The sequence below is a fragment of the Streptomyces sp. 11x1 genome (assembly GCF_032598905.1).
Lineage (GTDB): Bacteria > Actinomycetota > Actinomycetes > Streptomycetales > Streptomycetaceae > Streptomyces.
In genome coordinates this window covers 9869866-9982533 of the sequence record NZ_CP122458.1, presented here as the reverse complement: position 1 = coordinate 9982533, position 112668 = coordinate 9869866, and the positions used below count along the sequence as shown (strand labels likewise).

The following is a 112668-nucleotide window of genomic DNA, read 5'->3' as shown; positions in this document are numbered from 1 at the left end:
ACACCGACGTGCTCCGCCTCGGAGATCACCGGCCAGCTGGAGGCGCCGGTGCCGATGCCGAACGAGAGCAGCGGGGGCTCGGCGGAGACCGAGCTGAGCGAGGTGGCGGTGAAGCCGACGGGACCGGCGGCGCCCTGGGCGGTGATCACCGCCACACCGGCGGCATGGCGCCGGAAGACGGAGCGCAGGAGGTCGGGGGAGGCGAGCCGGGGCGAACCGAGGCCGGAGGTGGCCGTCATGGAGATGTCCTTCTGATGGAGTCGACGGGCTGTTCCGTGAAGGGCTCAGGTTCCCGGACAGCGCGAACTCGCCGTGCGGACGAGGTCCACATGGACACGCTCGAAGAGAAGGATTTCCCGTGGCATACGGTCAGGCTGACGAGGGGTGACGCGTACAGTCAAGTACGTTCCGGTATGCGGTGTCACACGGCCTCGCCCAGCGCGGCGATCACATCCGCCTTGCGCGGCTGCCCAGTCGCCCTGCGCACGATCCGGCCATCGGCGTCGACCACGAGCACGGTCGGCGTCTTGAGGATGTCGAACCGGCGCACGAGGTCCAGGTGTTCCTCGGCGTCGATCTCCACATGGGCGACGCCCGGCACCATCGCGGCCACGTCGGAGAGGACCCTGCGGGTCGCCCGGCAGGGGGCGCAGAAGGCGCTGGAGAACTGCACCAGCGTGGCCCGTTCCCCGAGCCCCTCCCCCAAATCCGCCGCGCCGAGCCGCTTGTCGCCGTCCCGCCCGCGCACCCTGACTCTCCCGCTCCGCCGCCGATGCAGCACTCCGTAGGCGCTCGCCACCGCGAGCACCAGTCCACACACCACAAGTCCGGTCACAGCGTGCTTCAGCGTTCACGAGACTGCAAAGATTCCCGCCTCCCCATGGAGATTGGCCTGCGGAATGCTTGACGCATGGACATCGATGTGAGGGGACCCCGCTTCGGGGCCGCCGTGACGACCGTGGTGCTGGCGGTCGTGCTGATCACCGGCAGCGCATGGCTGCTGGCCTGGCAGACGTTCGCGTTCGCGCTGGGCGCGGCGGGCGGGGTGGGGTGTTCGCCGTACGGCTGGGTCTTCCGCAGGCTCGTCCGGCCGCGTGTCGGGCCGCCGACGGAGTTCGAGGCGCCGGAGCCGCCGCGGTTCGCCCAGGGAGTCGGGCTGGTCTTCGCGCTGGTGGGCCTGGTCGGGTTCACGGTCGGGCCCGGGTGGCTGGGACTGGCGGCGACCGGCGCGGCGCTCGCCGCGGCCTTCCTGAACGCGGTGTTCGGGTACTGCCTGGGGTGCGAGATGTACCTGCTGGTCCGCCGGGTGACCGTACGCGCGCGGTGACGTCCTGGTGAACGAACGGCGGTCGATCGTGTGTCCGACGTGACGAGAATCTCGCCGCCGCCCGGCACCAGGACTGGCTACTCGTGCGTTCTTGGGGCACGATCTGCGAGATGCCGTAAACCTACGGCTGCGTAACTTCCCGCCGGGAGCCCCTCTTCCCAGGCAGAGAGAAGGGTCCACTCCGTCCATGGCAGAGCTTGTCTACCGTCCCGCGGTCGGTCTCGCCCACACCCTGTTCAAGGTCTGGGACCTGAAGATCGACTGCAAGGGTTCGGAGAACATCCCGCGCCAGGGCGGCGCCGTGCTGGTGAGCAATCACATCAGCTACCTGGACTTCATCTTCGACGGCCTGGCGGCGCTCCCGCAGAAGCGTCTGGTGCGCTTCATGGCCAAGGAGTCGGTGTTCCGGCACAAGATCTCCGGTCCGCTGATGCGCAACATGCGGCACATTCCGGTCGACCGCAAGCAGGGTGAGGCGGCCTACGCGCACGCACTGGACTCGCTGCGCTCCGGCGAGATCATCGGCGTCTTCCCCGAGGCCACCATCTCCCAGTCGTTCACGCTGAAGAGCTTCAAGTCGGGCGCCGCCCGGCTGGCCCAGGAGGCAGGTGTCCCGCTGATCCCCATGGCCGTGTGGGGCACCCAGCGGCTGTGGACCAAGGGCCACCCGCGCAACTTCAAGCGCAGCCACATCCCGATCACCATCCGGGTCGGCGAGGCGATAGAGGCCTCCAAGGACAAGTACGCGGGCGCCATCACCCGCCAACTCCGCGAGCGGGTGCAGGAGTTGCTGGAGGCGGCGCAGCGCGCCTACCCGGTCCGCCCCAAGGGCCCGGACGACACCTGGTGGATGCCCGCCCACCTCGGCGGCACGGCCCCGACCCCGGAGCAGGTCCGCGAGGCCGAGGCCCGCTGACCCCGCCCTACAGGGCCACGGGGAGCATCCTCCACAGGTGCGCCCGGTCCCGGGCCGCCCGGAGGGCGCCGAGCACGGCCGGGTGCGGCGCGGCGTGGAGGATCGGGTCGTCCGACTCGCCCGCCGCCGTATCAGGTACGAAGGCCAGGCGCTCCCCGTCCAGCGAGAACCGTGCGTCCACGCCGGGTTTGTTGCCCCGGGGGTCCTGGCGGTGCCAGGCGCCGTGGAAGCGGACGGCGACCAGGCCGTGGACGACGTGCCCCTCGCCGTCGTCGTGCGCCAGCCGCTGGTAGCAGAGCGCGGTCGGGATGTCCTCGGCGCGCAGCAGCGCGGCCAAGGCATGGGCCTTGGCGTAACAGATCCCGGTGCGCTGATCGAGGACGTCGGACGCCCGCCAGGTCACGCGCGGATCGTCGGCGTCCTGGGAGTGCGGGATGCCGTCGCGGACGTACTCGAAGGCGACACGCGCATAGTCATACGAGTCGGTCACCTCCTTGGCCAGCTGCGCGGCCGTCTGCCGCACGCGTGGATGGTGATGGTCTATGACCTCGTCGGCAGCCAGATAGGCGGAAAGGTCGGGGTTCTGCTGGATCAGCTCCATGCCCGCAGAGCATAGGAAAACGATCACCCGCGAGTCAATGACTTTTCGGGTGACCGTATATCTATGCATTCCCTCATGTGGCCGTCAGCGCGCCACCTCCTCCTTCAGCGCTGCCACGAACCCGTCCACGTCCTCCTCGGTCGTGTCGTAGGAGCACATCCAGCGGACGTCACCGGCCGCCTCGTCCCAGAAGTAGAAGCGGTGGCGCTTCTGCAGTCGTTCGCTCACGTCGTGCGGAAGGCGGGCGAAGACGGCGTTGGCCTGCACGGGGTACAGGATCTCGACGCCGTGGACCGCGCGGACACCCTCGGCGAGCCGCTGGGCCATCTCGTTGGAGTGGCGGGCGTTGCGCAGCCACAGGTCCTTCGCCAGCAGGGCCTCCAACTGCACCGACACGAAACGCATCTTGGACGCGAGCTGCATGGACAGCTTGCGCAGGTGCTTCATCCTGCGGACGGCGTCCTGGTTGATCACGACGACCGCCTCGCCGAACATCGCGCCGTTCTTGGTGCCGCCCAGGGAGAGCAGGTCCACGCCGACCGCGTTGGTGAACGTCCGCATCGGCACGTCCAGGGAGGCGGCGGCGTTCGCTATCCGCGAGCCGTCCAGATGCACCTTCATGCCGTGCGCGTGGGCGTGGTCGCAGATCGCGCGGATCTCCTCGGGCGTGTAGAGGGTGCCGAGTTCGGTGCTCTGGGTGATCGAGACGACCTGCGGCATGGCGCGGTGCTCGTCGTCCCAGCCGTATGCCTGCCGGTCGATCAGCTCGGGGGTGAGCTTGCCGTCGGGCGTGGGCACGGTGAGCAGTTTCAGGCCGCCGACCCGCTCGGGCGCCCCGCACTCGTCGACGTGGATGTGCGCGCTCTCGGCGCAGATCACCGCGCCCCAGCGGTCGGTGACGGCCTGAAGCGCGACGACGTTGGCGCCGGTACCGTTGAAGACGGGGAACGCCTCCGCGGTGGCGCCGAAGTGACTGCGGACGATCCGCTGCAGGTTCTCGGTGTAGTCGTCCTCTCCGTAGGAGACCTGGTGCCCGCCGTTGGCCAGGGCCAGGGCGGCGAGCACCTCGGGGTGGACGCCCGCGTAGTTGTCGCTGGCAAAGCCGCGGACCTCCGGGTCGTGATGGCGTCGGGCGTCGGTTTTCGGAGGGTTCACGGCTTGTCGGTCAGCCACAGACGGTTTCCGTTCACTTCGGCGGCGGGCTTGTCCCAGACCCCGGCGATGGCCTCGGCCAGCTCCTTGACGTCGGTGAAGCCCGCGAACTTCGCGTTGGGGCGGTCGGCGCGCATCGCGTCGTGCACCAACGCCTTCACGACCAGGATGGCAGCCGCGGAGGTCGGCCCGTCCGGCCCGCCCGCCTTGCGGAAGTAGTCGGCCGTGGCGAGCGTCCACGCCTCGGCGGCCGCCTTGGCTGCGGCGTACGCGGCGTTGCCGGCGGTGGGCTTGCTGGCGCCTGCCGCGCTGATCAGGACGTACCGGCCGCGCTCGCTGCGCTGCAGGGCCTCGTGGAAGGCGAGGGAGGTGTGCTGCACGGTGCGGATCAGCAGCATCTCCAGGAAGTCCCAGTCGTCGAGGCTGGTCCTGGTGAAGGTCTCGCTGCCTCGCCAGCCGCCGACGAGGTGGACGAGGCCGTCGACCCGGCCGAAGTCCTTCTCGATGCGGGTGGCCCAGTCACGGGTCGACTGCAGGTCGAGGAGATCGACCGTGTCGCCGACGACGGTGGCGCCGCCGTGCGCGTAGCGGGCCGCGTCCACGGCCTCAGAGAGCCGCTCGGGGTCGTTGTCCGAGCCGACGACGATCGCTCCCGCGTCGGCCAGCCGCAGCAGGGCCGCCCGGCCGGCGGGTCCGCCCGCGCCGGCCACCGCGATCACCGCGCCGCTCAGTGCACCGTTGCCGTTCTGCATGGTCTTCGCCTCCTGGGCAGCGACTGTGACGCCTGCGAGCCGGGCGGTCACGCGGCGACCCGCTCGGTGTCCGCCGCGGTGATGCCCTTGGTCGAGGCGATCACGGTCTTCAGCTTCTTGGCGAGCGCCTCATAGAACATGCTGAGCGGAAACTCGTCCGGAAGCACGTCGTCGACGAGTTTCCGCGGCGGCTGCGTCAGATCCAGGGCGTCCGGGCCCTTGGCCCAACGGGAGCCGGGGTGCGGGGCGAGGTAGGTGGAGACCAGCTCGTACCCGGCGAACCAGTGGACGAGCTTCGGGCGGTCGATGCCGTCGCGGTAGAGCTGCTCGATGTCCGCGCAGAGCTGGTTGGTGACCTGCGGGGCGCGCTGCCAGTCGATGTGCAGCTTGTTGTCGGTCCAGCGGACGACGTCGTGCTTGTGCAGGTAGGCGAAGAGGAGCTGGCCGCCGAGGCCGTCGTAGTTGCGGACGCGCTCACCGGTGACCGGGAAGCGGAACATCCGGTCGAAGAGGACCGCGAACTGCACGTCACGGGCCTGCGCGACGCCTTCGGCCTCCAGCTTCACGGCTTCCTTGAAGGCGGTCAGGTCGCAGCGCAGCTCCTCCAGGCCGTACATCCAGAACGGCTGGCGCTGCTTGATCATGAACGGGTCGAAGGGCAGGTCGCCGTGGCTGTGGGTGCGGTCGTGGACCATGTCCCACAGGACGAACGCCTCCTCGCAGCGGGTCTGGTCGTGGACCATCGCGGCGATGTCCTCGGGCAGCTCCAGGCCGAGAATGTCGACGGCGGCGTCGGTCACCCGACGGAACCGCGCGGCCTCGCGGTCACAGAAGATGCCACCCCAGGAGAATCGTTCCGGCGCCTCGCGCACGGCGATGGTCTCCGGGAAGAGCACGGCGGAGTTGGTGTCGTAGCCCGCCGTGAAGTCCTCGAACTTGATGCCGCAGAACAGCGGGTTGTCGTACCGGGTGCGCTCCAGCTCGGCCAGCCACTCGGGCCAGACCATGCGCAGCACGACCGCTTCGAGGTTGCGGTCGGGGTTGCCGTTCTGCGTGTACATCGGGAAGACGACCAGGTGCTGGAGGCCGTCCGCACGGTTCGCGGCGGGCTGGAAGGCGAGCAGCGAGTCGAGGAAGTCGGGCACCTCGAAGCCCTGGTCGGCCCAGCGCCGCAGGTCCCCGACGAGGGCCCGGTGGTAGGCGGCGTCGTGCGGCAGCAGCGGGGACAGTGCCTCGACGGCCCCGACGACGTCCCGCACGGCCTGCTCGGCGGCGCCCCGGTCGGGGGCATGCTCGGCGTCGAAGTCGATCGAACCGTCCTTGGACTGCCATGGCCGGATCCGCTCCACGGCATCCTTGAGCACGGGCCAGGCCGGGTGCCCCACCACCCTACCGACCGAAGGAACAACGCCCTCCGCACCCATCTGCACAAGAATTTCCGTCATGACCCATCCTTCACGGGAGAACCTTTCGTAGTGACACCGTACGTAGCGAGGGTTCCTCACCGCAAGACCGATCTTGAGCGGCCCAGCCGGAAATCTTCCCGCCACTCCCGGCACCTAACCGCTGAATCTCCTGTCACACGCGTCGTAGATCACACTTCGTGCGTCCCGACCTCCGGGTCCGTGGCACTCGGGGTCAACGCCCACCGAACTCGCCCACTCAGGGATGACCCGATCGGTGCGGGCAAGGTGCGGAAACGGTCCTCTCCCCCCGGCCGACACGGGGTGACACGACCCGAAAGGGCCCGTGCACATGCGGATGCATCGCACGGCGGGAGGACTACGCTGCGCCCCAGCCGCGTGCCGCCCCTCCCCGGTCACGCGGGCCGAGCCGCCGTCGACGGAAGCGAGTCCACCTTGAACTTCCTCACCATCGGTCACCGCGGAGTCATGGGTGTCGAACCCGAGAACACCCTCCGTTCCTTCGTGGCCGCCGATCGCGCGGGCCTCGACGTCATCGAACTCGATCTGCATCTGAGCAAGGACGGCGCCCTCGTCGTCATGCACGACGCGGATGTGGACCGGACGACGGACGGCACGGGCCCGATCGCCGACAAGACCCTCGCCGAGCTGCGCGCCCTGGACGCGGGCCGCGGCGAGCGCGTGCCCACCTTCGAGGAGGTACTGAACGCGGTGAGGGCGCCGCTCCAGGCCGAGATCAAGGACACCGCGGCGGCCCGCGCCCTCGCCGAGGTCATGCACCGGCGCGACCTGGTGGGACGGGTCGAAGTGCTGTCCTTCCACGACGAGGCGGTCGCCGAGATCGCCCGTCTCGTGCCGGGCGTACGCACCGCGCTGGTCGCCAGCCGCTACGGCACCGACGTCGTGGACCGGGCGGTGGCGGTGGGCGCCGCCACCCTGGTGCTCAACATCCGGCGGCTGACGCTGGAGGTCGTGGAGAAGGCCCGCAAGGCCAACCTGCGGATCATCGGCTGGGTGGTGAACACCCAGGACCACCTGCGCCTGGTCCGCGCCCTCCAGCTGGACGGCGCCACGACCGACTACCCGGACATCAAACGCACGGGCCGATTCACGGCCTGACCGCTACACCAGCTCCTTGACCAGGAGCTCGAACCGCAGGTCGTCGCGGCGCGGAATGCCGAAGCGCTCGTCGCCGTACGGGAACGGGGTCGTCCGTCCCGTGCGGCGGTATCCCCGCCGCTCGTACCAGGCGATGAGATCCTCCCGTACGGAGATCACGGTCATGTGCATCTCGCGCACCCCCCAGGTCTCGCGCGCGATCCGCTCGGCCTCGGCGATGATCACCTTGCCGAGGCCGGCGCCCTGGAGGGCCGGGCTCACCGCGAACATCCCGAAGTAGGCGTGCGCGCCGCGGTGTTCGAGCTGGCAGCAGGCGACGACCGTGCCGTCCCGCTCGACGGTGAGCAACCGGCTGTCCGGTGCCTCGACGACCGCCAGCACACCCTCGGGATCGGTCCGCTGCCCGTCGAGGATGTCCGCCTCCGTGGTCCACCCGGCCCGGCTGGAGTCCCCTCGGTACGCCGACTCGATCAGCGCGACGAGGACGTCCACGTCGGCGTCGGTGGCGTCACGGAAGGTCAGGTCGGTGGCGGCGGTGTCCATGGGGTGCTCCTGGTGGACGTCTGCGGGGCTCGAACACGCAAGAGGGTATCGACAGCCGCGCCCCGACAGGGGCGCGGGCAACGGCGCGAAAAGCCCCACCCGCCCGCACCCGAGGACAGGGCCGCAGCGCCTACGCTCGACTCATGATCCACGTACTCAGCAGCCGCACCCTCCTGCGCCCCACCGACCCCGAACGCTCCCGCGTCTTCTACGGCGAGCAGCTCGGGCTCCCCGTGTACCGGGAGTTCGGTACGGGCGAGCACCGGGGTGTCGTGTACTTCCTCGGCGGCGGTTTCCTGGAGGTCGCGGGCCGCTCGCCGACGCCGCCGTCACCCGCGCTGAAGCTGTGGCTGCAGGTCGCGGACGTGACGGCGGCGTACACGGAGCTTCTGGCGGCCGGGGTGGAGGTGCGGCGAGAGCCGGTGAAGGAGCCCTGGGGGCTGATCGAGATGTGGATCGCCGACCCGGACGGGACCGAGATCGTGCTGGTGGAGATCCCCGCGGACCATCCGCTGCGCTACCGCCCCGGCATCTGAGGGGGCACACCCCGGTGGCCGGGGCCGGGACACGGGCATAGCGTGCAGGAGGGGGCCGCGCGTACCGCGCCCGATTCCCTTCCGGAGGACACCATGGAGCTCGAGCGGCCGGTGACCGGCGGGCCCTGCTGGACCGAGCTGGGGACCAGCGACCTGGAGTCGGCCGAGCGGTTCTACACCGAGCTGTTCGGCTGGCGCCCCGAGACCGATCCGCGCCAGGAGGCCGGCGGCTACACGGTGGCCCACCTCGGGGACGCGGCGGTGGCCGCCCTCGCGCCGCTGTACCAGGAGTCGCAGCCGGTGGCCTGGAACGTGTCGTTCGCGGTGCGCGACGCCGACGCGGCGATGGCGGCCGTGCGGGCGGCCGGCGGGACCGTCGTGCTGGAGCCCATGGACGTCTTCGACCTCGGGCGGTTCGCCGTGGTGTTCGATCCGGCTGGCGCGGCCTTCCAGCTCTGGCAGGCGCGGAGCTTCCCCGGCGCAGGACTGTTCAACGCGCCCGGCGCACTCGGCTGGGTCGAGCTGCTGACCCGTGCGCCGGAGCGCGCGAAGTCCTTCTACGCGGCGGTGTTCGGCTGGAGCGTGAGCAGCGGCGGGGACTACCCCCGGTGGGACATCGACGGCGCCCGCTTCGGCGGCATGATCACGATGGACGACAAGTTCCCGCCCGAGGTGCCCTCGCACTGGCTGCCGTACTTCGCCGTGGAGGGCGTCGAGGACACCGCCCGGATCGTCACCGAGGCGGGCGGCACCCTCCTCATGGAGCCCACCACGGTGCCGGAGGGGCCGCGGATCGCGGTGCTGCGGGATCCGCAGGGGGCCGTGTTCGGTGTCCGCGGGGCGGAAACCCAGGGGTGACCCGGCGCCGGCTCAGGCGCGCGGCAGCCCCAGTCGGCCCTCCAGCTGGATCAGCAACTCGCCCAGCAGTACGGCCAGTTCGCGGCGGTCGCCCGTGTCCACCCCCGAGAGCACGGTCTCCTCGTACGCCAGTTGCTCCGGAATGACGCTGTCCACGAGGTCCCGGCCGGTGTCGGTGAGACGGACGTGGGCGACGCGCCGGTCACGGGAGTCGCCCCGCCGCTCGACGAGACCGCGCTCGGTGAGCAGCTTCAGGCGCTTGGTGACGGCGGCGCCGGAGGCGAAGGTCTCGCGGGCGATCTCACTGGGCGTCAGTTCGTGGCCCGTGCGGCGCAGCGTGCCGAGGACGTCGAACTCGGGGCGGGTGAGCCCGGCGTGACGCAGTGGCGCGTCCTCGGCCTGCTGGAGGAGGGCGGCACACCGGTTGACGCGGCCGATGATCTCCATCGGGGCGGTGTCGAGACCGGGGTGCACCGTCTGCCACTGGCGCACCACCTTGGCGACCGTGTCCCCGAGAGCCGCGCCGCTCCCCGCCCGCCCGTTGCCTGCCGTCATGCCCGTGCGCCCTCCGCTTCCCGGAACCCGTGCTGTCGCACCGTCGCCGCGAGCGTACGGTGTCCGGCCCGCTCGACGTGTGTCACCCGCTCCGCCGGCAGGGCGCGTTGCCACCATTCGCCGCTCGCGGTGTCGGAGACGGCGCGCAGTTCGACCAGGGCCGCGGCCAGGGCGCGCCGTGCGGCGGGCAGAGCGCCGGGGGCGGCGTCCGCGTCGACCGCCGTGCGGAGGGTGTGCGTGCGGGCGCGCTCCACGGCGGCGAGGGCGTGGGCGACCCGGTCGCCGGAGCGCCGGTCGGTGACGACGACCGCCGCGAGGAAGCCGACCGTCACGCCGACGAGGGTGTCCAGGAGCCGGTCGGTGATCAGCTCGCCGGGGTCCGCGAAGCGGACGAACTCGGTGACGAGGAGGGCCATCGGGGTGACGCAGACCGTGCCGAGCCAGTAGTTGCGGCTGATCAGGGCCTCGGCGCCGAAGCCGAGCGCGAGGCAGCACAGGACGAGCGCCGCCGGGCCGAGGTGGGCGAGCGGGACGAGTGCGGCGAAGGCCAGTACCCCGGCGATGTTGCCGACGACGCGCTGGACGCCCCGGCTCCAGGTGAGGGTGAGGTTCGCCTGGTAGAGCGAGGCGGCGGTGACGAGGGCCCAGTAGGGGCGGCCGACCCCGAGCGCGAGGGAGGCGTACCCGGCGAGGGCGCAACCGAGCGCCGTGCGGACCGCGAGGGAGGCGAGCGGGCCGAGCGCGCTCCACGGCGCCGGACGGCGGCCCCGCTGTCCGGGCCGCGTGTCGAGCGGTTCGTCGGCCGCCTCCGCCGGGGCGGCGGCCCGCCCTAGGTGCGCGGCAGTGCGCGGTCTCGGCGCGAGCGCGCGCAGCCGGTCGGGGTCTGCCTCGGCGGGCGCGGCGAGTGCGATGTCGGCGCGGACCAGGAGGGTCGCGAGGGCGCGCCGCGGCTCGGTGCGGGCGCCGGCGGCGAGCAGGGTCTGCCAGGCGGTGTGCACGGCGGCCGCGGCGGCCGTGCGGGACCCGGGTCGCTCGGGTGCCTCGACGTGGGCGGCCACCGCGTTCAGCGCCTGGGCGGTGGCGCGGCACTCCGGGCCGTAGGGGCGCACCAGGCCGGGGGCCATGCACACGAGCCAGGCCCAGGCGCCCGCGACGGCGGCCACGGCGAGGTGGCCGGGGACCTGGGCGAGGCTCTGGGGCGCGAAGAGGGCCGCCGAGGTGACAAAGGTGAAGATGACGTTGGCGGGCGGCCCGATCCGGCTCGCGTCGCACAGGGCCTTCTGCGCGGCGGCGAGAAGCGCGCCCACGGTCACCAGCGCCACCGCGTTCGTGGTGAGCGAGGCGGTGACGAGGGCGACCGCGAGTCCGGCGATCATGCCGAGCACGACCCGGGCGAGGGTCGGGGCGCGGTCCGCGTAGGGGCGGTGGTGGGCGTAGAGCGCACACAGGGAGCCGGCCATCGCGTACATGGCCAGGTCGAGGCGGCCGAGCGTCAGCAGCGTCAGGTTCGGCGGTGCCATCGCGACGACCACGCTGAGCGCGGGCTTGAACCAGATCTCGGAGGGGCGGTTCAACCGGAGGGCACCGGAGAGCGGGAGCCGGCGGGCACGGGGTGGTCGGACGCTGCGCATGCGCCAACCTTAACTGGTGCTTTACTCGTGAAATATATGCCGGGCTGTGGTGCACGTCTCGCGGTTCTCGGTGGCGCCCGCCTGCCGTGGCGCACTCCCGCGCGCTCCCCCACGTACACCCTTGCGCTCGTATGCGCGCCATCGGGCCCGGGCATGCCAATGACCGACTGTCCGACCTCACTCTCGGCCCGACCTACGTCGTCGAACGGGGAGGTACGTGGTGCACGGACCGGTTTCGGCCGGCTGGCTGCTGGTCGCGCTGTGCGCGGTGACCGGGGGGTACTGCCTGCTGCGGATGCGCAGCGCCGTGGAGGAGCAGCGGCGTGCCGCCGGCGGCGAAGCTCTCATGGGGTTCGGCATGGCGGCGATGGCCGTGCCTGCCGCGGCCCTGACCCCGCCGCGCTGGGCGTGGCTCTGCTACGCACTCGTGTTCGGCGCGGCCGCGGTGCGCGCGCTGTGGGCGGCCCGCGGGAACGCGCACCATCTGCACCATCTGGTGGGCGCGCTGGCGATGGTCTACATGGCGGCGGTCATGGCCGCCGCGCCGGGCGGCGGTCACGGTGGCACGGGCCTGCCCCTGGTGACGGGGGCACTGCTGGTGTACTTCGCCGGGTACGTGGTGCGGGCGGGGCTCCGACTCGTGCCCGTACCGGCCGCCCCGGGGGCGCCGATTCGGGCCGGGGCGACCGGCTGGGGCGACCGGCCGGAGCTGGCGCGGGCCTGCCGGCTCTCCATGGGCATCGGGATGTTCGCCATGCTGCTGACGGTCTGAACCGCCGCGAGGCCATGGCCGTCGTGGTCTGCGTCACTTCGACGGCCCGGCCCGTGTCGCCGCGCACCAGCCCGCTCATAGGCTGCGCCCCATGATGGTCCCCGCGGCGTTGTTGCTGCTCGGCGCCCTGACCGCCGTCGTCGCCCCGCGACTGCTGGCCCGCGCCGACTGGTCGGACCGTGAACCGGTGGTCGCCCTGTGGGTGTGGCAGTGCGTGGTGGTGGCCGTACTGCTGTGCTGTGTGCTGTCGATGGCGCTGAGCGCGGCGGCGGCCTGGACGGTGGTGCGCGGGCGGGTGTTCGCGCCCGCGCCGCAGGGGGTCGTGGAGGCGTACGCGCTGGACAGCGGGGGTTCCTGGGCCGTGGCCACCGCCGTGGTGCTGGCCTGCGGCGGGCTGTGGACGGGCACGATGCTGGTCCGCGAGATCCTGCGGGACCGGCGGCAGCGTCGGCGCCGCCAAGCCGAACTCCGCCTGCGTGCCCCGCTGTTGCCCGGCGAGGAGCCGGACGGCGACCGGCTGGTCGTGGTCGAGGGCGAGCGGCCGGACGCCTGGTGGCTGCCCGGCCCCACGCCCCGACTGGTCATCACCACGGCCGCGTTGCGCCGCCTGGAGGGACCGCAGGTGGACGCGGTGGTCGCCCATGAACAGGGGCACGCGCGGGCCCGCCACCACTGGCTGCTGCGCTGTTCGGCGGCGCTCGCGGGCGGGTTCCCCCGGGTTCCGGTGTTCGCCGCGTTCCGCGACGAGATGCACCGGCTGGTCGAACTCGCCGCCGACGACACGGCCTCCCGTCGCCACGGCCGCCTCACCGTCGCCCTCGCCCTCGTGGGCCTGAACGAGGACCGCGGGGTGTTCGGGCCCTGCCCGACCCCCGAGGACCATGTGCCGCAGCGGGTCGACCGGTTGCTCGCGCCCCCGGAGCGGCTCACCCCGGTGCACCGGCTGCGGCTGACCGCGTCCGCCGCCCTCATCCCGGTCGTTCCCGTGCTGGTGGCTTTCGTCCCCGCATTGCGGGCACTCGTCAGGTCGTGATTTGGCAAAGAGGGGATCAAGACCGGCCCAAGGACAACGCGCGGCACGACGACTTTGCTCCGGTCGCACGGCGTGACAGTGATCTCACGACTCGGCATTGGTCCGGGCTCCCGGGAGTCGGCCAGGATCGCTGTATGCACACCCCCACCGTCGACTCGCCGCCCCACCGGCCGTCGACCCACCGCACCGTCCGCGCCACCGTCGGGTTCGCGATGTCCTCCGTCGTAGTGCTCGTCCTGGTCTCGATCTCGTGGGCGCCGCTCATGTCGCTGGACCAGAGCGTCGCGAACACCACGCACGGATGGGCCGTCGACGAACCCGGCGTCACCCACGCGTTCCGCATCCTGACGGACTGGGTCTGGGACCCGGTGACGATGCGTCTGCTGGCGGCGGCCGCCGCGATCTGGCTGGTGTGGCGCCACCGGGAGTGGTGGCTCGCCCTCTGGTTGGCGGCCACCTGCGCGGCGGGCACGGCGCTCCAGCAGGGGCTGAAGGCGGCCGTCGGCCGGGAACGGCCCGCGTGGCCCGACCCCGTCGACTCCGCCCACTACGCCGCGTATCCCTCGGGCCACGCCATGACGGCCATGGTCGTTCTCGGACTGCTGGTGTGGCTGCTGCACCTGTACGGCGCCGGTCGCGCCGTCGTGCGTACGGCCGTGGTGGTGAGCGTCGTCTCCGTCGTGGGCGTCGGGCTGACCCGGATCTGGCTGGGCGTGCACTGGGCGTCGGACGTGCTGGCCGGCTGGCTGCTGGGCGGCCTGACGATCGCGCTGGCGGTGCTCGCGTACGAGAAATGGGGCGCGCCGAGGCGTACTTGACCGGGTGCGCACGGTCACTAAGGATCGACGGCATGACGGTCAAGGGAGTGTTGTTCGACTTCTCCGGGACGCTCTTCCGCGTGGAGTCCACCGAGTCCTGGCTCCGCGCGGCCCTCACCGACTCCTCGCTCACCCTGCCCGAGGCCGAGTTGGTCCGGACGGCCAAGGCGCTGGAGCATGCGGGCGCCCTGCCGGGCGGTGCGGCCCCGGAGGAAGCGCCGACCGGCGACCTGGCCGGCCTGTGGGCGCTGCGGGACCGGAGCGCCGAGGAGCACCGGGCCGCGTACACCGGCCTCTCCCGTCGGGTGGCGCTCCCGGCCCCCGCGCTCCACGACGCGCTGTACGACCGCCATATGACACCGTCGGCGTGGAGCCCCTACCCGGACGCCGCCGAGGTGCTCGCGGCCCTGCGGCGGCGCGGGGTCGCCGTCGGTGTGGTGAGCAACATCGGCTGGGACCTGCGACCGGTGTTCCGCGCGCACGGCCTCGACGCGTATGTCGACGTCTACGCGCTGTCGTACGAGCACGGTGTGCAGAAGCCGGACCCGAGGCTGTTCGCGCTCGCCTGCGCGGAGCTCGGTGTCGACGCGCGCGACACCCTCATGGTCGGTGACGACCGGCGGGCCGACGGCGGGGCGGCGGCACTGGGGTGCGGGGTGCACTTCGTGGACCATCTGCCGATCGCCGGGCGGCCGGACGGACTGCGGCCCGTGCTGGAGCTGCTGGACTGAGGTGCCGTCGGCCGTCTCACCGTGAGGGGGCCGTCCGCCCGCGTCCGGTGCGCCGCACGGCTGTTCGTCACCGCCGGACGTCCGTCCCGGACCGTCCCCCGTGCGGCCCGGGACGAACAACGGCCGGGCGGGCGCACACAGGGGCGCCGCCCGGAGGCGCTGAGTATAGTTCGCCGATCGTCCGCCGGCTCGGGAGTTACAGGATGTCCTCGCAGGGTGCCCCGGTCGATGCGGACGCCGGGGAGCGCGGTGTCCCGCCGGTCCCCGAAGGGCCCGGCGGAACGGGTTACTTGACCGCGGTGGCGGCCTCGGTGCCGCTGCCTCCTACCAGTTGAAGCCGAAGTAGTCCGGCTGCGTCTGGACGTTGAGCTCACGCAGGTGGACCCACTTGGCCGGGTCCGTCCGCCTGTCGTTGATCTTCAGGACGTCGAAGCCCTTCACGAGGTCGTTCGAGTAGATGTAGCCGTTGTAGTAGTACGCCGACCAGGAGCCGCCGCCCACCAGGGTGGTGGTGGAGATCGGACCGCGTTCGAAGTACGCGATCTCCTTGGGCTTGGAGGAGTCGGTGAAGTCCCAGACGGAGACACCGCCCTGGTACCACGCCTGGACCATGATGTCCTTGCCCGGGACCGGGATCAGCGAGCCGTTGTGGGCGACGCAGTTCTCGGTGTCGGCCTGGTGGCGGGGGATCTTGTAGTAGCTCTTGAAGACGAGCTTGCGCTTGTCGCCCTTGCCGACGATGTCGTAGATGCCGTCGGCACCGCGGTTCGGGCCGATCGCCTCGTTGCAGGTGGCCGCGCCGCCGCCGCCCAACTCGTCGGTGAAGACGACCTTGTTCGCCTTCTGGTTGAAGCTGGCCGAGTGCCAGAACGCGAAGTTCACGTTGTCCTGGACCTGGTCGATGACCTTCGGGTTCTCCGGGTCCTTGATGGAGAACAGAATGCCGTCGCCCATGCACGCGCCGGCGGCGAGGTCCTTCGACGGCAGCACCGTGATGTCGTGGCAGCCGGTGGTCTTGGAGACACCGGGGTTCGTGGGTGAACCCGGGTTGCCGCCGCCGTCCGGGCCCTCACCGGGGAACAGCACCGGGAAGCCCACCACGGCCGCCTTCTCCGGGGACTTGCGCGGCACCTTGATGACGGAGATGCCGTCGTGCGGGGGCTGGCAGTCGGGGAACGCGGCGTTCGGCGAGTACGAGGAGACGTAGACGTAGATGTTCCTGTGCTCGGGCACCAGGGTGTGGGTGTGCGAGCCGCAGGGCGTCTCCACGGCGGCGACGTACTTCGGGTTCGCCTTGTCGCTGATGTCGAAGATCTTCATGCCCTCCCACGACGACTTCTCGGTCGCGGGCTGCGTGGTGCTGCTGCAGGAGTTGTCGCTGCGCGAGGAGTCCGTGGACAGGAACAGCAGGTTCCCGGAGACGGAGATGTCGTTCTGCGCACCCGGGCAGAGGACCTGGGCGACCGTCTTCGGCGCCTTCGGGTTGCTGATGTCGAAGACGCGGAAGCCGTCGTAGTTGCCGGCGTAGGCGTACTTGCCCTGGAAGGCGAGGTCCGAGTTGGTGCCCGGCAGCGCATCCTTGGGGATGTTGGTCAGGTGCTGGATGTTGCTGGAGTGGACGATCTCGTCCTGGCCGGGGATCTCGCCGGAGGCTATCGCCTCCCGCGCCTCGGCGGCATCGCTCTTGGAGACCTTCTCCCGCACGGCGGGCGAGTCCCCGGGGTCGGGGATCGCGGCCGCCGGACCGGCGGTGAGCAACGCGGCCAGGAGGCCGGCCGCAGTCGCGGCGACTCCCAGACGTCTGCGCCGCGTCCGAAGGTTGTTCAACAGGGTCACTGTGTCCTCCCTTGTGGCCGTTCGCAGTTGAACGGTTCGAGCACCTCCGCAGTATCGTCTTCATCATGCACAGATCAACAGACGGCAATGTACTTGTAACGAACAAATTTGATCACCCGCACGCGAAAGCGTGTTAGGAACATTCGTCAACACTCACGAGGTGTACGCCCGTTGCTGTGCCCCAGGAGGTCACTGTGCTCGTTCGCCGCACATCCCGCGCGCCGCTGGTCACGGCCTCGCTGACGGTCGCTCTGCTGGCGCTCGCGGGCTGCGACTCGGGGACCGAGGCGGCCCCCGACGGCGGCTCGGGCGGGTCGAGCGGACCGGCGGTGATCGCGCCCGGAAAACCCGGTGAGGCCGCTCGAACCCTGTCACCGGAAGACGTCGAGAAGCAGCGGGCGGAGGACGACTCCCCGAATTCCGCGGACTTCGACTACGCCCGCATGATGATCCAGCACCACGCCCAGGCCCTGGAGATGACCGAACTCGCGCCCGACCACGCGAAGTCGACCCAGGTGAAGCGCATCGCCGAGCGCATCTCGGCCGCCCAGAAGCCCGAGATCGAGGCCATGGAGGGGTGGCTGAAGGCCAACGGCGACGACGGGCAGGACACTTCGCACGACCACGACACGATGCCCGGCATGGCGACCGAGGCCCAGCTGAAGGAACTCGGCACGCTCGACGGGAAGAAGTTCGACCAGTTGTTCCTGAAACTGATGATCACCCATCACGAGGGAGCGATCACCATGGCCACGGATGTGAAGGCGCAGGGCAACAACATCCTGATCGAGGAGATGGCCGACGACGTCATCGCCCAGCAGACCACGGAGATCAGCCGGATGCGCGACCTGACGCAGTGACCGGCCGCCCTCCCCGGGCTCCCGGCCCCACACTCAGCGGCGGGCGTGACGGGGGCCGAGCAGGCCCTCGTCACGCGCCCCGGCGATCAGCCGCAGCGCCTTGCGGCGGCTGTGCCCGGTCGCGCACATCACCGCGAGGACCGGGTCGTAGCCGCACCGCTGCGCGGCGAGATACTCCTCGGCCACCAGCCGCCGCCCCTCCACACCGCACGGCCACGCGGGCCGGGCCCGCCGCCCGGGCCCGTACGGGGTCCGCGGCGGCTCCTCCTCGACGAGGTCCGGCACCGTGCCGCACACCTCGAACAGCGGACCCTCGATCCAGTCGGCGAGCTCCGCGAGGTCGTCCAGGGACAGCGGTGGCTGGGCGCGTACGTCCTCCAGCGACAGCCGGCCCCCGCAGACCACGGCGAGAACCTCGACCCCGGCACCGTCCGGGAACGAGAGCCGGGCGTTGAACCAGGCCGTGGCGCCGTCGTGCTCCTGCACTTCCCACGCGGGCCGCACGGACACCGCGCCGTCCTGCCAGTGGCGGTCGGAGAGATTCAGAAAGGATGCTTCCAGCACCCACGCAACGTAAACGCATGATCACATTCTCTGCGGCCAGCCACGCGTGCCGGGAACGCACGGCACCCCGACGGCGCAGCACCCCGCCCTCGCTTCCCGCCCCTCCCCCGGCGGGCCCGGCGGTGGGATCCTTGAGGCATCAGCGCATCTCCTCGCGCAAGGAGTTCCGCCGTGCTGCGCGTCGCCGTCGTCGGTTCGGGGCCGAGCGGGTGCTACACCGCCCAGAGCCTCGTCCAGCAGGACCCGGGGGTGCAGGTCCATGTGCTGGACCGGCTGCCGTGCCCGTACGGCCTGGTGCGCTACGGGGTGGCCCCGGACCACGAGAAGATCAAGTCGCTGCAGAACAATCTGCGGACCGTGCTGGAGCACGAACGGGTGCGGTTCCTCGGCGGCGTCCGGGTGGGCGCGGACGGGGTACCCGTCGCCCGGCTGCGGGAGCTGTACCACGCGGTCGTGTACTGCGTGGGCGCCGCGACGGACAGACGGCTCGGCATCCCGGGCGAGGACCTGCGCGGCAGCTGGTCGGCGACGGAGTTCGTCTCCTGGTACAGCGCGCACCCGGACGCGGTGACCGACGGCTTCCTCGCCGGGGCACGCACCGCCGTCGTCGTCGGGGTGGGCAACGTGGCGGTGGACGTCACGCGGATGCTCGCGCGCGGGGCGACCGAGCTGACGCCCACCGACATGCCGCAGGCCGCCCTGGACTCCCTCGCCGCCGGCACGGTCACCCGCGTGCACATGGTGGGCCGCCGGGGCCCCTCCCAGGCCCGGTTCACCACCAAGGAGCTGCGCGAGCTGAGCACCCTCCCGGACTCCCGGGTGACCGTCGACCCGGCCGAACTGGAGCTGGACCCCGGCTATGTCGACCCCTCGTCCCTGCCCGCCCCGCAGCGCCGCAACGTCGAGGTGCTGCGCGGCTGGGCCACCGCGCCCGCCCCGGCCGGCCGCCACGGCATCCGATTGCGCTTCTTCCTGCGGCCCGTCGAGATTCTCGCCGACGGGGACCGCGTCCGCGGCGTACGTCTGGAGCGCACGGAGCCCGACGGCCACGGCGGGGTGAGCGGCACCGGACGGTACGAGGTGATCGAGGCCCAGCTGGTCCTCCGCTCGGTCGGCTACCGGGGTGTCCCGGTCGACGGCCTCCCCTTCGACCCGGTCCACGGCACGGTCCCGCACGCCGCCGGACGCGTGCTCCGCGACGGGGCGCCCTCCCCGGGCGAGTACGTGGCCGGCTGGATCAAGCGCGGCCCCACCGGAGTGATCGGCACCAACCGACCCTGCGCGAAGGAGACGGCGACCTCACTGCTGGAGGACGCGCCGGAGCTGGCGGCCAGGAGCCTGCCGGACGACCCGGTGGCGCTGCTCCGGGCAGCGGGCTCCGACCCGGTCGAGTGGTCCGGCTGGCAGTCGATAGAGAGGGCCGAGGCGGCCTTGGGGGCCTCCCTGGGCAGAGGCGTGGTGAAGATCCCCGACTGGGAGTCCCTGATGACGGCCGCGCGCGGTGGCGCCGCGCCCTGAGGGGCGGGGGCGGGTTCGGTCGGCGTTCGTCGTGGGTTCAGTCGGCCGCGAGGCGGGCGGCCTCCCGGGCGGCGGCGTCGACGAGGGTGTCGAGGAGCCCCGGAAAGAGGCCGTCGAGGTCGTCCCGGCGCAGACCGTTCATCTTGGCCGTGCCCCGGTAGACCTGCCGGATCACCCCGCTCTCGCGCAGCACCCGGAAGTGGTGGGTGGTCGTGGACTTGGTGACGGGCAGGTCGAAGTACGAGCACGAGAGCTCGTCGCTGTCGGCGGCGAGTTCGCGCACGATGCGCAGCCGCATGGGGTCGGAGAGCGCGTGCAGCACGGACTCCAGCCGGATCTCCGCACGAGCCGGGTGCGGGAGGTCGCGGCTGCTGACGGCGGGCGAGGTCACGGCGGCTCCACTGCGTCGGGCCTTCAGGTCGAACCTATTGTACGAGACCTATCGTAGTTTGACATCCACCGTACTACGATGACTATCGTACGAGCCGTACACCGTCCGTTCCGTGACGGCATCCCGTGACGATTGGAGTCGCCGTGAGCGCGCTCTTCGAGCCCTACCGCCTGCGTGAGCTGACCATCCCGAACCGGGTGTGGATGCCCCCGATGTGCCAGTACTCGGCCGCGCCCGAGGGCCCCCTGGCGGGCGCCCCGAACGACTGGCACTTCGCGCACTACGCGGCGCGCGCCACCGGCGGCGCGGGCCTGATCATCGTCGAGGCGACCGCCGTCTCCCCCAAGGGCCGCATCTCGCCGTACGACCTCGGCCTCTGGAACGACACCCAGGTCGAGGCGTTCCGCCGGATCACCGGGTTCCTGAAGGGGCAGGGGACAGTGCCGGCCGTGCAGCTCGCGCACGCGGGGCGCAAGGCCTCGACCGATCAGCCGTGGCGGGGCGGGGCGCCGGTCGGCACGGACGCGCACGGCTGGCAGCCGGTCGCGCCCAGCGCGCTGGCCTTCGACGAACGGCACCCGGTACCGGACGAGTTGACGGTCGATCAGATCCGTGACGTCGTCGGGCAGTTCGCGGAGGCGGCCCGCAGGGCTTTGGCCGCCGGGTTCGAGGTCGTCGAGATCCACGGCGCCCACGGCTATCTGATCAACGAGTTCCTCTCCCCGCACTCCAACCGGCGCACCGACTCCTACGGCGGCTCGTGGGAGAACCGGACCCGTCTCGCGCTCGAAGTCGTCGACGCGGTACGGGACGTGTGGCCGACGGAGAAGCCGCTGTTCTTCCGGGTCTCCGCCACCGAGTGGCTGGAGGAGGGCGGCTGGACCGCCGACGACACGGTCCGGCTGGCCGCCGAGCTGAAGGCGCACGGCGTGGACCTGTTGGACGTCTCCTCGGGCGGCAACGCCCCCGGGGTCCGCATCCCCGTCGGCCCCGGCTACCAGGTGCCCTTCGCCGCCCGGGTCAGGAACGAGAGCGCGCTGCCCGTCGCCGCGGTCGGTCTGATCACGGAGGCCGAGCAGGCCGAGAAGATCCTCGCCAACGGCGAGGCCGACGCGGTCCTGCTCGGCCGGGAACTGCTCCGCAGCCCCTCCTGGGCCCGGCAGGCGGCCCGTGAACTCGGGGGCGAGGTGCGTGTCCCCGAGCAGTACCACCGCTCGGTCTAGGCCGGCCCGGGGCACCGTACGGGTGCACGCCGGGGCCACCGGTACGGATGTCCCGCGTGCCGGTCAGCCCCGCCGGAGCAGCCGGGCCGGGACCGCCTCGGCCAGGAGCCGGTAGCCCTCCGGGTTGAGGTGCAGCCAGTCGCCGTCGTGCAGGCCGGACAGGAGGCGGCTCGGGTCGGCGGGGTCGCGGACCGCGCGGTCGAAGTCGAGGACGGCGTCGAAGCGGCCGCTGCCGCGGATCCAGGCGTTGACGGTCTGCCGCGCGGCCTCGCGGTGCCCGGCGGCGTCGTCGTAGGGGGTGTTGCCGCCGAAGGGCAGCAGGGTGGCGCCGTACACGCGGATGCCCTGCGCGTGGGCGCGGACGATGATCTGCTCGTAGCCGGCGATGAGGTCGGCGGCGACGCGCTGCTGGGCTGCGGGGGTGGCCTCGGCGGTGCCCAGGTCGTTGACGCCCTCGAAGACGATGAGCTGTCCGACCGCGCTGTGGGCCAGGACGTCGCGGTCCAGGCGGGCGAGGGCGCCCGGCCCGAGCCCGTCGTTGAGGACGCGGTTGCCGCCCGCCGCCTGGTTCACCACGGCGATGTGCCGGGTGCCGGGCTGCCGCTGCAGCCGGTCGAAGAGCTGGTCCGGCCAGCGGTTGTTGCCGTTGGTGGTGGAGCCCCGGCCGTCGGTGAGCGAGTCGCCGAGGACGGCGACGGCGGTCGTGGCGGGCCGGGACAGCACCTCGACGTCGCTGAGCAGGTACCAGTGGTTGGTCGGGGTCGCGCCGGACAGGTCCGCGTCCTCGGTGTGGTCGCCGTGCAAGAGGTAGGAGGTGGTGCGGGAGCCGGGGTGCGAGGTGAGGGCGAGGGATGCCTGTCCCTCGGCGAGGTACGCCGTCACGGTGAGGTTGGTGCCGGGCCTCAGCGCGAAGTCCAGCGGGTCCGAGACCACTTGGGCGCCGACCGGCACGGTCGTGGACCTCCGCCCGCTGAACGTCACCGGCCGGGAGGTGCCGGGTTCGATGGCGCCGACCCCCGCCCGCCCGTCCAGCGGAAGGGCCACCCGTACGGCGGTCAGAGGCAGCGCGCTGCCGCCGAAGGCATTGGAGAAGCGCAGCCGGAGGCGGTCGCCGCCGGTGGTGACGCGCACGGTCTGCCGCAGGGTGGTGTCGACCAGCACGGCCCGGTCCCCGGTGAACGGCGCGGGCGGCATGTTGTGCGGCTCGGTGAGCTGCGGCATCGCGGACCAGGTGTTCACCCAGTGCCGGGCGCTTGTCGCCGTGTCACCGGCGCCGGTCCCGTCGGCTCGGTGCGGGCTCCTGACCAGGGCGACCACGGCGGACGAGGCCACGATGAGGGCCAGGGCGAGGACACAGACGCCGAGCACGGCGGCGAACGGCGCCCTGCCGGTCGGCCGAACGGGCTGAGGGCTGTCGATCGGGTGCAAGGACGGTGCCTCTCTGAGAAAGGGGGCGGAAGCGGGCAGGGGCCGGGCGACCAGGTTGAATCGGGCGGACCGGGGCCGGGAGGTCGGACACGTGGTCCGGGCGCACGCGTGGCCGGTGTGCGCCCGGGGCGGTGAGGGGTCCGCCCGGAGCGGGGAGAACCCCGGCCGACGGCGCTTCGGGCGGGTCCACCCGGTGCGCCGCCGCCCCGAGCCGAGCCCTTCCCGCGCGCGTCAACCCGCCCCGCCCGCACGCGTCAACCCGTCGTGCACGCCGTCCCGTTGAGCGTGTACGCCGAGGGGGCCGCGCTGTTGCCGGTGTGGGTGGCCTGGTAGCCGATGCTGACGCTCGCTCCGGGTGCGATCGCGGCGTTGTACGTGGCGTTCGTCGCCGTCACCGCGCCGCTCGCCGGGCTGTACGTCGCGCCCCAGCCGTTGGTGACGGTCTGTCCGGAGGGCAGGGTGAATCCCAGCTTCCAGCCGTTGACCGCCGTCGTACCGGTGTTGGTGACGGTCACCGAGGCGGTCAGCCCGTTGCTCCACGCGTTGGTGGTGACGGTCACCTTGCAGGGGCCGGCCGGAGGCTGGGGCGCGGGGCCGGAGCCGCCCAGGCCGAAGAAGGTGAGCACGCGCTCGCCCATGCCCCAGGCGTAGACGTTGTGGCCGGTGCCCTGGAGGCTGACGGCCTCGACGGGGGCGCGGTCACCGGTGCCGCCGTAGCGGGTGCGGGTCCAGTTGGACTGGGGCGAGTCGGTGGTGGCCGGTGTCTGGCCGACACCGTGCACATTGGTCCACTGCTTGATCTGCTCGCCGAAGTTGGGGTAGCGCAGCACGTCGTCCGTGGTGCCGTGCCAGACCTGCATACGCGGCCGGGGCCCGGTGTAGCCGGGGTAGGCACCGCGGACGAGGTCGCCCCACGCCTGCGGGGTGCGGACGACGGTGCCGTTCGCGCAGTCGCTGTTCCACTCGGAGCCGTTGGTGGTGGCGAAGCAGGCGAAGGGCACGCCCGCGAAGGCGGCGCCGGCGGCGAACACGTCGGGGTAGTCGCCGAGGAGGACGTTGGTCATCATCGCGCCGGAGGAGATACCGGTGGCGAAGATCCGGTCGGTGTCGGCGCCGTAGGTGCGGACGGTCCAGTCGACCATGGACTTGATGCCCACGGGGTCGCTGCCGCCGCCCCGGGTCAGCGCCTGCGGGGAGGCCACGTCGAAGCACTTGCTGCTCCGGGTGACGGACGGGTACACGACGATGAACCCGTGGCGGTCGGCCAGCGAGGCGTACTCGGTGCCGTTGTACATCGCCGGTCCCGAGCCGGTGCAGTAGTGCACGGCCACCACGATCGCCGGCTTCGCGGTCACGTTCTGCGGCACGTACAGGTACATCTGCAGGTTGCTGGGGTTGGTGCCGAAGCCGGTGATCTCGGTGAGTGCGGCCCGGGGGGCGGCCTCGGTTCCCATGTCCGCGGCGGCGGCCGCGGGGGCGGTCAGGAGCGTGGCGGCGAGCAGCGCCGTCAGCGCTCCCAGCAGCGCGACGAACATCGGACGCCGTGGTCCGCGGGTGCGGTGGCGGGGGGTGGGGGTCACGTCGTTGTGCCTTCCCGTGAGGTCGGCGGGAAGGGCATCGTGACATGGACATGGAGGCCATGGAAGCGCTCCCACCCGTCGAAAGAATTCGCTCCCGCCGACCCCGGATCCGTCGGCCGCACCCGTCCGGCCCGGGTGACCGCCTCCCACCTGGGCCGACCCAACGTCTTTTGCGCAAAGCGTTGACCAGAAAGCGCTTGCCCTCTACTTTCCGTTCAGTGATGTGAACCAATCGCGGCACAGCTCCCTAGCATTGGTACGTCCTGATCAGAACAGTGAACGTGATTCATGTATATGGCCATCAGCTCTCCCCTGAAGGGACGCACCCGCATGCGTACCGTCCCCCCACGTACACACGCGCAAAGATCGGCGCTGGTGGCCGCGGCCGCCGCGCTGGCGACGACCGCCGTGCTCGCCCTGCCGCAGGCGGCGGGCGCGGCGGAGACCTCGCCCATCGGCTTCGGTGCCGGGACCACCGGCGGCGGCGGCGCCTCCGCGGTCACGGTCTCCACGCTCGCCGCGTTCCAGAGCGCCGTCACCGGCAACGCGGCGAAGGTCGTCCGGGTGAACGGCCTGATCTCGCTCAGCGGCCAGGTCGACATCGGCTCCAACACGACGGTGCTGGGCGTGGGTTCGTCCTCCGGGTTCACCGGCGGCGGCCTGCGCATCAAGGAGGAGACCAATGTCGTCGTCCGCAACCTGAACATCAGCAAGCCGGTGGCGCCCGCCGACGGGGTCACCGTCCAGGAGTCCACGAGGGTGTGGATCGACCACAACTCCTTCTCGGCGGACCGCAATCACGACAAGGACCACTACGACGGTCTGCTGGACATCAACCACGGTTCCGACAACGTGACGGTGTCGTGGAACACCTTCAGGGAGCACTTCAAGGGCTCGCTCGTCGGGCACAGCGACAACAACGCCTCCGAGGACACCGGCCGCCTGAGGGTGACGTACCACCACAACCACTTCAGCAACGTGCACTCGCGCATCCCGAGCCTGCGCTTCGGCACCGGGCACTTCTACAACAACTACGTGAACGGCGCCGAGACCGCCTGCCACTCGCGCATGGGCGCCCAGATGCTCGCGGAGAACAACGTCTTCCGCAACACGGGAGTCGCGGTCACCACGAACCGCAGCAGCGACGTGGACGGCTACGCGAATCTGCGCGGCAACGACCTCGGTGGGGCCGCCACCGAGATCTCCCGGGTGGGGAGCTTCACCACCCCGCCCTACGGCTACAGCGCCGAGCCCGCCTCCTCCGTCGTCGCCTCGGTGACCTCGGGTGCGGGCGCCGGGCAACTCTGAGAACCCGCCACCCCCCATCCGCTCGGACAGAAGGAATCGGGACATGACTTCTGCAGCACGTCCGCGTGCCCGCACGCGCGCACTGACCGGCACGTTCGCCGCGTTCAGCCTCTCATTTGGCATGATCATGACTAGTGGTGCCACCCCGGCGAACGCCGCCACCTGGCCGTCCGCCAACGGCAGTCAGCCGGTCTCCTCCACCATCTCGGTGTCGGGCACCCGCGACGGCGGCATGGTCCGCTACTACGGCAGCGGCGCACTGGCCGGCGACGGGCAGGAGGAGGGCCAGGACCCGATCTTCAAGCTCGCGGCCGGCGCGACGCTCAAGAACGTCATCATCGGCGCGCCCGGCGCCGACGGCATCCACTGCGAGGGCAACTGCACCCTGCAGAACGTCTGGTGGGAGGACGTCGGCGAGGACGCGGCGACCTTTCGCGGCGGCTCCACCTACACGGTGACCGGCGGCGGCGCCAGGAAGGCGGCCGACAAGGTCTTCCAGCACAACGGGCCCGGCACCCTGAACATCTCCAACTTCGCGGTCAGCGAGTTCAAGACGCTGTACCGGTCCTGCGGCGACTGTTCGACGCAGTACACCCGCAAGGTGAACCTCAGCAACATCGAGGTGACCGGGACGGGCTCCACAGCGCGGCTGGTCGGCATCAACGTCAACCGGGGCGACGTGGCGACCCTGCGGGGCATCACGATCCTCAACGACAGCGGCCGCAAGGTCATCCCCTGCCAGAAGTACAACAACAACACCGCTGTCGGCACCGGCCCCGACAGCACCAACTGCAAGTACTCCACCTCGGACATCACCTACCGGTGACGGCGCTCGTCACCCACCGGTGAGTCCCCCGGCGGCCGGACGGAGCCCCCCCCCACGGGCCTCGTCCGGCCGTCGGCCTCGCGCGGGACGATCGCCGTCACGTCCACGCCCCGCCCGCGCTCACGCTCACCAGATCTTGCGCTCCCAGAGCGGACCGATCCGCTCCCACTCCACGTCCCACTGGTCCATCCGCCGCCGTTCCATCCGGCCGCGCACCAGCCGGCCGCCCACGAAGGGCACGGACGCCACGAACAGACCCGCGAAACCGCCCACCAGCGCGGCGCGGAACCGGGCCTGGGACTCACTGGCGGGCTTGGTGACCAGCAGCCCCTCGGCGTCCGTCCAGACGGTGACCGGCTCTCCCATCAGGCCGGCGGGGTCGACCCGGGCCTGGCCCTCGTGCTCGGAACCGTCCGGCGCGGTCCAGCGGACCTTCGCCCACACCTTCTCCGGGGCCGTACCGCTCTGCCCGGACGGCTCGGGCGCGTCCTCCGTGAGGACCGCGCCGACCGGGCGCCACTCGGCGCGCTGCCGGGCGAGGCCGGACTCCACGGAGTCGGCGGCCAGGAGGCCCGCGGCCACCCCGCCGAACAGTGTCAGCGCCCAGGCGATCAGCACGACCCAGGACTCCAGCCGATCGCTGCGCCGTCTGAGCGGGTTGCGCCGCCATCGCCACAGCCACACCTTCGGACCACGGAATGCCACCATCGGGGGCACCCTCCCTCGCACACGCAGGACTGCCGGACCGCTCTCCCATACGGCGGCGGCTCCCGGCCCGCTCATGCGACGTGGGTCACCCCCGCCGGCCTCGATCGGCACCGGCCGCCCGGCCGGCCCCTCCCGCGCCCGCTGACCTGCGGCGGAGCCGTTTCGAGGGGTGACTGTCAGTGGCGGGGTGCAGACTGGCCGGTGACTGGGGACGACGATGTCCGGGAGGTGGCCGGGATGGCCGAGGTACTGCTCACCGTGGGCACACGCAAGGGGTTGTTCATCGGACGGCGGCGGGGTGCCGCCTGGGAGTTCGACGAGACGCCGTACTTCAACGCGCAGGCGATCTACGCGGTCGCCATCGACACCCGCTCCAAGACCCCGCGGCTGCTGGTCGGCGGCGACAGCGCCCACTGGGGACCCTCCGTCTTCCACTCCGACGACCTCGGCCGCACCTGGACCGAACCCACCCGGCCCGCGGTCAAGTTCCCCAAGGACACCGGCGCCTCGCTGGAGCGGGTCTGGCAGCTGCACCCCTCGGCGGCCGAACCGGACGTGGTGTACGCGGGCACGGAACCGGCCGCGTTGTACCGCTCGGAGGACAGAGGCGAGACCTTCGAGCTGGTACGGCCGCTGTGGGAGCACCCGACGCGCGACAGGTGGGCCCCGGGCGGCGGGGGCGAGGGACTGCACACGATCCTCACCGACCGGCGCGATCCGCGCGCGCTGACCGTGGCCGTCTCCGCCGCCGGGGTGTTCCGCACCGAGGACGGCGGGGCCAGTTGGTCCCCCTCCAACTCCGGTGTCTCGGCGGTGTTCCTGCCGGACCCGGACCCGGAGTTCGGCCAGTGCGTGCACAAGGTGACCCGGGACGCGGTGACCCCCGACCGGCTGTACCTCCAGAACCACTGGGGCGTGTACCGCAGTGACGACGCGGGAGCGCACTGGGAGGACATCGGCGCGGGTCTGCCCTCCACGTTCGGTTTCGCCGCGGTGGCCCATCCGCACCGCGGGGACACCGCCTACGTCTTCCCGATCAACGCCGACGCGGACCGTGTCCCGGCCGACCACCGCTGCCGGGTCTTCCGCACGGCGGACGCGGGCAAGAGCTGGGAGCCGCTGGCGGCGGGCCTGCCGACGGCGGACCACTACGGCACAGTGCTGCGCGACGCGATGTGCACGGACGACGCCGACCCGGCGGGCGTGTACTTCGGCAACCGCAACGGTGAGGTGTACGCGTCGGCCGACGACGGCGACAGCTGGCGGCAGTTGGCGTCACATCTGCCGGACGTTCTGTGCGTGCGCGCGGCGGTCGTCGGCTGAGCGGCAGGGGAGGGGTGTCGGCGGCGTCCACGAGTAGCCCCTGCCGTCCGTCAAGTCGCCCTGCGGACGGTCTCGTTCGGCACCGTAACGGTCATCTTCGATCGCCCGGCGACCGCCGGTTGATCGTCATGGCCGTTACGGCAGTAGGGTGACGCCGTGGCACCACGACCGTTGAACGAAATCGTCGAAGAGGGCTGGGCGAAGGCCCTGGAACCGGTGGCCGGAAGGATCGCCGGGATGGGCGACTTCCTGCGCGCGGAGATCGCCGCCGGCCGGACCTACCTCCCGGCCGGACCGAACGTCCTGCGGGCCTTCCAACAGCCCTTCGACGACGTCCGCGTCCTCATCGTCGGGCAGGACCCCTATCCGACCCCGGGACACGCGGTGGGGCTCTCCTTCTCCGTCGCGCCGGACGTGCGACCGCTGCCGGGCAGCCTCCTCAACATCTACCGGGAACTCACCACCGACCTGGGGCACGCGCAGCCGTCCAACGGTGATCTGACGCCCTGGACCCGGCAGGGCGTGCTGCTGCTCAACAGAGCGCTGACCACCGCTCCGCGCAAGCCGGCGGCGCATCGGGGCAAGGGCTGGGAGGAGGTCACCGAGCAGGCGATACGCGCGCTGGCCGCGCGCGGGCGACCTCTGGTGTCGATCCTCTGGGGCCGTGACGCCCGTAACCTCCGCCCGCTCCTCGGCGACCTCCCGTCCATCGAGTCCGCCCACCCCTCCCCCATGTCCGCCGACCGTGGCTTCTTCGGCTCCCGCCCTTTCAGCCGTGCCAACGACCATCTGGTCCGCCAGGGCGGCGCTCCCGTGGACTGGCGTCTGCCGTGACCGGCGGCCCCGCGCCCTTCCGGCCCCCGGAGGACCAGGCACCGGTCGTGCTCGCGGTGGACTCCGGAGGCTCCGGACTGCGGGCGGTGCTGGCCCGGGGCACCGAGATGCTCGGGGAGCCGGCGGTGTGCGGGGAGGCGGTGCGGACCGGCGCGGGCGGTGTCGACGCAGGCCATCTGCTGGAGCTGCTGCTGCCGATGGCGGGGCGGTTGCTCGCCGACGCCGGGTGCGCGCGGCCGGTGGCGGTGGCCGTCGGAGCCACCGGGTTCGCCTCGCTCGGCGAGCGGCTGCGCGCCGAGCTGCCGTCCGCGCTCACGCGCGAGTGGGGGGTTCGCCGGGTCGCGCTGGTGGCCGACGCGGTCACCGCCTACACCGGCGCCCTCGGGGCACGGCCGGGCGCGGTGATCGCCGCCGGTACGGGACTGATCGCGATCGGTACGGATCTGACCGCGTGGCGTCGGGCGGACGGCTGGGGCCATCTCCTCGGGGACTGCGGCGGCGGCGCGTGGATCGGGCGGGCCGGGCTGGAGGCGGCGATGCGGGCGCACGACGGACGGGACGGCGGTTCGGCCCGGCTGCTGGCGCGCGCGGAGGAGGTGTTCGGCCCGCCGGCCGGGATTCCCGGCCGGATCTACCCGAGGGCCGACCGTCCGGCGGTCCTCGCGTCGTTCGCGCCCGAGGTGGCCGCCTGCGCCGGGGACGACCCGGTCGCGGCCGCGGTCCTGCGCGAGGCGGCCCGGCACATGGCCGACGCCGCGGCCGCCGTCTGCCCGACCTCCGGCGGGCCCCGAGTGGCCCTGACCGGCGGTCTGTTCAAGCTGGGCGCCCCGCTCCTGGTCCCGTTGGAGGCGGAGTTGGCCGCGCGGCTGCCGCACGCGCCGCTGGTGCCGGCGGAGGGGGATCCGCTCCTCGGTGCCGTGCGTATCGCGTCGGCGTTGGCGGTCGACGGGCCCGGGTTGCCGTACGACGAGCGGATGTTGTACGTGATGGCCGAAAAATAGTACCTGAAACAGGGAGTAATCCAGCCTGTCGGACAAGCGTGGTCGGGTCACCCAAGTGCACCGCTCAGCAGATAAATGCGGTATCGATCGGTCCTGATCGGCACGTAACTCATCAGACAAATCAGGACGGATACCGCTCACCTGCACCCTCCCCGAACAGGGGAGCCCAAGAAGCCAGTAACATGCGGCGCCATGAGCTCCCCCACTGGGCCCGCGTCCGGCCTGCCTGTACGAATGCCGCGACCCCGCCAGCCCGGGCGGCACCGCCGTCCCGAGCCGCTGGCGGCTCCCGAGGGCGCGCCCGCGCTCGTCCTCGCGGTGCCGGGCACGCCCAGCGCCGCCACGCGCAGCCTCGCCGAGGAGGTCGTGAGCATCGCGCGCTCCGAGCTGCCCGGCCTCGACGCCCGCATCGGTTACGTCGACGGTGGCGCCGACGAGTTCCCCACGCTGCAGTCGGTGCTCACGCACGCCGCCGAGGAGCGCACCGCCCGCTACGAGCAGGCGCGCGCCGCCGGCCTGGACGTCAAGGAGCCGGACGGCCCCGTCGCCGTCGTCGTGCCCCTGCTGGCCGGTCCGGACAGCGCCACGCTCCGCCAGGTCCGCCAGGCGGTCATGGAGAGCCGTATCGCGGCCGAGCTGACCGACGTCCTCGGCCCGCACCCGCTGCTCGCCGAGGCGCTGCACGTGCGCCTGTCCGAGGCGGGACTGGCACGTGCCGACCGGGCCCGGCTGTTCACCGTCGCCACCGCCGCGGACGGCATCGTCCTCGCCACCGTGGGCGGCGAGGAGGCCGTGCAGGCCGCCGGGATCACGGGCATGCTGCTGGCCGCGCGGCTCGCCGTGCCGGTGATGGCCGCCGCGCTCGACCAGGAGGGCTCCATCACCTCCGTGGCCGAGCAGCTGCGTTCCTCGGGCTCGCAGCAGCTGGCGCTCGCCCCGTACCTGATAGGGCCGGAGATCGACGCCGGTCTGATCGAGGCGGCCGCGAAGGAGGCGGGGTGCTCCGCCGCCGAGGCGCTCGGTCCCTACCCGGCGATCGGCAAGCTGGCGCTCGGCAAGTACACGACGGCGCTCGGCATCGCGCCGCAGCAGCCGCAGGGCATGCCGGTCCGCTGAGTCAGGCGCGCCCGGACCGTGACCCGTACGGCCGAGGGCCCGCTCCTCTCGCAGGAGCGGGCCCTCGGCCGTACGCGTACCGCGCGCGACTTCTCGGAAGGACGGCCTCGGTGGGCCGCGGGATCCCGCCGGGCTAGAGGGTTCCCAGGACGACGCAGGAGGCCGCGGGCACCTCGATCGAGCCGGCCCGCACCGGCAGGCCGGTGTGCGGGTCGACCGTGAACCAGGTGACGTCGCCGGAGCGCTCGTTGGCGACGTACAGCGTGCCTGCCGCGTAGGTGAGGGCACGGGGCCAGTGGCCGCCGCAGTCCACGGTCGTGACCAGGCGCAGTCCGTCGCCCTCGACCGCGAGCACGGAGAGCACGTCCGTGCCGCGGGTGGCCGTCCACACGAAGCGGCCGTCGGGGGACACAGCGAGTCCCGAGGGGTACGCGTCGGCCTCCGGAGCGTGCGAGAGCACCGGGGTCTCCCCCAGCGGCTCCAGCGGGCCGTCAGGGGCGTTCCAGCGGCACACGGTGACCGTGGGCGACAGTTCGTTCAGCACATAGACGTACGATCCGTCCGGTCCGCCCGGGTGGAGGGCGAGGTGACGCGGCCCCGAGTCCGGCCGCAGCGCCGTCTCGTGGTGCGCGACGGGGACGCCGTCCCGCAGCGCGCACACCCGCACCGAGTCCGTGCCGAGGTCCACGGCGAGGAACCGGCGGCCTGACGGCTCGGGCACCACCTGGTGGGCGCGCGGCTTCCGTCGGCCGCGGAGGCCGGTGCCGGCCCCGGCGTGCCGGAGGGTCCCGGAGGCGGGGGCCGCGAGGGTGCCGTCGGGGCGCAGCCGGACGGCGGTGACACTGCCGGAGCCGTAGTCGGCGGTCAGGACGTGACCGGCGAACAGGGAGAGATGGGTGGGGCCGTCCCCGACCGCCACCGGGGGCCCGGTCAACTCGGGCTTGTCGCCCGTCACCCGATAGGCGGCCACCGCTCCCTCGGAGCGCTCGCTGACCGCGTAAAGAGTGCGCCCGTCCGGTGCGAGGGCTAGGTAGCTCGGGTCGCGGACGTCATCCGCGCCGCCCACGACGGTGAGCGCGCCGCTGCCGTCGTCGACCTCGGCGACGAGGACGCCGGGGCCTCCCGCCGATGTGAACGACCCGATGTACGCCCGCCGTCGCGGCCCGGTCGCCTGGCCCGCGTCCATCGAGCCGCCGTCCGCGCCCACTTCCGTCGTCACTGCCGTCCCCTCCCGCTCGTCCGGTGTGCGGGGTGACCCTAGCAGTAGGTCTAGACCAAAGTCCTCGGGGTGGCGTGCGCGCTGCCGCGTGCGCCCCGGGATCGCCCTCGGCCCCACCGTGCGCGACCGCCCACGACGCGCGGGGGGGGCGCCCCTGCCCGTACCCGCCTCGGGGCTGCGCCCCCTCGGCGTCGATCGCTTTCGGCGTCGATCACTTTCGGTTCGTCCGCGGGACGGTGGGACTTCTCGCGCAGTTCCGCGCGCCCCTTTGCAGGGGCACGGGGGTTCTTGGTGAAGGGCCGTCGGTCAGGGGGTGGCCGGGCGTGAGGCCGCGGCCGCTCCGAGCGGCATCGCCAGGTCCGACAGCGCCCTCTCCAGGTTGTGCAGGTGCACCAGGGCGGTCCCGGCCTCCGCGGGGGAGAGCTCCGCCTTCGGCCGGTGCGCGGACGCGTGTCCACCGGGGGTGGTCAGGGCCTCCACCGCGGCCTTCACCCTCCAGCAGGCGGCGATCAGACAGGCCTCGCGCGAACCGACCGGGTCGGCGGTGGCGGAGACCAGGGCACGCACCTCGCCCACACAGTCGTCGAGGAGCCGGAGGGCCGCGCGGGCGCGCGCCTTGCGGGCGCGGAAGGGGTTCAGGGGATGGACCAGCGGAGCGAGCGCCATCCGCGCCCGACCGAACAGCAGTTCCAGCTCGGCGGCGTGGGGAGCCGGGTCGGCCCCGGGGACGCCCTCCAGCCGTGCGGCGGTGGCGACCGCGGCGGCGTGCACACAGTGCAGGGCCCGCTGGATCCAGGCGTCGTTGGTCGCGTGCGTCGTGACCGGCAGGACGAGGACCACGGCCAGCATGGCACACACCGCGCCCACCCCCGTCTCGACGAGACGCAGCGCGAGCAGACCCGCGTCCAGCACACCGAGCAGGCCGTAGAGAAGGCTGACCATGACGGTGACGGCCAGCATCATCCAGGAGTACGAGACAGCCGCCGTGTAGAAGATCCCGAAGACGCAGAGCGCGACGAACGCGGCCGACGGCACGGGCGCCCCGTCCAGCGGGACGGCGACGAGCAGACCGACGGCGACGCCGATCACGGTTCCGAGGACGCGGCGGAAGCCTCGGACCAGGGTCTCGCCGCGGGAGGCGGTGTTGACGAAGATCCACCAGGCGGTGCCGACGGCCCAGTACCAGCGGTCCTCGGAGAGGAACTGTCCGACGAGCAGGGCGAAGCCGCAGGCGACCGCGGCCTGGCACGCCTGTCGGGTGGTCGGGCGCGCCAGCCCCGTTCCGGGCGGCCCGGCGGGGACCGCGACGGGCGGGAGGGCACGCTCGACCGGCCACAGCACGAAGCGCACCACGCCCGCGACGAGCAGCGCGAGGGTCATGGCGGCGTACAGCCCGGGCAGGTCCCCGGGGACGGTGTGCAGGAACTGCGCCACGAAGTAGCTCATGAACGCGAAGATCCCGAGCGCCTGGCCGCGCGGCCCCCAGCGGCGGGCGTAGACACCGCAGAGGACGGTGGCCACGAACGCCGCGTCCCGGGCGGCCGTGACGTCGTGCAGGACGGCGGCCAGGGCGAGGACGGGATACCCGGCCGCCGGCAGGAGCGCGGTGGTGATCCGCTGGGCGGGGACGCTCGCGTCGGTGACGGTGAACAGGGCGAGCAGGGCCGCGAGGCCCCCGGTGATCGACGCGGGGAGCGGGAGACCGCACAGTTCGGACGCGGCGACGGCGGCGCCCACGCCGATGACGGCACGCAGTGCGTTCCGCAGCCGCAGGAGCCCCGGATCGGGAGCCGTGAACATCCTCTTCATGACCGTGTGCCGCCCCCTTGCCGTGGTGCCCGCCCCGCCCGCGACAGAGCCGGGGTCTCCGGCGGACGGCGGGCACGGCGAAGGCGCCGCGCTCCGGATCCGGCCTCGTCGCCGCTCCGGCACCGCACGGCGCCCTGAGTTACGTGGATACGGCAGAGGTAGCACCCCTGGCCCCCATGGCTCAACTGAGCCTCTCGGGGCTGAGCCATTGGTACAGCCCGGGAGGTTCTCGGTCGGCAGTCGGTGGGCCAACGGATCACTCGCGTCGAGCCGTGGACCTGCGGGTGCGGTGGTCGGGGCGAGGCGCGGTTCACTGGGCCATCGGTACAGTTCTCAGGATCACCGCACGACGCAGGGAGGCCGGTGGGCCATGGCCGTGGACGAACTCGACACCCGCATCCTGCGGCTGCTGCTGGAGCAGCCGCGCACCAGCGTGCGGGAGTACGCCCGCGTCCTCGGCATCGCCCGGGGCACGCTCCAGGCCCGTCTCGACCGGCTGGAACGGGACGGTGTGATCACCGGCACGGGTCCCTCGCTCTCCCCCGCCGCGCTCGGCCACCCGGTGCTGGCCTTCGTGCACATCGAGGTCACCCAGGGGCATCTGGACGACGTGGGTGACGCGCTGGCGGCCGTACCGGAGATCATCGAGGCGTTCTCGATCACGGGCGGCGGCGATCTCCTGACCAGGGTCGTGGCGCGGGACAACGCGCATCTGGAGGACGTCATCCAGGCGTTGATCAGTCTGCCGGGCGTGGTGCGCACCCGTACGGAGGTGGCACTGCGGGAGCGGGTGCCGTACCGGCTGTCGCCGTTGGTGGAGTCGATCGGCTCGGCGGTGGCCCGGTCGGCCCGCAACTGATCGATGACATCATGGCGTTCACGAGCACTACTCGTGGCACTTCGGTCTCGCCGTGGGCCCGGCGACCATCGCGGCGAGCATGCGGGACGCTCTCGCGCTCGGCGTGGAGTCGTTCGTGGTCCCCGGCCTCGGTATCGAACCCGGAGCCGACGGCCCGGCCGCCGTACGGGAGTCGCACCGGAACGCCGAGGACTTCGCAGCCGCGGTCCTCGGCCCCGACTGCATGGGCTCCGCCGGCCCGGATGCGCCTCGGCCTGGCTCGGGACCATCCCGGACCCGGTAACCGCGCACCCCCAGCGGATGGTCCTCGTCAGAGTTGGGTGAGGGCCAGGTCGAGCATGTCGGCGAAGTAGTCGGCCGCGGTGGTGTCGATGCACAGCGGTGGCTTGATCTTGAGGATGTTGAGGTGGTCCCCGGTGGGCTGGACGATCACGCCGAGGTCGAGCATGCGGTCGCAGAGTTCGGCGGTCTCCTCCGTGGCGGGTTCCAGGCCGACGCGGTCCCGGACGAGTTCGAGGCCGAGGTAGAGGCCCGAGCCGTGGACGGCGCCGATGATGCCGTGACGGTCGGCCAGTGCCTCGAGCCGGCTCTTCAGATGGCCGCCGACACGCGCCGCGTTGCCCTGGAGGTCCTCGTCGCGCAGGGTGTCCAGAACGGTGAGGCCCACGATGCTGGAGACGGGACTGCCGCCCGTGGAGGAGAAGAAGTAGCCCTGGTCGCGATAGCGGTCCGCGACCGCCCTGGACGTGATGACGGCGCCGAGGGGGTGTCCGTTGCCCATGGCCTTGGCGACACAGACGATGTCGGGGACGGCCTGCTGCTGCTCGAAGCCCCAGAACCAGTGTCCCAGGCGGCCGTATCCGACCTGCACCTCGTCGGCGACGGCCAAGCCGCCGTGACGGCGTACCGCCGCGTACACCTGGGCGAGATAACCCTCGGGAAGGGCGACTCCTCCGGCGTTGCCGTAGAAGGTCTCGCCGATGAACGCTCCCGCCGGGCGGCCGGCGGCGGCCAGTTCGTCGATCACCGCGACGGCCTCGGGCGCGTAGCGCGCGGCATCCGGTCCGCGGTGGCGGCCGCGGTAGGAGTTGGGCGAGTCCACGGTGTGCACCCAGCTCGGGCGGGTGGCCAGGGCGTTCGGGTTGTCCTGGAGCGAGGTGGAGACCGCGTCGGAGGCGTACGTCCAGCCGTGGTACGCCTCGTGCAGTGCGACGACGTCGGGCCTTCCGGAGGCCCCGATGGCCAGGCGAAGGCCCAGATCCACCGCCTCCGAACCGGAGTTGACGAGGAACACCGTGTCCAGAGGATCGGGGAGGAGGGCGGCGAGGCGCTCGCTGAACTCCACCACGGAGGCGTAGTGGAAGCGCGAGTTGGTGTTGAGCCGCCGCAACTGCCGGGAGACCGCCCGCTCGACGCGGGGGTGGGCGTGGCCGAGCGGGGTGACGTTGTTGACGATGTCGAGGTAGGACCGGCCGTCGGCGGACAGCAGATGGTGGCGCCAACCACGTTCGATACGCGGGGGGTCGGCGTAGTAGTGCTCCTGCACGGAAGCGAACGCGGCGTCACGCCGGTCGAGCAGGTCCCTCTCGCGCGTACGGTCGGATTCGGCGGCGAGGCCGAGGAGTGGAGCGGGGTCGGCGGTGAGCGCGAGCCAGCCGGCTGCGTACTCGGGACGGACCAGGCACGGTGCGGCGGGGCCGTCGGTGTCGCGCAGCGCGATGTGGAGGGAGGCACCGGAGCAGAGGTGGGTGATGTCCTCGCCCGCCCGCACCGTCGCACCGGTGGTGACCACGGGCTGGATCTCGCGGGAGAAGGACAGCGACAGCGCCTGCGCACCGTAGGTGAGTTCCACGTGACCCGGCGCCGCGGCGAGGACCTTCCCCGCGGCGGGCGCCTGGAGCACGGCGTCCCGGCCGAGCCAGAGGTCGATCCCGGTGGGCACCGTGGCGGGGGACTCCGCCGACAGCGCCGGTGTCCCGGTGAGTCGCGCATGGGCGTACCGGGTGGCGACGGCGGCCGCTCCGTCCGCGAGCGCGGACGTCACCAGCCGGGCCTCGGTGGCGGGGTCGGTCCAGGCTCCGTGGTCCATGGCATCGGCATCGGCGGACAGGTCGAGGAGGGTGATGTCGTCGGCGGCGAGGTCCCGCAGGAGAGGGTGCGCCGGGACGTCGGCCTGCGCGGTCCGGGCAGGCACGTCGGCCATGCCGGTCGCCTCCCGGATGAGGTGGCTCATCACCGGCAGGGGCATCCGGGTGGCCTGCTCGAATATGCGCCACTCGTGGTCGAGCGCGTCCGTGGCGTAGGAGTTGTCCTCGTCGACGGCGGCCTGGTGCCACCCGCTGGCCACCAGGACGGCGGCGCGCAGGACCACGAGCGGCCACACCGCCTCGGCCTCCTCGGGGGAAAGCGGCCGAACGGCGTGGAAGGCGCGGACGGCCGGCAGCACGTGGTGAGGCTCGATGCCGTCGTGGTGGAGCATCGAGGACAGTGACACGGCGAGTTCGCCGACCGCCCAGCTCGTGGTCACGTCGCCGAAGTCGATGACCCCGTCCGGCACGGTCGGACGGCTGTCGGGGCAGCGGATCAGATTGTCGTCGGTGAGGTCCAGGTGCACGGCCTGCGACGGCAGCGTGGCGGCGAGCTTGTGGACGTGGGCCCAGGCCTCGGCGGTCGCGGTCTGCACGGCGGCGCGCCGGTCGGGTTCGCCGATGTGCCGGGCGAGCTTGGCGACGACGCGATCGGCGTGCTGCGGATCCCACTGGAGCACGCGGTCCAGGCCCGGGTGCCGGAAGTCGCGCAGGGCCGTGCTGACCTTTCCGACGATCGTGCCCATGCCCGCCACGGTGCCGGGTGAGAGGTGCCGCGGTCCCGAGAGCGTGCCGCCGGGCAGGTGACGCAGCAGGCGCGCGACGGCCGGACCGTTCTCGGTGTCCACCGTCGTGCGCAGCGGGGAGCCGTCGGGGCGGCGCAGGACGGTGGCGACGCGCAGTTCCGGGCGGGCCGAGGCGATCAGGTCGGCTGCCGCGTCCTGGGCGTCGATCTCCACCGTGGAGAAGGCGGGGTTGGCGATCTTCAGGATCGTCGCGGGCGTCCCGTCGTCGGCGTGCAGCAGGAAGTTGGCGTCCTGCTGGCTGCCCAGCGCCTGCGCGCGAGCGGTGATGCCGAGGTGTTCGGCGGCGATGAGCTCGGCCTCGGCCGGCGTCATGCGGGGTGCGGGAAGGGCGCCCTCGGCGAAGAAGTCGATCGTGCGGTACTCGTCGGGCAGCATGCGGGTTCCTCGGCTGGTGTGAGCGAACAGGGCGCGGACGCTCGGACAGGTGGTGTTCCACCAGGCGGTGCATCCGATCAAGGCGCCGGAATCCGGAGGTCGGGGACAGAGGTTCCGTCAGGGCGAGTGTTCGACTCGCCCGAGCGGGAGGTCTCCTGGGGTGCCGTCCCTGCGGAGACCGTCGGCGGCCTCGTACCGAAACCCGTGACGCTCGATCGCGCGCCACGACCGGGACACGGCCCTCGGACGCCTCGGTCGACACTCTCAGTCGACGTGCCACAGGAAGCGGTGGGTGTGAATCGCGAAGTAGGGGAAGTTCGCCACGGATGCGACACCCTCGACGGGCTGCACGACGTCGTTGATGAAGTCCAGAAGATCCCGGGGCTGAGGGCACACCACCTCCGCGAACAGGTCGAAGCCGCCGGCTGTCAGGACCGTGTACACGACTTCGTCGTGCTGGGACAGTTCATCGGCGACCGCCCGGGGATCGCCGTCGATGCGCAGGCCCAGGAGTGCCATCGCCTGCCGGCCCATGGTCATCGGGTCGGTCACTCCGACGACCTGGACCGCCTTGGTGTCGATCAGCCGCTGCAGCCGGAGCCTGGCGGCCGAGGGTGACAACCCCACCTTGGGCCCCAGGTCGGCGTAGGGGATCCGGCCGTCGACCTGCAACTCCCGCAGGATGGCCCGGTCGATGTCGTCCATGCGACGCCTCTCTCCTACGTAAACGGCAGGCATTGCGCTTGCTTCAAGCACAATGCCGGACTGAGACGCTCGATTCAAGTGCTGCGACGATAGAATCGAGCGAATCGTGGAGACGGGTTCCCGTGAGCGCTACAGGGTGGATCCGCGGTGTCGCGTACAACCTGCGCGTACGACCTGGCCGTTGGCTCAGGAGGACGCGAGGAGGCTGTCGTCCAGGAACTCCCTTACGTGGCGGATGACTTGCGCCCGGTCCGTGCCCCGCAGCCCGATCGCCACCTGGATGGAGAACCCGTCGAGCAGCGCCCGCAGCCGGGCGCCGAAACGGTCCGGGTCGACCCGTCGGAACTCGCCCCTCGACACGCCCTCCGCCAGCAGTGCCACCAGGTCGCGGTGCCAGACGCCCTCGATCGCGGCCTGCCGGTCGCGGGCCGCGTCGTCGGCGTTCTGCGAGCGGTTCCAGACCTCCAGCCACAGCGTCCAGTACGGGTCCCGGTGGCCGTCGGGCACGTACAGGTCGACGTACTCGTCAAGCCGCTCACGTGCGGAGGTGGTGCGGGTCAGCAGCCGGACGCGTTCGGCACCGAGCCGGCCCTCGCTCCATTCCAGGGTCTGGAGCAGCAGTTCGTCCTTGGAGTGGAAGTAGTAGAGGAGATGGCCGCTGCTCATCCCGACCTCACGGCCGAGCGCCGCCATGGTGAGCTTCTCCAGACCGCGCTCGGCGATCATGTCCATGGCGGCGGCGAGCACGTCCTCGCGGGGCGGGGCGGGGGTGCGGCGGCGGGTGTTCACTCGGCGTCCTCCGCCCGCACGGCGCCGGGGACGAGCCGGGTCTCGTAGCCGCTCGTGCAGTCGGCGGCGACGATCGCGACCTCGGCCCCGCACGCGCAGACGTGGTTGCACCCGGCCTGGCCGTCCGGCCCGCAGCAGCCGATGAGGCGGTGCGGGTCGGGATGCGGGGCGAGGTCCACGACGTCGTCCGGGTGCATGACGTAGGTTCCGCGCGGCCCGGCGGAAACCAGGAAACCCCGCTCGTCGGACTTCCACATGCCGCCGGGCACGATCCCGTCGTACTCCTCGTCGGGACCGACCGGCTCGAACGGCGCCCCGAACGGGAGCGGGTCGACGACGTACGTCCCGCGCGGAACGCTCGGCGGGCCGTGCCGTCGGCCGTCCGGGCCCGGAAGGCCGTCCCACCCGGGGTACTCGGGCATCTCGTCGAGCTGCCGGACCGGCTCGCTCAGCCGTGTTCCGCAGGTGGCGCAGAGCAGTACGTTCACCGGTACGTTCTACCTGACCACGGCCCTCGGCTGCTGCTGGGTTATGCAGTGGATGCCGCCGCCGCCCGCGAAGACCGGCCGCGCGTCCACCAGTGTCACCGTCCGCTGCGGGAACAGTCGGCGGAAGATATCGGCAGCGATCTCGTCCCGGGGGTCGTCGAAGCCGCACAGGACGACGCCGTCGTTGCAGAGATAGTGGTTGATGTAGGAGTAGTCGGCCCAGTGGCCGTCTGCCTCCAGGACGGTCGGGGCGGGCACCTCGACGACCTCCAGGCGGCGGCCCCGCGCGTCGGTCTGCGCCCTCAACAGGCCGACGACCTCATGCGTCACCTCGTGGTCGGGGTGGGCCGGGTCCGGCTGCACATGGGCCACGACCACACCGGGGCGGGCGAACGCGGCGACGATGTCCACATGGCCGAGGGTGCCGTAGCCGTACGGGGGGTAGTCCGCGGTGAGGCCGCGCGGCAGCCAGATCGCCTTGCGGGTACCGAGGTGGGCGTGGATCTCGGCCTCCACCTGCTCGCGGGTCCAGTGCGGGTTGCGTTCCGGCCCGAGCTGGACCGTCTCCGTCAGCAGGACCGTGCCCTCGCCGTCGACGTGGATGGCACCGCCTTCGTTGACGAGCTCCGAGGTGTACGTCTTCGCCGAGCCCGCGAGGTCGGAGACGTACACGGCGATCTTCGCGTCGTGCTCCCAGCGCGCCCAGTCCTGGGCGCCCCAGCCGTTGAACGTCCAGTCGACGGCGGCGAGTTCACCGGCGTCGTTGGTGAGGAACGTGGGCCCGATGTCGCGCATCCAGGCGTCGTCGAGGTCCCGCTCGACCGTGTCGACGCCGGGCCCGAGCAGAGCGCGCGCCCCTGCCGACTGTCCGGGGCCGCACACCACCGTCACCGGCTCGAAGCGGCGCACCGCGCGGGCGACCGAGGCCCAGGCGGTGCGCGCGGCGGCGAGGTCCTCGGGGTCGTCGAAGGTCGGGTTCGGGCCCGGCCACGCCATCCAGGTGCGCTCGTGCGGGGCCCACTCGGCGGGCATGCGGAAGCCGTCGGCGGCAGCAGACATGAGTGATCCTCACAGGCTGTGACATTCAAAGGAAATACAGGCGGTTGAGGGAGACGGACTCGGCCGGTTCGGAGCGCAGCGGCTCTCCGTCGAGCGTGACCAGCCCCGTGCGCTGGTCCACGTCGACCGCTCCGGTACGGGAGTTGAGGCGCAGGTCGGCCGGCCCGATGCCGCGCGTGCCCCGTACGGCGACCCTGCGGCGCCGGGTCGGCATCGCGTCGCCTCCCTGGTCGAGTGCCGCCTGGGCGACGAAGGCGACCGAGAGGTCGGCGGGCGTGGCGCCGTGGGCCCCGAACTGCGGGCCGAGGACGAGGGGTTCGCAGGCGTCGGTGGCCGCGCCCGGGTCACCGACCACGCCGTACGCCGGGAAACCGGCCTTGAGCACGAGCTGGGGCTTGGCGCCGAAGTACGCCGGCCGCCACAGCACGATGTCGGCGAGCTTGCCGACCTCGATCGACCCCACCTCGTGGGCGAGGCCGTGCGCGATGGCCGGGTTGATCGTCAGCTTGGCCAGGTAGCGCAGGACGCGCTCGTTGTCGTGGTCGTCGGGTGCGCCGAACTCGGCCTTCATCTTCCCGGCCATCGCGAACGTACGGCGGACGGTCTCGCCGGCCCGCCCCATCCCCTGCGCGTCCGACGACGTGATGCCGATCGCGCCCAGGTCGTGCAGCACGTCCTCGGCGCCCATGGTCCCGGCGCGGATGCGGTCGCGGGCCATGGCGGCGTCGCCGGGCAGGTCCGGCTTGAGGCCGTGGGCGGAGACGATCATGTCGTAGTGCTCGGCTACGGCGTCCCGGCCGAAGGGGAGGGTGGGGTTGGTGGAGGAGCCGATGACGTTCGGGACGCCGGCCATCTTCAGCACGTTCGGGACGTGTCCGCCGCCGCAGCCCTCGATGTGGAAGGCGTGGACGGTCCGGCCCTCCAGTACGCGCAGGGTGTCCTCGACCGAGAGGCATTCGTTCAATCCGTCGCTGTGCAGGGCCACTTGCACGTCGTGTTCCTCGGCGACACGCAAGGCGGTGTCCAGGGCGCGCGTGTGGGCGCCCATGTCCTCGTGCACCTTGAAGCCGGACGCGCCGCCCTCGGCGAGCGCCTCCACCAAGGGCGCCGAGGAGGACGACGAACCGCGCCCGAGGAAGCCGATGTTGACCGGCCAGGCGTCGAAGGCGTTGAACGCGTGCCGCAGCGCCCACGGCGAGTTGACCCCGACGCCCCACACGGGCCCGAACTCCTGCCCGATGATCGTGGTGACGCCGGATGCGAGCGAGGCTTCCATGATCCGCGGCGACAGCAGGTGGACGTGGGTGTCGACGGCTCCGGCGGTCGCGATGAGCCCCTCGCCGGACACGATCGAGGTCCCGGTGCCCACGACGACGTCGACCCCGTCGAGGGTGTCGGGGTTCCCGGCCCGCCCGACCGAGCAGATGCGGCCTTCCCTGATGCCGATGGAGACCTTGCGGATGCCCAGCACCGCGTCGATCACGACGACGTTGCTGATGACCACGTCACAGGTGTCCCGGACGGCCGCCGCCTTGAGGTGCAGTCCGTCCCGGGCGGTCTTGCCGAACCCGGCGAGGAACTCGTCACCGTAGCGCTGCGAGTCGGACCCGACGCGGATCGTCAGGCCGGAGTCGCCCAGCCGGATCCGGTCGCCCGCGCGCGGGCCGTGGGTGGCGGCGTACTCGTACGGGCTGAGGCGGCGGGCCTCGGCGGGGTGGCCTCCCGGGCGGCTCATCGCCGGACCTCCTGATCAGGTGTCTCCGGTACGCCGAGGTATCCGCAGGCGGCGGCGCGGCGCAGGGCCTCCTCGCGGGCGCCGGGCGCGTCCAGTGCCCCGTCGACCAGACCGGCGAACCCGATGGCGATCCGGTCGCCGCCGATGGGCACCAGCCCGACCTGGAGGCTCTCCCCCGGCCCGAACCGCACGGACGACCCGGCGGGTACGGCGAGCCGCATCCCGTAGGCCCTCTCCCGTGCGAAGTCGAGCCGGGGGTTGGCCTCGAAGAAGTGGAAGTGGGAGGTGACGGAGACCGGCACGGCGGCAGTGTTGGTGACCGTCAGCCCGACGGTCGCCTCGGGCTCCGTGTGCTCGGGACCCGGCAGCAGCGCGCCCGGAGCCCGCCCGCCGAGACCCCCGTCGATCGGGTCGCTCACGACAGCGAGCCGCGAACCGTCGTCGAAGACCGCCTCGACCTGCACCTCGGTCACGAGGTCCGCGACACCCGGCAACACGTCGTCCGGGCCGAGCAGGGATCTGGCGCGCTCGACGGCCTCCGCGAGCCGGGCACCGTCGCGGGCGGCCTCACAGACGGTGTCCGCTATCAGCGCGGTGGCCTCCGGCACGTTGAGCCGCAAGCCCCGGGCGCGGCGGGCGCGGGCCAGCTCAGCGGCTCCGAAGAGCAGCAGCCGGTCACGCTCCGTGGGAGTCAGTCTCATGCCGCGGGCACCTCCTCGTTCCGCCCCGATTAGAGCAACACTCTAAGCATGGAATGCCTGAGGGTGAAGTGTCGGTGCAGCCAAAGCGATCCCCGCATTGCACGTCGCTCTAATCTTCGGAACGCCTCAGGTGAGTGAGGCCGAGGATCCGGCTGACCGGCGAGGTCCACGCCCACGGCGCCACACGGCCCGCCGACCGGCATGGGCCGGTCGGCGGGCCGGAAGCCGCATCGCGTCCGGACGATTCACGCCATGGCCGGCTCGTCGTCGAGGCGGAACCTCGGGTCGCCCGGGACGGACGCGAGGAGTTGAGCGGTGTACGGATGCTTCGGCTCGGCGAAGGTGGCCCCGGTCGGGCCGAGCTCGACGAGGTCCCCGTGCAGCAGGACCGCGACCGTGTCGCTCACATGCCGGACGACGGCCAGGTCGTGCGAGATGAACAGCATCGTCAGCGAGAGCCGGCGGCGCAGATCGGCGAGCAGGTTGAGGATCTCGGCCTGGGTCGTCAGGTCGAGGGCCGAGGTGATCTCGTCGGCGATGACGAACCGGGGACGCGGTGCGAGGGCCCGTGCGATCGCCAGCCGCTGCCGTTGGCCGCCGGAGAACTCGTGCGGGTATCGGTCCATGGCGTCCGGGTCGAGGCTCACCTGGCCGAGCAGCTCGGCGATCCGGGTACGGACCGGTTTGACCCTGGCCCGGATCGGATCGAGTGCCTCGGCGAGCGACTGCGCGACGGTGCGTCGCGGGTCGAACGAGGAGTACGGGTCCTGCGGGATCATCTGGACCGTCGCGGCTCCCGCCCGTCCGCGCGAGGTGCGCAGCGGGGCGCCGTCCACGAGGATCCGGCCGCTCGACGGCCTGTGGACGCCGACGAGTGTCCGCGCGAGCGTCGTCTTGCCCGACCCGGACTCGCCGACGAGCGCGAGAGTGCTGCCCCGGGGGATGTCGAACGAGACTCCCTTGAGCACCCTGCGGGCCGCGACGCCGTGGCCGAGCTCGACGGTGACATCCTCGACGCGCAGCAGCGGATCGGCCGTTCGCGGGTCCGGTGCGGTGGCGGTGGCGGACATCAGCGGCTCCCTTCCGCGGCCGGGGGGCGGTCCGCGGCTTTGTCGAAAAGATCGTCCGACGGTGCCCCGCTCGGCTGCGCCGCGTGCGCGTCGGCCGTCCACCGGACCGCGCTGAGAGTTTCGCCGGCCTCGACCGCGGCGGGCGTCGCCGCGAGCAACGCGCGAGTGTACGGGTGGGTGGCCCTCCCCCGGCGCAGGTCGCTGCCGGTCGTCCGGTCGACGACCCGGCCGCCGTGGAGCACCAGGACGGTGTCACAGAGCACGCCGACCACGCCGATGTCGTGCGAGATGAACAGCATCGCCGTACCGTGCTCGCGGTTGATGCGCCGGAACTGCCGCATCACCTCCGCCTGGACGGTGACGTCGAGGGCCGTCGTCGGTTCGTCGGCGATGAGCAGCCGCGGGTTCGTCGTCATCGCGGAGGCGATCGAGGCGCGCTGGAGCATGCCGCCGCTCAGCTCGTGCGGGTGCTGGCGCAGCCGTCGGTCCGGCTCGGTGACGTGGATGTCGGCCAGGGCGCGGACCATGTCCCGCGCGGCCTGACGCCGGGGCGTCCGCAGATGCACCCTGGCCACCTCGGTGAGCTGGGTACCGAGCCTCAGCGCGGGGTTGAACGTGCCGATCGGGTCCTGGTAGACGATGCCGATCTCGGTCGCGAGGCGTCGCTGCGGCGGTGTGCCGAGCAGGTCGAGGTCGCCGAGGGCAAGGCGCGACGCGTTCGCCCGCACGCCCTCGGGGAGCAGACCCGCGACCGCCATGGCGATGGTGGACTTGCCCGAGCCCGACTCCCCGACGAGGCCGACGATCTGGCCGGCCCCGATGGTGAACGACACGTCGTCGACGAGTGTCCGGTCGCCGGCCCGCACGGTCAGCCCTGCGACGGTCAGCAGGCCGTCCGGCTCCGCGCCGGCCGCTGCCACCGCACCGCCCGACGCCTGGATCGCCTGCGTCGCGCCGTCCTGTGCCGGGGCGGTCCGTCCCGCCACGTCCGCCGTCTTCGCCGGTGCAGGCGCCGTGCCGCGGGTTCGCGGGTCGACGAGTGAGGCCACGCCGTCTCCGAGGAGCATGGCGCCCACACCGGTGACGATGAGCATGATCGACGGAGCGAGGACGAGCGACGGCTGGGCGAAGATCGACGGCAGCGCCTCATTGAGCAGCCGTCCCCAGTCGTACTGCGGGCTCTGAACACCGAGGCCGACGAACGACAGACTGCTGATGTCGAGCAGGGACAGGGTGAAGCTCGAACTGAGGAGCACCAGCAGCGGCCCGCTGATGTTCGGCAGGACATGCCGACCCAGGATGCGCAGGCCGGGGACGCCGAGCAGGCGCGCGGTGAGCACGTAGTCCTTGTCCGCGACGGTCGCGGCGAGATTCGCCGTGAGCCGTGCGAACCCGGGGACGCCGGCGACGGCGATCGCGACGATCGCGGACACCGTGCCCGGACCGAGCACCGCCGCTATGACGAGGGCGAGCACGAGCGAGGGGAAGGCCACCGCCGAGTCGATGAGCCGCAGACAGGTCTCGCGCAGCCATCCGGGGGCCAGGTGGACCAGCGCGCCGATCGCGACGCCGACCACGAACGAGGCGGCGGTGGCGACGGCGGCCATGAGCAGGGTGAGCCGGGTCGCGACGAGCGCCCGGGCGAGGACGTCACGGCCGAAGGCGTCGGTGCCGAGGAGATGCTCGGCACCGGGCCCGAGCCGGGTGTCGTCCGTGAGGGTCTCGGCGGAACCGCTCAGCAGCGGCGGGGCCAGGAGAGCCACGACGAGAAGCAGTCCGAGGATCACGGCGCCGGACAGAAGCGACGGGTTGCGGCGCCAGCGGCGTACGGTCGCGTCAGTGGCCACGACGACCTCCCTCGAGAGTGCGGGGGTCGACGATCCCGAGGACGACGTCCACGAGGAGGTTGACGAGGAGGGCGAGCATGCCGACGACGAGGATGATGCCCTGGATCACCGGGTAGTCCTTGTTGATGATCGCCTGGACGACCTCGGTGCCGAGCCCCGGGTAGGTGAAGACGTTCTCGAGGATGATCGTCCCGCCGAGCAGGGACGTGAGGACGAGACCGCTCAGGGTGAGGACACTCGTCACGAGGTTGGGCAGCGCGTGGCGGAGGTGGAGACGCACGGATCCCAGGCGGTGGCCGCGGGCGGTCCTCATGTAGTCCTGGGCGAGCACCGAGGCCGTCTCCTGCCGGACGACCCGGGCGATGGCGAAGGCCGGGCCGATGCAGAGCGCGGCAATGGGCAGGACGAGCGCGCTCGGTGTCGTGGCGCCGCCGGACGGCAGCAGCCCGAGGCTGATCGAGAACAGGACGATGAGGAGGGTCGCGACGACGTAGACCGGCGCCGACGCGAGGAGCCCGGCGACCGTGCCGAAGCCGACGCCGAGCCGGCGGCGGCGTCCGTCCCGGGTGAGGACACCGACGGTCATGCCCAGCGGGACGGCGATGACCAGGGAGAGCAGCACGGCGGGGATGACGAGCTGGACGGTGTACGGCAACCGGGTCGCGACGATGTCCGCGACCGGGGTGTCGAACCGGAACGAGGTGCCGAGCCGTCCGGACGCGATGTCGCCGAGGTAGTGGACGAACCTCGTCGCCATCGGCTCGTCGAGGCCCAGTCGTTCGCGTATCGACGCGAGCGTGGCCGGGGAGGAGTTGGTGCCGGCGATCGCGCGGGCCGGGTCCCCGGGCAGCAGGGGCACGATGAGGAACGTCACGAGGACGAGCAGCAGCATGGACATCAGCAGGCCGCCCGCCCGGCGGACGGCGAACCCGGCCCAGCCACCGCCCAGCCGCAGCCGGGGAACGCGCCGGACGGGTGCGGCCGGCAGCGGCCCGGTCGGGACCGCGGTTTCGGCACTCACAGCGCCCCCGCGAGTGCCGCGTCGTCCGGGTGCCGCTCGTACCAGCGGAACCGCGGTTCTAGCTGGGCGGACAGGCGCAGCAGCGTCGCCTCGTCGTAGGGCGCGCCGATGAGTTGCGCGCCGACCGGCAGTCCGTCCGGGGTCGTGTGGACGGGCAGCGAGATGGCGGGCAGCCCGGCGATATTGACGAACGCGGTGAACGAGACCATCCGGGTCTCGGTGGCCCGCGGGCCGTCCGGGTCGGAGTTCGCCTCGTCGTACACGGGGCCGACCGGCGGCGCCACGACCGCCGTGGTCGGGGTGAGGAGAACGTCGAAGTCCCTGCCCCACTGGGCGAGCACCTCGCGTGACTCGGCCTGCAGGCGTGCCGCCGTACGGGCGTAGTCGCCGGCGGTGACCTCCAGGGCGGTTTCCCGGCGGCGCCGGATGTAGGGGTCCACGGCGTCGGGGTCGTCGACATCGATGGCGTAGGTGGAGGCGCTGATGATCGTCCAGGTGAAGCCCATGATCGCCTCGTACGAGAACATCTTGGGGCGGGCCTCGACGACGTCGTGCCCGAGGTCGCGCAGTGCCTGCGCGGCCGTCAGCGCCGCCTTGCGGCACTCCGCGTCGACCGGCAGCCCGGTCGGCGCGTCGAGGAGCAGGCCGATCCGCAGCCGTCCGGGATCGGCGCCGACCTCCTCGATGTACGGGCGCGCCGGTTCGGGCGCGCTGTACCAGGAGAGCCGGTCGGCGCGGCCCATGACGTCGAGCATGATGGCCGTGTCGCGCACCGTGCGGGTGATCGCGCCTTCGGTCGTCGAGTGTTCCCAGGCCCGGACGAACGCGGGCACGCGTCCCCGGCTCGGCTTGAGGCCCACGAGGCCGGTGACGGACGCCGGGACCCGGATCGATCCGCCGCCGTCGCCGGCATGCGCCACCGGGGCGAGCCCGGCCGCGACGGCCGCCGACGCGCCGCCGCTCGACCCGCCGGAGGTGTGGGCCAGGTTCCAGGGGTTGCGCGTCTTGCCGTGCCGGGCGTTCTCGGAGACGGTCAGAGCGCCGAACTCCGGCGAGTTCGTCCGGCCGAGGGGGATCGCCCCGGCGTCGAGGAGGAGCTGGACATCGGGGTCCGTGAGCGTCTGCGGAGTGTCGCGGATCGCCAGCGAGGACATCGTGTTGGGTTGTCCCGCGACGGAGCTGAGGTCCTTGATGGGGACGGGGACGCCGTGCAGCGGGCCGAGCGGCTCGCCGCGCAGCACCGCCCGCTCGGCCCGGACGGCCGCCGCGCGCACGGCGTCGGCGTCGAGCCAGACGACGGCGTTGACGGCGGGATTGATCCGCTCGATGCGGTCGAGGTAGGTCTCGGCCACCTCCACCGGGCTGACCTCTTTCGTGCGCACGAGGTCGGCGATCTGCTGGGCGGTGCTGAATGGGTCGATCACCAGGGGACTCCTGTCGGAAAGATGCGAGGGTCTCGGTGCGGGGCGCCGGAACAGCGCGGGGATTCTCCGTGCCGGACGGTCGGGTCCGACGCGTGGGTCTCCGCCGCGTGCGGGCGGCCTGTCCGTCAGCCGGTGACGCGCAGGATGGGGTCGTCGAGGGAGCCGCCGAGCATCTGTGCGCTGAATCCCTTGCGCAGCGCGTAGATGAACGGGTCGTTGACCAGCGGCACCGCGTCCACCTGTGAGATCAGGGCCTTGGCGGCCTTCTGGTAGGCGGCGCAGCGGGCCTCTTCGGTCGTCGCCTCGGTGCCCTGGGCGAAGGCCTTGTTCACCACGGGGTTCTTCACCGCGCCGAGGTTGCCGCCGCCTTCGGGGACGGTCGGGCCCACGAACTTGGCGAGCGGGCTGGCGAGGCTGCCGAGGAAGTTGAGGTCGGCGAAGACCGTGAGGTCCCAGGCATCGGGCTTGCCGAACACGGTCCCGACCCAGGTCCCGACGTCGACGTTGGCGAGGGTGACGTCCGCGCCCGCGGCCCGCAGCGCCTCCTGGATGTACTGGTTTCCGGCGCCGGCGGGACCGACGACCTGGGGACCGACGAGGCGGATCTTCTTGCCCTTGAGCGCGTCGGCCGCCGCGGCCTTGTCCTGCGGTACGAGGAAGGAGGAGCCGGGGTCGTTGCAGGGGATCCCCTTCTGCACGAACATCGTCGACGGCTCACCCGTGTCCTTCGAGACGACCTTGGTGAAGGCGGCGCGGTCGACGGCCCGGGCGACCGCCCGGCGGGTGGCGACGTCCGCGAAGACCGTGCCGGGTCGTTCGTTGAAGAGCAGGTAGAAGTCGGAGAACCGGCTGATGCTCACGCTGTGGCCGGCCACGCCGTCGAAGCGCGGGATTCCGGAGGCGTCGATCTTGCCGATGTCGAGCTGTCCGCTGGTCACGAGGTTGCCGGTCGCCGTCGGGTCGGGCGAGACCAGGTACTCCATCGTCGCGGCGACCTTGCCGGGGATCTTCGTGCGCCAGGCCGGCCATGCCTTGTACTCCGGGCGAAGCTTGTAGGAGTACGAGACGCCGGACTTGGACTTCTCGAGAAGGTACGGGCCGGACTGGGAGCCCTTGGCCTTACCGGCGGCAAGGGCCTTGAGGTCCTTGAGTCCCGCCGGGCAGACGATGCCCGTGCTCGCGACCGACAGGCCGGTGACCATGTCACCCCACGGCCTGGCAAGCGTGATCTTCACCGTCCGCGCCGCGTCGTCGGCGGCCACTTTCACCGTGTTGCCGGGGCCGAAGACCGTGGGGAGATCGGGCGCCGCCGTCTTCGGGTCGATGTAGCGGTCGAGGGAGCCCTTGACGACCGTCGGCGTGATCGGCGTCCCGTCGGCGCAGGTCGCGTCGGCGCGCAGGGTGAACGTGGCCGAGGTCGGCGTGTTCTTCCACTTGGTGGCGAGCCCGCCGACGAGCCCGCCGTCGTCCTTGCGCACGAGGGTGTCGTAACTGTTGCGGGCGAGCTGGTAGTCCGGCAGGGAGAGAGCCTTGGCCGGGTCGAAGGAGGCCGGCACGTCGATCGTCGTCCGGATCCTCGTCGCCGTGGCGGCATCGCCGCCGCTCGAGTCTCCCGACGTCGATCCCGTGGTGGTACAGCCGGCGAGTACGGCCGTCATGGCGACGGCTGCGGTCACAGGGATCGCGCGGGTACGGGTCTGGCGCATGGGTGCTCCTGGAGAGGGATGTCGCGCTCTGCGCAGGTCGCACGGAATCGGGCGGGACGAGCGCGAGCAGTTCGGGGTGGAGGCGGTGCGCGCGGAGCTCGGCGGACGCCGCTCGGGAGCGAGCCGTGGAGCACTCGGTGTGGAGAGGATGCCGCCAAGTGAACGACGTAGTCAATAGCGTTAACTATCTTTCCGCGCGCCGGCTTCGCCGCCGATCTCGGCCATAGAAGCGCTGCTGGGCGGTGGCCGCGAAGAATGACGCGTGTCAGTCGCGCGGGAGCGTCGCCGCCTCCGCCAAAAGGGCCGCGAGGAGGAGGTCCGTCTGCCGGTGGAAGACTTCGGTCATGTCGATGCTGCGCAGGTGCTCCTTCGCCGCCTCCGCGTAGGGGTACGCGTCAGGATCCGCCGGCTGGTACTCCTGCACCCAGTTCACCTCGGCGCCGAACCGCTGGTTGACGAGCCGCCAGGCGTTGTTGCTCGCCATGGAGAGGATGAAGTTCGAGAACGCCTGATAGTGCAGGACGGCCTCCCGGCCGCGCCAGCCGCCACGGTGGAACGCTTCCAGGACGGCGTCCACGGCGCGCAACTCGTGAACGCCCCGGGTGACTCTCCCCATGCAGAGCGCGGCGGCCGCCGGGTGTTCCAGCGCGGTGTTCCAGGCACGGATCGCCAGGTCACGCAGCGACTCGGCCCATGACTCGTGCGGCTCGTACTCCTCGAGGGAGATCCTGTCGAGCTCCTCCGCGACGGCGATCATGATGTGGTCGCGACTCGCGAAGTGCCGGTACACCGCGGTTGCGGAGGCGGACAGCTCCTTGCCGAGTCGCTGGAAGGTCAGCGCGTCCGGCCCGTCTTCGTCGAGGATCCGCAGCGCGGTCCCGGCGATCAGCCCCTGGGAAAGAGTCCCCCGTTGGAGCCGCTTCCTCGACCGGCCCCCCGCGACTGCCACTCGAACACCTCCGTCGGACGGACGGCGAGCGCACGCCGCCGCAGCCTGCGCCTCCTTATCGGCGACAAGGAAACCAGCCTAAGCGACCGAGCGGATCATCTTGAGCCCGGTCACCGGAGTGGCCATCTTCCACGCGGACCACGGTGGCGAATCCACATCCGAGGCGTTCCAGCAGATGTGCTGCCGATGTGGCGTGGTGCAGTCGATGGGCTTCCGCGCCCACCACGCGTTCCTGACCCGGCTGCACGTGGACCACTACGACCAGCTCATTCGGCGCGATCAGGCAGCTGGACGAAAGGAACTCATCGAGTACGAGGGCATCGGGCGAGCCCCGGACGCGCCGCAGCCACGGTTTCAGGTGATGAACGGGCGCCTTTCTCCAGGAGTGTGGCCGAAACGGGTCCGGAAGACCCTGGTGAAGTGGGCCTGGCTGGCGAAGCCCCAGCAGTGGGCCACCTCGGCTATCGTCAGATGGCGGGAGCCGGGATCGGCGAGCACGTGCCGGGCCTTGCCGAGCCGCTGTTCGAGAATGCAGCGGGAGGGGCTCACCCCGGTCGGCTGGAAGATGCGGCTGAGGTGCCGCGCCGACACTCCGATCGCCTCGGCGACTCGCCCTGAGCTCAGCCCGGGCTCGGCAAGGTGCCGGGCTATGTAGTCCTTGGCCACCGCCAGCTGGGAGAGCGTGGCGGGCAGCGCTGAACCACCCAGCCTCGGCGCGGCCAGCGTACGGACGAGGTCCAGCACGGTGGCCTGGGTGCTGATCGAGTCGTCGCCGCCACGCCCCTTGACCCAGTCGGCCAGTACCGCCTCCAATGCGGAAGCCTGCGCACCCTCGGCCGCTGACCCTCGGCCGAGCAGTATCGGCGCGGACACCTCGCCGGGGGCACACTGCGCGGCGAACACCTCGCGGGGGATGTCCACCAGCAACTGGCGCATCGGGGAGGGGAATCCGAACAGATAGGGCCGGCGCGTGTCGTAGAGGATCAGGTCACCCGTCCGCAGGGTGACACAGCCGCCCTCGTGGAAGAAGACCCCGCAGCCCGCTGTCAGCAACGTGACGAAGATCGAGTCCTTCGGCAAGCTCTGACAGATCCGTGGGGTCCGTTCGATGACGTGCTCGTTGCCGGAGATGTCGGCCAGCCGAAGGTCGCCCTCCCTGACCGACTTCGAGATCCAGCCCGCAATGAGCAGACCGGGCACGATCGTCACGAGCAAGGCCGGCCGACGAGCCCTGGAGCAGCCCCATGTTCAGACCGCGACGGCTCTCCCGGGACGCCTCCACCATCAGCGACTGCGCCAGGGGCAGTACGGCCCCTCCGCCACGCCCATCAGGGCCCGGGCGACGAGCAGACCGAGGAAGCCGGTCATCAGCCCGCCCGCCGCGGAGAAACAGGAGAAGAGGACCACCGCGGCGATCAGAATGGGTTTGCGTCTGCCGAGGTTGTCCGAGAGACGGCCGGCAACCATCCCGGACAGCGCCCAGGTGAGTGCCAGCACTCCGGACAGCGTGCCCAGCTCGGTGTTGGACAGATGGATTTCCTTGCTGATGAAGGGGGCAAGGAAAGACAGTGCCTGGCGGTCGAAGAAGACGAATCCGAAGGCCAGGAAGAGGATCAGCAGCAGCCGGTTCTCATAGCGGTGTGCTGTGCCGTCGACGGCCGCGGGCGATTTCGCGTCGCGCCGGACACGGGTACGGATACGTGAAGCAAGGGGCGCAGCCCCTGCTTTTCAGGGGCCCGGGGAACTGCGCGACCAGCCCCCACGCACCCGCACCCGACAACCGGCCCCCTCCGTTCCCCCACTCACGTGTCGAAGTCCACCGTCAATCTGTCCGTGACCGCGTAGGACTGGCAGGTCAGCACATACCCCGCCTCCACCTCCGCCGGTTCCAGGGCGAAATTGCGCCGCATCTCGGCCCGGCCGTCCGTGACCAGCGCGCGGCAGGTGCCGCAGACCCCGCCCTTGCAGGCGAACGGCAGGTCGGGGCGGGTGCGTTGCGCGCCGTCGAGCACGCTGCGTTCGCGGGGTAGCGCGGCCGTCGTCGTGCGGCCGTCGAGGACGACCGTGACCTCGCTGACGGGCCCCTCGGCGGCAGCCTCCTCGTGCCGCGTCTCGCGGACCGGTTCGTCGTCGGCGTAGAACAGCTCCTGGTGAACGCGGTCGGCAGGGACGCCGAGTCCGTCCAGGACCCGCTGGGCGTCGCGGACCATGCCGTGCGGCCCGCACAGCCACCAATGGTCCGCCGTGTCGACGTCGACCAGGGAGTCGATCAGCGCCGAGAGCCGGTCGGCGTCCAGGCGGCCGGAGAGCACCTCGGCCTCGCGGGGCTCGCGGGAGAGGACGTGGGCGAGCTGGAAGCGCGCCGGGTACAGGTCCTTGAGGTCGGCCAGTTCGTCGGCGAACATCACCGTGCCCGTACGGCGGTTGCCGTAGAAGAGGGTCACGGTGGAGCGGGGGTCGGCGGCGAGCACGGACTCGGCGATGGAGACCATGGGGGTGATGCCGGAGCCGGCCGCGATGAGCACATGGTGGCCGGGGGTGGTGAGGTCCGGGGTGAAGAAGCCGGTGGGGGCCATGACCTCGACGGTGTCGCCGGGCCGTACGTCGTTGACCAGCCATGACGAGAACAGTCCGCCCGGCACGACCCGTACACCGATGCGCGGTGTCGTCCCGGCCGGGGAGCAGATCGAGTACGACCGCCGCTCGTCGCGCCCATCGATCTCGCGCCGCAGCGTCAGCGACTGTCCCGGCGCGAACGCGAACTCCTCCGCCAGCTCCGCCGGAACCTCGAACCCGACGGTGACGGCGTCCTCGCAGAGCGGCTGTACGGCGGCGACCCGCAGACTGTGGAAGGCCGGCCGTCGGCGGACCCTGGGGCGTCCCGCACCGTTCTGCAAGGTCGGCGCGTCCAGGAGGCCTCTCGTCGGCTCCTTCTCGAGGCCTTTCATCAGATCTCCTTGACGTGCTCGAACGGCTCGCGGCAGCTGTGGCAGCGCCACAGGGACTTGCAGGACGTGGCGGCGAAGCGGGAGGTCTCCTGCGTGTCGGCCGAGCCGCAGCGGGGGCAGGCCACGGACCGCCGGGTGGGGGACAGCTGGAGGGGGACCGGGCCCCGGGGTGCCGCGCCGGGCGGGGCGATGCCGTGTTCCGTCAGCTTGCGGCGGCCGGTGTCGGTGATCCAGTCGGTGGTCCACGGGGGGTTCAACACCGTGCGGATCTCGACGCGTTCGTAGCCGGCGGCGCGCAGCCGCGCCGCCACGTCGGCGCGCATCTCGGCCATGGCCGGACAGCCGGAGTACGTCGGGGTCAGGCTCGCGACGACCGTGCCGTCGGCCGTCAGCCGCACCTCGCGCAGGACACCCAGGTCAGCCAGGGTCAGCATCGGCAGCTCGGGGTCCGGCACCTGCTCGGCGATGTGCCGGGCGCGGCGCGCGGCGTCGGTCAGGGTGGTCACCATGTCGCGTCCGGGTGGGCGCGGGCCACGCTCTGCAACTCGGCCAGCAGCGGCGCCAGATGCTCCGTGTGGTCACCGGCGCGGCCCGCGCCCGACAGTGGCCGGTACACCGGCATCGGCACTCCGGCCGCCTCGGTGACCTGCTTCAGCACCGCTCCGACCTCGTCCTGGACGTCGCATGCGGTGAACAACTCACCGAGGTACGGGGCCACTTGTTCCATGGCCTTGCGGATCCGCCGGTGCGACTCCGCCGTGCCGTCGCCGAGGCGTACGGCCCATTCGGCGGCGTACTGCCGGTGGTAGCTCAGCTCCTTGACGCCCTTCGCCGCGATCGCTGCGAGGACCGGGTCCGGGTGCGTGACCAGCCGCTCGAAGTGCGCAAGGCGCCAGCTCGACAGAACGAGCAACCGGACGATGGAGAACGCGAAGTCCCCGCAGGGCAGTTCAGCCAGGCGTACGTTGCGGAAGTCGCCGGCGTCACGGAAGTAGGCGTAGGCGTCCTCACCACGCCCGGTGCCGTCGACCTGCCCGGCACGGGAGTACAGCAGACGGGCCTGGCCGAGCAGGTCGAGCCCGATGTTCGCCAGCGCCACCTCCTCCTCCAGCTCGGGCGCACGGGTGGTCCACTCGGCAAGCCGCTGAGCACTGACGAGGGCGTCGTCCGCCAACGCCACACAGACGGCCGCCAGTTCACCGGGGTCGATGCCGCCGGGCACCGTGGTGTCCACACCGTGCAGGGGGTCCTCGAAGCCGGTGCCGTACGCCCAGCGGGTGTCGTCCTCGTGTCCCTCGGCCAGGGTCAGGTAGACGTGCTCCTCACTCATACCCTGCTCCTCAGATGTGCGGGACGTCGTCGGGGATGTCGTAGAACGTGGGATGGCGGTACACCTTGTCGGCGCTCGGCTCGAAGAAGGGGTCCTTCTCGTCACGGGTGGAAGCGGCGATGTACTCGCTGCGCACGACCCAGACCGACACGCCCTCGTTGCGGCGGGTGTACAGGTCACGGGCGTGCGTGAGCGCCATACGGTCGTCGGCGGCATGCAACGAGCCCACATGGACGTGGTTCAGACCGCGCTTGCCACGCACGAACACCTCGTACAGCGGCCAGTCGCCCTTGTTCGTGCCGGTCATGCCGCCGTCCCCTTCCGGGCTCGCTCGCTCTGCTTCGCCGCGTGGGCGGTGGCCGCCTCACGCACCCAGGCGCCTTCCTCGTGGGCGGTCCGCCGCCGCTCCATCCGCCGGTCGTTGCAGGGGCCGTCGCCCTTGATGACCCGCATCAGCTCGTCCCAGTCGGGGGTGCCGAAGTCGTGGTGGCCACGCTCGGCGTTCCACTTCAGGTCCGGGTCGGGAAGGGTGACACCGAGCTTCTCCGCCTGCGGGACCGTCATGTCCACGAACCGCTGCCTCAACTCGTCGTTGGAGTGCCGCTTGATCTTCCACGCCATCGACTGCGCCGAGTTCGGCGAGGCGTCATCGGGTGGACCGAACATCATCAGCGACGGCCACCACCAACGGTCCACCGCGTCCTGCACCATCGCCCGCTGCCCGCCGGTACCACGCATCATCGTCAGCAACAGCTCATAGCCCTGCCGCTGGTGGAACGACTCCTCCTTGCAGATCCGCACCATCGCCCGCGCGTACGGCCCGTACGAACTCCGGCACAGCGGCACCTGGTTGCAGATCGCCGCACCGTCCACGAACCACCCGATCACCCCCACGTCGGCGAAGCTCACCGTCGGGTAATTGAAGATCGACGAGTACTTCTGACGCCCCTCGATCAGCCGCTGCGTGAGATCCGCACGATCCGCACCCAGCGTCTCCGCCGCCGAGTACAGATACAACCCGTGCCCCGCCTCGTCCTGCACCTTGGCGAAGAGGATCGCCTTGCGGCGCAGCGACGGCGCACGCGTGATCCACTCCCCCTCCGGCTGCATGCCGATGATCTCCGAATGCGCATGCTGCGCGATCTGCCGCACCAACGTCCGGCGATACCCCTCCGGCATCCAGTCACGCGGCTCGATCCGCTGGTCCCGCGCGATCGTCGCCTCGAAATGCTGCTGGAGGGCGTCCTCTGCGTCCCGGGACGGCGCCCCCGCGGAGTCTGTCGTCGTCATCGATACCAGCTTCCCAACCGACCATTCGTTCGGTATCAGTGTGACGCGATTCGAGCGGTCGGGCAAGACCCGCACGCCCCGCCCCGCCGGCTTCCGCAGCCCCCCCTCCCCTCCGGCTCCCTCAGAGCCCCCGATGCACCACATGCCCTCCGGTCACCGTGAGGAGCACGGGCGCGTCGGCGACCTCGTCCGCGGGTGCCTCCACAGGGTCGACTCCGAAGGCCGTCAGATCGGCCCGCAGCCCCGGACCGACCCGACCGGCGACATCGCCTTCGCCCGCGGCCACAGCCGCGTGACGCGTGCACCCCTCCAGCGCCTGCAGCCCCGTGAGCCCCGCCCCTGAGGACGCCGCTCCCTTCGGCGCCCTCGCCGTCGCCAGTACGGCCCGCGCGTCGTAGTGGGCGATGGGCCAGTCCGACCCGAGCGCGACGATCGCGCCCGCGTTCCGCAGGTCACGCAGGCGCCAGGCCCGCGCGGCACGCTCCTCCCCCAGCCGCAGCGACCACTCGTCGGACAGATCGGCCCGCGTGTAGTCCGTGTGCGGCGGCTGCATCGAGGCGATGACCCCCACCTCGGCGAACCGCCCGACGAGCTCGTCCGGCACGGACTCGATGTGCTCGATCCGGTGCGCGAGCCGTCCGCCGGGGCCCAACGAGACGACGGTGTCGAGGACATGACGTACGGCGGCGTCCCCGATCGCGTGTGTCGCCGTACGCACCCCGGCGCGGTGCAGCTCTCGTACGGCGGCGCTGTACGCCGCCGGGTCGGGCCAGAACGCGTCGGTGCCCTGGCCGTGGCAGTCGGGGTGGTCGAGCCACGCGGTACCGCCCTCGACGGTGCCGTCCATGAAGAACTTCACCCCGCCGACCCTCCAGTGCCGTCCGCCCCGGCTCTGGAGCGCGACGAGTTCGGCGAGGTCGTCCGCGTCGGCGCCGGGCATGCACCAGGGGGCGAAGCGCAGCCGCAGCGGCAGCGGCGACTCCTCGGCGAGCGCGCCCACCAGGTCCAGGTCGCCGAGGTCCATGACATGGGCGCCGGTGAGACCGGTGGCCGCCATCGCGCGGAGCAACTCGCGCAGCCGGTCGCGGCGTTCGACGTAGGACGGCTTCGGCATGAAGGGCTCGACGAGCGCCATCGCGGCATGCTCGACGAGGTGTCCGGTGAGTCGTCCGTCGGCGTCGACGGCGAGGTGGGACCTCTGTGCGAAGGCGCGCGGACCGGTGATGCCGGCGACTTTGAGCGTGGCCTCGCTGACGAGCGCAGAGTGGCCGTCGTAGAGGCGCAGGAAGGCGGGAGCACCATCGAGGACGTCCTCGACGAGGGCGCGGTCGACGGGCCGGCCGGCGAAGACGTTGTGGTCGAGGCCGTAGCCGATGACCCAGCCGTCGACGCGTTCGCCGGAGGCGAGCGCGGCCCGCAGGCCATCGAGGTCCGTCACGGCCGTGAGGTCGATGCCGGTGGCCATGTCCAGGCCCCACACGGGGTGGCTGTGGCTGTCCACCAGGCCGGGCACCAGTCGGCCGCCGCCCAGGTCCACCACTTCCGTGCCGGGTCCGCGCCAGTCCCGTACGTCCGCCTCCTCACCGACGGCGACGATCAGACCGTCGCGTACGGCGACCGCCGTGGCCCGGGGTCGGGCGGGGTCGAGGGTGCGGACACGGGCGCCGGTGACGACGAGGTCGGCGGTGGGCATGGAGAGGTCTCCTCCGGTGGTGGGGTGGGTGCGGCGGTCGGTCGGTGCGGGCCGGTGGTCAGTCGCCGGCGTCGGCAGGCGGTTCGGCGGCGAAGTGCGCGTAGACCCCCGGCCTGGCGCGGCGCAGCCACCCGGCCAGGACCAGACCGACGATCAGGACGGCCGGGACGAGGACAGCGAGGACGGTGTTGACGGTGGTGGAGGCGCCGGTGAACTGGTCGAGGTGGGTGACGACCAGGGCGATGGCGCCGGTCAACAGGGCCGCCGCCGCGATGGGGGCGACGACCGTGCGCAGGGCACCCTCGGAGTGGGTGACGCGCCGGAAGTAGAAGGGCACGGCGAGGGCGGCGAGCAGTTGCAGCAGCATCAGGGCGAGCATTCCGGGGGTGTTCACCCACAGCAGGAGCTGCATGTACGGGTCGGCGCCGGCCGTGGCGAAGGCGAGGACGACGATCGCGCCGAGGACGGTCTGGGCGATGCCCGCGACGTACGGGGAACGATGGCGCGGGTGGACGCGGGCCAGGGCCTTGGGCAGGATCCCCTCCTCGGCGAGGGCGAGGCCGTAGCGGTTGATGGCGTTGTGGAAGGCGAGGAGGGAGGCGAGGACGCTGGTGACGATGAGGATCCGCATCAGGTCGGCCGCCCAGGAGCCGACGTAGGTGGTGATGGCGGTGAAGAACAGGTCGACGGGGTTGGCGCCGGCCGTCGCGATGACCCGGGCGTCACCGAAGGCCTGGATGACGGTCCACACGATGAACGCGTAGAACAGGCCGAGGAACCCGATGGCGAGGTAGGTGGCGCGTGGCACCGTGCGTGCCGGGTCGCGGGCCTCGCGGCGGTAGATGACGGTCGACTCGAAGCCGGTGAACGCGGCGAACGCGAAGGCCAGGACGGCGACCATGCCGGGGACCATGACGTTGCCGGGGGCGAAGGAGGCGAGGGAGAGGCCGTCTGCGCCGCCCTCGACCAGGACTCCCCCGGCGAGCAGGACGAGGATGCCGGTCTCGGCGACCAACAGGACACCCAGGAGCTTGGCGCCGAAGTCGATGGAGCGGTAGCCCGCCCAGCCGATGAGCAGCAGGCCCACGAGGGAGACGGGCAGCCAGGGGATGTCGGTGCCGAACAGGGCGCGGGCGGTGTCCCGGGTGGCGGTGCCGAGCAGGCCGTAGACGCCGATCTCCATGGCGTTGTAGCCGATCAGCGCGAGCAGGGCGGCGCCGACACCGAAGGGGCGGCCGAGACCCCGGGTGATGTACGCGTAGAAGGCGCCGGCGCTGCGGACGTGGCGGCTCATGGTGGTGAAGCCGACGGCGAAGACGGCGAGTGTGAGTCCGGCGAGGAGATAGCCGACGGGGGCGCCGATGCCGCCCATCAGGATGGCGAGCGGGGCGACGCCGGCCATCACGGTGAGCGGGGCGGCGGCGGAGACGACGAAGAAGGCGATGTCGGTGGTGCCGAGCGAGCCGGAGCGCAGGGACGGGGCCGGGGTGGCCGCTTTCCCCGCCGGGTCGGCGGCGGTGGCGTCGGGGGTGACGGTCATGAGGGGAAAGCCCTTCTGACTTCGGGCGAAGGCCCTTCAGCCATGAGGGCGAGGGGCCCTTTCGGCTGCGGGCGCAGGCCCTTCTGGCTGTGGGCGGGACGGTTGGAGCGGGGCCGTGCGGGATGACCTGGCCCGTAAACCTAAAGGCTTTCGGTTATCGCAATGTAGCCTTCACCTCGGACTGCTGGGAAGACCCCGGAGGGGACGGACACCATGGGACGGCCGCGCACCCCCCTGCTCGACAGGGAGCGCATCACCACCACCGCGCTGGAACTGCTCGACGCGCAGGGCGAGTTCAGCGTTCCGCAGATCGCACGGCGGCTCGGGGTGCAGACCGGCTCGGTGTACCACCACGTGGACGGCCGGGACGGCATCGTCGAGCTGCTGCGGGAGCGAGTGGCGGAGGGCATCGACATCTCGGCCCTCGATCTGCAGCCGTGGGACGCTGCCCTCGCCGCGTGGGCCCGCTCCTACCGCGCCGCCTTCGCGGCCCACCCGCGGGCGATCCCGCTGCTGATGACCTCCCCGGTGCGGGCCCCACGCGTCCTCGAACAGTACGAGCGGGCCGTCGGCCTGCTGCTCGACGCGAGCTTCCCGCTGCCGGACGTGATGCCGGTGCTGGTCGCCCTGGAGAACGTCGTCCTCGGCTCGGCGATGGACCTCGCCGCCCCCGTGGCCATGTGGGAGATCACCGACGAGTCGGCGACCCCGCGCCTGGCCCGGGCGCTGGACGCGGCGGGTGAGGGGCGCGCGGACGCCGCCTTCGAGCTGGCCCTCGACGGCTTCCTCGCGCACGCGCGGCGCAGGCTGGGGACGCACGCCCAGGTCTAGGCCCTGCGGGGATGAAAAGCACGGGGCGCAGCCCCTGCTCTTCAGGGGCGCGGGGAACTGCGCGAGGAGCCCCACCGGAGCCGCACCCGACAACGCACCCCACCCGGGCCCGGCCGTGTACGGAAAACTCCCGTGCACCGATTCGTACACCTCTGCGATCATCCCGGAATGGCGCAGAGTCTCGAATCGCTGGTCGTCCGGCACACCCACCGCCTGCCCACCCCCAAGGGGTCCCCCGGTGACGGGACCGCCGCGGCGCGGCAGTTCGACGCGGCGTTGATGGACGTGGGCTTCAAGCTCTCGGCGGAGCTGCTGGAGAGGCTGTCGGGGCTGTCCGAGGCGGCGGTCCTGTACACCGCCCGGCAGACCCTGCGCACGGTGCGCGAGATGGTGGGCGACCACGTCCGGCACAACTCCTACTTCATCGACTTCCCCAGGAACGTCCCGAGCACCGAGGAGTTCTGGACGCGGTGCGTGGCGCACGCCCTCGGCGACAAGAAGGCACGCGAGGGCGTGCTGGCCCAGCTGGCGGGCGGGGTGCTGGACCTGCTCAGCCTCCCCACGTACGGCCGCTACCAGCACACCTACGAGGAGATGCTCGCGGCGCAGGACGAGCTGATCGCCTCGGCCGGTGACCGGATCACCGTGCTGCACCCCGGCCGGGACCTGGACTCCGAACTCACCGACCTGTACCTGGCTCTGGCGGGCAGCACGACCCCGCTGGGCGAGGACGACCTGCGCGACCTCGAGCTCCTCGCCGAGCGGTGCGCCCTCGGCCCCCAGCCGGAGCGGATCCCGGTGCGGGAGAACCGGGCGGTGGTCAACGAGGCACGGCTCGCCGTGGGCGCGGACCTCCTGCTCGACACCGTCACCGATGTGCTGCGGCTGGCCTGCGCGCTGTCGGACGGCGACGTGACGCTCCAGGAGCCGACCCGGTTCCGGCCCTTCTCCCGGCCGGTGCGGCGGGCGCTGCTCGCGGGCCTCGACGCCGTGATCGCGGCGAACCCGGCCAGGCTGGCCGATGTGCACACGCACCGGGAGCCGTTCAAGCGGCTCGGCGAACGCCTCCACCCGCACGAGTACCCCCGCTGGCCCCACGCCGCCGACGTGTTCGCCGTCGCCCGGGGTGAGAAGGAGGCGCGCTCCTTCGACAGCCGGGTCGAGAAGCTGCTCGACGAGTTCGACGTCGCCGGGGCGGCGGCGCTGCTGAAGTCCGCTCCGGGCAAGCTGTTCCGCGCCCTGGACCTCCTGCTGCGCGTCGCCGCCGACCAGGAGGAGCGCGACGCGGTCCTGGCCGCGGCGGTCGAGGTCGCGCCCGAGATCTCCGGCCGGGTCGTCCTGTCGGTCCGCGAGCACCTCCACAACCGGGAGCGGGAGAGCGACGCGCCCCGGGTCTTCGTCAACCGCCGGGGCCGCGCCTGGGTCTGCCCCGACGACCGGCCGCCCGTTCCGGCCGCCGACCGGGACCGGCTGATCGCCGCGCTCGACACCGAACTGCGGCGCCGGCTCCCGGCGCCCGGGCGGCTGCTGGTCGACCCCGACGTCCTGGCCGTGGCGCTGCCGCTCAGCGGCCGGGCGACGGCGGCCGGGCTCGGCGTGCTGCCGCGCGGTTCGGTCTCGGAGGTCTCCGGCGGGCGGCTGCGGTTCTTCGTGTACTGGAAGCAGGCCGAGCACCGCACCGACTACGACCTGTCGGCGCTGCTCCTGCACGACGACTACAGCACCGACTCCTGGCTGTCGTACACGTCCCTCACGTCCGTCGGAGGCCGGCACTCGGGCGATGTCACCGAGGCGCCCGAGGGGGCCTCGGAGTTCATCGAGCTGGCCCTGGACCGGGTGCGCAGCACGTTCGTCGTCCCGCAGGTCAACATCTACGCGGGCGAGGGCTTCGAGGAGGTCGAGGAGTCGTTCTTCGGGTTCATGGTGCGCGACCGCGAGCAGAAGGGCCGGCCGTTCGAGCCGCGCACGGTCCGGATGAAGTCGGAACTGCGCGGGGTCGGCCGGGTGGCGCTGCCGCTGGTGTTCCGGCGCGGGGAGGACGGCCGGTGGCGCGCGAAGTGGCTGCACCTGTATCTCAAGGGCATTTCGTCGGCCAACCGGGTCGAGGAGAACCAGGCGTCGGTGTCGAAACTGGTGCGTGCCGTCGTGGAGCGCGAACAGCTGACGGTGGGGTACCTGATCGACCTGATGACCCGTGAGGACACGGTCATGGACCTGTGGGACGGCTCGGCGCCGGACGAGCCCGTGACGTACATCGGTCTGGAACGGCCCGAGGGGCTGCACCCGGACTCCCGGGTCATCACCCTCGAAAATCTGCGCGACCTGATCCCGGGCTGAGTGCTAGCGTGGCCCGTGGGCGAGGCCATGAAGGGGCTTCCTTCTCATTCACTCCAAATGAAACCGAGTTCCTTCGCTCTCCTCGCCCTCCGCTTCCACCGGGAGGCGCCCGCGCGGCGCCTCCCGGTGTCGTATGTGCGGCCCGCACGATGCGGCGGACCGCCGGTGACTCACCTCCCGAGTGCCGCCCGCGCCACCGCCAGGGCCTGTTCCGCGTAGCCCCGTCCGAACAGCACCGTGTGCACCAGCAGGGGGAAGAGCTGGTGGAGGCCGACGCGGTCCTGCCAGCCGTCGGCGAGGGGTGCCGCCCGCTGGTAGCCGTCCAGGACATGTCCCAGGTGGGGGCAGCCGAAGAGCGCCAGCATCGCCAGGTCGGTCTCGCGGTGGCCGCCGTGCGCGGCCGGGTCGATGAGCCGGGCACGGCCGTCGGCGCCCCACAGGACGTTGCCGTTCCAGAGGTCGCCGTGCAGCCGGGCGGGTGGCTCGGCGGGACCGGCCAGGTCGGGCAGCCGTGCGCAGACCTCCTCGATCAGAGCGGCCTCGGCGGGGCGGATCGTCCGGTCGTCGACCGCCTGGCGCAGATACGGCAGGACCCGGTGCTCGGCGTACCAGGCGGGCCATTCGTCGCCGGGGGTGTTCCGCATGGGGGCGCGTCCGATGTACGCCTCCGTCGGGCCGCCGGGCGGTGGGGCGCCGAAGGCGGGGGCACCGGAGCCGTGCAGGGCGGCCAGTTCGACGCCGAGGCGGACCGCCGCCCCGGCACTCGGTGCCCCCTGGTCCACCAGGCCGATCACCAGGCGGTTCCCCTCGTGGCCGTGGACCGTCGGCACGCGGACCGTGTCCGCCTCGGCGAGCCAGCGCAGTCCTGCCGCCTCGGCCCGGGCGGCGCCGGGGCCGTCGCCCTGCTTGACGAGTACCTTCCGGCCGTCGTCGAGGGTCACCTCGGTCAGGGTGCCGGACAGTCGATGCTCGCCGACCGCCGGGGTGCCGGTGAGCCGGGCCGCGAGGGCACTCGGTGCCGTGCGCTCGCCCACGGCGACCACCTCCGGTTCTCGTCTCCTCAGGCGCTCCACAGGATCCCGCAGGGGGCTGGGTGCGGCACCAGTGAGATCTTCTACCCATGTCTTGACATGCAAACGGAACGCTCCGTGGCTCGGCCGATCATTTTGATTCGCGAAGAACGTTCACGGCTGTCAACCGCCGTCACGGCAGCGATCGGCACCGCCCTGCGGCCCACCGTGCCCTTCGCCGCGTATCTCTTCTACGAGTGGGCCGAACACCCCGCCCTCGACGGCCGTCCGGCGGTCGGGGACGACTGTGATCACTTCGCCTGGGAGAGCGAGACCGCGTCGGGGCCGGCGAGGAATCGCAGCTGGCCGGTCGTGTCGTGCACGGCTCGCCACACTGTCTCGGCGACGTCGCTCTCCTTGGTGAACAGGTCCTGGCCCGTGAAGTCGCCCATGGCCTTCTTCGCCCACGGTGCGTAGGGCGCCGGGACCAGCTCGTCCAATGAGGCGCCCTTCGTCGCGTTGGCCGCGAAGTTCGTCGTCAGGCAGGCGCCCGGCTGGACCGTCTTCGCCCGCACACCGAAGGGCGCGAGTTCGAGCGCGAGGGATGCGGTGAACCCCTCGATGGCCATCTTGCTCGCCTTGTAGACGGCCGAGAGCGGCATGTGCCCCAGCACCACGCTGGAGGTCACGTTGACCACCACGCCGGAGCCGCGCTCGCGGAACTGGGGCAGCACCGCCTGCGTCATCGCCATCACGCCGAACGTGTTGGTCTCGAAGACCTCCCGCACTCGGGCCATGGGGGTGCCCTCGAACACGCTGATCGATGGCACGCCCGCGTTGTTGACCAGGACATCGATGGGACCGGCTGCCTCGAACGCGGCGGTGATGCTCTCGGGCCCGGTCACGTCGAGCTCGATGACGCGGAGCCGGTCCGACTCGGGAAGGATGCCCGGACGCGGCGTCCGCATCGTGGCGATGACGTTCCACCCCTGCGAGTGGAAGTGGAGTGCGGTCTCCCGCCCGTACCCGGACGAGGTACCAGTGATCAGAACTGTCTTCATGTTGTGCCCCTTTGCGAAGTGATGGGATCCATACGGGTGGGCAGGCATATTCCTGCTCCACGGGAGAACCGGTGATCCCATTGAATCGTTCTGAACTGCGGAGATAGTAGAACTATCCTCGCTACTCCTTGCACGATCCTCCGGCAAAGGCCACCCAACTCAGAGCGGGAGGCCTGCCGGCGCACGCACGGCCTGACGCAGGCGGGCGGCGTCCTGGCTGGGGGGCGAGCCGAACTGGCGGCGGTACTCCCGGCTGAACTGCGACGGGTTGTCGTAGCCGACGCGCTGCCCGACTCCGGTGACGTCTCCGGGGTGGGTGGCGAGCAACAGCCGGGCCTCCTGGAGCCGGATCTGCTTCTGGAACTGGATGGGGCTCATCGCGGTCACCGCTTGGAAGTTGCGGTAGAAGGCGGAGACGCCCATGCCGGACTGCCGCGCCACGTCCTCGACCCGGAAGGGCTGCGCGTAGTGCTCGCGGATCCAGCGCACGGCCCGCGAGATGTGGCTGAGGCTGCTGTCGGCCAGGCCGAGCTGGCGAACCGTCGCACCCTGCTCGCCGGTGATCAGACGCCACAGGATCTCGCGCTTGACCAGCGGGGCCAGTACGGCCCGGTCGCGGGGCTCGTCGAGCAGGCGCAGCAGCCGGACCACAGCGTCCAGCAGCGCGGCCGGAGCGTCGCTGACGGCGATCCCCGACGGCGCGCCCCCGCTGCTCCGGGGGGCATCTCCGGGCCCGGCCTCAAGCAGCAGCTCGGCAACGGCGGACGGTTCCAGGACGAGACCGAACCCCAGCGCCGGCTTCTTGGGGTCGGCCTGGGTGAACTGTCCTGTGACAGGCAGATCGACGGATGCGACCAGGTACTGCCCGGGCCCGTACTCGAACACCCTCTCACCCAGGGCGAGGCGTTTGGCGCCCTGCGCGATGACCGCCAGGAGCGTGCCGGACATCGCAGGAGCCGGTGGATCAGGGCGGTCGACCTTCGAGATGAGGACGCCGTCGACGGCGGTGGTCCAGTCGGGCCGCGCATGGCGGGCCAGCAGGGTGCGGAGTTCTTCGAGGTGCATGCGTCCATTGCAGCACCATCCCGCGCCGCGGTTCCCGAAGTGGCGAGGATCGTGCAAGTACGAACGAGTATCTGTCTAACGTTTTCACAGGTCAGCCCGCTTGAATGGAGTCACCGCGCTCCATCACCGAAGAGGAGGAGAAGGAATTCATGATTGCCAGCTACGGCTTCGGCGCCACCCTGACCGCCAGGCCCGGTATGGGCGACCGGCTCGTCGACCTGCTGCTGACCGGACTGAACGAGGGCAGTCCCGGCGCGAGCGAATACTGCCTCGTCTACCTCGTCTCCCGCTCCGCGTCCGACCCCGACGTCGTCCACGTCGCCGAAGGCTGGACCAGCGAGGAGGACCACCACCGCGTCTTCGCCGGCAGGACCGCCCAGGCCATCGTGGCGCAGATCGACCCGCTGCTCGCCAAGGACTCCGAATACACCGACTATGTTCCGGTCCGCGGCAAATCCGCCCTCTGACCCGCAGGACACCCGACACCCCAGCCTCTGCCGCCTCGGTACCCACCGAGGCGGCCCCGTCCTCGCCCGACCGTCCCGCCGCCACCCACGAGAGGCAACGACCATGACCACAGCACGCCCCTCCCTCGACCCCGAACTGCATGGACTCCTGGCCGACATGCCGCTGATGTCCCAGCTCAGCCCGGAAGTGCTGGCGCAGGTACGCCCCTTCTCCTCGATGCCCGTCGAACCCCTCCTCGAAGGTCGCGCCATCGACCGGCGCGAGGTCACCGTTGCGAGTCCGGACGGCACCCCGATCCCCTTGTCCGTCTTCAGCCCCGCGAACAGCGATCGCACCGCTGCCGCACCCTGCGTCTACTGGATGCACGGCGGCGGGATGGTCATGGGCGACCGCTTCTCACAGATCGACATCCCGCTGGAGTGGCTTGAGGAGTTCGGCGCCGTCGTGGTCTCCGTCGACTACCGCCTCGCGCCCGAGTCCACCGGCACCGTCCCGGTCGACGACTGCTACCAGGGACTGCTCTGGATCGCCGACCACGCCGCCGAACTGGGCATCGACCCCGCCCGGATCATCGTCGCAGGCGCCAGCGCGGGCGGCGGCCTCGCCGCCGGCGTGGCCCTGCTGGCCCGCGACCTCGGCACCCCGCCGATCGCCGCCCAGGTCCTGATCGGCCCCATGCTCGACCACCGCAACACCACCACCTCCTGCCTCCAGTACGCGAACGGGCCCGGCGTCTGGACCCGCGAGATGAACGGATTCGGATGGCGCTGCCTCCTCGGCGACCTCACCGACGACGAGGTACCCGCATACGTCTCACCCGCCCTGGCCGACGACCTCGCGGGCCTGCCGACCACCTACATCGACACCGGCTCCGCCGAAGTCTTCCGCGACGAGGACACCGACTACGCCACCCGCATCTGGGCGGCCGGCGGCCAGGCCGAACTCCACGTCTGGGCAGGCGGCTTCCACGGCTTCGACGCCCTGTACCCGCAGGCACACATCTCGGCCACAGCCCGCCGAACCCGCACCGACTGGCTCGCCCGGCTCCTGCCCACGAACCCCGCCGCCTAGTCTCCGGGCGCGAGCAGGCTGGTGACCTGGGCGATCGCCTCCGTCGAGGGGTGGAAGTAGCGCCGTACGTTCTCCGGCTGCTTGTGCCGCGACTTCGCCAGCATGGGCAGGCCGGCCCCGGCCTCGCCGAGGTGGGTGAGAGCAGAATGGCGGTATTCGTGCAGGTCCCATCCTGTGCCCGGTGCCCCGCCGACTGCGGTGTGGGCGTCGAGCAGGGCGCGGGTCCGGCCGTACGACAGCCGGACCAGCCCGGTGTCCGGGCACACGTCACGCGGCGCGCGGAGCTTGCTGGGACTCGGCTCTCCCGCAGGTGGACCTCACGCCGGGCGATCTGCCGGTCCACGGCCATCTTCGAGCGGGCCGACGTCTCCGACTCCGTCGGGGCATCCGCTTCACCCACGCGGGACAGGCGGGCCGTCGTATCCGCGCTCGACACCCCAGCGGCCACGACAGCCCCGCCGCCCGCCGGGCGTTCCACGCGTCGACCGCGGCCTCGTCCCCCAGTTGTTCTCGGTCGCCGCCGATCTCGTCGTCCGCGACGGTGGCGAGCGGGCGGGCATCACCGAGGTGTTCGGCGGTCCTGCCGACGCCGATTCCGTACGACCGGAGCGTGTTCGCGTGGTCGAGCGAGTCGAGGAACATGTCGGCCGCCGCGCGGACGGTCAACGCCTTCCCGACGGGCAGTCGTACGACGGCGGGCACCGCTTCCCCTTTGGGCGTCATCCGTGGAACGACTTCGCCCCGGCCCCGCAGCCGACGCCTGTCAGCCGCTCACCAGGGACGACGAGGGCTTGGCGCCGGTTTTCGTTCCGATGCTCCTCAACCCCCTTGAGGCCCGCGAGTTCGTGAAAACTGAAGGCACTTCGGTGGGAACTCAAGGGTCTGTCGCCCTGATGTCAGGGGTAGACCCGTGGGTTCGCGGTGAAGTCGCGGGGTCGGGCTTGGTGAATGCTTGCCGGCTGTGCACGAGCAGTTCTCGCATCCCCGGGCTGTACGTGTTCTTCCAGATCAGGGCGAGCAATGCGGGTGTATCGACATCATCGATGGTGCGGGCGGTGAGCCGGTCGCGGTAGCTCGCGGCCATGGAGTCGCTGAGGACGGCGACGGCGAGCCCGCGGGCGGCGAGGTCGGCAATGGCGTCCGCGGCGCTGGCCTGCAGAGTGATCGCGGGTTGGAGGCTCTGTGCGGCGCAGGCCTGGTCGAATACCGTGCGCAGGCCGGTGCCGGGCGGCATGCACACGATCGGGTAGGCGATCAGGTCGCGCAGGGTGACCCTCCGCTGTTTCGCCAAAGGGTGCCCGGCCGGGACTGCCGCGACGAGCCGCTCGCTGATGATGGTCAGCGCGTCCAGTCCGTCGGGTGTGGCGGTTGCTGCCCCGATGAGTGCCAGATCGACGGTGCCGGTGCGCACCCCCTCGATGAGCCGGTCGGAGCTGTCCTCCAGCAGCGAGATCTCCACACCGGGATGTGCCTGGTGGAACGCGGCGAGGGCGTCGAATAGCGGGGTGAGGGTGCAGCCGATGACCATCCCGACGGTGAGGTGCCCCCGGATCAGGTCGGTCACCTCGCCCACCGCCTGGCCGAGTGCCCCAGCGGCGGCTAGTGCGACGCGGGCGTGTTCGAGTGCGGCCTTTCCCGCGACGGTGAGGGTGACGGTGCGGGCCGACCGGTCGAACAGCTCGGCTCCGAGTTCCCGTTCCAGCTGGCGGATCTGGGCGCTGACGCCGGACTGGCTGATGTGCACCCGCTCGGCTGCCCGGGTGAAGTTCTGCTCCTCGGCGACCGCGATGAAGTACTCCAGCTGCCTCAGCTCCATGACTGCAGATTCTAGTTTCCAGAAGATTCATCTGTTGGAATTCTGGCCAGTCGGCGGCCACGCTGGGAAGCGTCGAAGCCCGACGTCAGGAGGAATTCATGCCGGAGTACGAGAAGGCCATGCGGCCCGAGGACATCACCCGCTTGTTCGTCGAACGATCCAATGCCGGTGACGCGGCCGGGGTCGCCGCACTTTACGAAGAAGGTGCGGTGATGGCCTACCCACCCGGCGACCAGACGGTGGGCCGGGAGGCGATTCGTGCGCTGTGGGAGAAGGTGCTGGCCAACCGTCCCCGTTTCGAGCAGGAACAACCGCTGCCGACGCTGATCAGTGGCGACATCGCCCTCACCTCGACTCCTCCGAAGGACGGGGCCGGTGCCCGGGCGCAGGTCGTCCGGCGCCAGCCTGATGGAAGCTGGCTGCGCCTGCTCGACCAGCCCGAGTTCGTCCCACCCACCCGCTGACCCCTCGCCTCCGTGAGTTCGCGGAACTGAAGGCTGTTGGGCGTGGCCCCGAGAGGTCGGTGCCCCCAGTGTCAAGGAGTTGATCAGTGGGTTCGTGGTGAAGTTGCGGGGTCGGTTTCCAGGGGCCGTTCCATGAGAGCGCGAGCGGAGCTCGCGTAGCGGATCGCAGTCTTCTCGTCGAGGCCGAAGACCTCCGCGAGGTGGAGAGGGTCGGGGCCTTTGACCATGGCCTCTTCGAGTTGGCGGTCGACGCGGAGCCGCTCCAGGGTCGCGTCCTGGCCGCGCATCGGAGCGCTGATCCAGTGGTTGCTGGCGCGGCCGGTCGTGTTGGCGGTCTGGTTGTTGATCAACAGGTGGAGGTTCGCTGTGTTCGGCCACCGGTTTCGTCGGTGCTCCAGCCAGTCCAGCAGCAGCTTCATGGTGAGGTCGTCGAGCGGGCGGACGCGTCCGGCGATGGTCAGCCGGCGGTTGCCGAGGTCGGCGTCGTCGAGCATGAGGTTGGCGATCTGGGCGACCCGGGCGGCGTGGACCGCCGCGAGGGCGAGGATGAGCCGCGTCGCCGGGGTGGTGGCCGCCGCGACGGAGCGGTCGACCTGTTCGGGGACGAGTGGTTGCAGCACAGCGTACTCGTATTGCCCGACCTTGATCCGGCTGGTGGGGTTGCGGAAGATCAGTCCGTTCCGCTTGGCCCAGGAGAACAGGGAGCGCAGGGCGACGAGTTGGTCGTGGCGCTGGTGGCCGTGCAGTGTCTTGATGTAGGTGAGGACGTCGTCGCGGGTCACTTCCCGCAGGTGGTCGTAGGGGTTCGACCATTCCAGCAGGGCCGGGCGGACTCGGTTGAGGTAGAGCCAGACCGTGCCTTCCCGTCGCGGGAGGCTGCGGGGGCCGCCGTTGCGCAGGATGTGGGTCCAGCGCTCGGCCTCCGAGCGGATGCCGGGTGCGAGACCCTCCAGCCTCTCGGCGAGCCAGCGTTCGAAGGAGGGTTCGCTGTCGTCCTCAAAGATCCCCATCTCGTCCAGGACCGTGACGGTGTGGCCGACCGGCAGGTCCAGGGCCCGCAGCGGGGCGAAGATCTCCGTGTGCCGGATGACGTCGCCCTCGATGTAGCCGGTGAGGACGAGGGCCAGGCCGCGGTTGACGGCGAAGCGGATGGTGCGTCCCCAGCCGCGGGTCTCGGCGAGCCGGTGGGCGAGGTACTTTGCCCAGGCTAGCCACGGGCTGGCCAGGTCGGCGTCGGCCAGGGCGAGCCGGCTGTAGTCACGGGGGATCTGTGCGAACAGCGGTAGCTGCCGCCAGCCAGGATCCGGGCGCCAGGCCGGTGCAGGAGGCGGCTTGCGCGGGGCTCCCCGCCGTCCTCCGCGCGTCCGAGCCGCAGGGGTCGGTCTCCTGCGGTAGTGCATCCCGGCGAAGAACAGTTGGTGATGCCGGACGGCGGCGAGCCGGTCCCGCACGTCCCTCTCGTCCGTGGGCTGGCCGACGACGGCCTTCGCACTGAGGCGTGCCTGGCACCAGCACAGGCGGCAGTAGTTCCACTTCAGCGGCTGGACGCGGCGGCAGCCGGTGCATGCGTCCGCGTCGTGGTCGCGGCCGAACATATAGCAGGTGGGGCAGAGGCGGCCGCTGAAGTTTCCCCAGGCCAGGCAGCTGTCGCAGGAGTCGGTGGGCTTGACGTAGCCCTTCGGGAACCGTGCCACCGGATCACTCCGGCGGCAGCGACCGGCCGTCCCGGCGCTTGGGGATCACCTTCGGTGCGGCGGTTCCCGCGCCGACCGCGGCCCGTTCCGTCTCCTCTGCCTGGCCCGGGCGGCGGACCTTCTCCGGTTCGGGGATCAGCAGGTCTCCGATCTCGCAGCCGAGGACCACGCAGATGACGTCCAGGTCCTCCAGCTTGAGCGAGACCGGCTGGCCGGACCACAGCCCGGACATCTTGCCGGCCGAGATCGCCAGGCCGTGCTCGGCCAGGCTCCGCTGGAGCTCGGACGCCTTCCAGATACCCTTGTTCGCGGCGGTCAGCCGCAGGTTCCACCTCATCGGGCCAGTCCTTCCAGCCGCTTCGCGGCCCGTTCCATCCCGGCGACCCAGGCGTCCTCGACCCGGGTCTGCTGCACGTGGATATACCGCATGGTCGTGGCGATCCAGGAATGTCCTAAGACCTCCTGGATTGCGAGCAAGTCCAGCCCGTTTCCGTAGAGTTGGGACGCGCAGAAATGCCGCAGGACGTGCGGGGTCAACCTGTCCGTCCAACTCGGCAGATGAGCCTGGACCGCGTTGTCGAGCCCGTTGCGCAGGGCGTCGTCGCCGACCCGGCGCGCGGAGCCGTCGGTGTTCTTGCGCTCGGAAGGGAGCAGCGGGGCACCAGGGCGAGTGTGATCGTCGTCGAACTGGCCCCACACGTCCTCGATGAACCACCGCAGTGTCCGGTCGGCACCATTGATCAGCGGAACCATCCGCTCGCGCGGTCCAGAGCCGCGGGCCCCCTTGCCATGGCGGACGTGGAGCTTGCCGAAGCGGCCCAGGTCCCACTTGATGTCGTCCAGGTCGAGCCCACACGCTTCGCTCACCCGCAGGCCGACCTGGGACATCAACTTCGAGGCGGTGTAGTTCCGGGCGGTGGGGGCGAACTTCCGGCAGGTGGCCAGCTCGCCGCCCCAGCCGGTGAACAACGTCCCGATCTCCGGCTCACTCGGCGGAATCCGCAGCTGGGCGTCCTTGGCCCCGCGCGGCCGGTTCATCTCGTCGATCGGGCACTCGACCACCCGGCCGGTCATCCGATGGATCTCGACCTTGTGCCGCAGCTCCAGGAACATGAAATACGTGCTCAACGCCTGCGACCGGCCCAGCCGGGTGCCGCTGGGCGAGTTCCGCAGCACCTTCCCGAAGTACACGTCCGCGTCAGCGGGCTCCATGTCCCACAAGGGTCGGCCAAACCAGGTCCTGATCTGATCCAGGTGACCGACGTCCCCGCGGATGGTGCCGTCCGCCAGCCCCGCTGAGGCCCGTGCGAGGACGAACCCGGACAGCACATCGGTCTCGAACCGCTCCAGCTCCTCCGCCGACGCGGGCGCCCAGTGCTCACGCAGGTCCCGTACGGCCGCCAGCGCCGCCAACCCGAGCCTCCTCGCCTTCGACCCGACTGCGAATCGGTCGGACGAGATGAGAACGCTTCAAAAATCCCGAAGTTACGTCACAAGCCAGCAGAGCACACGAAGGAGGGAGAACCCCCTGGCCACGGGCCCGGAGGATCAGCGGGGCTCAGGGGAACTCTCGGGATGTCGCACAGTCGTGCAGGCGGGGGCGCGCCCCTCCGATCGGTCCGCCTCGTGCGGCGTCCGGGCGGCCCACCCTCGTGCACCTTCCGCGCGGCCACGTCGTACGCTCCCCCGCCACGCACCTCGTGCGCCCTCCGCGCCGGTCGTCGGAGGTGGGCGAGGGGCGCGTGGGCGCGGCCCGGCCGGTGCTCTGTCTCGGGCGGCGGTTTCCGCATCCCCGGGACGCGAGTCGCCCCTTTCACGCCGTCCCCGACCGGCCGCCCCGCCTGTCTGGCTTGACCTGCGACAGGCGCCGCCCATCCGCACGTGTCGCCCCACCTCGCCGGCGTCCACCGCCTCGGCATCCGTCCACGACCACGTCGTACGCGCGCCACCCGAGTCCCGTGTTTCCACAGCGTCCGGTGTCCGCCCTTGTCCGGGCGCGTCCCCGTACGTCCACGCACATCCGCTCACCTCTCGGGAGGGAATGTGACCGCCCCCCGTAAGCTCCTTCGAAAGCGCACCGGAGCCCGCCGACGAGCAGCACTTCACCAGTCTCAGCACCCGGGCCGCGCGGCAGCTCGCGACGACCGCCAAGTCCGAACCGCAGATGCAGGCCATCACCTCGCGCTGGCTGCTCAGGACGCTGCCGTGGGTGGACGTCAAGGGCGGCACCTACCGGGTCAACCGCCGTCTGCAGCTGCGGATCGGCCGGGGCCGGGTGCAGTTCGACCAGAACGGCGCCGACGACGTCAAGGTCATCCCGGAGACCCTGACCGAGCTCCCGGCGCTGCGCGGCTACTCCGACATCCCGGCCCTCAGGGAGATCTCCGCCCGGTTCCGGGTGCGGGAGGTTCGGGCCGGCCAGGTGCTGGTGGACGCCGGGCAGCCGGTGACCGAGGCGTATCTCGTGGTGCACGGCAGGTTCACCCGGTACACCACCGGCAAGTACGGCGAGGAGGAGGTCCTCGGCGTCATCAGCGACGGCGACGGGCTGGGCGACGAGGCCATCGGACACGCCGACCCGCTGTGGCTCAGCTCGGTCCGGGCCGAGACGGCCGGGGTGGTGCTGGCGCTCAACTGGGACGTGCTGATGGCGTTCGTGGAGCGCACGCCCTCCCTCGCGGCCCAGTTCGAGGCGTTCGCCGAGCGGCAGCGCAAGCCCATGAACCGCAAGGGCGAGGCCGATGTCCGGCCCTGTCTGTCGGTGGTCGACGCCGTGGACGGCTGGGAGTTGCCGAAGGCCCTGTACGCCCGGCCCGAGGTCCAGCGGATCACCGCGCTGGCCGGGAACGCTGCCACCATCGTCAACGACCTGTGCTCCTTCACCAAGGAGCTGTCGAACGATCCGGGCCATCTCAATCTGCCCGTCGTCATCGCCGCGAACGAGCGGTGCGGGCTGAAGGCCGCCTATCTGGAGGCCGTCGAGATCCACAACCGGATCATGGAGGCGTTCGAGGAGGAGTCCGCGGCCCTGTCGGCGACCTCCCAGCAGCGCGGGCGCTACGTCACCGGGCTCGCCGCGTGGGTGGCCGGCAACCACGAGTGGCACGCCACCCACACCGAGCGCTACTCCCTGCCCGACTACTGGTAGCGCGCCGAGTCGGCCGACACCGTCACAGCCTCGGGGGCTCCGCCCCGGACCCCGTTCGCGCAGTCCCCGCGCCCCTGAGCCCCGCGCCCCCGGAGGAGCGCGGGGAGCGGCCCCCGGGGGCTGAATTGCCGCTGGGTGGTTCCGGGCGCACGCTGGAACGAGGAGGGTCCTTGACGGACAGGGGGCGCGGCAGAAGGGCGCGACGTCATGCCCTCGCTCAGGCATCTCGTCCGGGAGACAGGCCGTGTCGCGTGGTCGTGGCCGCCGGCCGGGGCGCGTCGGGCACGGCGGATCGCCGTGCTCCTCAGGACCGCGCTCACCGCCAACTCGGCCTTCGTGCCGCTGGCCGCCGCGCTGATCGTCCTCGCCGTGACGGGTGTCATCCAGGACGTCTCCGCGCAGTGGTCCACGCTGGAGTGGATCGCGCTCGTCCTGGCCGTCGTGCTCGTGCTGCTGGCGGTCAGCCGACGGCGTTCCCGACCGGTGCGGATCCTCTCCTTCAAGAACCTCGTCGCCGGGGACGACGTGGGAGAGCTCGACAAGATCGCGGCGGGCTTCGCCGAACTGCTGCACAGCGAGATCGAGCGGATCTCCGAGCTGGTCAGACAGGAGCCGTTCATCACCCCCGCCGATGTGCTCAACCCGGCGGGCGAGCGGGGCGAGATGGTGCTGCGGTCGTCGGCGCGGGTGCCGTTCAAGTCCGGTGTCGCGACGACCGGGCTGCACGGCGACATCAATGCGACCGAGATCGGGACGGTCGCCCTGGGCCCGTTGCAGCTCCAGGTCGGCACGGTACTCACGCTCGTGGAGCGCGCCTTCGGACGGACCCTGCAGGGTTCGCTGGTGGAGACCGACGGGGTGCTGCGGGTCGTCGCCTCCCAGTCCGGCCACGGCGGCCGCACCTGGTCGGCTCAGACGGACATCCCCGCCGACGCCGACATCCGCCGGGCCAGCGCCGTCCTCGCCCGGGAGTTGGCCCACCGCATCGAACTGGACCGGCCCGGCGCCTCGGAGTCGGGAGCCGACGTCGACAGCTTCCAACGCCTGGTGGACGGTCTGGAGAGCTACCAACGGTTCCAGCGCGAGGGACTGCTGCACCATCTCGACGCAGCGGAGGAGCACTTCCGCGCGGCGCTCTCGCACAGCTCCGGCTACGCCGCCGCGTACCACAACCTCGGGCTGGTCTATCGGGAGCAGCGGCGCATCCGCACCGACATCGGGCTCCGGGCCTCGGCCGTGGTGCGCAGCGCGGCCACGCTGATGTGGCAGAAGGCCGTCACCCTCGACCCGACCCTCGCTCCCGCCCGCATCCAGCTCGCCAGAGCCGCGCTCGAACAGGCCGAGCACCCGGACGTCGAGGCACCGAAGCGGGCCGAACTCCTCGACCAGGCGGCCCAGTCGGCCCGCAGCGCCCTGCGCCAGGCCGCCGACGGTCACCCCATGGACGCCGCGCTCGCCTCGTACTGGCTCGGGGTGACCCTGCTGCGCCAGGACGCCGAGCGGAGACAGCCCGTCGAGTCGGGCGCGGCCCTCGCCGGATCGGGGCCGACCGGGACCGGGACGGGGCCGGCCGACGCCAAGGTGCGCGAGGCGCTGCGGCACTTCCGCCGCACCGAGCAGGACCTGGTCGACGAACGGGCCCACCGACTGGTTCTGGACGGCGACGAGTTGGCGGTACGGCCGTTGACCGAGCGGATCGCGCACGTCGTCGCGATGCGGTCCGAGTGCTGGTTCCGGCTCGCCGGGGACGCCTGCGACCGGTCGGGGCGCCGGGCCCGGCGGAAGGCCGACCGGTACATCCGTACGGCCATCCGCTGGGCGCCCGACATGGCCGAGCTGCACGCGCTGCGGGGGCGCATGCTGCAGCGGCACAACCGTGAGGGCGCGCTCTTCGCGTGTCTGGAGGCGATCCAGCGGGACCCGCAGAACCACCATGTGGCGGTCCGGGACGTCGGGCTGTTCGCGGCCGGATCACCGGAGGCCGGTGGCACGCGGGAACTGGCGAGCGCCCTGTTCACCGTCGCCGCGCACCAGCACCCCGACGACGCCGAGGCCTGGCTGCTGCTCGCCGTCAACCAGATGTTCTGGAGGGGGAACCAGTTCGCCGCCCGGGGCCTCGCGGGCATGGCGTTGGCTCTCGAACCCGGCCGCGAGGACGTACGGCGGATCGTCAACGCGTACTGGCCGTCGCAGTACGGCGCCACCGAGGACGACGACCACGCCGACCCTTCCGATCACAGCGGTGTCGGCCCAGTGGTCGAGGGCGGCGCCGACGGATCCGTGCGGCCGGCCTGTGCGAAGGCTCCGGCCCGGAAGAAGCCCTTCGCCCTGCGCTGGGCGCGCGCCTGGGCCCATGCCCGGGAAGCGCAGCAGCACTTCGACGAAGGCGGGCTGCGGGAGGCGCTGGCCGAGATCGAGTCGCTGCGGGCCTCGCCGGGCACGTCCGCGCCCGAGGTCTCCCTGGCCGCGCGGGAGATCGGGCTGTTGCAGGGGGCGCTCGCCGGACTGATCCGGCCCTCCGATTGTCAGCGTCGCCACTGGGCTGCGGCGGTCGAGGAGTTGACCCGTGCGGTCCGGGAGGGTCCGCCGGCCGGGCTGGAGGCACCGCCGCAGTGGAACGTCGACCTCGGCGACGCGCACGCGGCCCTCGGCGACTCGCTGTCCGACGCCGAGCACGGGGCGTCGGCCGCGGAGAGCTACCGGCGGGCCGTCGCGCAGTACGACGCCGTTCTCGACCGGGCGCCGAAGACCGTGTGTCCGCGCTACCGCTCGGGGCGCCGGGGCCAGGAACGGCTGACGGAGTTGTCCGCCGAGCCGCCGGACCTGCCCACCAGGGCGCGGGCCCTCGCGGGGCGGGCTGCGGTGTACGTACGGCAGGGGCGGGCGAGCGACGCCGTGCGGGACTGCCGGGACGCGCTGAAGCTGGCGCCGCTGTACGCGTATCCACGGTTCACCCTGGCGCGGTTGTACCGCGACCAGCGGGCCCAGTACGACCTGGCGGAGCAGACCCTCCTGCGGCTGATCGAGCTGCTCCCGGCCGGGGAGCAGCGGGACCTGGCGCGCCTCGAACTGGCCGTCACCCATCGGCGACGGGCGCAGACCACGCAGGGCGACGAGCGCGCCGTACTGCTGGAGCGGGCGCGGGAGGAGCTGGCCGACGCCACGCTGGAGGCGTCCCTGAGCGCGGACCTGGAGGCCCGGATGCACGAGGAGCTGGCCGACGTCCTCGATCTGCTGGGCCGCTCGGACGACGCGGTCGTCGCGCTGCGCTCGATCGGTGACACCGCGAGCCGGTCGGGGGCGGGCCGGCACCACGAGTTGATCGCCCGTCTGATCGCCGGGCGGGAGCAGCCGTGGGAGGTGGAGCAGGAGCTGATCGAGGCGCAGGACGCCTGCGCGGCCCGGCTGGAGGCGTTCCACGGCACGGACGAGGAACCTCCGCTGCGGGCCGCGCTGGTCACGCTCACCGCGCGGCTCGCGATGTTCTACGCGGAGCAGGGCATCCGGCTGGACGAGGCGCGGCTCCTGGCGGAGGGTGCCCTGAAGAGTGCGCGACAGGTGCTGGAGCCCGGTCGGATGGCCCTGTGCGAGGACGCCTGCGGCTGGATCGCCTACCGGCAGGGGCGCCTGGAGGAGGCCGTCGACCTCCTCCAGGACGCCGTCGAGCACTCCGGTGGCCATGCCCGTCAGTGGGCGCACCTCGCCCTGACCCTCGAAGCGCGCGACGACCCCGAGGGCGTCGACCGTGCCCGCGACATCTGGCAGCAGATCGCCGAGCAGTTCCCCCACAGCGACACGGCGGACCAGGCCCGCCGCCACCTCACCACCGCGTCCCCGTGAGGGAGGGGGTACGGCACGCGGACGGGCGACGGCTCCGGAGGCACGGCTGACGGCACGCGGGGCACGGCCCGCGGCTCACGTGGGAGGTGGGGGTCACGGTTCCGTGGTCTCGGATTCGAGGGAGGCGCGGGTGGCCTCGCCGTACACGCCCGACTCGTCCTCCAGGAGGACACGCGTCAGCTGGTAGCCGCGGACCGCGCTCTGGACCTCACGGTCGTAGTCGCCGTCGGCGTCGCCGTTGTACAGGCCGACCTGGCGGAGGCGGAGCTGGAGTTCGGTGACCTCCGCGCCCCGGTCGCCGAGACCGAGGACGGGAGGCGGCCCGTCGGGGGCGGTGGGCGAGGGGGCCGCCGTCAGCGTGGCGTCGCCTCCCGAGGGGTCCCTGGTCAGGCTGGCCGACGGGCCGGGCGTCGCCTCGGTCGAGGTCGTGGTCGGGGTCGCCCCGGGCGAGGTGGACGCGGTGCCGGACGGGGACGCCGTGGAGCCCGTGGGGGACGGGGTCGCCGACCGCGACGCCTCCTGGGCGGCCGCCGCGTCCGGGATGCCGGCCCTGATGTCGTCGGGGTCCGAGCCGTCCCGCGACGGTGCGTCGTAGGAGAAGAGGCCGCCGATGATCCCGCCGGTCACCAGGACGGCGGCCGCGGCGGCTCCCACCCCGGCGGCCAGCGCCACCCGACGACGACGCCGACCACCCGACTCCCGCCCGTCCGAGCGCTGTGCGTGTGCGTCAACGTCCACGTCGTCGACCGGTGTCGGAACGTCGGCCGCGGCCCGCGCGGCCTCACCGGTGGTGGGGGGCAGCTCCTCGACCGACGACGGTGTGCCGTGCGGCTCGCCGTCGTAGTCGCCGACCTGTACGAACGGGCGTATGCGCACCGGGTCGAAGTCCTCGGCGGCCTCGGCCTGTGCCGCGCGCACGTCCCGATGAGCTTCCGACGCGCGGCGGCCGCAGGAACAGGCCGGGGTGCCGTCCGTCGCCCGGGGCGTTCCGCACTGCGGGCAGACAGGGGCTGTCGGTTCACTCACGCGTGGTCTCTCTTCGAACGGGTTTCAGAATTTAAACAGATCTTCTCCACGGAATCGCCAAGACTTGATTGAAACACGAACCAGGAGGCGACGCTGGCTCAAGTCCCGCCACACAACGGCGCGTTCGCGCCCATGAGGACTTCACGCCTCGGGACTGGTGCGCGACCCGCCCCTCGGTGTGTCATGCCTCTGACATCAACCCCCGTGTGCCCGCAGCGGAAGGAACCCCGTGAGTCAGACCCGTCCCCGCCCCCGTCGCCGTCCTCGTTCGCGCCCTCGTGTCCGCGCCCGCGCCCTCTGCGCGGTCGCCGTGCTCGCCCTGGGCGTGCCCGTCGCGGTCTCGGGCCCCGCCGCCGCGGCCGTCCCCACGTACGCGGTGTACCTGCAGAACTCCGTCACCGGCCTGAACGCGGCGGCCTCCGGCGGTACGGTCGCCGCGCACAACCCCAAGGGCAACGAGGACCACCAACAGTGGACGCCCGTCGCGGTCACCGGTGGCCACCAGCTGCGCAGCACCGACCAGTCGGGGATCTGCCTCGGACGCGGCGGCACCTCCGCGGTGACCGCGACCTGCGGCGCGGACGGCACCACGTGGACAGTCACCGAGGCCGCGAACAGCACGTACACCATCGGTGTGCCGGGAACCTCGCAGTACCTGACGGGCGCGTCCTCCGACGCCGCCCTCGTGCAGGTCGGGTCGAACGGCTCCTACGCCCGCTGGCACCTCACGCCGGTGTCGTACGCGACGTCGCCCATGCCCTCCGCCGACACCCGCACGCTCGACCAGGTCTCGTTCCTCACCTCGCACAACGCCTACGCGAACGGGGCCGACGGCAACTTCGCGTCGTTCCCCGTCAGTCTGTTCCCGAACCAGGCACGGGGTGTGGGCCGCCAACTCACCGACGGCGTACGGGGGTTCATGCTGGACGCGTACGCTGTGTCCGGGCAGGCGATGCTCTGCCACAACAGCTGTGACGGGGTGAGCAACCCGGTACCGCTCGCCACCGACCTCCAGCGCATGGTCACCTTCCTCAAGGCCAACCCGGGTCAGTTCGTCACCGTCTTCCTGGAGGACTACACCTCCTCGGAGGTGCTGAAGTCGTCGCTGGCGTCCGTGAGCGGTCTGTCCGACGTGCTGTACCGGCCGGACCAGGAGGGTGTGGCGACGAGCGGCTGGCCGAGGATGGCGGACCTCGCGGCCCGGGGCAAGCAGCTGCTGATCTTCAGCGACCGCACCCGGGCGAGCGACACCTCCGCCGGCTACGTCACCCGTGACACGTTCGGGGTGATGTACCAGCGTGAGTGGACCGTCGAGAACTACTGGTCCATGGGCGGCGGGCTCGGCGGCTCCGACTGGTCCTGCTACAGCCGCTGGGGCACCGCCAGACCGCTCACCACGGGCTCCGCCGCCTTCCACCCGCTGTTCGTGATGAACCACTTCCGCGACTACACGATGAGCGGCACGGCGGAGACGGACAACGCCAAACTGGGCAACCGGGCGCAGAACTTCTGCACCCCGGCCGCGCGCAAGAAGCCCAACTACCTCGCCGTGGACCGCTACGAGCTGGGTTCACCGTCACCGCTGACGACCGTCGGAAACCTCAACACGTACGTCCTCACGGCCGGGCAGTAGCCGCCGCCCCGACGGGCGGACCGGCGGACGGACCGCCGGACCGTCCGTCGCCAAGCGTCGGCCCGCCCACCGCGCACCCACCCTGCGGGGCACCGAACGCATGTTCCGCAGGACGGGCAGATGGTTCCGGGAGAGCTTCGCCCGCTCCCCGCCGCCCGCGATCAGGGCGTTGACCGAGGCCATCGGGTCGGCGCCGGCCGACCGCGCCACCAACGCGCCGACCACCAGCGGCAGCAGCACCACCGCCAGGGCCGAACCGGTGGCCGTGGCCGTGGCGGTGACCTGGCGGAGGGGGCGCGGGCGCGAGGTGTGCGTGTCCATGACCACAGTGCATCACCGGGACGGGGCGCCCCGTATCGGACCACATACTCAGGTCGCCCCGTCCGACGTACTCAGGCCGCCACCACAGCTCCCCGCTCCCCCGCATCCCGGTGGATCGGTGCGTCCGAACCGGTCAGCGGCACACCCGTGCCACCGCGCCGGGCCGCGACGATCTCCGCCACGATGGACAGGGCCGTCTCCTCGGGCGTCCGGGCACCGAGGTCGAGCCCGATCGGGGACCGCAGCCGGGCCAACTCCCGCTCCGTGAGCCCGACTTCGCGCAGCCTCCGGTCGCGCTCGGCGTGGGTGCGGCGGGAGCCCATCGCGCCCACGAACGCGACCGGCATCCGCAGTGCCTCCTTGAGCAGGGGGATGTCGAACTTGGCGTCGTGGGTGAGCACGCACAGGACGGTGCGGTGGTCGGTCGCTGTGCGCCGCAGATAGCGGTGCGGCCAGTCCACGACGATCTCGTCCGCCTCGGGGAAGCGGGCCCGGGTGACGAAGACCGGTCGGGCGTCGCACACGGTGACGTGGTACCCGAGGAACTTGCCCGCCCGCACCAGTGCCGACGCGAAGTCGATCGCCCCGAACACGATCATGCGGGGTGGTGGCACTTTCGTCTCCACGAGGAGGGTGAGACCGTCCGGGCAGTGCGACCCGTCCGCGGAGAGCTCGATCGTGCCGGTGCGTCCGCCGTCCAGCATGGCCCGCGCCTCGGCGACGGCGGTCCGGTCCAGGTCGGGATGCCCGCCGAGACCACCGTCGTAGGCGTACGCGCCTTCACGTACCCCGCCGGACGCTCCCTCGGCGCGTACGAGCAGGGCCTGTCCGAGGAGTTCCGACGGGCCCCGGACGACGCGGACCACGGCCGTCGGCTCGCCCTCGGCGGCGGCCGAGAGCGCGGAGCGCAGGACCGCTCGGGCGGGTGACCGTGCGGTGACGGGGGTGACCAGGATGTCGATCACCCCGCCACAGGTCAGGCCGACGGCGAAGGCGTCCTCGTCGCTGTAGCCGAAACGCTGCAGGACCGTCTCGCCGTCCGTCAGGGCCTGTGCGCACAACTCGTACACCGCGCCCTCGACGCATCCGCCGGAGACGGAGCCGATGACCGTGCCCTCGGCGTCGACGGCGAGGGCCGCGCCGGGACCGCGCGGTGCACTGCCGCCGACCGCGACGACGGTGGCCACCGCGAAGTCGCGGCCCTCCTCGGCCCAGGCGGTCAGCTCGGTGGCCAGGTCAAGCATCCCGGGCCGCCGTCAGGACGCGGTCGGGCCGGATCGGCAGATGGCGGTGACGGACGCCGGTGGCGTGCCAGACCGCGTTGGCGACGGCGGCCGCCGCGCCGACGATGCCGATCTCGCCGATGCCCTTGATGCCGACGGGGTCCTCGGGGTCGTGGTCGTCCACCCAGTCGGCCTCGACGGCGGGGACGTCGGCGTGCGCGGCCACGTGGTACCCGGCGAGGTCGGCGCCGTAGTGGCCGCCGGACGCCCGGTCGCGCACCGCCTCCTCGTGCAGGGCCATGGACAGGCCCCAGATCATGCCGCCGATGAACTGGCTGCGGGCGGTGAGGGGGTTGACGATCCTTCCGGCCGCGAAGATACCGAGCATACGGCGTACGCGCACCTCGCCGGTGGCGGGGTCCACGGCGACCTCGGCGAACTGGGCGCCGTAGGAGTGCCGTTCCTTCTGGGCGAGGGCGCCGATGGCGGCGGTGGTGTCCGAGCGGACCGTGATGCCCTCGGGCGGGACGCCGCCGCCGAGGGCGAGCCGTTCCCGCAGTTCGCCCGCCGCGAGGGTGACCGCCCAGGACCAGGAGCGGGTGCCCATCGACCCGCCGGCGATCATGGCCGGGCCGAGGTCGCTGTCGCCGAGCCGCACCCGGATCCGGTCCACCGCGACCTCCAGCGCGTCGGCGGCGACCAGGGTGAGCGCGGTGCGGGCGCCCGTCCCGATGTCCGCCGCGTTGACCCGCACGGTGTAGGTGCCGTCGGCCTCGGCCGTCACCGCGGCCGTGGACGGCATGGCTCCCGCGCCGAAGGAGGCCGCCGCCGTCCCCGTGCCGAGCAGCCAGCGGCCGTCGCGGCGCACACCGGGGCGTGGGTCGCGATCGGCCCACCCGAACCGGCGGGCGCCCTCACGGAAGCAGGCCCGCAGGTTGCGGCCGGCGAACGGCAGCCCGGAGACCGGGCCACGCTCGGGCTCGTTGCGGGCGCGCAGTTCGATCGGGTCGATGCCCAGCTTCTCGGCGAGTTCGTCGAAGGCCGACTCCAGGGCGAACGATCCCGGGGCCTCGCCGGGCGCCCGCATGAACGTCGGGGTGGGCACGTCGAGCCGTACGACCCGGTTGACCGTGTGGTGGGCGTCGGCGTCGTACATGACGCGGGCCGGTCCGGCAGCCGGCTCGACGAACTCATGGACGGTGGAGGTGAGGCTGTGCGAGCGGTGTTCGAGCGCGCGTAGCCGTCCGTCGGCGTCGGCACCGAGCCGGACCCGCTGGGTGGTGGGGCTGCGGTATCCCGCGAGGGAGAACATCTGACGTCGGGTCATGACCACCCGGACCGGCCGCTGCAGCACGGTCGCGGCCATGACGGCGGCGACCTGGTGCGCGCGCACGCCCTTGCCGCCGAAGCCGCCGCCGACGTGCTCGGAGCGCACCCGCACCGAGGCGGGGTCGAGGGAGAACAGACTGGCGAGCTCGACGGCGACCCACATGGTGCCCTGGTTGGCGTCGACGACGTCGAGGCGGCCGCCGTCCCAGCGGGCCGTCACGGCGTGCGGCTCCATCGGGTGGTGGTGTTCCTCGGGGGTGGTGTACTCCGCGTCCACGACGACCGCGGACGCGGCGAGTTCGGCCTCCAGGTCGCCCTTCCCGGTCACCGCGGGGCCGAAGCCGCCCGCGTCGTAGGCGTCCGGGTGCTCGGCGGTGAACATGACGTCGTGCGGTTCCTGGTCGTAGTGCACGACCAGGGCCTCGGCGGCCTCCCTGGCCTGTTCGGAGGTCTCGGCGACCACCAGCGCGACCGGCCAGCCCAGATGGGGGATCCGGTCGTGCTGGAAGACGGCCGTGGTGGGGTCGGGCTTCATCCCCATGAGACTCGTGTAGTCGGTTTCGACGCGCGGAGCGTTCTCGTGGGTCAGGACGGCGAGCACGCCCGGCCGCGCGAGCGCGTCGGCGGTCTCGATCGCACGGATCCGGCCGCGCGCCACGGTCGACAGCGCCAACCAGCCGTGGACGAGCCCGGCGAACGGGATCTCGCCGGCGTAGCGGGCCGCTCCGGTGACCTTGTCACGGCCCTCGACGCGGGTGTGCGCGGTGCCGACGGCGCCCCGGCGTTCCGTTGGGGTGGTGGTCATCGGGTGGCCTCCTCGGTGGCCGCGGAGGGGTGTTCACGGGTGGCGTCGGAGGTGGGGTCCGAGGCGGTGTCCGAGGTGAGTTCGGACAGGACCGCCACCACCAGGTTGCGCGTCAGCGTCACCTTGTAGGCGTTGTGCGGCAGCGGTCGCGCGGCCGCCAGCTCGGCGTCGGCGGCGGCCGCGAAGGCCTCGGCGTCGGCGGGCGCGCCGGTCAGCGCGCGTTCCGCGGCGTGAGCCCGCCACGGCCTGGACGCGACCGCCCCGAACGCCAGCCGCACGTCGTGGACGACACCGTCCCGGACGTCGAGCGCGGCGGCGATCGAGCCGATGGCGAAGGCGTACGAGGCGCGTTCGCGCACCTTGCGGTAGCGGGAGCGGGCGGCCACCGGGGTGGGCGGCAGGGTGACGCCGGTGATCAGGGCGCCCGGCGGCAGGGCTGTCTCCAGGTGCGGGGTGTCGCCCACCGGGAGGTAGAAGTCGGCGAACGGCAACTCGCCACGCCCGTCGGCCGTTTCGTAGGAGACGACGGCGTCGAGGGCCGCCAGCGCCACTCCCATGTCGGAGGGGTGCGTGGCCACGCAGTGCTCGGACGCGCCCAGGATGGCGTGGTTGTGGTGCTCGCCCTCGATCGCGGGGCAGCCGCTGCCGGGGACCCGCTTGTTGCAGGGCCGGGTGACGTCGGCGAAGTAGCCGCAGCGGGTGCGCTGGAGGAGGTTGCCGCCGACCGTGGCCATGTTGCGCAGCTGTCCGGAGGCGCCGGCCAGTACCGCTTGGGCCAACACCGGGAAGCGGCGGCGGACTTCGGGGTGCGCGGCGAGGTCGCTGTTGGTGACGGTCGCGCCGATCCGCAGCCCGCCGCCGTCGGTCGTCTCGATCCCGTCGAGCGGGAGTTCACGGACGTCGACGAGGCGGGCGGGCCGCTCGACGCCGGTCTTCATCAGGTCGACGAGGTTGGTGCCGCCGCCGAGGAAGCGCGCCTCGGGGTCGGCGCCGAGCAGGGCGACCGCGCCGGAGACGTCATGGGCCCGCTGGTAGTCGAACTCCCTCACGCCACGGCCTCCTTGGCCTTCGCGGTGCTGTCGGCGGCGGCGCGGGCGACGGCCTCGACGATCGACACGTAGGCGCCGCAGCGGCACAGGTTGCCGCTCATTCGCTCGCGGATCTCCTCGGGCGTCAGCGGTGGCGGTCCGGCCTGTGGGCGTACGTCGTCGGTGGCAGCGCTGGGCCAGCCCGCCGCGTGCTCCTCGATGACCGCGATGGCCGAACAGATCTGGCCCGGCGTGCAGTAGCCGCACTGGAAGCCGTCCAGATCGAGGAACGCCTGCTGCACGGGGTGGAGCTCGTCGCCGTCGGCGACACCCTCGATGGTGGTGATCTCACGCCCTTCGGCGGCCACCGCCAGCTGCAGACAGGACACGCTCCGCCGTCCGTCGACCAGGACGGTACAGGCTCCGCACTGCCCCTGGTCGCAGCCCTTCTTGGTACCGGTCATGTCGAGGCGCTCACGCAGGGCGTCGAGCAGCGTGGTGCGGTGGTCGACGGAGAGCGTGCGCTTCTCTCCGTTGATGTTCAGGGTGATGGCGCTGTACGTCGATGAGGTGGCTGGGGACATGATCAGCCTTCTTTCGCGTATCCGGGACAGGTCGGGAGAGACTCGCTCCGGCCGGCGGTCGAATCAGGAAAACGGTACGGCGCGGCTGTCGGCGCGGAGGGCGCCGACGCTACGATGAGGCAAGCGGACAGCCGTCCGGTCCGAGAAACGTAACGGACAGTTGTCCGCTTAACAAGCGCGGGTTTCGGTCACGGATTCCTCGGGAGGTCGCGTGCGGCAGAAGAAGGACGCCTCTCTGCGCTCGGACGCCCAGCGGAACCGCGAGCGCATCCTGTCGGTCGCGCTCGTCGAGCTGACCCGTGCCGCCGACACACCGCTGAGCAGGATCGCCAGGGAGGCGGGCGTCGGACAGGGCACCTTCTACCGCCACTTCCCCACCAGGCAGGCCCTCGTCCTGGAGATCTACCGGCACGAGATGCGGCAGGTCACCGACTCCGCCGCCGAACTGCTCGCCACCCGCGAGCCCGACCGGGCGCTGCGCGAGTGGATGGACCACCTCGCCCGGTTCGCCATGGCCAAGGCGGGCCTCGCGGACGCCATCCGGCAGGCCACCTGCGGCCCCGACGCCCCCGGCAAGCCGGACCCCACCCCGGTGTCCGAGGCGGCCGAACTCCTGCTCCACGCGGGCGAGAAGGCCGGTACCGTCCGCCCCGGGATCACCGTGGACGACTTCTTCCTCGCCATCGCCGGCCTCTGGCAGATCGACCCCGAGGACTGGCAGCCGCGCGCGACCCGCCTCCTCGACCTCGTCATGGACGGCATGCGCTCGGGGGCCCCGGAGAGCTGAGACACCGAGGAAGGCCGCGCGGGTGCGGGACGGTCCTCCCCCGGTTCACCGGGCCAGGACTTCTCGCGCTTGCACGCCTTCTTCACGGCCAGTTCGAAGGTCGATGCCCGGTCGACGCCTTGGACGCTGAGGCTGACCTGGCCGTGGCCGTCACGGTCGGGGTGCTCTGCGGGCAGCGTGGCGAGCGCCGGATACGTGATCAGCGCACCGTTCTCGCCACCGGTACCCCTCGCCGGGTCGCCGCCGTCGAGGGACGCCCCGACGGTCAACGCCCGGACCTTGCCCCGCGCCGGTCCCCCGTCCGCTGGATCGTGAACGGCACGGCCACCGTGCGGCCCTCCGCCGCCCGCGACCACAGGGCGACCGGCGACGCGAAGCGCACCGGTCAGCGGCAGCGCGGCCGCGCGCCCGTCGGCGACCACGGCTCCACCAACCCGACACCGACCGCGTTCACTTTCAACTGGGCCGCCTGCACCAGCGGTTGACGCGCGTCGGCGTGCCGCGCTCAGCCGGGCGGCGCGCCGGCCGCACCACCCTTCAGCCGCTCCAGGTCGGAGGGCCGTACCTGGATGGCCAGGACGGCGATCAGGGCCGCGATCACGGTGAAGATGGCCGCCATGACGAAGGCGGCCGAGACACCCGCCGTGAGCACCTCGTCGGACCAGGGCTTCGGCAGTTGACCGGTCCGCTCGAACTCCAGGCGCTCGGCCGGGGTCGCCGTGGACTCGAAGTCCGAGAGTTGCTCATCCCTCTCGTTGGTGCTGGCCGTGCCGAACATCGTGACGAGGATGGAGAGACCGAGCGAACCGCCGACCTGCTGGGTGGCGTTCAGCAGCCCGGAGGCGGCGCCGGTCTCCGCGGGCGCGACGTCGGAGAGCGCCATCAGGGTCAGTGCGACGAACTCCATGCCCATGCCCAGGCTGAAGACGAGCATCGGGCCGAGCACGCTGCCGGCGTAGGTGGAGTCCACGTCGGTCAGGGTCAGCCACCCCAGGCCGGCCGCCGCGAGGATCGCGCCCACCACCATGAACGGCTTGGGACCGTACACGGGCAGGAACCGTGAGGCCAGCCCGGCGCCGACCGCGATGACGGCGCTGACCGGCAGGAACGCGAAGCCGGTGGCCAGCGGGCTGAAGTCCAGGACGTTCTGGGTGAAGAGCGTCAGGAAGAAGAACATGCCGAAGATCGCCGCGGCCAGGCACAGCATGATGCCGTAGGTGCCCGCGCGGTTGCGGTCGGCGAACATGTGCAGCGGGGTGATCGGCTGCCGGGACCGCCGCTCCACCAGCACGAACACCACGAGCAGCACCACGGCCCCGGCGAACGACGCCAGCGTCAGCCCGTCCCGCCAGCCCTCCTGCGCGGCCCGGATGAAGCCGTACACCAGGAGCACCATGCCCAGGGTGGAGGTCAGCGCGCCGGTGATGTCGAAGTGGCCCGGGTGCCGTTCGGACTCCTTGATCCAGCGGGGCGTCGCCAACGCGATCAGCAGTCCGATCGGCACGTTGACGAACAGCACCCACCGCCAGTTCAGCCACTCCACGAGGATGCCGCCGGCGAGCAGTCCGATCGCGCCGCCGCCCGCCGAGACGGCGGCGAACACCCCGAACGCCCGGTTGCGCTCGGGTCCTTCGCGGAACGTCGTACTGATCAGCGCCAGGGACGTCGGGGACGCGATGGCACCGCCGACGCCCTGGAGGGCGCGGGCGGCGAGGAGTTGGCCCTCGTTCTGGGCGAGACCGCCGAGGAGCGAGGCCAGCACGAACAGCAGCACGCCGAAGACGAACACCCGCCGCCGGCCGAGGATGTCCCCGGCCCGTCCGCCCAGCAGCAGCAGGCCGCCGAACGTGAGCGTGTACGCGTTGACCACCCACGCCAGGCTCGTCGTCGAGAAGTCCAGCGACCGCTGGATGTCCGGCAGCGCGATGTTGACGATGGTGATGTCCAGCACCACCATCAGCTGGCACGAGGCGATGACGAACAGCGCCATCGCACTTCCCCCACCACCTGTTTCCGAGGCGGTGGTCCGCGCTGGGGAGGTCGGCTGCGAATCGCTCATGACGTGTCGCAAAGGCGTCGCTGAAGCAGGGTGCGGTGCACGAGCGCGTCCACCGCCGCGGTCACTGTTCGACCGTACGCCGGTGCCCTGACCCGCACCACTCGGGTTCGGTGGCCTCGGGCGAGCACACCCGGGTCGAAAATCAGGTGCGGGAGCGGGAGGTGTGGCGTTACGATCCCCGCGATGACTACTCGTTCCCTCAGCAGATCGGGGGTTCCGTCCGCGCAAGGTGAGTGCTGATGCTCACCGATGCAGCGAACGGGGATCCCCGGCTTTCCTTCTGGTTGCGCGTGCGTGAGTTCGCCGTGCCACCCTCCATGATCGAGACCGCGGCCGCTCGCCGTGCCGTCGGCGACTGGGCCGGCGCATGTGCCGCCGCGGCCGTCGACATCGATCTCGACCTGCGTTCCCTGGCAGCCCGTCACGGCTCGGAGCTGGCGTCCCAAGTCCGTTCGGACCTACGGCACTTGGCACCGGACCTGCTGCGTTGGCACATGCCGAGGATCGCTCCCGACGGGCTGCTGCGCCCGGGCCTGACCCTCACCCTCGCCCGGTACCGGACGGGCGGGGGTGCCGGCTCGGGGCCGGTGCATCTGGTGGCCCGTACTCCGCCCGCGTGGGCCGCCGCCGGCCAGCGGATCGGTCTCGCGCTGTGGGAGGGGTCCGGGCCCGAGGCCCGTGGTCACCCCCATCCACGGCCCAGCCGTCGCCACCGGTTCGATCTGCACCGCCATCTCTGGGACGCACGCAGGGCCGGTGAGCTGCGGGGCCGTTCGGGAGCGGATCGGCCCACGGGCGAGGGGGCACCACCGGCGGACCACCCCCACCCCCACCCCCACTCGCCCTCGCCCTCGTCCTCGCACCCGCCACTGCCTCTTCCGACGGCCTCGGACGAGTTGTGGGCGTGGGCGGCGGAGCAGGGTTGTGCCGTCGAGCGGTGGGCGGCGGAAGCGGCGATCGTGCTGCGCGCCGAGGGGCGGTCCACCGGCTCCGTGCTCGTACGGTGCGGCGCCCGACGGCGGCTCGTCCTGGACCTGGGCCCGGATACCGGTACGGACCGGGCCCCGGGCGAGGACGCCCACGCGGAGGCGGACGACGACACCCCGCCACCCGCGCCACGGCTCACGGCCGCGTCCGGTGACGGCGGTGCCCTCGGCGCGCTGCCGGTGCTGCCCGACGCCGCGACCTGGGTCCTGCCCGACCTGGAACTGCTCCGTACCGGTGCGCTCGACGCCCATCGGCTGCATCCGCTGGTCGCGTCGGCGCTGGTACCGGACCATGTGCCGTCGGGTCCGGCCGAGGCGCCGGACCGGGCGGGGCAGCCGCGGACCGTGGAGTGCCGGGGAGAGCGGCACCGGATCGGTCTGGTCGACGGCGTGCTGGTGGCACTCGACCACGACCCGGACCAACTCCGGCGTGAGGAACTGCTGGTCGCGCTGACCGGCACTCCGCTCCCCTGCCTGCGGGCCATCGACGAGGCGCATCGCCGTCCGGACTGTCTGTCCGGCGTACGCGAGCGGCTGGACCACGGGGACGTCGCCGGGGCACTGGCCGTCGTCGAAGGGCTGCTGGGCCCCGAGGCGGTCCTGCGCGACGGCCCGCTGCGGGAGGAGCTGGAGTCCGCGGCGCGCCGGCGGATCGCCTACGGCCTGTACCGGGCCGGTCTCGCCGAACCCCTCCCCGGCCGGGTCCGCTCCAACGTCGGCCGTCGACCGTCCCGCCGGCGCCGCCCCCGCGTGGCGATCTTCTTCTGACCGTCCACCTCGCGTGCCCCCGACCACACATCTCGCGCGCCTCCGACCGTCCACGTCGGACGCTTCTCAGCCCTGAACACCCGTCTCGCACACTCTGATCAGCCACCTCGCACGCCTCCGACGACACCCCTCGCGCGCCTGCGACCGCGCGCGTTCGGCTTCAGCCCTCTACACCCCAAGGTGATCCCACATGCCCACACGCACTCCGTTCACCCTGCCCTCCGACGCCGACCCGCGCTCCCAACTCGACGTGGCCGCCGACCTGTTGAGCATGTTGCGCACCACGTCCACCGAACCGCGCCCCGACATCCAGCTGGAGGCGCTGACCCTGGCCGTCGCCGCGGACCTGCCCGTACTGCTGTGGGGTGAGCCGGGCATCGGCAAGACCGCGGCGCTGACCCAGCTCGCCGCCTCCCTCGATCTTCCGCTGACGACCGTGATCGCCAGCGTGCACGAGCCGTCCGACTTCTCGGGCCTGCCGATCGTCGGGGACGACCCGGCCGAGCAGGGTGTCCCCATGGCTCCGCCGGACTGGGCGGTGCGCCTGGTACGCGCCGGCCGGGGACTGCTCTTCCTGGACGAGCTGTCGACTGCGCCGCCCGCCGTCCAGGCCGCGCTGCTGCGGCTGGTGCTGGAGCGCAGGATCGGCACGCTCCAACTGCCGCCGGACGTAAGGATCGTGGCCGCCGCCAACCCCAGGTCCTCGGCGGCCGACGGCTGGGAGCTGAGCCCGCCGCTGGCCAACCGGTTCGTCCACCTGCAGTGGACGCACGACCACGAGGTCGTCGTACGGGGGCTCGGGGGAACCTGGCCCCGGGCCACCGTGCCGCGGCTGGCACCGGAGCGGCTGGCGGAGGCGGTGGACTTCGCGCGGCGCGCGGTGTGCACGCTGCTGGCCGCGCGCCCCAAGCTCGTGCATCAGCTGCCCAACAGCGAGAGTCGGCGCGGCGGGCCCTGGCCGTCGCCGCGGAGCTGGGAGATGACACTGCGGCTGATCGCGTTCGCGACCGCCTCCGGTGTCTCGCGCGAAGTGCTGTCCCTCCTGGTCAGGGGCACCGTGGGGGACGGGCCGGGGTTGGAGCTGCTGGCCGGACTGGACCGGCTGGACCTGCCCGACCCCGAGGTGCTGCTCGCCGACCCGACGGCGGAGGAACTGCCCCAGCGGGGGGATCTGCGGCAGGCGGTGCTCGACGGGGTGGTGGCGGCGGTCCGGTCGCGACCGGACAAGGCACGCTGGGACGCGGCGTGGGCACTGCTGGTCCGGGCGCTGGAGACGGGGGCGCCGGATCTGGTGGTCGTCCCCGCCACCACCCTCGCCTCGCTGCGCCGCGACGACTGGGACGTTCCGACGGCGATCGAGAACCTCGCCGGAGTGGTCACCCTCTCCCGGCGGGCGGACGAGGCGGCAGCCCGTGCGAAGGCGGCGACGAAGGTGCGCCGATGAGCACGGCCACCGGGCACGACACTGGCGAAGGCACCCTCGACCTCGACAAGCTCTTCACCGCCCGGCTCCAGGCGGCGCGGGCCCGGCCCTATCTGGCGACCGCCCTGTTCGCGCTGCACACCGTCGAGTCCCGGCGGGTGCCCACGATGGCCGTGGACCGGCACTGGAGGTGCTACGTCTCCCCCGGTTTCGTGGACCGCACGCCGGTGGAGGAACTGGCCGGGGTGTGGGTGCACGAGGTGTCCCATCTGCTGCGGGACCATCACGGACGCAGCGACCGGGTCGCCAGGGAACGGGAACTGACCGGCCCCGGGGAACGGCTGCGGATGAACATCGCCGCCGACTGCGAGATCAACGACGACATCTTCGGCGACGGACTGGTCAAGCCCGAGGGCGTCGTCGAACCGGGGTTCCTGAAACTGCCCACGGGACTGTTGATGGAGGACTATCTGCGACAGTTCCAACTCGGCGCCGCCACGCTGGAGTTGGCGTGGCTGGACTGTGGCAGCGGCGCCGACGGCCTGGAGCGGGAGTGGGAGCTGGGCCCAGACGGGGCGCACGGCCTGACCCCGCAGGAACGGGACGCGGTCCGCTTCCGGGTGGCCCAGGGCATCAAGGGCCGTCCGGGCTCCGCGCCCGAGGGGTGGCAGCGCTGGGCGGAGGAGGCGTTTCATCCGCCGCAGCCATGGCGGGCGTTGCTGGGTGCGGCGGTCCGCTCCGCGGCCTCCGCGCCGGGCACCGGGGAGGACTACAGCTACGGCCGGCCGTCGCGGCGCTCCGCCGGTGTGCCGGGCACGGTGCTGCCGAGCCTCAGGCGCCGCCCGCCCCATGTCTCCGTGATCATCGACACCTCGGGGTCGGTCAGCGACGCGGAACTGGGCAGCGCGCTGCTGGAGGTCGCCGCGATCTCCCGGGCGGTGGGCGGCCGGCGTGACCTCGTCACCGTCGTCCCGTGCGACGCGGTGGCCCGGATCGCCCACCCGCTGTGCCGAGCGGAGGGCATCCCGCTGCTGGGCGGCGGCGGGACGAACCTGCGCGCGGGGTTCGCCAAGGCGCTCCGCAGCCACCCCAAGCCCGATGTCGTCGTGGTCCTCACCGACGGCCAGACGCCCTGGCCCAGCTCCCAGCCACCGTGCCGGACGGTGGTCGGCCTCTTCCCCCGTCACGACGCACACACCAGGTACGACGAGGACGATCCCGACTATGTGCCGGACAACCCGCCCGACTGGGCCCGCGTGGTCCAGATCGGCTAGGCCGGGGCGGGTCCCGCCCCTCCTCCACTTCCACTTCCACTCCACCTCATGACAATGAAAACGATTATTAATAAGGTGTACATGTCAAGCCGAGCGCCTCCTCGTCGAGGTGCCGTCGGGCTGCCCTGACATGGGCCTGCTCGGCGCCGACGAGGACTCGGGGCCGGCCTCCGTCGGACCGGCGCTGGTCCTGATCACCCACGACCTGGAGACCGCCTCCGTCGCGGATCGCATCGCCGTCGTGGACGCGGGGGAAATCGTCGAACAGGGCCCGGCCTGCCGGCTCCTCACCGCACCACGGCACGCCTTCACGGCGTCGCTCGTCGCCACGGTGGCCCGGCCGCGCGTCCCGCAGGGATGAGGCCCGCGTCAACGGGTCGTGCCGGCGGCTCACCCCTCGGGCCACCGCCGCCCCGGTCCGGGCCCGCGCACCCCGTATGAAGGGACACGTCCCGTGAAACGGGGAACAACGGGGCATGCGGGCAGGCGAGTTGAAGGGCTGACGTATGGGCACGGGCAGGGGCCGGTTCGGCGTCGCGGTGGCGGCGTCCCTGGTGTGGGCGCTCACCGGCTGCGGCGGGGGCGGCGTTCCGGACGACGGCGTGGGCGACGGCGGCAGGGACGGGTCACGGTCGGAGGAACGACAACGGCCGACGACAGCCCCGCCCACGGGCCCGGCCTCCGCCCCCTCCGACGAGCGCGACCGCGACACGGGACGAGGCACGGCAGACGCACCAGCACGGGCACCGGCACGGGCCGTGGCACCGACCCCGACACCGGCACCTGCTTCGACGGCCGGTGCGTACTCACCGTGTCCGAGCCCCGGTCCATCGAGGTCGACAGCCGGTTCGGCGTCGGTGACCTCCGCGTCACGAAGGTCACCGACGACACGGTCGTGCTCCGGTCCTCGGGAGCCGGCACCGTCCTCAGCTCCTCGCTCGGCGCGGGCGGCACCGGCGGCCTCAACGGCCTCGGCTTCCGCGTGAAGTCGCTCCAGGGCGGCACAGCGGTGCTGGAGTTCTTCCCCCGCGCCTGAACCGTGCGGTGTCAGGCGATCTCGACGAGCAGGTCGCCGCCCTCCACCTGCTGGATCTTGTTGATGGCTAGGCGGGAGACCCGGCCGGCCTTCGCGACCGTGATGGTGGCCTCCATCTTCATGGCCTCGATGGTGGCGACCGTGGCACCGGCCGCGACCTCGTCGCCCTCGGCGACCGCGAGGGTGACCACCCCGGCGAACGGGGCGGCGACATGGCCGGGGTTGGAGCGGTCGGCCTTCTCCGTGACGGGGATGTCGGTGGAGGCGGCCTTGTCTCGGATCTGGATCGGCCGCAGCTGGCCGTTCAGCGTCGACATCACCGTGCGCATACCGCGTTCGTCCGCCTCGCCGACGGCCTCCAGACCGATGAGCAGCCGCACACCGGGCTCCAGGTCGACGGCGTACTCCTTGCCGGGGCCGAGGCCGTAGAAGAAGTCCTTGCTGTCGAGGACGCTGGTGTCGCCGTAGGTCTGGCGGTGGTTCTCGAACTCGCGCGTCGGGCCGGGGAAGAGCAGCCGGTTGAGGGTGGCGCGGCGGTCCTTCTCCAGTCCGGCGCGGTCCTCGGCGGTCAGGTCCTGGACGGGCTTGGCGTCGGCGCGGCCCTGGAGGGCCTTGCTGCGGAACGGCTCGGGCCAGCCGCCGGGCGGGGTGCCCAGCTCGCCGCGCAGGAAGCCGATGACGGAGTCGGGGATGTCGAACCGGTCGGGCGTGGCCTCGAAGTCGGCGGGTGACACCCCGGCGCCGACGAGGTGCAGCGCGAGGTCGCCGACCACCTTGGAGGAGGGCGTGACCTTCACCAGGTGGCCGAGGATCCGGTCGGCGGCCGTGTACATGGCCTCGATGTCCTCGAAGCGGTCGCCGAGACCGAGTGCGACGGCCTGGGTACGCAGGTTGGAGAGCTGGCCGCCGGGGATCTCGTGGTCGTAGACGCGGCCGGTCGGGGAGGCGAGGCCCGCCTCGAAGGGGGCGTAGATGCGGCGGACGCTCTCCCAGTAGGGCTCCAGGTCGCCGACGGCCTGGAGGTCGAGGCCGGTGGGGCGGTCGGAGTAGTCGGTCGCGGCGACGATCGCCGACAGCGACGGCTGGGAGGTGGTGCCCGCCATGGAGGCCACGGCCCCGTCGACGGCGTCGGCGCCGGCCTGGATCGCGGCGAGGTAGGTGGCGAGCTGTCCGCCGGCCGTGTCGTGGGTGTGGATGTGCACCGGCAGGTCGAACTCGCGGCGCAGCGCGGTGACCAGCTTGGTGGCGGCGGGGGCGCGGAGCAGTCCCGCCATGTCCTTGACGGCGAGGACATGGGCGCCGGCCTCGACGATCTGCTCGGCCAGCCGGAGGTAGTAGTCGAGCGTGTAGAGCTGCTCGGCGGGGTTGGACAGGTCGGAGGTGTAGCAGAGGGCGACCTCGGCGACGGCCGTCCCGGTGGCGCGTACGGCGTCGATGGCGGGCCGCATCCGGCCCACGTCGTTGAGCGCGTCGAAGATCCGGAAGATGTCGATGCCGGTGTCGGTGGCCTCCTGGACGAAGGCGTCGGTCACCTCGGTCGGGTACGGCGTGTAGCCGACGGTGTTGCGGCCGCGCAGCAGCATCTGGAGGCAGAGGTTGGGCGCGGCGGCCCGGAAGGCGGCCAGCCGCTCCCAGGGGTCCTCGGCGAGGAAGCGGAGGGCTACGTCGTAGGTGGCGCCGCCCCAGCACTCCAGCGAGAGCAGCTGCGGCAGGGTCCTGGCCACCACGGGCGCGACGGCGAGCATGTCCTTGGTCCGGACCCGGGTGGCGAGCAGCGACTGGTGGGCGTCACGGAAGGTGGTGTCGGTGACGCCGATGGTCGGCGACTCGCGCAGCCAGCGGGCGAAGCCCTCGGGGCCGAGTTCGACGAGCTTCTGCTTGGAGCCGGCCGGGGGTTCGGCCGTGGTGGGCCTCGGCAGTTTGGAGGACGGGTCGATCAGGTCGGGGCGCGGGCCGTTCGGCTTGTTGACCGTCACGTCGGCCAGGTAGGTGAGCAGCTTGGTGCCCCGGTCGGCGGAGTGCCGGGAGGTGAGCAGGTGCGGGCGCTGCTCGATGAACGAGGTGGTGACCTGTCCGGCCTGGAAGTCCGGGTCGTCGAGGACGGCCTGCAGGAACGGGATGTTGGTGGCCACGCCCCGGATGCGGAACTCGGCGACCGCGCGCCGGGCCCGGTTGACGGCGGTGGTGAAGTCCCGGCCCCGGCAGGTCAGTTTGACCAGCATGGAGTCGAAGTGGGCGCTGATCTCCGTACCGGCGTGGGTGGTGCCGCCGTCGAGGCGGATGCCGGAGCCACCGGGCGAGCGGTAGGCGCTGATGCGCCCGGTGTCCGGGCGGAAGCCGTTGGCGGGGTCCTCGGTGGTGATACGGCACTGGAGGGCCGCGCCGCGCAGGGTGACGCTCTCCTGGGAGAGCCCGAGGTCGGCGAGGGTGGCCCCGGCGGCGATCCGCAGCTGGGACTGGACGAGGTCGACGTCGGTGACCTCCTCGGTGACCGTGTGCTCGACCTGGATGCGGGGGTTCATCTCGATGAAGACGTGGTTGCCGTCGCGGTCGAGGAGGAACTCGACGGTGCCCGCGTTGCGGTAGCCGATCTCACGGGCGAAGCGGACGGCGTCGGCGCAGATGCGGTCGCGCAGGGCCGGGTCGAGGTTCGGGGCCGGGGCCAGCTCGATGACCTTCTGGTGGCGGCGCTGTACCGAACAGTCGCGTTCGAAGAGGTGGATGACGTTGCCGTGGCCGTCGGCGAGGATCTGCACCTCGATGTGGCGGGGCTCGACGACGGCCTTCTCCAGGAAGACGGTCGGGTCGCCGAAGGCGGAGGCCGCCTCGCGGGACGCCGCCTCGATGGACTCCCGCAGCGCCGCCGGGTCCTCGACGCGCCGCATGCCGCGTCCGCCGCCGCCGGCGACGGCCTTGACGAAGACGGGGAAGCCGATCTCGTCGGCGGCGCGCACCAGCTCGTCCACGTCGGTGGAGGGCTCGGAGGAGCCGAGGACCGGTACGCCGGCGGCGCGGGCCGCGGCCACCGCCCGCGCCTTGTTGCCGGTCAGCTCCAGGATGTGCGCGCTGGGGCCGACGAAGGTGATGCCGGCCTCCTCGCACGCGCGGGCCAGCTCGGGGTTCTCGGACAGGAACCCGTAGCCCGGGTAGACGGCGTCGGCGCCCGCCAGCCTGGCGGCGCGCATGATCTCCTCGACGGAGAGGTACGCGCGCACGGGATGACCAGGTTCGCCGATCTCGTAGGCCTCGTCGGCCTTGAGCCGGTGCAGCGAGTTGCGGTCCTCGTGGGGGAAGACGGCGACCGTCCGCGCGCCCACTTCATAGCCTGCGCGGAACGCGCGGATCGCGATCTCGCCACGGTTGGCGACCAGTACCTTGCGGAGCATCCCTGATCCCTTCGAGCTGCCATGAGAACACCATGGTCCCGGCAATGATGCCGTCGCACCACAGGAATCGTGTCACTCAGTGCCATGTGAGCCCCGTCACTTCCCGACCCAGACTGCACACCAGCCGGACATTCCACCCGCCCTACGCGCGCATGGTCGGCCGCTCCCCCAGGCTTCCCGTGACTTGTGTGACCCTCAGTGCCACATGAGCCGCCACACAGATTCCTGAGATGGCGAGGGGCCGGAAGTGACCGAAACCCGGACCGCGGGCCCGCGCTGAGCTAGCCTCAGCTCCAGGGGCGAACTGACGTACGCCAAAAGTTATTTCGGGGGTGTTGTGTCAGACCAGCGGCCGGAGCCACCGGGATCAGCGGACAGGGCTCCGGCGCTACGGCAGGCGGGGGCGCTGCCGCTGCATCCCGGCGACCCGGACCGGATCGGCCCGTACGTGTCGCTCGGGCTGCTCGGCAGCGGCGGTATGGGGCGCGTCTATCTGGCGCGTCCCGCCGACGGCGGTCCCGACCTCGTCGCGGTGAAGGTGATCCGGCCCGAGTACGCGGAGGACGAGCGGTTCCGCCGCCGGTTCGAGCGGGAGGCGGCGGTCCACGGCCGCGTGCGCACACCGCGCATGCCGCGACTGGCCGGGACGGGTTTCCGGGACGAACTGCTGTGGATGGCCACCGAGTTCCTGCCGGGCCTCGATCTGGCGGCGGCCGTCCACGAGGACGGTCCGCTGCCCGTGGCCGCCGTCCGGCGGCTGGTGGCGGAGCTGGGGCAGGCGCTCGCAGCCCTCTCCACCGCCGGGATCGTGCACCGGGACCTGAAGCCGTCCAATGTCCTGCTGTCCGAGTGGGGCGCGCACGTCATCGACTTCGGCATCGCGAAGGCCGCCGACGCGAGCGCGATCACCGGCACGGGCAACCGGGTCGGCACCCCGGCCTATATGTCGCCGGAGTATCTGCGTACGGGCGACTGCGACACGGCCTCCGACGTTTTCTCGCTGGCCTGCGCGCTGATCTTCGCGGCGACCGGCAGCGCGCCGTTCGGCGACGGCACCGGCGTCGACGTCATGCACCGGGTGGCGTTCGAGGAGCCCAACCCGAAGGTGCTCGCCGAGATCGCGGCGGCCGACGCCCCGCTCGCCGCCCTCCTCGACGCCTGCCTGGCCAAGGAGCCCGAACAGCGGCCGACACCGGAACAGCTCATCGAGACGGCCTCGTCGGGCAGCGGGTCGCAGCCGCCCGAAGAGGGGCGCGGGGAACTGCGCGACCAGCCCCCACCGAACCCGCACGTGGGAGTCATAGGGGCACAGCCCCCGGTGGAAGGGACCGGTAGGGGCGGCGGGGGCGAGAGCATTCCCTGGCCCGAACCACTGGGCGGCAAGATCCTCGCCCGGCAGCGGGCCTACGAGACCCTGCGCAACCTCCCCCTCGAACAGCCCGGCCCCGAGCGGGCCGGGCGGGCACCGGCCGCCGGCCCCGCCGCGAGCCCCGCGGGCGACGCCCCGGCGCAACCGTCACCGCCCGCACCGCACCGCTCCCGGCTCCGCCGCAAGCGGGTGCTGGTCGGGGCCGCCGGCGCGGTCGTCTGCACGGCGACCGCCGGTGTCGTCGTCCTCACCCTGCTGAGCCCCTCCACCACGACCGCCTCGCCGCAGCGGGGCACGACACGGTCCGCCGACGCGCTCCCCGACGACGACGCCACGGTGTCCGCTGCCTCGGGCCGAAACGGTGCCGACACCGCCCCCGACGGCGGATCGAGCGACGCGGAGGTGTCCGGCAAGGACGAGCGGACCTCGGTCGAGGGCGGCTCCGAGCGCCCCGACTCCGATCCCTCCGGCTCGGGCAAGGACACGGGCACGGACGACGACCCGCACCCCGACGCGTCCGCGCCCGCTCCGGAGAGCAGCGCCCCCACCGAGCCGTCCCAGGAGCCGACCGACACGCCCACCGAGCCCTCGACCCCGGCCTGGCTCACGGACTGCACGTACTACTACGGCAACGGACGCACCCGCCTCGGGGACAGCGGCGACCGCGTGCTCCAGGCGCAGTGCATGCTGAGCAAGCGCGGCTACGGCCTGGCCGTCACCGGCGAGTTCGACGCCGACACGGAGGCCGCGGTGCGCAGCTTCCAGCAGGACAAGGGGCTGTTGGCCGCCGACGGCGTCGTACGGCCGCGCGTGTGGAAGGCGTTGCGCTCCACCGAGTGAGCCACGCCACCGGGTGAGCCGGGCCCGTCCGTCCGCACGGCCGGGCCCCTCAGTCGACGAACAGGCCGCGCGCGGCGGCCTGGGCGTCGAAGCCCTCCAGGTGGGCCTGGGCGTCCGGCAGCGCGTCGCACATCGCCTCCAGGAGGACCTGGCCCAGGAGGTGGGGGGCGCCGGCGGTGTCGAAGACGAGACCGGTGCCCACGGCGGCGGGGAGCAGCACGTCGCTGTGGGCGGCCACCGGGGCGAAGGTGCCGTCGGCGACGGTCACCACCGTCAGGCCGATGGCGCGGGCCTCGGCGAGCGTGTCGAGGAGTTCACGCGGGTGGCGGGGCAGCGCGAAACACAGCAGCGCGCTCGCGCCGGCCCGGCGGGCGGCGTCGACGCGGTCGGCGAGCAGGGAACCGCCCTCGTCGAGGAGGCGTACGTCGGGGTGGACCTTCGCCGCGAAGTAGGCGAAGCCGCGCGCCTGGGCCGCGGAGGCGCGCAGGCCGAGCACCGGGAGGGGCCGGGAGGCAGCGAGCAGACGCCCGGCGCGTTCGACGGGTTCGGGGTCCGTGAGCAGGGACGCCAGGTGCCGCAGATTGTCGATCTCGGCCTGTACGGCGCGTTGATAGGGGTTGGCCGAGGGCCCGTCGAAGCCGTGCCCCGTGGCCGCGACCGCCCGCAGGTGGTCGCGCAGGGCCGGGTAGTTGTCGAAGCCGAGGGCGACCGCGAAGCGGGTCACCGACGGCTGGCTGACACCGGCCACCCGGGCGAGTTCCACGCTGGACAGGTAGGGCGCGTCCGCGGCCCGCCGGATCAGACAGGCCGCGATGCGGCGCTGGGTGGGGGTGAGCCGACGTCCTTCGAAGAGCCCCTGAAGCCGCGCGGCCGCGCCCACGGCGTCCGTCATCCGGTCCTCCAGCCGGTCGTCGTGCTCGGTCCCCTCCCCCCGCCCGGCGGGGTGCGCGGTGCCGGGCGGGGTGGGGTGGGGTGACCGGTGGTGGAGCAGCCGATCCTGTCGGCGCGGTTCACTTCACCAGGCCGGCCGAACTCAGCCACTCCTCGGCGACGGAGTCGGCGTCCTCCTTGTCGTTGACGAGCTTCTTCATCATCCCCAGCAGGTCCTCGGTGGTGAGCTGGGCGGAGACGGCGTTGAGCGCCTCCTTGGCCTTGTCGTCCACCGCGGCCTTGTAGACGAGCGGGGTGACGTTCTGCGAGGAGAAGAGGTTCTTCGGGTCCTCCAGGACCACCAGCTTGTCCGCGACGATGGCGGGGTCGGTGGTGTACAGGTTGGCGGCCTGCACCTTGTCGTCCTTGAGCAGCTTCACCAGGGTGCTCTGTGCACCCGCGTCGAGCGGCTGGAACTTGCCGAACTTGACGCCGTAGACCTTCTCCAGGCCGACACCGCCCTGCGTACGGGTCTTGAACTCCGATCCGCCACCGAGCGTCATGTCGCCCGCGACGGGCTTGAGGTCGGCGAGGGTCTTGAGCTTGTACTTGGCGGCGATCTCGGCGGTGACGGTCACCGAGTCCTTGTCCTCGGCCGCTGCGGAGTCGAGGATCTCCACCGAGGACGGGAGTTTCTCCTTCAGTTCGGCGTTGATGTCCTCGGTGCTGGTCGCGGTGCTGTTCTTGTCGACCGCCACCGACAGCAGGGCGCCGTTGTACTCGGGGAGGACGCTGATGCCGCCCTTGACGACCTGGTCGTAGTAGACCTCCCGGGCCCCGATGTCGAACTTGCGGGTCACCTTCAGGCCCTTGCTCTCCAGGGCCTGCGCGTAGATCTCGGCGAGCAGCTGGTTCTCGGGGAAGTTAGCCGAACCGACGACGATCGACCGGCCGCCGCCGTCGGCGCCCCCGGCCAGCGGGTTGTCGTCGCTGTCGCCGCCCCCGCCGCAGGCGGTCAGCGTGAGCGCGGTGATGAGGCCGAACGCGGCGCCTCGGTACATGCCTCGCATGGAATGTTCCTCTCTGGTTTCAGGACTTCGACGCCGAGACCCGAAGGCCCGGCGAGACGACGACGCGTCGCAACGCGGTGAACACGAGCTGGACGACGAGCGCGAGGACGACGACGACCGTGGAGCCGCCGATGACCAACTCGTAGTCGTTGCGGGAGAGTCCGTCGACGATGTAGCGGCCCAGACCGCCGAGGCCCGGGTACGCGGCGACGGTCGCGGTGGCCACGACCTGGATCGCGGCGACCCGCAGCCCCAGGAGGATCAGGGGCAGCGCCATCGGCACCTCGACCCGCGTCAGGACCTCCCACTCGGTCATGCCGACGCCGCGCGCGGCGTCCCGGGTGGCGGGGTCCACGCCCCGTACGCCCTCGAAGGTGTTGATGAGGATCGGCGGTACCGCGAGCGCGACGAGGGCGACCAGGACGGGCGCGGTGCTGAGCCCGGCGAGCGTGACGACGAGGACGACCAGGCCGAAGGTGGGGATCGCGCGGGCGAGGTTCGCCACGCTGGCCACGGCGAAGGCGCCCCGGCCGGTGTGTCCGACGAGCAGTCCGAACGTCAGCCCGATGAGGGCGGCGAACAGCAACGACAGTCCGCTGTAGGTGAGATGTTCCAGGAGCCGCCGGGGGATGCCGTCGTCGCCGTGCCACTGCGCCGAGGAGGTCAGCCAGTCGCCCACGAGCTGCATCTGGTTCAGGAAGTCGTTCATGCCGACGCCACCTTGTTCCGGGACCACGGGGTGAGCAGGCGCTGCGCCAGGACCAGCAACGCGTCGGTGGCGAGGGCGAGCAACATGATCAGGGCGATCGCGGTGACGATCGGGGTGGGGAAGTCGAGTTGGAGGCCGCGGGTGATGTAGTAGCCGAGGCCGCCCTGACCGATCAGCTGTCCCACGGCGACGAGGCTGATCGAGGAGACCGCGGCGACGCGCACGCCGGCGATGACGACGGGGACGGCGATCGGCAGCTCGACCTGGACGACCCTGCGTACGGCGCCGAAGCCCATGGCGGTCGCCGCGAGCCGGACGTGCTCGGGGACCGAGGCGAGGCCGTCGACGACGTTGGGCACCAGCACGGACAGGGTGTAGAGCGTGAGCGGGATCATCACGGTCTGCTCGGTCAGCCCCGTGTACCGCACGAAGATCATGAACAGGGCGAGCGACGGGATCGAGTAGAGGATGTTGGACACGGTCAGCACCGGCGGGTAGAGCCAGCGCCAGCGGTGGCACAGGATGCCGAGCGGCACGGAGACGATCAGTCCGAACAGCACGGGCAGCAGGCCGAGTCTGAGGTGGATGCCGGTGTACTCGGCGAGTTCGCCGGTGTGATCGACGATCCACTGCCACCTGACGAGCGGTTCGTCGCCTGTCATCGGTCCTCACCGCCTCGTGTGTCGACGGCGCCGGGCTTGTCGACGGCGGCTGACTTGTCGATGACACCGGGCTCGTCCACGTCCGGGACTTCCGCCCCCGTCGGTCCCTTCGCCGTGGTCGCCGCGGTCGCCGCGGTCGCCGCGGTGGAGAGTTCATGCGCGTCCACGACTCCGGCGACCGCGCCCTGCGCGTCGACGGCCACGGCGAGGCGGGCGGGTGAGAGGAGGGCCGAGTCGAGGGCGGCTCGCGCGGAGTCACCGGCCAGGCTGAACGAGTGGCCGAGGGGGGTCAGGGTGGCGTCGGCGAGGGTGCCGGCCGTCGGGAGGTCGGCGGTGGCGGCCCAGCCGAGCGGTCGTCGCGCGTCGTCCACGACGAGCACCCAGGGCGTCTTCGCCGCCCGCGCCTCGCTGACGGAAGCGGCGGACGACAGCACCGGGCCGTCGCGCAGCGGCAGTCGGGTCGCGTCGACGAAGGAGAGCCGGCGGATGCCCCGGTCCTGGCCCACGAAGTCGGCCACGAAGTCGTCGGCAGGGCTGCCGAGGAGCCGCTCGGGGGCGTCGAACTGGGCGAGTCTGCCGCCGGTGCGGAACACGGCGATGTTGTCGCCGAGTCTGATCGCCTCGTCGATGTCGTGGGTGACGAACACGATGGTCTTGTGGAGTTCCTTCTGCAGCCGGACGAACTCGGCCTGCAACTCTGCCCGCACGATCGGGTCGACCGCGCTGAACGGCTCGTCCATGAGCAGTACCGGCGGGTCGGCGCCCAGCGCCCTGGCCACGCCGACGCGCTGCTGCTGCCCGCCGGAGAGCTGGTTGGGGTAGCGCTTGGCCATCTCGGCGGGCAGGCCCACGAGTTCCAGCAGTTCCGCGGCCCGGGCCCGGGCCTTCTTGCGGCCCCAGCCCAGCAGCAGCGGAACCGTGGCTATGTTGTCCAGGATGGTGCGGTGCGGGAACAGTCCCGCGTGCTGGATCACATAGCCGATGCCCCGGCGCAGCTCGGGCGCGTTGACCTCGCGGATGTCCCGGCCGCGCAGGCTCACCGTGCCGGCGGTCGGTTCCACCATGCGGTTGATCATGCGCAGGGTGGTGGTCTTGCCGCAGCCGGAAGGACCGACCAGGACCGTGATGCCGCCCTCGGCCAGCTCCAGGGACAGGTCGTCCACCGCTGTCGTGCCGTTGGGATACTTTTTGCTCACCGCGTCGAATCTGATCAAGACTGCCCCTTACCCGACTGCATATGACCATTCAGAGTTGTCGGTGTCTGAATGGCAGTCAATGGAATTACGTGAACAGCACGTTACGTTCACACCGAACCGCACTCGACGCGCCCGATTTACCCGCCTTTCATGACTCTGCCCGGTTGCGCGAAGGGCCACGACGACACGGCAGGGGAGGTACGGTTCGGGGTGGGAGGAGCGTCATGACCAACTGCGACGTGCACCAGCATCTGTGGCCCCCCTCGCTGGTGGCGGCCCTCAGGTCACGCCGCGAGCCGCCGTTCCTGGACGGCTGGACCCTCTACCTCGACGGTGAGCCGCCCTACGAGCTGCCGTCCGCCGACCACGACATCGCCCGCCGCGCCGCACTCGCCGACAGCGACGGCCTGGGCCGGGCCCTCGTCTCGCTCTCCTCCCCCATCGGTGCCGAGTGGCTGCCGGCGGCCGAAGCACGCCCCCTGCTCGACGCCTACCACGAGGGATCCGCCGCGCTCCCCGAACCGTTCGGCGCGTGGGCCGCGGCCTGCGTACGGGACGTCGACGCCCAGGCCACCGCAGAGGTCCTGGACCAGGGCTTCGTCGGCCTCCAGCTCCCGGCGAACGCCCTGGCCGACGCGGTCGGTTACGCCCGCTGCGCCCCACTCCTCGACCTCCTCCAAGAGCGTGACCTGCCCCTGTTCGTCCACCCCGGTCCCGCACCCGGCGGCGCCGAGGGGCCCGGCTGGTGGCCCGCGATGGTCCCCTACGTCCAGCAGATGCACTCCGCGTGGTTCGCCTTCCGCGCCTTCGGCCGCCCCCGCCACCCCCGGCTGCGGGTCTGCTTCGCCCTGCTGGCCGGACTCGCCCCGCTCCACGGGGAGCGCTTCGCCGCGCGCGGCGACGGCAGTGACGCCGAAGTGGACCCGGGCGTCTTCGTGGAGACGTCCTCCTACGGGCCAACCGCCGTCGAAGCCGTGGTCCGCGCCCTGGGCGTCGACGCCGTCGTCCAGGGCTCCGACCGCCCCTACGCAGAGCCCCCGCAACAGCCCGGCTTCGGCCTGGGCGGGCCGACCGCGTACGCCTTCCGCATCACCAATCCCCGCCGCCTGCTCACGGGCACGGTCGACTGAGACCGGCGCGGGTGCCCCCTCCAGCGCGTGCCCTGCCGTCGCCGGGCCGGTCGGCGCGGCCCGGCGGGCGCGCGGAGCGGCGGTCAGCGGCCGGGGCGGATCAGGCCCGTGAGGTAGCGCCACAGCGAGGAGCGCTGGCGGGCGGACGCGTCCGGCGTCACCGTCTCCGCCGCACTCGGGTCCCCCTCCCCCGTCGGTTCCGCCGCCGCGCCGTCCGCCGGTCGCTCGGCCGTCGGCGCGAGTTCGTACCGTACGGGCAGCGAGCGCAGGCCCCGCATGAAGGGCGAGGAACGCCACGGCAGTTGGTCGACGGGGAGGGCGAGGTCCAGGTTGGCGAACCGCTCGAACAGGCGGCCCACGCCGACCGCCGCGACCGTCGAGGCCAGCTCGCGCGCCGGGCACTGGCGCGGGCCGGCGCCCCAGGACAGGTGCGCCCGGGTGCTGACCGTGGTGCTGGGGGCCACATGGTCGGCGAAGAGCGGGTCCGCGTGCGCGGCGGCGGAGGAGACCCAGACCGGGTCGCCCGCGCGGATCGTGTAGTTGCCGAGCTTGGTGTCCTCGGCGGCGAACCTCGGCACGAAGTTCACCAGCGGCGGCTTGCGCATGACGACCCGGTTCATGGCCTCCCGGACCATGCCGGCGGAGAGGCTGGCCCGCACGCTGTCCTCGCCGGAGAGCACCTCGACGACCGTGTTGGAGACGAGGATGCCGACGTGGTCGGAGGTCATGCCGAGCAGCATGAAGAGTTCGCGGGCCAGTTCGTCGAGCGAGAGGTCGGGGTGGGCGGCCAGCAGATAGGAGGGGAAGTCCTCCCCCGGCGTCCTCAGCTTCAGCTCGGCCAGTTCCGCCAGCGCGCCGAGCAGCCGGTCCAGGGCGGGCCCCGCGTCGGGACCCGCGTCCAGCACCCGCCACATGTCCATCAGGGCGTCGTCGCCCTGGGAGCCGGGGAAGCCCAGCAGATGGCTGGCCACCATCAGCGGCAGGGGCCGGGAGAACTGGGCGGACAGGTCCGCCAGCCCCGTGCCGCCCGCCTGGCCCATCAGGGTGATCAGCTCGTCGGCGTAGACGGTGACGGCCGTCTTCAGCCGCTTGGCCTGGGGGTTGCGCGGGTCCTGGAAGGGCTTGAGCGCCTGGTCCCACGCGGTCCGCAGAGTGCGGTAGCCGGGGCCGCCCTGGATGAGGACGTGGTTGACCTCCAGGGAGGGGCCGAGCGGCCAGTCGGCCGGGACGCGGCCCTCGGTCCTGGCCCGCCAGTTCTCCAGGCCCTTGGGCCAGCCGGCGTCGTCCTGGAGCACCTGCAGCGCCTCGCGGTAGCCCAGCACCAGCCAGGCGGGGACGCCCAGCAGATCCACCGGCGCCACCGCGCCGTGCCGCTGCCTCAGCCGCTCGTACACCAACGACGGACGCGTCTCGTAGTCCCGGGTCAGCAGCGGTTCGGAAGACATCTCCTCCAACCCCGCGCCGTCCAGCTCCACGGACACGCCCTCACCCGACTGGGTTTCCCTCACCATGCCGCCCCTCCGACACTCCCCGTACCGGACCACCTTCAGTCGGTAGCCGGGACCGTGGGGACCCTACCCCAGGGTCACTTCCGGGGGAACGGCGGGCGGCACCACTCACAGCTCCGGTCTCGTGACGCACACCCGTCGATGTGGCGCCTTTGCCGCCGTCCGTCACCTCGCGGAGCGGGCCACCTTGATGAACTCCCTGATCAGAGCGGGGTCCTTGACGCCTCGGCGCTGCTCCACGCCGCTGGAGACGTCGACGCCCCACGGGTCGGTGGCGGCGACGGCGTCGCGCACGTTCTCCGGGGTGAGGCCGCCGGCGAGGAGCCATTTGTCCCCGGAGGCCGCCAGCGGCGTGCTCGCCCAGTCCCAGGCGATGCCCGAGCCCGGGACGGGGGCGTCGAGCAGGAGCATGTCCTCCCCGAACTCGCCGCAGCTCGGTACGGCGTCGCCGAACGCGGCGGCGCGGATCAGTGTCCGGTCGTCGGCCGCCAGCTCGTCGTAGTAGGCGCGGTCGTCGGGACCGTGCAGCTGGATCGCCCGGATCCCGGACTCGGCGGCCAGGGAGCGCACGTCGTCCAGGGGCTCCTGCCGGAAGACGCCCACCGTCAGGACGTGCTCCGGCACGCGGTGGCCCAGCCGTGCGGCCGTCGCGGCGTCGACACGACGCGGGCTGGCCGAGAAGACGAAGCCGATGGCGTCGGCGCCGGCCTCGACGGCGGTGTCGACGTCCTGCTCGGTCCGCAGACCGCAGATCTTGATGAAGAGGGGGTCACTGTTGCTCACGGCCCCAGCCTGCCGTATCGCGGACGGCACCGGGAACGGCGGCCGCGGGGTCGGGCGGGTCCATGGGTCAGCGCCACGCTCCCGACTGGCGCCGGGCGACGGCCGCGCTGAGCGCGCGCACCCCCCGGGTCGAGCCCGGGTCCATGCCAGTGAGCTCCCGCACCCGGCGCAGGCGGTAGTCGAGGGTGCGGGTGTGGACGTTGAGGGCCGTCGCCGTGGCGCCGCGGTGCATGTCGTTGCGGTAGTACATGTCGAGTGTGACCAGCAGGTCCGGGCCGGCGGCCAGCCGGTCGGACAGTGCGCGCAGCCAGGCGTCGACGAACGGCACGTCCGCGACGGCGAGTTCGACGAAGAGGTCCGCCAGGGTGTGCGGCCGCAGACGCGCGGAGGCCCGCCGCAGCGGGGCGGTGTCACTGATCCGCCGGGCCCTGTCGAGCGCGTCGGACAGCTCGGGCAGCGGCGCGTCGGCGGTGCCGACGGCACAGGGGCGGCCGAGCACCTGGGCCACGTCCCGTACGAGGTCCGCGACATGCTCCGGGGCGAGCTCGGGCAGGAGGTCGACAACAGTGTGCGGTGGCACATTCTCCGCCCGCGCGGCGTCGGAATTCACGGGGACGAGCGCGATGAGCTCACCGCTCCCGTCGCCGCTCCGCGCACCCCATACGATCGGGGCCCGGTGGCTCTTCACCAGTGTTTCGATCTCGTTTTCCAGGACGCGGTCGACCTGGGGAGGATCAGGCAGCCGGAACACCGTCACCGCATACCGGTCCGGCAGTTCCATGTCGACTGCCTCGGCGAGTTCCGCAGCTATGGGATCCCCGTTCAGCAATGACCGGGCCAGCAGGGCGATCTGTTCGACGTACGGCATTCGGCGGCGCAGTACACGGACGAATCCCTGCCGGTAGGCGCCGATGCCGCGCTCGCCCTGCGGGGCGAACCAGGTCATGATCCGCATGAGTTCGTCCACGCCGGCGGCGCGCTGGGCCTCGGTCGCCTCGTTGATCTCGCGCAGCATGAGCGCGGTGTGCACCCGCAACACCTGCTGCCGTGCGTCGAGCGACATGCCCGCACCGGCCCGCAGCTCTCCCATGGACGCGATGTATTCGAGATCGCTGTCGCTCAACTCCGCGTTGTGCGGAGACAGTTCGACGGTTCGGTGCCGGAGCCAGACCGCTTGGTCCAGCGTCTGCGCCCGCGCCCGGGGGTCCTTGCCCAGAAACCCGAACTCCGCGATCTCGCGCGTGTACGTCTCTACCTCCCGGCGGGCGTTGGTCGGCGCCTGACGGGCCAGTTCGGCGAAGAGGCTCCCCATGGACGCGAGCATGTCATTCCGGACGAACGCGCCGACAGTCGAGATCCGGACGGCGTTCATCACTCCGCATAAAACGGCGGCAAGGGGGCCGACCGGGTTTTGTCACCGTGCGCAAAATTCCCGGATCGGGTCGTTCCCGTCACCGCTTCCGCTTGTGTAGGAGTCGTAAAGCGTCCTTAATGAGAGCCGCGTACCCACCCGTGGGGGAAGAACGCCGCAAGCATTCCGGCTCCACTCCGGAACGTTTCCGGCTATCAGTACGGGCAGGAGTACGGAAATTCCTCGACCGAGCACCGGACACGGGCGCACGCCCAAACGGGAGGGAAACTCCGATGAAAGCAGGCACGCGAAAGAGAATCATGGCGGCGATGGCGGTCATGGTCACGTCGACCGCGCTCATGCTCGGGGCACCGGGCACCGGTTCCGCCGCCCCCGCCGCCGCCCCCAGCCTGCGCGCCTACGGGATCACCGGTGACGGCACCCTGATGGCCGCGTTCTGGACCGACCGGGCGGACGTGCTCAACTGGGTCAGGGCCGTCACCGGCCTCAGCGGCGACACGGCGCTGATCGGCATCGACTTCCGGGTGCAGAACGGCACGTTGTACGGCGTGGGCAACAAGGGCGGCATCTACACGATCAAGATCCCGACGGGCACCCAGGACGTCGTGGTCACCAAGGTGTCCCAGCTCCAGTACGCGCTGAACGGCTCGAACTTCGGCGTCGACTTCAACCCGGCGGCCGACCGGCTGCGCGTGATCAGCGACAAGGGCCAGAACCTGCGGCACAACCTCAATGACCACACGACCATCCAGGACCTGAACCTCACCACCCCGCCGATCGAGGGCACGACCAAGGGTGTCTCGGCCGCCGCCTACACCAACAACGACCTCGACGGGACCACGGCGACCACCCTGTTCGACATCAACACGACCAGCGACCAGGTCGTCATCCAGGCCCCGGCCAACAACGGCACGCTGTCCCCGACCGGCAACCTCGGCCTCGACGCCCAGATCAACGCCGGCGCGGACATCTACAGCACGCTGAGCGGCGGCAAGACGGTGGACAACACGGCCTTCGCCAGCCTCACCGCCTACGGCGCGAGCACGCCCTCCCTCTACACCCTCAACCTCTTCACGGGGCAGGCCACACTCGTGAACGACGCCGCCAAGTCCAAGTTCCCCCTGAACATCACGGACGTGGCCGTCTCCCTCACCGGCACCTGATCCCCCGTCACACCCTCGTCACGTCCTCGCCGCGGCCCGGCCACCACCGGACCGCGGCGAGTCCGCGCTTCGCCCCGCCCGTGTCACCGCGGCCGTGTCATCGCCGCCGTGTCACCGGAGCTTCTCCAGATCGAGATCCGACCCCACCACCAGCGTCACCACTCCCGCCGCCGCCTCCGCGGACCGTGCGGCCTTGACGTCGGGCAGCCGTGAGGCGAGCACCCGCGCCTGCTGGGCGAGTTCGGCCGGATGGGCGACCGTGGTGGTGTCGGTGTCCTCGGGCGCGTTGCCCGTGCCGACGACCGTGAAGCCCGCCTCGCGCAGCTTCTCGGCGACCGCGGCGGCCCGACCGGAGACACCGGTGCCGTTGAGGACCTGGACGCGCACGTCGGAGGCGTAGATCAGATCGTTCTTGGCCTGCGCCTGGAGCTTCTTCTTGTCGACCTCCTTGTCGCCTGCCAGGGAGGTGAACAGGTCAGCGGCCTGCGGGTACTGCCAGACGATGTTGGCCTTGTCGGCGGGGACGTCGGCCTCACGGGGGTAGTTGGGGACGGTCAGGAAGGTCAGCCGGTCGCTCGGGATGCCCTTGAGCTGGGAGGCGAGGTCGTAGAGCGGGTCGATACCGTCGAGATCCTCGTCCGTGGTCAGCGACTTGGTGGCGGACTGCAGGAAGTCGTAGAGCGAAGTGGGGCTGGTCAGGCGGGACTTGGCCTTGGCCGCCAGGGTCTCCATGAACTCCTGCTGCCGGCCGATGCGCCCGATGTCGGAGCCGTCGCCGACGGCGTAGCG

At 71.8% G+C, this 112668-nt stretch carries 102 protein-coding genes and 1 pseudogene (2 of these 103 cut by a window edge); 38 read left to right on the top strand and 65 right to left on the bottom strand.

The genetic code is table 11. The annotated features are described in order from the left end of the window. Positions 1 to 239 carry the 5' portion of a flavin reductase family protein gene (locus P8T65_RS43935; protein ID WP_316731018.1) on the bottom strand. 271 nt of this gene lie to the left of the window's left edge, so only the first 239 of its 510 coding nucleotides appear in the window; its start codon is at positions 237 to 239; its stop codon lies off the left edge, out of view. 182 nt (positions 240 to 421) lie between these two features. Then, positions 422 to 835: a thioredoxin family protein gene (locus P8T65_RS43930; RefSeq protein ID WP_316731017.1), complete on the bottom strand. Its 414-nt coding sequence runs from the start codon at positions 833 to 835 to the stop codon at positions 422 to 424. Between the two features lie 75 nt (positions 836 to 910). Here P8T65_RS43930 and P8T65_RS43925 point away from each other — a divergent pair, with 75 nt between their 5' ends. Both P8T65_RS43925 and P8T65_RS43920 read left to right on the top strand, forming a co-directional pair. Further along, positions 911 to 1327 carry a DUF4395 domain-containing protein gene (locus P8T65_RS43925; protein ID WP_316731016.1) on the top strand — a complete coding sequence of 139 codons (417 nt, stop codon included), beginning with the start codon at positions 911 to 913 and terminating at the stop codon, positions 1325 to 1327. 187 nt (positions 1328 to 1514) lie between these two features. Next, positions 1515 to 2243: a 1-acyl-sn-glycerol-3-phosphate acyltransferase gene (locus P8T65_RS43920; protein WP_230216824.1), complete on the top strand. Its 729-nt coding sequence runs from the start codon at positions 1515 to 1517 to the stop codon at positions 2241 to 2243. 7 nt (positions 2244 to 2250) lie between these two features. Here P8T65_RS43920 and P8T65_RS43915 read toward each other — a convergent pair whose 3' ends face one another. From P8T65_RS43915 to P8T65_RS43900, 4 genes are all read right to left on the bottom strand, one after another. Next, a complete protein-coding gene (locus tag P8T65_RS43915) occupies positions 2251 to 2844 on the bottom strand; it encodes a transglutaminase domain-containing protein (protein ID WP_316731015.1) in 594 nt (197 codons plus the stop codon). A gap of 84 nt (positions 2845 to 2928) precedes the next feature. Further along, a complete protein-coding gene (locus P8T65_RS43910) occupies positions 2929 to 3999 on the bottom strand; it encodes a low specificity L-threonine aldolase (RefSeq protein WP_316731014.1) in 1071 nt (356 codons plus the stop codon). After that, positions 3996 to 4748: an SDR family NAD(P)-dependent oxidoreductase gene (locus P8T65_RS43905; RefSeq protein WP_316731013.1), complete on the bottom strand. Its 753-nt coding sequence runs from the start codon at positions 4746 to 4748 to the stop codon at positions 3996 to 3998. Before P8T65_RS43905 ends, P8T65_RS43910 begins: the two co-directional genes overlap by 4 nt. 47 nt (positions 4749 to 4795) lie before the next feature. Further along, entirely contained in the window at positions 4796 to 6193 is a 1398-nt protein-coding gene (locus tag P8T65_RS43900; RefSeq protein WP_316731012.1) for a DUF6421 family protein, read from the bottom strand. Between the two features lie 414 nt (positions 6194 to 6607). Here P8T65_RS43900 and P8T65_RS43895 point away from each other — a divergent pair, with 414 nt between their 5' ends. Continuing rightward, positions 6608 to 7291, top strand: a complete 684-nt coding sequence (locus P8T65_RS43895; protein WP_316731011.1) for a glycerophosphodiester phosphodiesterase family protein — start codon at positions 6608 to 6610, stop codon at positions 7289 to 7291. 3 nt (positions 7292 to 7294) lie between these two features. Here the strand turns inward: P8T65_RS43895 and P8T65_RS43890 are convergent, their stop codons facing one another. Next, entirely contained in the window at positions 7295 to 7834 is a 540-nt protein-coding gene (locus P8T65_RS43890) for a GNAT family N-acetyltransferase (RefSeq protein WP_316731010.1), read from the bottom strand. A 143-nt stretch (positions 7835 to 7977) separates the two neighbouring features. Here P8T65_RS43890 and P8T65_RS43885 point away from each other — a divergent pair, with 143 nt between their 5' ends. Beyond that, positions 7978 to 8370, top strand: a complete 393-nt coding sequence (locus P8T65_RS43885; protein ID WP_316731009.1) for a VOC family protein — start codon at positions 7978 to 7980, stop codon at positions 8368 to 8370. Between the two features lie 93 nt (positions 8371 to 8463). Continuing rightward, complete coding sequence (locus P8T65_RS43880; RefSeq protein WP_316731008.1) at positions 8464 to 9228, top strand: VOC family protein; 765 nt, start codon at positions 8464 to 8466, stop codon at positions 9226 to 9228. 12 nt (positions 9229 to 9240) lie between these two features. Here P8T65_RS43880 and P8T65_RS43875 read toward each other — a convergent pair whose 3' ends face one another. Further along, positions 9241 to 9783 (bottom strand): MarR family transcriptional regulator, encoded by a 543-nt coding sequence (locus P8T65_RS43875; RefSeq protein ID WP_316731007.1) that lies wholly within the window; start codon positions 9781 to 9783, stop codon positions 9241 to 9243. Continuing rightward, on the bottom strand, positions 9780 to 11414 hold the full coding sequence (locus P8T65_RS43870; RefSeq protein ID WP_316731006.1) for an FUSC family protein: 1635 nt from the start codon (positions 11412 to 11414) through the stop codon (positions 9780 to 9782). Before P8T65_RS43870 ends, P8T65_RS43875 begins: the two co-directional genes overlap by 4 nt. Before the next feature lie 220 nt (positions 11415 to 11634). Between P8T65_RS43870 and P8T65_RS43865 the strand changes: the two genes are divergently transcribed. From P8T65_RS43865 to P8T65_RS43850, 4 genes are all read left to right on the top strand, one after another. Beyond that, complete coding sequence (locus P8T65_RS43865) at positions 11635 to 12186, top strand: DUF5134 domain-containing protein (protein ID WP_316731005.1); 552 nt, start codon at positions 11635 to 11637, stop codon at positions 12184 to 12186. Positions 12187 to 12277: 91 nt separating this feature from the next. Then, positions 12278 to 13219 (top strand): M56 family metallopeptidase, encoded by a 942-nt coding sequence (locus P8T65_RS43860; protein WP_316731004.1) that lies wholly within the window; start codon positions 12278 to 12280, stop codon positions 13217 to 13219. 134 nt (positions 13220 to 13353) lie between these two features. Further along, complete coding sequence (locus P8T65_RS43855) at positions 13354 to 14037, top strand: phosphatase PAP2 family protein (protein ID WP_316731003.1); 684 nt, start codon at positions 13354 to 13356, stop codon at positions 14035 to 14037. A gap of 32 nt (positions 14038 to 14069) precedes the next feature. Continuing rightward, positions 14070 to 14768 carry an HAD-IA family hydrolase gene (locus P8T65_RS43850; RefSeq protein WP_316731002.1) on the top strand — a complete coding sequence of 233 codons (699 nt, stop codon included), beginning with the start codon at positions 14070 to 14072 and terminating at the stop codon, positions 14766 to 14768. Between the two features lie 324 nt (positions 14769 to 15092). Here P8T65_RS43850 and P8T65_RS43845 read toward each other — a convergent pair whose 3' ends face one another. Then, positions 15093 to 16604 (bottom strand): hypothetical protein, encoded by a 1512-nt coding sequence (locus P8T65_RS43845; RefSeq protein WP_316731001.1) that lies wholly within the window; start codon positions 16602 to 16604, stop codon positions 15093 to 15095. A gap of 194 nt (positions 16605 to 16798) precedes the next feature. Here P8T65_RS43845 and P8T65_RS43840 point away from each other — a divergent pair, with 194 nt between their 5' ends. Next, the gene (locus tag P8T65_RS43840; RefSeq protein WP_316731000.1) at positions 16799 to 17464 is read left to right on the top strand and encodes a DUF305 domain-containing protein; all 666 of its coding nucleotides are present in this window, start codon (positions 16799 to 16801) and stop codon (positions 17462 to 17464) included. Between the two features lie 33 nt (positions 17465 to 17497). On the opposite strand, the gene P8T65_RS43835 is transcribed toward P8T65_RS43840, so the two are convergent. Then, positions 17498 to 17974 carry a DUF6214 family protein gene (locus P8T65_RS43835; protein ID WP_316731924.1) on the bottom strand — a complete coding sequence of 159 codons (477 nt, stop codon included), beginning with the start codon at positions 17972 to 17974 and terminating at the stop codon, positions 17498 to 17500. A gap of 225 nt (positions 17975 to 18199) precedes the next feature. Here P8T65_RS43835 and P8T65_RS43830 point away from each other — a divergent pair, with 225 nt between their 5' ends. Continuing rightward, a complete protein-coding gene (locus P8T65_RS43830; RefSeq protein ID WP_316730999.1) occupies positions 18200 to 19546 on the top strand; it encodes an FAD-dependent oxidoreductase in 1347 nt (448 codons plus the stop codon). A gap of 37 nt (positions 19547 to 19583) precedes the next feature. Here the strand turns inward: P8T65_RS43830 and P8T65_RS43825 are convergent, their stop codons facing one another. Beyond that, complete coding sequence (locus P8T65_RS43825) at positions 19584 to 19937, bottom strand: helix-turn-helix domain-containing protein (RefSeq protein WP_316730998.1); 354 nt, start codon at positions 19935 to 19937, stop codon at positions 19584 to 19586. Between the two features lie 143 nt (positions 19938 to 20080). Between P8T65_RS43825 and P8T65_RS43820 the strand changes: the two genes are divergently transcribed. Beyond that, positions 20081 to 21160 (top strand): NADH:flavin oxidoreductase/NADH oxidase, encoded by a 1080-nt coding sequence (locus P8T65_RS43820; RefSeq protein WP_316730997.1) that lies wholly within the window; start codon positions 20081 to 20083, stop codon positions 21158 to 21160. 63 nt (positions 21161 to 21223) lie between these two features. Here the strand turns inward: P8T65_RS43820 and P8T65_RS43815 are convergent, their stop codons facing one another. Then, positions 21224 to 22528: an SGNH/GDSL hydrolase family protein gene (locus P8T65_RS43815; protein WP_316731923.1), complete on the bottom strand. Its 1305-nt coding sequence runs from the start codon at positions 22526 to 22528 to the stop codon at positions 21224 to 21226. A gap of 314 nt (positions 22529 to 22842) precedes the next feature. Beyond that, positions 22843 to 24123, bottom strand: a complete 1281-nt coding sequence (locus tag P8T65_RS43810) for a PHB depolymerase family esterase (RefSeq protein ID WP_316731922.1) — start codon at positions 24121 to 24123, stop codon at positions 22843 to 22845. Positions 24124 to 24498: 375 nt separating this feature from the next. Between P8T65_RS43810 and P8T65_RS43805 the strand changes: the two genes are divergently transcribed. Both P8T65_RS43805 and P8T65_RS43800 read left to right on the top strand, forming a co-directional pair. Then, a complete protein-coding gene (locus P8T65_RS43805) occupies positions 24499 to 25476 on the top strand; it encodes a polysaccharide lyase family 1 protein (protein ID WP_316730996.1) in 978 nt (325 codons plus the stop codon). 43 nt (positions 25477 to 25519) lie between these two features. After that, positions 25520 to 26302, top strand: coding sequence for a pectate lyase (locus tag P8T65_RS43800; RefSeq protein WP_316730995.1), 783 nt, complete (start codon positions 25520 to 25522; stop codon positions 26300 to 26302). 126 nt (positions 26303 to 26428) lie between these two features. Here P8T65_RS43800 and P8T65_RS43795 read toward each other — a convergent pair whose 3' ends face one another. Beyond that, entirely contained in the window at positions 26429 to 27010 is a 582-nt protein-coding gene (locus tag P8T65_RS43795; protein WP_316730994.1) for a hypothetical protein, read from the bottom strand. Positions 27011 to 27247: 237 nt separating this feature from the next. Here P8T65_RS43795 and P8T65_RS43790 point away from each other — a divergent pair, with 237 nt between their 5' ends. The 4 genes from P8T65_RS43790 (at position 27248) to P8T65_RS43775 (ending at position 31284) form a co-directional block, all read left to right on the top strand. After that, positions 27248 to 28333 carry a sialidase family protein gene (locus P8T65_RS43790; RefSeq protein ID WP_184897973.1) on the top strand — a complete coding sequence of 362 codons (1086 nt, stop codon included), beginning with the start codon at positions 27248 to 27250 and terminating at the stop codon, positions 28331 to 28333. Between the two features lie 156 nt (positions 28334 to 28489). Beyond that, positions 28490 to 29167, top strand: coding sequence for a uracil-DNA glycosylase (locus P8T65_RS43785; protein ID WP_316730993.1), 678 nt, complete (start codon positions 28490 to 28492; stop codon positions 29165 to 29167). Next, positions 29164 to 30168: an N-acetylglucosamine kinase gene (locus P8T65_RS43780; RefSeq protein WP_399102622.1), complete on the top strand. Its 1005-nt coding sequence runs from the start codon at positions 29164 to 29166 to the stop codon at positions 30166 to 30168. Before P8T65_RS43785 ends, P8T65_RS43780 begins: the two co-directional genes overlap by 4 nt. Positions 30169 to 30360: 192 nt before the next feature. Continuing rightward, the gene (locus tag P8T65_RS43775; protein ID WP_230216784.1) at positions 30361 to 31284 is read left to right on the top strand and encodes a sirohydrochlorin chelatase; all 924 of its coding nucleotides are present in this window, start codon (positions 30361 to 30363) and stop codon (positions 31282 to 31284) included. Between the two features lie 133 nt (positions 31285 to 31417). Here P8T65_RS43775 and P8T65_RS43770 read toward each other — a convergent pair whose 3' ends face one another. Both P8T65_RS43770 and P8T65_RS43765 read right to left on the bottom strand, forming a co-directional pair. Continuing rightward, entirely contained in the window at positions 31418 to 32470 is a 1053-nt protein-coding gene (locus P8T65_RS43770; protein ID WP_316731920.1) for a lactonase family protein, read from the bottom strand. A 339-nt stretch (positions 32471 to 32809) separates the two neighbouring features. Further along, a complete protein-coding gene (locus P8T65_RS43765; protein ID WP_316731919.1) occupies positions 32810 to 34303 on the bottom strand; it encodes an FUSC family protein in 1494 nt (497 codons plus the stop codon). Positions 34304 to 34682: 379 nt separating this feature from the next. Here P8T65_RS43765 and P8T65_RS43760 point away from each other — a divergent pair, with 379 nt between their 5' ends. Continuing rightward, positions 34683 to 35171, top strand: coding sequence for an Lrp/AsnC family transcriptional regulator (locus P8T65_RS43760; RefSeq protein WP_316730992.1), 489 nt, complete (start codon positions 34683 to 34685; stop codon positions 35169 to 35171). 79 nt (positions 35172 to 35250) lie between these two features. Continuing rightward, positions 35251 to 35454 carry a hypothetical protein gene (locus tag P8T65_RS43755; RefSeq protein WP_316730991.1) on the top strand — a complete coding sequence of 68 codons (204 nt, stop codon included), beginning with the start codon at positions 35251 to 35253 and terminating at the stop codon, positions 35452 to 35454. A gap of 27 nt (positions 35455 to 35481) precedes the next feature. Here the strand turns inward: P8T65_RS43755 and P8T65_RS43750 are convergent, their stop codons facing one another. From P8T65_RS43750 to P8T65_RS43645, 22 genes are all read right to left on the bottom strand, one after another. Then, a complete protein-coding gene (locus P8T65_RS43750; RefSeq protein WP_316730990.1) occupies positions 35482 to 38439 on the bottom strand; it encodes an aminotransferase in 2958 nt (985 codons plus the stop codon). A gap of 264 nt (positions 38440 to 38703) precedes the next feature. Beyond that, positions 38704 to 39144: an Lrp/AsnC family transcriptional regulator gene (locus tag P8T65_RS43745; RefSeq protein WP_316730989.1), complete on the bottom strand. Its 441-nt coding sequence runs from the start codon at positions 39142 to 39144 to the stop codon at positions 38704 to 38706. A gap of 186 nt (positions 39145 to 39330) precedes the next feature. Further along, entirely contained in the window at positions 39331 to 39876 is a 546-nt protein-coding gene (locus tag P8T65_RS43740; RefSeq protein WP_316731918.1) for a TetR/AcrR family transcriptional regulator, read from the bottom strand. Positions 39877 to 39929: 53 nt separating this feature from the next. Then, positions 39930 to 40421: a hypothetical protein gene (locus P8T65_RS43735; protein ID WP_316730988.1), complete on the bottom strand. Its 492-nt coding sequence runs from the start codon at positions 40419 to 40421 to the stop codon at positions 39930 to 39932. Positions 40422 to 40430: 9 nt separating this feature from the next. Beyond that, on the bottom strand, positions 40431 to 41480 hold the full coding sequence (locus P8T65_RS43730) for an agmatine deiminase family protein (protein WP_316730987.1): 1050 nt from the start codon (positions 41478 to 41480) through the stop codon (positions 40431 to 40433). A 25-nt stretch (positions 41481 to 41505) separates the two neighbouring features. Beyond that, positions 41506 to 43215: an urease subunit alpha gene (locus P8T65_RS43725; protein ID WP_316730986.1), complete on the bottom strand. Its 1710-nt coding sequence runs from the start codon at positions 43213 to 43215 to the stop codon at positions 41506 to 41508. Further along, positions 43212 to 43916, bottom strand: coding sequence for an urease subunit gamma (gene ureA, locus P8T65_RS43720; protein WP_316730985.1), 705 nt, complete (start codon positions 43914 to 43916; stop codon positions 43212 to 43214). Before ureA ends, P8T65_RS43725 begins: the two co-directional genes overlap by 4 nt. A 245-nt stretch (positions 43917 to 44161) precedes the next feature. Further along, positions 44162 to 44986, bottom strand: coding sequence for an ABC transporter ATP-binding protein (locus P8T65_RS43715; protein WP_316730984.1), 825 nt, complete (start codon positions 44984 to 44986; stop codon positions 44162 to 44164). Then, a complete protein-coding gene (locus P8T65_RS43710) occupies positions 44986 to 46833 on the bottom strand; it encodes a dipeptide/oligopeptide/nickel ABC transporter permease/ATP-binding protein (RefSeq protein WP_316730983.1) in 1848 nt (615 codons plus the stop codon). The genes P8T65_RS43715 and P8T65_RS43710 overlap by 1 nt, the downstream gene beginning before the upstream one ends. Further along, positions 46823 to 47854, bottom strand: coding sequence for an ABC transporter permease (locus P8T65_RS43705; RefSeq protein WP_316730982.1), 1032 nt, complete (start codon positions 47852 to 47854; stop codon positions 46823 to 46825). Before P8T65_RS43705 ends, P8T65_RS43710 begins: the two co-directional genes overlap by 11 nt. Continuing rightward, positions 47851 to 49278, bottom strand: a complete 1428-nt coding sequence (locus P8T65_RS43700) for an amidase (protein ID WP_316730981.1) — start codon at positions 49276 to 49278, stop codon at positions 47851 to 47853. The genes P8T65_RS43705 and P8T65_RS43700 overlap by 4 nt, the downstream gene beginning before the upstream one ends. A 125-nt stretch (positions 49279 to 49403) precedes the next feature. Continuing rightward, entirely contained in the window at positions 49404 to 50984 is a 1581-nt protein-coding gene (locus P8T65_RS43695) for an ABC transporter substrate-binding protein (protein ID WP_316730980.1), read from the bottom strand. A gap of 265 nt (positions 50985 to 51249) precedes the next feature. Further along, on the bottom strand, positions 51250 to 51933 hold the full coding sequence (locus tag P8T65_RS43690) for a helix-turn-helix domain-containing protein (RefSeq protein WP_316730979.1): 684 nt from the start codon (positions 51931 to 51933) through the stop codon (positions 51250 to 51252). Between the two features lie 354 nt (positions 51934 to 52287). Beyond that, a complete protein-coding gene (locus P8T65_RS43685) occupies positions 52288 to 53142 on the bottom strand; it encodes an AraC family transcriptional regulator (protein ID WP_316730978.1) in 855 nt (284 codons plus the stop codon). A 75-nt stretch (positions 53143 to 53217) separates the two neighbouring features. Beyond that, complete coding sequence (locus P8T65_RS43680) at positions 53218 to 53631, bottom strand: MFS transporter (protein WP_316731916.1); 414 nt, start codon at positions 53629 to 53631, stop codon at positions 53218 to 53220. Between the two features lie 104 nt (positions 53632 to 53735). Next, positions 53736 to 54881, bottom strand: a complete 1146-nt coding sequence (paaE, locus tag P8T65_RS43675; RefSeq protein WP_316730977.1) for a 1,2-phenylacetyl-CoA epoxidase subunit PaaE — start codon at positions 54879 to 54881, stop codon at positions 53736 to 53738. Beyond that, positions 54881 to 55390, bottom strand: coding sequence for a 1,2-phenylacetyl-CoA epoxidase subunit PaaD (gene paaD / locus P8T65_RS43670; protein ID WP_316730976.1), 510 nt, complete (start codon positions 55388 to 55390; stop codon positions 54881 to 54883). The genes paaE and paaD overlap by 1 nt, the downstream gene beginning before the upstream one ends. Continuing rightward, entirely contained in the window at positions 55384 to 56211 is an 828-nt protein-coding gene (gene paaC, locus P8T65_RS43665; protein ID WP_316730975.1) for a 1,2-phenylacetyl-CoA epoxidase subunit PaaC, read from the bottom strand. Before paaC ends, paaD begins: the two co-directional genes overlap by 7 nt. A gap of 10 nt (positions 56212 to 56221) precedes the next feature. After that, positions 56222 to 56518, bottom strand: a complete 297-nt coding sequence (paaB, locus tag P8T65_RS43660; RefSeq protein ID WP_215451984.1) for a 1,2-phenylacetyl-CoA epoxidase subunit PaaB — start codon at positions 56516 to 56518, stop codon at positions 56222 to 56224. Continuing rightward, positions 56515 to 57501, bottom strand: coding sequence for a 1,2-phenylacetyl-CoA epoxidase subunit PaaA (paaA, locus tag P8T65_RS43655; protein WP_316730974.1), 987 nt, complete (start codon positions 57499 to 57501; stop codon positions 56515 to 56517). The genes paaB and paaA overlap by 4 nt, the downstream gene beginning before the upstream one ends. A 121-nt stretch (positions 57502 to 57622) precedes the next feature. After that, the gene (locus P8T65_RS43650) at positions 57623 to 59194 is read right to left on the bottom strand and encodes an amidohydrolase (RefSeq protein WP_316730973.1); all 1572 of its coding nucleotides are present in this window, start codon (positions 59192 to 59194) and stop codon (positions 57623 to 57625) included. Positions 59195 to 59252: 58 nt separating this feature from the next. Then, a complete protein-coding gene (locus tag P8T65_RS43645; protein ID WP_316730972.1) occupies positions 59253 to 60734 on the bottom strand; it encodes an APC family permease in 1482 nt (493 codons plus the stop codon). Between the two features lie 213 nt (positions 60735 to 60947). On the opposite strand from P8T65_RS43645, the gene P8T65_RS43640 reads away from it, so the two are divergent. Continuing rightward, complete coding sequence (locus P8T65_RS43640) at positions 60948 to 61565, top strand: TetR/AcrR family transcriptional regulator C-terminal domain-containing protein (RefSeq protein ID WP_316730971.1); 618 nt, start codon at positions 60948 to 60950, stop codon at positions 61563 to 61565. Between the two features lie 168 nt (positions 61566 to 61733). Then, positions 61734 to 63902 carry a TerD family protein gene (locus P8T65_RS43635; protein WP_316730970.1) on the top strand — a complete coding sequence of 723 codons (2169 nt, stop codon included), beginning with the start codon at positions 61734 to 61736 and terminating at the stop codon, positions 63900 to 63902. A 170-nt stretch (positions 63903 to 64072) separates the two neighbouring features. On the opposite strand, the gene P8T65_RS43630 is transcribed toward P8T65_RS43635, so the two are convergent. The 3 genes from P8T65_RS43630 to P8T65_RS43620 all read right to left on the bottom strand — a co-directional run bounded on the left by P8T65_RS43630 (position 64073) and on the right by P8T65_RS43620 (position 67038). After that, on the bottom strand, positions 64073 to 64936 hold the full coding sequence (locus tag P8T65_RS43630; protein ID WP_316730969.1) for a fructosamine kinase family protein: 864 nt from the start codon (positions 64934 to 64936) through the stop codon (positions 64073 to 64075). A 287-nt stretch (positions 64937 to 65223) separates the two neighbouring features. Continuing rightward, positions 65224 to 65973: an SDR family oxidoreductase gene (locus P8T65_RS43625; protein ID WP_316730968.1), complete on the bottom strand. Its 750-nt coding sequence runs from the start codon at positions 65971 to 65973 to the stop codon at positions 65224 to 65226. Between the two features lie 159 nt (positions 65974 to 66132). Further along, positions 66133 to 67038, bottom strand: a complete 906-nt coding sequence (locus P8T65_RS43620; RefSeq protein WP_316730967.1) for an AraC family transcriptional regulator — start codon at positions 67036 to 67038, stop codon at positions 66133 to 66135. Between the two features lie 149 nt (positions 67039 to 67187). Between P8T65_RS43620 and P8T65_RS43615 the strand changes: the two genes are divergently transcribed. Both P8T65_RS43615 and P8T65_RS43610 read left to right on the top strand, forming a co-directional pair. Next, on the top strand, positions 67188 to 67505 hold the full coding sequence (locus tag P8T65_RS43615) for an antibiotic biosynthesis monooxygenase (RefSeq protein ID WP_316730966.1): 318 nt from the start codon (positions 67188 to 67190) through the stop codon (positions 67503 to 67505). Positions 67506 to 67608: 103 nt separating this feature from the next. Beyond that, positions 67609 to 68577: an alpha/beta hydrolase gene (locus tag P8T65_RS43610; protein ID WP_316730965.1), complete on the top strand. Its 969-nt coding sequence runs from the start codon at positions 67609 to 67611 to the stop codon at positions 68575 to 68577. Here the strand turns inward: P8T65_RS43610 and P8T65_RS47560 are convergent. From P8T65_RS47560 to P8T65_RS43600, 3 genes are all read right to left on the bottom strand, one after another. Beyond that, on the bottom strand, positions 68574 to 68843 hold the full coding sequence (locus P8T65_RS47560) for a hypothetical protein (protein WP_399102602.1): 270 nt from the start codon (positions 68841 to 68843) through the stop codon (positions 68574 to 68576). The genes P8T65_RS43610 and P8T65_RS47560 overlap by 4 nt on opposite strands. Position 68844: 1 nt before the next feature. Then, positions 68845 to 69300, bottom strand: coding sequence for a hypothetical protein (locus P8T65_RS47555; RefSeq protein WP_399102599.1), 456 nt, complete (start codon positions 69298 to 69300; stop codon positions 68845 to 68847). 151 nt (positions 69301 to 69451) lie between these two features. Then, the gene (locus P8T65_RS43600) at positions 69452 to 70393 is read right to left on the bottom strand and encodes a LysR substrate-binding domain-containing protein (RefSeq protein WP_316730964.1); all 942 of its coding nucleotides are present in this window, start codon (positions 70391 to 70393) and stop codon (positions 69452 to 69454) included. 98 nt (positions 70394 to 70491) lie between these two features. Between P8T65_RS43600 and P8T65_RS43595 the strand changes: the two genes are divergently transcribed. Beyond that, positions 70492 to 70857 (top strand): nuclear transport factor 2 family protein, encoded by a 366-nt coding sequence (locus P8T65_RS43595; RefSeq protein WP_053711987.1) that lies wholly within the window; start codon positions 70492 to 70494, stop codon positions 70855 to 70857. 83 nt (positions 70858 to 70940) lie between these two features. Here P8T65_RS43595 and P8T65_RS43590 read toward each other — a convergent pair whose 3' ends face one another. Genes P8T65_RS43590 through P8T65_RS43580 form a run of 3 tightly spaced genes read right to left on the bottom strand, consistent with a single transcriptional unit; the run spans position 70941 to position 73964 of the window. Then, positions 70941 to 72551: a hypothetical protein gene (locus P8T65_RS43590; protein WP_316730963.1), complete on the bottom strand. Its 1611-nt coding sequence runs from the start codon at positions 72549 to 72551 to the stop codon at positions 70941 to 70943. Positions 72552 to 72555: 4 nt separating this feature from the next. Then, entirely contained in the window at positions 72556 to 72888 is a 333-nt protein-coding gene (locus tag P8T65_RS43585) for a helix-turn-helix transcriptional regulator (RefSeq protein ID WP_316730962.1), read from the bottom strand. After that, positions 72885 to 73964: a site-specific integrase gene (locus P8T65_RS43580; protein ID WP_316730961.1), complete on the bottom strand. Its 1080-nt coding sequence runs from the start codon at positions 73962 to 73964 to the stop codon at positions 72885 to 72887. The genes P8T65_RS43585 and P8T65_RS43580 overlap by 4 nt, the downstream gene beginning before the upstream one ends. 751 nt (positions 73965 to 74715) lie before the next feature. On the opposite strand from P8T65_RS43580, the gene P8T65_RS43575 reads away from it, so the two are divergent. Continuing rightward, complete coding sequence (locus P8T65_RS43575; protein WP_316730960.1) at positions 74716 to 75699, top strand: cyclic nucleotide-binding domain-containing protein; 984 nt, start codon at positions 74716 to 74718, stop codon at positions 75697 to 75699. 207 nt (positions 75700 to 75906) lie between these two features. Next, positions 75907 to 79539 (top strand): hypothetical protein, encoded by a 3633-nt coding sequence (locus P8T65_RS43570; RefSeq protein WP_316730959.1) that lies wholly within the window; start codon positions 75907 to 75909, stop codon positions 79537 to 79539. Between the two features lie 93 nt (positions 79540 to 79632). On the opposite strand, the gene P8T65_RS43565 is transcribed toward P8T65_RS43570, so the two are convergent. Further along, on the bottom strand, positions 79633 to 80565 hold the full coding sequence (locus P8T65_RS43565) for a peptidoglycan-binding domain-containing protein (RefSeq protein WP_316730958.1): 933 nt from the start codon (positions 80563 to 80565) through the stop codon (positions 79633 to 79635). A gap of 229 nt (positions 80566 to 80794) precedes the next feature. Here P8T65_RS43565 and P8T65_RS43560 point away from each other — a divergent pair, with 229 nt between their 5' ends. After that, positions 80795 to 82198, top strand: a complete 1404-nt coding sequence (locus tag P8T65_RS43560) for a phospholipase (RefSeq protein WP_316730957.1) — start codon at positions 80795 to 80797, stop codon at positions 82196 to 82198. Here P8T65_RS43560 and P8T65_RS43555 read toward each other — a convergent pair. From P8T65_RS43555 to P8T65_RS43535, 5 genes are all read right to left on the bottom strand, one after another. Beyond that, complete coding sequence (locus tag P8T65_RS43555; protein ID WP_316730956.1) at positions 82142 to 82519, bottom strand: hypothetical protein; 378 nt, start codon at positions 82517 to 82519, stop codon at positions 82142 to 82144. The two genes, P8T65_RS43560 and P8T65_RS43555, sit on opposite strands and share 57 nt — an antisense overlap. A gap of 71 nt (positions 82520 to 82590) precedes the next feature. Beyond that, the gene (locus P8T65_RS43550) at positions 82591 to 83763 is read right to left on the bottom strand and encodes an XdhC/CoxI family protein (protein WP_316730955.1); all 1173 of its coding nucleotides are present in this window, start codon (positions 83761 to 83763) and stop codon (positions 82591 to 82593) included. Next, positions 83756 to 85876, bottom strand: coding sequence for a xanthine dehydrogenase family protein molybdopterin-binding subunit (locus P8T65_RS43545; RefSeq protein ID WP_316730954.1), 2121 nt, complete (start codon positions 85874 to 85876; stop codon positions 83756 to 83758). Before P8T65_RS43545 ends, P8T65_RS43550 begins: the two co-directional genes overlap by 8 nt. Then, the gene (locus P8T65_RS43540) at positions 85873 to 86925 is read right to left on the bottom strand and encodes a xanthine dehydrogenase family protein subunit M (protein ID WP_316730953.1); all 1053 of its coding nucleotides are present in this window, start codon (positions 86923 to 86925) and stop codon (positions 85873 to 85875) included. Before P8T65_RS43540 ends, P8T65_RS43545 begins: the two co-directional genes overlap by 4 nt. Further along, positions 86922 to 87488: a 2Fe-2S iron-sulfur cluster-binding protein gene (locus P8T65_RS43535; protein WP_316730952.1), complete on the bottom strand. Its 567-nt coding sequence runs from the start codon at positions 87486 to 87488 to the stop codon at positions 86922 to 86924. Before P8T65_RS43535 ends, P8T65_RS43540 begins: the two co-directional genes overlap by 4 nt. A gap of 211 nt (positions 87489 to 87699) precedes the next feature. Here P8T65_RS43535 and P8T65_RS43530 point away from each other — a divergent pair, with 211 nt between their 5' ends. Together P8T65_RS43530 and P8T65_RS43525 are read left to right on the top strand one after the other, a co-directional pair. Then, entirely contained in the window at positions 87700 to 88275 is a 576-nt protein-coding gene (locus P8T65_RS43530) for a helix-turn-helix domain-containing protein (RefSeq protein WP_316730951.1), read from the top strand. Positions 88276 to 88394: 119 nt separating this feature from the next. Further along, positions 88395 to 88760 carry a hypothetical protein gene (locus tag P8T65_RS43525; RefSeq protein WP_316730950.1) on the top strand — a complete coding sequence of 122 codons (366 nt, stop codon included), beginning with the start codon at positions 88395 to 88397 and terminating at the stop codon, positions 88758 to 88760. A 20-nt stretch (positions 88761 to 88780) separates the two neighbouring features. On the opposite strand, the gene P8T65_RS43520 is transcribed toward P8T65_RS43525, so the two are convergent. Continuing rightward, positions 88781 to 90265, bottom strand: a complete 1485-nt coding sequence (locus tag P8T65_RS43520; protein ID WP_316730949.1) for an MFS transporter — start codon at positions 90263 to 90265, stop codon at positions 88781 to 88783. Between the two features lie 308 nt (positions 90266 to 90573). Between P8T65_RS43520 and P8T65_RS43515 the strand changes: the two genes are divergently transcribed. From P8T65_RS43515 to P8T65_RS43495, 5 genes and pseudogenes are all read left to right on the top strand, one after another. Continuing rightward, positions 90574 to 92088: a hypothetical protein gene (locus P8T65_RS43515; protein WP_316730948.1), complete on the top strand. Its 1515-nt coding sequence runs from the start codon at positions 90574 to 90576 to the stop codon at positions 92086 to 92088. A 190-nt stretch (positions 92089 to 92278) separates the two neighbouring features. Further along, positions 92279 to 93532, top strand: a complete 1254-nt coding sequence (locus P8T65_RS43510; RefSeq protein ID WP_316730947.1) for a MoxR family ATPase — start codon at positions 92279 to 92281, stop codon at positions 93530 to 93532. After that, entirely contained in the window at positions 93529 to 94785 is a 1257-nt protein-coding gene (locus P8T65_RS43505; RefSeq protein WP_316730946.1) for a DUF2201 family putative metallopeptidase, read from the top strand. Before P8T65_RS43510 ends, P8T65_RS43505 begins: the two co-directional genes overlap by 4 nt. A gap of 175 nt (positions 94786 to 94960) precedes the next feature. Beyond that, positions 94961 to 95146: pseudogene (locus P8T65_RS43500) on the top strand (ABC transporter ATP-binding protein); the annotation flags it as partial. Between the two features lie 450 nt (positions 95147 to 95596). After that, a complete protein-coding gene (locus P8T65_RS43495) occupies positions 95597 to 95821 on the top strand; it encodes a hypothetical protein (protein ID WP_316730945.1) in 225 nt (74 codons plus the stop codon). Positions 95822 to 95832: 11 nt separating this feature from the next. On the opposite strand, the gene P8T65_RS43490 is transcribed toward P8T65_RS43495, so the two are convergent. Next, positions 95833 to 99207, bottom strand: a complete 3375-nt coding sequence (locus tag P8T65_RS43490) for a pyruvate carboxylase (RefSeq protein ID WP_316730944.1) — start codon at positions 99205 to 99207, stop codon at positions 95833 to 95835. A 337-nt stretch (positions 99208 to 99544) separates the two neighbouring features. Here P8T65_RS43490 and P8T65_RS43485 point away from each other — a divergent pair, with 337 nt between their 5' ends. Then, the gene (locus P8T65_RS43485; RefSeq protein ID WP_316730943.1) at positions 99545 to 101416 is read left to right on the top strand and encodes a serine/threonine-protein kinase; all 1872 of its coding nucleotides are present in this window, start codon (positions 99545 to 99547) and stop codon (positions 101414 to 101416) included. A gap of 49 nt (positions 101417 to 101465) precedes the next feature. Here P8T65_RS43485 and P8T65_RS43480 read toward each other — a convergent pair whose 3' ends face one another. The 5 genes from P8T65_RS43480 to P8T65_RS43460 form a co-directional block, all read right to left on the bottom strand. Continuing rightward, positions 101466 to 102308 (bottom strand): MurR/RpiR family transcriptional regulator, encoded by an 843-nt coding sequence (locus P8T65_RS43480; RefSeq protein WP_316730942.1) that lies wholly within the window; start codon positions 102306 to 102308, stop codon positions 101466 to 101468. A gap of 118 nt (positions 102309 to 102426) precedes the next feature. Then, positions 102427 to 103347, bottom strand: coding sequence for an ABC transporter substrate-binding protein (locus P8T65_RS43475; RefSeq protein ID WP_316731914.1), 921 nt, complete (start codon positions 103345 to 103347; stop codon positions 102427 to 102429). Between the two features lie 28 nt (positions 103348 to 103375). After that, entirely contained in the window at positions 103376 to 104065 is a 690-nt protein-coding gene (locus tag P8T65_RS43470) for an ABC transporter permease (protein ID WP_184897846.1), read from the bottom strand. Beyond that, complete coding sequence (locus P8T65_RS43465) at positions 104062 to 104727, bottom strand: ABC transporter permease subunit (protein WP_184897844.1); 666 nt, start codon at positions 104725 to 104727, stop codon at positions 104062 to 104064. The genes P8T65_RS43470 and P8T65_RS43465 overlap by 4 nt, the downstream gene beginning before the upstream one ends. Further along, positions 104724 to 105941 (bottom strand): ATP-binding cassette domain-containing protein, encoded by a 1218-nt coding sequence (locus P8T65_RS43460; RefSeq protein WP_316730941.1) that lies wholly within the window; start codon positions 105939 to 105941, stop codon positions 104724 to 104726. Before P8T65_RS43460 ends, P8T65_RS43465 begins: the two co-directional genes overlap by 4 nt. Before the next feature lie 206 nt (positions 105942 to 106147). Here P8T65_RS43460 and P8T65_RS43455 point away from each other — a divergent pair, with 206 nt between their 5' ends. Next, the gene (locus P8T65_RS43455; protein WP_316730940.1) at positions 106148 to 107053 is read left to right on the top strand and encodes an amidohydrolase family protein; all 906 of its coding nucleotides are present in this window, start codon (positions 106148 to 106150) and stop codon (positions 107051 to 107053) included. Positions 107054 to 107136: 83 nt separating this feature from the next. Here P8T65_RS43455 and P8T65_RS43450 read toward each other — a convergent pair whose 3' ends face one another. From P8T65_RS43450 to P8T65_RS43440, 3 genes are all read right to left on the bottom strand, one after another. Then, positions 107137 to 108564 carry a cytochrome P450 gene (locus tag P8T65_RS43450; protein ID WP_316730939.1) on the bottom strand — a complete coding sequence of 476 codons (1428 nt, stop codon included), beginning with the start codon at positions 108562 to 108564 and terminating at the stop codon, positions 107137 to 107139. 162 nt (positions 108565 to 108726) lie between these two features. Beyond that, the gene (locus P8T65_RS43445) at positions 108727 to 109344 is read right to left on the bottom strand and encodes a phosphoribosylanthranilate isomerase (protein ID WP_316730938.1); all 618 of its coding nucleotides are present in this window, start codon (positions 109342 to 109344) and stop codon (positions 108727 to 108729) included. Between the two features lie 67 nt (positions 109345 to 109411). Then, entirely contained in the window at positions 109412 to 110656 is a 1245-nt protein-coding gene (locus P8T65_RS43440; RefSeq protein ID WP_316730937.1) for a helix-turn-helix domain-containing protein, read from the bottom strand. A 359-nt stretch (positions 110657 to 111015) separates the two neighbouring features. Between P8T65_RS43440 and P8T65_RS43435 the strand changes: the two genes are divergently transcribed. Then, complete coding sequence (locus P8T65_RS43435; protein ID WP_316731913.1) at positions 111016 to 111879, top strand: DUF4394 domain-containing protein; 864 nt, start codon at positions 111016 to 111018, stop codon at positions 111877 to 111879. A gap of 111 nt (positions 111880 to 111990) precedes the next feature. Here the strand turns inward: P8T65_RS43435 and P8T65_RS43430 are convergent, their stop codons facing one another. Beyond that, a protein-coding gene (locus P8T65_RS43430) for an LCP family protein (protein ID WP_316730936.1) crosses the window boundary here: on the bottom strand, positions 111991 to 112668 show its 3' portion. The gene runs 636 nt beyond the window's last position; the window shows 678 of its 1314 coding nt (coding positions 637–1314); its start codon lies beyond the right edge, outside the window; its stop codon occupies positions 111991 to 111993.

What these genes read in the sequence shown, in the direction of transcription:
- P8T65_RS43925 (WP_316731016.1), top strand. Translation starts at nt 911, where the DNA reads ATGGACATCGATGTGAGGGGACCCCGCTTCGGGGCCGCCGTGACGACC.
- P8T65_RS43920 (WP_230216824.1), top strand. Translation starts at nt 1,515, where the DNA reads ATGGCAGAGCTTGTCTACCGTCCCGCGGTCGGTCTCGCCCACACCCTG.
- P8T65_RS43915 (WP_316731015.1), bottom strand. Translation starts at nt 2,844, where the DNA reads ATGGAGCTGATCCAGCAGAACCCCGACCTTTCCGCCTATCTGGCTGCC.
- P8T65_RS43905 (WP_316731013.1), bottom strand. Translation starts at nt 4,748, where the DNA reads ATGCAGAACGGCAACGGTGCACTGAGCGGCGCGGTGATCGCGGTGGCC.
- P8T65_RS43900 (WP_316731012.1), bottom strand. Translation starts at nt 6,193, where the DNA reads ATGACGGAAATTCTTGTGCAGATGGGTGCGGAGGGCGTTGTTCCTTCG.
- P8T65_RS43890 (WP_316731010.1), bottom strand. Translation starts at nt 7,834, where the DNA reads ATGGACACCGCCGCCACCGACCTGACCTTCCGTGACGCCACCGACGCC.
- P8T65_RS43885 (WP_316731009.1), top strand. Translation starts at nt 7,978, where the DNA reads ATGATCCACGTACTCAGCAGCCGCACCCTCCTGCGCCCCACCGACCCC.
- P8T65_RS43880 (WP_316731008.1), top strand. Translation starts at nt 8,464, where the DNA reads ATGGAGCTCGAGCGGCCGGTGACCGGCGGGCCCTGCTGGACCGAGCTG.
- P8T65_RS43875 (WP_316731007.1), bottom strand. Translation starts at nt 9,783, where the DNA reads ATGACGGCAGGCAACGGGCGGGCGGGGAGCGGCGCGGCTCTCGGGGAC.
- P8T65_RS43870 (WP_316731006.1), bottom strand. Translation starts at nt 11,414, where the DNA reads ATGCGCAGCGTCCGACCACCCCGTGCCCGCCGGCTCCCGCTCTCCGGT.
- P8T65_RS43860 (WP_316731004.1), top strand. Translation starts at nt 12,278, where the DNA reads ATGATGGTCCCCGCGGCGTTGTTGCTGCTCGGCGCCCTGACCGCCGTC.
- P8T65_RS43855 (WP_316731003.1), top strand. Translation starts at nt 13,354, where the DNA reads ATGCACACCCCCACCGTCGACTCGCCGCCCCACCGGCCGTCGACCCAC.
- P8T65_RS43850 (WP_316731002.1), top strand. Translation starts at nt 14,070, where the DNA reads ATGACGGTCAAGGGAGTGTTGTTCGACTTCTCCGGGACGCTCTTCCGC.
- P8T65_RS43810 (WP_316731922.1), bottom strand. Translation starts at nt 24,123, where the DNA reads ATGTTCGTCGCGCTGCTGGGAGCGCTGACGGCGCTGCTCGCCGCCACG.
- P8T65_RS43805 (WP_316730996.1), top strand. Translation starts at nt 24,499, where the DNA reads ATGCGTACCGTCCCCCCACGTACACACGCGCAAAGATCGGCGCTGGTG.
- P8T65_RS43800 (WP_316730995.1), top strand. Translation starts at nt 25,520, where the DNA reads ATGACTTCTGCAGCACGTCCGCGTGCCCGCACGCGCGCACTGACCGGC.
- P8T65_RS43795 (WP_316730994.1), bottom strand. Translation starts at nt 27,010, where the DNA reads ATGGTGGCATTCCGTGGTCCGAAGGTGTGGCTGTGGCGATGGCGGCGC.
- P8T65_RS43790 (WP_184897973.1), top strand. Translation starts at nt 27,248, where the DNA reads ATGGCCGAGGTACTGCTCACCGTGGGCACACGCAAGGGGTTGTTCATC.
- P8T65_RS43775 (WP_230216784.1), top strand. Translation starts at nt 30,361, where the DNA reads ATGAGCTCCCCCACTGGGCCCGCGTCCGGCCTGCCTGTACGAATGCCG.
- P8T65_RS43770 (WP_316731920.1), bottom strand. Translation starts at nt 32,470, where the DNA reads ATGGACGCGGGCCAGGCGACCGGGCCGCGACGGCGGGCGTACATCGGG.
- P8T65_RS43765 (WP_316731919.1), bottom strand. Translation starts at nt 34,303, where the DNA reads ATGTTCACGGCTCCCGATCCGGGGCTCCTGCGGCTGCGGAACGCACTG.
- P8T65_RS43760 (WP_316730992.1), top strand. Translation starts at nt 34,683, where the DNA reads ATGGCCGTGGACGAACTCGACACCCGCATCCTGCGGCTGCTGCTGGAG.
- P8T65_RS43755 (WP_316730991.1), top strand. Translation starts at nt 35,251, where the DNA reads ATGCGGGACGCTCTCGCGCTCGGCGTGGAGTCGTTCGTGGTCCCCGGC.
- P8T65_RS43750 (WP_316730990.1), bottom strand. Translation starts at nt 38,439, where the DNA reads ATGCTGCCCGACGAGTACCGCACGATCGACTTCTTCGCCGAGGGCGCC.
- P8T65_RS43745 (WP_316730989.1), bottom strand. Translation starts at nt 39,144, where the DNA reads ATGGACGACATCGACCGGGCCATCCTGCGGGAGTTGCAGGTCGACGGC.
- P8T65_RS43740 (WP_316731918.1), bottom strand. Translation starts at nt 39,876, where the DNA reads ATGGACATGATCGCCGAGCGCGGTCTGGAGAAGCTCACCATGGCGGCG.
- P8T65_RS43730 (WP_316730987.1), bottom strand. Translation starts at nt 41,480, where the DNA reads ATGTCTGCTGCCGCCGACGGCTTCCGCATGCCCGCCGAGTGGGCCCCG.
- P8T65_RS43725 (WP_316730986.1), bottom strand. Translation starts at nt 43,215, where the DNA reads ATGAGCCGCCCGGGAGGCCACCCCGCCGAGGCCCGCCGCCTCAGCCCG.
- ureA (WP_316730985.1), bottom strand. Translation starts at nt 43,916, where the DNA reads ATGAGACTGACTCCCACGGAGCGTGACCGGCTGCTGCTCTTCGGAGCC.
- P8T65_RS43715 (WP_316730984.1), bottom strand. Translation starts at nt 44,986, where the DNA reads ATGTCCGCCACCGCCACCGCACCGGACCCGCGAACGGCCGATCCGCTG.
- P8T65_RS43695 (WP_316730980.1), bottom strand. Translation starts at nt 50,984, where the DNA reads ATGCGCCAGACCCGTACCCGCGCGATCCCTGTGACCGCAGCCGTCGCC.
- paaE (WP_316730977.1), bottom strand. Translation starts at nt 54,881, where the DNA reads ATGAAAGGCCTCGAGAAGGAGCCGACGAGAGGCCTCCTGGACGCGCCG.
- paaD (WP_316730976.1), bottom strand. Translation starts at nt 55,390, where the DNA reads ATGGTGACCACCCTGACCGACGCCGCGCGCCGCGCCCGGCACATCGCC.
- paaC (WP_316730975.1), bottom strand. Translation starts at nt 56,211, where the DNA reads ATGAGTGAGGAGCACGTCTACCTGACCCTGGCCGAGGGACACGAGGAC.
- paaB (WP_215451984.1), bottom strand. Translation starts at nt 56,518, where the DNA reads ATGACCGGCACGAACAAGGGCGACTGGCCGCTGTACGAGGTGTTCGTG.
- paaA (WP_316730974.1), bottom strand. Translation starts at nt 57,501, where the DNA reads ATGACGACGACAGACTCCGCGGGGGCGCCGTCCCGGGACGCAGAGGAC.
- P8T65_RS43650 (WP_316730973.1), bottom strand. Translation starts at nt 59,194, where the DNA reads ATGCCCACCGCCGACCTCGTCGTCACCGGCGCCCGTGTCCGCACCCTC.
- P8T65_RS43645 (WP_316730972.1), bottom strand. Translation starts at nt 60,734, where the DNA reads ATGACCGTCACCCCCGACGCCACCGCCGCCGACCCGGCGGGGAAAGCG.
- P8T65_RS43640 (WP_316730971.1), top strand. Translation starts at nt 60,948, where the DNA reads ATGGGACGGCCGCGCACCCCCCTGCTCGACAGGGAGCGCATCACCACC.
- P8T65_RS43635 (WP_316730970.1), top strand. Translation starts at nt 61,734, where the DNA reads ATGGCGCAGAGTCTCGAATCGCTGGTCGTCCGGCACACCCACCGCCTG.
- P8T65_RS43625 (WP_316730968.1), bottom strand. Translation starts at nt 65,973, where the DNA reads ATGAAGACAGTTCTGATCACTGGTACCTCGTCCGGGTACGGGCGGGAG.
- P8T65_RS43620 (WP_316730967.1), bottom strand. Translation starts at nt 67,038, where the DNA reads ATGCACCTCGAAGAACTCCGCACCCTGCTGGCCCGCCATGCGCGGCCC.
- P8T65_RS43615 (WP_316730966.1), top strand. Translation starts at nt 67,188, where the DNA reads ATGATTGCCAGCTACGGCTTCGGCGCCACCCTGACCGCCAGGCCCGGT.
- P8T65_RS43610 (WP_316730965.1), top strand. Translation starts at nt 67,609, where the DNA reads ATGACCACAGCACGCCCCTCCCTCGACCCCGAACTGCATGGACTCCTG.
- P8T65_RS47555 (WP_399102599.1), bottom strand. Translation starts at nt 69,300, where the DNA reads ATGACGCCCAAAGGGGAAGCGGTGCCCGCCGTCGTACGACTGCCCGTC.
- P8T65_RS43600 (WP_316730964.1), bottom strand. Translation starts at nt 70,393, where the DNA reads ATGGAGCTGAGGCAGCTGGAGTACTTCATCGCGGTCGCCGAGGAGCAG.
- P8T65_RS43595 (WP_053711987.1), top strand. Translation starts at nt 70,492, where the DNA reads ATGCCGGAGTACGAGAAGGCCATGCGGCCCGAGGACATCACCCGCTTG.
- P8T65_RS43585 (WP_316730962.1), bottom strand. Translation starts at nt 72,888, where the DNA reads ATGAGGTGGAACCTGCGGCTGACCGCCGCGAACAAGGGTATCTGGAAG.
- P8T65_RS43575 (WP_316730960.1), top strand. Translation starts at nt 74,716, where the DNA reads ATGCAGGCCATCACCTCGCGCTGGCTGCTCAGGACGCTGCCGTGGGTG.
- P8T65_RS43570 (WP_316730959.1), top strand. Translation starts at nt 75,907, where the DNA reads ATGCCCTCGCTCAGGCATCTCGTCCGGGAGACAGGCCGTGTCGCGTGG.
- P8T65_RS43555 (WP_316730956.1), bottom strand. Translation starts at nt 82,519, where the DNA reads ATGGACACGCACACCTCGCGCCCGCGCCCCCTCCGCCAGGTCACCGCC.
- P8T65_RS43550 (WP_316730955.1), bottom strand. Translation starts at nt 83,763, where the DNA reads ATGCTTGACCTGGCCACCGAGCTGACCGCCTGGGCCGAGGAGGGCCGC.
- P8T65_RS43545 (WP_316730954.1), bottom strand. Translation starts at nt 85,876, where the DNA reads ATGACCACCACCCCAACGGAACGCCGGGGCGCCGTCGGCACCGCGCAC.
- P8T65_RS43535 (WP_316730952.1), bottom strand. Translation starts at nt 87,488, where the DNA reads ATGTCCCCAGCCACCTCATCGACGTACAGCGCCATCACCCTGAACATC.
- P8T65_RS43520 (WP_316730949.1), bottom strand. Translation starts at nt 90,265, where the DNA reads ATGGCGCTGTTCGTCATCGCCTCGTGCCAGCTGATGGTGGTGCTGGAC.
- P8T65_RS43515 (WP_316730948.1), top strand. Translation starts at nt 90,574, where the DNA reads ATGCTCACCGATGCAGCGAACGGGGATCCCCGGCTTTCCTTCTGGTTG.
- P8T65_RS43510 (WP_316730947.1), top strand. Translation starts at nt 92,279, where the DNA reads ATGCCCACACGCACTCCGTTCACCCTGCCCTCCGACGCCGACCCGCGC.
- P8T65_RS43505 (WP_316730946.1), top strand. Translation starts at nt 93,529, where the DNA reads ATGAGCACGGCCACCGGGCACGACACTGGCGAAGGCACCCTCGACCTC.
- P8T65_RS43490 (WP_316730944.1), bottom strand. Translation starts at nt 99,207, where the DNA reads ATGCTCCGCAAGGTACTGGTCGCCAACCGTGGCGAGATCGCGATCCGC.
- P8T65_RS43480 (WP_316730942.1), bottom strand. Translation starts at nt 102,308, where the DNA reads ATGACGGACGCCGTGGGCGCGGCCGCGCGGCTTCAGGGGCTCTTCGAA.
- P8T65_RS43475 (WP_316731914.1), bottom strand. Translation starts at nt 103,347, where the DNA reads ATGTACCGAGGCGCCGCGTTCGGCCTCATCACCGCGCTCACGCTGACC.
- P8T65_RS43470 (WP_184897846.1), bottom strand. Translation starts at nt 104,065, where the DNA reads ATGAACGACTTCCTGAACCAGATGCAGCTCGTGGGCGACTGGCTGACC.
- P8T65_RS43465 (WP_184897844.1), bottom strand. Translation starts at nt 104,727, where the DNA reads ATGACAGGCGACGAACCGCTCGTCAGGTGGCAGTGGATCGTCGATCAC.
- P8T65_RS43455 (WP_316730940.1), top strand. Translation starts at nt 106,148, where the DNA reads ATGACCAACTGCGACGTGCACCAGCATCTGTGGCCCCCCTCGCTGGTG.
- P8T65_RS43450 (WP_316730939.1), bottom strand. Translation starts at nt 108,564, where the DNA reads ATGGTGAGGGAAACCCAGTCGGGTGAGGGCGTGTCCGTGGAGCTGGAC.
- P8T65_RS43440 (WP_316730937.1), bottom strand. Translation starts at nt 110,656, where the DNA reads ATGGGGAGCCTCTTCGCCGAACTGGCCCGTCAGGCGCCGACCAACGCC.
- P8T65_RS43435 (WP_316731913.1), top strand. Translation starts at nt 111,016, where the DNA reads ATGGCGGCGATGGCGGTCATGGTCACGTCGACCGCGCTCATGCTCGGG.